We start from the raw sequence: 115343 nt of genomic DNA, 5'->3' as shown, positions 1-115343 counted from the left end.
ACGATGACGGAGACCTGTTCGCCGCGGACGGGGAAGACGATCTTTTTGTCGTGGATGACGAAGGTTCGGATGACGACCTGTTCGGCGACAGCGAGGAAGGGGGCTCGGGAGATCTTTTTTCCGTGGAGGAAGAGCCTATCAAGGAAGATTTCGTCTTTGACGGTGTGGAGGACCCGGGGCCGAAGGCCAGTGCGCTGGAAGAAGAAGGCCCGGGAGACCTGTTTACCGTTGAAGAAGAAGCAGTGACCGTCGAAGGCATGTTTGATGAGGATGATGAGCCCTCCGCCGATGGCGGCCTTTTTACCGTTGAAGACGCCTCGGAAGACGAGCCCTTGCCTCTGGACCTGGATGGTGACGATGTCGGTGATGGCGGCCTTTTTACGGTTGAGGACGCCTCTGAAGACGAGCCGCTGCCTCTGGACCTGGACGAGGAAGACGTCGGTGATGACGGCCTTTTTACCGTTGAGGACGCCTCTGAGGACGAGCCGCTGCCTCTGGACCTGGACGAGGAAGACGCCGGAGACGACGGCCTTTTTACCGTTGAGGACGCCTCAGAGGAAGAACCGTTGCCCATGGATCTGGGCGAAGAAGACGCCGGAGACGACGGCCAATTTACGGTCGAGGACGCCTCAGAGGAAGAACCGTTTTCCATGGAGTTGGACGAGGAAGACGCCGGAGACGACGGCCAATTTACGATCGAAGACGCCTCAGAGGAAGCACCCCTGTCCATGGATGAGGCCGAGGAAGGCCTCGACGACGATCTCATGGAATTGGAAGAGGCTCCGGCGGAAGACGGGGTCATGGCTTTGGATGCCGACGAAGACTCCGACGCAGACTTTGTTTTGGAAGACGCGGAAGGCTCTGACGACGGCCTCTTGGATGCTGACGACGGCCTGATGGATTTGGATGACTCTCTTTCTGAACCGACTCAGGAAGAAGAGGACCCCGATGAGCTTTTTGATTTGGACGACGAAGGCCTGGATGAGGCGGTCGACCTGGAAGGCGAAGGAAGTCCGGGCGGCGATGACGGGCTTTTTGATATAGACGACGAATTGCCGGACGGAGATTTTTCCGAGCTGGCAGCGGACGACGACTTGGATTTCGAAGGCCTGCCCGACTCGGGAGAGGAAGAGCTTGGCGACGACGGCCTGCCCGACCTGGACATGGAGCTTCCGGACGAAGTCCCTCCTCCGCCTCCTATTATGAGCGCCCCGGCGCCCAGGCCCATCCCGCCCATGGCGAATAAATCCGGAGCCTCTCAAGACGGGGGGCCGGCGCCCGCGCCTTCCGGCAAGCTCACGGAAGAGCAGATTGCCAAGCTCAATGAGGTATTGAAGGGCATGGCGGACGAAATCGAGGGGGTTCGCGTTTGCGCCGTATCAGGCATGGACGGCATCGGCTTGGTGGATTATAATCCCAAGGGAGTGGACGTGCAGGCCTTTGGCGGTAAATTCGCCGTGGTGATGCAACTGATAGGAAAATCCGCCCAGGATTTGAATATCGGGCAATTCCAGGAGAATCTGGTGCAAACGGAAAACGCTTGGGTATTGACCCGCTTTTTGAATCCTGAGTATTATTTGGTGATTGCCGTGGGCCGTGAGTCCACCTTGGGGAATGTGCGCATGGTGGCCGGAAAATATTCCAAGGAATTGGATGAAATTTTCCGTGCATAAGCCCCTAAGGAATAAAACCTTCTTGAATTTGTGTTTAAATGTGGTAAACATGCCTAAAGGGGCGGCACGGGCCTTGTTTTGCCTGAAAACGGAAACCCTTAACGCGGCCGGGAAACAGGCGCCCTTGCCCAGGATGACAGGAGTCAACATTGCCTAATCATTTAAAAGGCATCCTGGAGAATATGGCTGACGAGTTGCCGGGCTTTGTGGCTTCCGCCGTAGTATTGGCGGATGACGGCCTTTCCGTGGCCAAGTTGTCCAGGGATCCCTCAATCGATGCAGAAACCACGTCTGCGTACCTGGGGGTGATTGTCAAATCCAATTTGAAGGCCATCAAACTGCTGGCGGGAGATCAGGTGACGGATGATATCCTGATCACCACGGACCAGCATTATTTTTTAATAAGGCATATTGAAACCAAGCCCTGTTTTTTGTTCTTAATGGCCAAGCGCAATGAGTGGCTTGGCAGGGCCAGGCTGCTCATGAAAAAGTACGAGCAGGAAGTTATTGACGCTCTTGATAGAAAGGGCAAATACGCATGAGCCGCCCTGCGGAGCACATAGGGGCTTCGGACGACAATATAAAATCGATCGAATTGCTGGACCAGGCATACTCCGCGTTGCGGCATGAGCTTGCGAACTCGGTCAACTCGTTAAAGATTACACTCCAGGTGCTGGCGGCGCAATATAACAGCTTTGATGAAGCCAAGCGCTCGGAGTACCTGGATAGAGCGCTGGGCCAGGTGGCCAGGCAGCAGCACTTTATCGAAAAGCTGCGCAGCTATTCTGCCCCGGAGCCTGAAAACAGGCCGGTTCCTTTACTTGTATTTTGGAGCGACTATCTTATTCCTGTCAGCGAGAGGCTGGCCAGGCTTAACATAGGCTTCAGCCAGGATTGCAGCGCCGGCGCCTGCATGGTGTCGGCCGATAAGGACGCGCTGGCGCGGGTTCTCGACTGCCTGATTGACAACGCTGTTGACGCCTTGCAGGACGTGGACAGGCCCAAAATATCCTTGACTGCGCAAGCCAGGGAGGGCCGTTTGGTCATTTCCGTGGAGGACAACGGAAAGGGCGTCATGAACGAGCATCATAAGAAAATTTTGGTTCCATTGTTTTCCACAAAAGAAGGCGGGGACGGTTTGGGTCTTTCCACTTCATACCGCATTGTGGCGAAAATGGGAGGGGAACTGAGAGTCATAAGCGCTAGAGGCCAGGGCGCCACAGTGGAGGTCTGGTTAAACACTATGGATAGCTTTTAAAAGGACAAGGGTGAATGGAATACGGGTTTGGACAAAAGGAACTCGACAGGGTTGAGAGCATCCTGAAGGAAGAGCTCATCGACATCGGGGTGAATGTCACCTTGCTCATCGACATGGCCGGCAATATCATCGCACGTTGCGACGACGGGAATTGTCAGCACGATCTTTATTCGCTGGCTGCGCTGGCCGCGGGGAACTTCGGCGCTGTCAACGCGATGGCCCAGATTGTCGGCGAGGAGAATTTTACGCTTCTCTTCCATAAAGGAGAATCGGAAAGCATCCACTTTTCCAAAGTGGAGGACGACTTTCTGCTCATTACCATTTTCGGGAATGACGTCTCGCTCGGTTTCTTAAGGCTCCGGGTGGAAGAGGTGGCAAAGAAAATCAAGGATTCGTTGCTTTATAAAACGATGCTCCTTGCCAATCTGCTGGATTCGGAGTCGGACGCAGATTAGGGCCTAACCTGATCTGGTGGGATGCGCTCTCCGTCCATGACGGATTTCCGGCGGGCCATCGAGCACAGACGCAAACTGGCAATGAGAGGGATCAGCATTGGCATTCATCAATCTGAAAAAGAAGGAAGTACAGGTTAAGATCGTTTACTACGGTCCCGGCAGGGGCGGAAAAACGACCAACCTGGAGTATATCTTCAAGAAGTTCCAGGAACGGATCAAGTCCGACATGGTCAGCATCAAGACCCACGGCGACCGAACCCTGTATTTTGACTTCTTTCCGTTTGATATCGGCAAAATCAAGGGATACGACATTAAGGTCAATCTCTACACCGTGCCTGGCCAGGTGAAATACAACGCCACCCGTCGGCTGGTGCTGCAAGGCGTGGACGGCGTGGTGTTTGTGGCCGACTCCATGGCGTTGCGCAGAGAGCATAACTTTTTGTCCTTGAAAAACCTTCAGGAGAATCTGGCGGCCTACAACAAGAATATTTTTAAAATTCCGCTGGTGTTGCAGTACAATAAACGCGATTTGGCCAAGCAAGGCATCCAGCTCTTAACCATCGAACGGATGGAAAAAGACCTCAACAGTAAACTCAAGGTTCCCAGTTTCGGCGCTAGCGCCATGACCGGTGAGAATGTTGTGCCTACCCTGAAAAAGATCATATCCATCGCCGTGGCGTCCCTGCACAAGGAACTCAAATAGGAGAAGGCCATTGACCACCAAAGAGGAAGAATTGATTGCGGCTGAAGCAGATGCTCGTTTGGATGAGTTTTTCTCGGAAGATGAGTGGGAAGCCGAAGTTGAAGACGAAGCCTTGGATCCTGCGGAAGAACTCGGCATCAAAGAGTTAAAAGCCCTGATTCTCTCCCTGGACTGGGAGATTACAGACGAGATCATGGCCAAGCTCAAGGGCGAGGTGGACCGGCTGAAATCCAGGTGGGCAGACGACCCCGTAGTTAAGACCTTTCTCTCCTTGTTGGATAATCTGGGAAAATACATTTCAAAGCGCAAGGCGGAAGCCCACCCGGACTCGGTCGGCCTTTTGCAAAACGCTTATAAAAACTTGGAGAAAGTCCTCAGCATGACAGGCATGGACCAGGAGTCCAGAAAACAGATCGTCATGGAGGACGTGGCCAAGTTTAAAAAACTCCGGGAGGATATTGCCGCCTCCAAAACGCCCAAAGAGACCGGAGCGCCGCCTTCGGACTTTGATTTCGCCGAAGAATCTTCCGCCCAGACTGACGCCGGAGAAGGCGAGGACTCCACCGCCGAGTCCATGGTCTCCGTAGAGTCGTCCGGACGGGAAGTCGCGGGCGGCGCAGCCGTGCCGGGCATGGGCACAGCTTCCATTTCCATGGATACGGGCGCTTTGGAAGTGGTTATGGAAAAGGTGGTCATTGCCATCGCTGAATTGACCGAGACCATTCGAACGGAATCGGAAGCCTTAAGAAAGGAAATTCAGGATTTAAAAAACCGGGACTAGCCCGGGTCAAGTTTTATCAAGGAGTTGCAGCATCCCATGGAAACCACCATTATTTTTTGTGAAGAATGCGGACATAAAAACGTCGTCCCCCTGGAGGCCTTGGAGGACAAGTCCAAACCTATTAAATGCGAAGGCTGCCTGGACATCCTTAGGATCGTGAAAAGGGATGAGAGAAATCCGGAAGTCAAGGTGAAAAAGGACGACAAGGACGACACGCTGTTTTAAAGCCCCATTTGAAATTCCGTAAATATTCCGGGCGGTAAACCCTCCTATTTTTCTTGTCATGCGGCCGCGGGTATGAGGCTTAATAATGTCAGAAAACCAGCGGGATTCTAAATCCCAGCAGCTTGGAATAATTAGTCAGTTCCTGCGGTTGGTTAATTCCAGCAGAGGGGACCATGCGGTTTTCTCTACCATGGTTGAGGGCTCGGTGGAATTGCTTGAAGCCGAGGCCGGAACCATCGCCCTCATAGATCAGGAAGATCCCACACAACTCGCTTTTTATTTTACTGCAGGAAAAGCCGCCGAAATACTGCGTGGGCAGCGCTTTCCCTCCGGCCAGGGGATTATTGGCTGGGTTGTGGAGAATGATCTGCCGCTGGTCGTCAACGACGTAAAAAACGATCCCCGGTTTTCCGGCGCCGCCGACAAACTCACGGGGTTTAACACCCATTCCGCAGCCTGCGCCCCCATCAAAAGCCGCGGCCGCGTTATTGGCGCCATTGAAATCCTCAATAAAAAAAAAGGACTCTTTTCCGATACAGACAGGAACTTGTTATGCATCCTGGTGGACGTCGCCGCCCTGGGTTTTGAAAAGGCCCGTCCAATTCCCGCCCAAAAAATTCACAGCGCCCTTGAGGCCCATTCCGCCAACGAAAAAAAGGACTCCAATCCGGAGCTTGAGGCTTTTCAATCCTATCACGAGGCCGTACTTAAGAAGGTGGGGGAAGGCGTCATGGTGCTGGATGCGGAAGCGCAGGCGGTCTATGTGAACCGGACCTTTTTATCCTTTTTGCGAAAGAACAGAAAGGACGTGCTGGGAAAGAAATGCTATGAGATTTTCTTCCATAAGCCGGAAGCCTGTGAAGGGTGCATTAAAAACGAGATTATAGCTTCGGAGGTGAAGGACGAGCCCGCTAAAAGGGCGTGCAAAAACCTCTCGGCGGGCGGCCGCATCATGTCCGTTCACGCCGATGCTCTGAGCAAAAATTCCGGAGAAAATCATGGCCTGATGCTCACCGCCAGGGACACCACCCTTTTGGACCGGCAGATGGGCCTTTTAAAGGCGGCGAACATTGTGTCCGGTCTGTGCTTTTCCGGCAAGTCCGCCTCCGGACAGGCCGATCTGATCCTGGCTGAACTGGGGCAGGCGGCCGGGGCCTCCCGCTGTTACTGGTTTTCCAATATAGCGGTGGAGAATAACAAGGTTTACGCCAGGCAGGTCGCCGAATGGTGCTCCTCGGGCTTTCCTTCCCAGGAGAAGGATTCCAAGCTGGCCCGTGTGAAGTATCCCAAGCGCTGGCGGAAGAAGTTCGCCAAAGGATGGTTTGTTTCCGAGACCGAATCCAGCTCCCCTGACGACGCCATATTCCGGTTTAAAAGCGAGGATGTGCAGGCTATTCTGCTTATTCCGCTTTTTGTGGGCGGTAAATTTCAGGGCGTTATCGGCTTTGATAACTGCAAGTCCATGACGCCGTGGCGCGCTGCGGAAGCCAGCATCCTGAAATTCGCCGTGGACTCCTTCTCCCGCGGTTTGGAGCGGGAAAAGGAAACCCAGGAATGCCACGAGGCCTTAGGCCGGACTGCGGACGCCATCCTCGTGGAGCGCACTTCCCTGGAATCGTCGGCCGCCCAGAAATCCAATCCTCCTGAAGAAGAAGTGGATGTTGACACCTGCCAATACGTTTTTCGCGACAGGGTCGCCCTTTCCCAGCGAATGGAGGTCATGGGGGAGATCGTTTCCGGCGTGACGCACAACTTCCGCAACGTGCTTTCAGGCATTACGGCCAACGTGCAATTAATGCAGATGAAGTACGGCGGCCTGGACGGCCTGGACCGCCAGACGGACGCCTTGCTGGATTTGGCCTCCATGGGATCGGATCTTATCCGCAGCATCCTGCAATACTCCCGGCCTGACACCAATGGCGACAAGACCGTTTTTGACGTCACCCAATTGCTGCGGGAGATTTATCAGGTCGTCTCCAAGGTTTTCGACAAGCGCATCGTTACGCATCGCAGCCTGCCCGACCCGCTGGCTGTTTATGGAAACCGCTCCGAACTGGGGCAGGTTTTCATGAACCTGTGCACCAACGCCAGGGATGCCATGCCGAAAGGCGGTCAGCTTGACATTCAGGCCGTCAGCGCACCGGACGGAGTGGAAATTACCATTTCAGATACGGGGCACGGCATGGACGCTGAAATGACCCGGGAAATTTTCAAGCCGTTTTTCACAACCAAGGAGCCAGGCAAGGGAACCGGTCTTGGCTTATCCACTTCGTACGCCATTGTTAAAGACCACGGCGGCAAAATCCACGTCAATTCCAAGGTGGGCGTGGGAACGGCTTTTACGGTTCTGCTGCCCCATACCTCGCAGATTCCCGAGGCGGCGCCGAAGGCTTGTCTTGAGACCATCACCGGCCAGGCGGAAAAGATCCTTGTGATTGACGACGACAAAACATTTCTGGAGCCCCTGGCTGATTTGCTGACAGCCACGGGATACACTCCGCGAGCGGTCAGCTCGGCCGTGAAGGGGTTGCAGGAGTACTCCGGATGGAAGCCGGATGTCGTCCTATTGGATAGAAACATGCCCGATGCAAGCGGATGCGAGATGGTGGAGCATATACTCAAGATTAATCCTGAAGCCAGAATCATCATGATGTCCGGTTTTGACGACGCCGGCCCCGAGGCCCTGGAGGACGGAGTTCGCCAAAAAATTTCCGGCTACCTGTCCAAGCCTATAGAAATCTCCGAGCTGACCCAGGCTATCAAAAAGGCCCTGGACGCCGGCTGTTAGCAGAAATATTTAAACAAAACAATGTTGATTTTGGGGCGGCGTGCGCCGCCTTATGTATTTATGGAGGGAGAAGCATGCGGCGTAAAGATAAAGAGATTGTTGATATAAAGGACATCGAGAGCGTCATTGCCAAGGCGCAGGTTTGCAGGCTGGCCTTGTCCGACCAGGGTCAGCCTTATGTGATTCCCATGAACTTTGGGTACTCCTCGGGAGTTTTTTATTTTCACAGTGCGCATCAGGGCAGGAAAATCGAAATACTGAGGAAAAATCCCCTGGCGTGCGTGGAACTGGACATCGGGGTTGAGCCCGTTCCCGGCGACGGTCCCTGCGAATGGGGCATGCGTTTTCAAAGCGTGGCGGCCATGGGCGAAGCCGTGTTTATCGAGGACCTGGAAGAAAAAAAGAAGGCCCTGGACCTGATCATGGCCCGTTACACGGAAAGCTGGCCGCCTTTTTCCGAGGCTTCGCTGAAAAACACGACGGTCTTCGCCGTGAATACGCGTGAAATGACCGGCAAGCAGTCCGGCCAGCCGGGTTGATGTTTCCCCTGGCCTATAGTTTGGGAAAGGCCTTTAAAAACACCCTGATGCCCTTGTTCAGCATGAAGTTGTTCAGGGCTCTTTCGTCTATGGCTTCCACCTTGGGCAACAGACGGTGCAGGGAGTCCAGGACATACTTGCCGCCGTCCGTCAATGTGGGCAGATCCTTGGCCACCGCCTCCATTTGATCCGCAAGGGCCGTTACCATGCGGCCTGCATTTTTTAAAAGTCCCTTCATTTCCTCCGGCTCGTCCAGCAGATCGTCCGCCTTTCCGATGACTGAAGCGATGGCCTTGCTTTCACCCGCCACTGCGCCGGTTATGACGTTCAAGTTGTCTATAAAAGGAGCGCTCATGATGGCTTTCAGACCGTCCGTATCGTCCAGCAGGTCATCGGCTTTCACGATGATGGATTCGATCCTTTGGCTGTTGGAGGCTACGGTGCGGGCTATGGTGGAAAGGTCGTCAAACAGGCTGCTTTGGGTAAGCGCCTTGATGCCCTCCGTATCTTCCAGGATATCGTCCGCTTTGGTTAACAGGGATCTGATTTTATCCCTATTCTGAACCGCCATATCGGTAATGCCGACCAGGTTTTCCAGCAGCGGCTCCACGGAGGAAGCCAGCGCCGCAATGGATTTCTCGCCTTTGCTGATGATGCTGTCCAGTTCATCCCTGTTGTCTGTAACAAGGCGCTCCCCTTCCTCCGCCATGGACGTTCCCCTTTCCAGCAGCGCGACCACATTGTCCTTGTTATCCGCGACAGCTTTCAGCAGGGCGCTAAGATCCTCCACAACCCCAACTTCCACCAGGTTTTTCAGGGAAGCCTGCAACTTGTCCACCACTTTGGCCATGCTCAATCCTCGGGCTATAGTGGAGGCCTTGGACGGCTTGGGCGTTTTTTCGCCTTTGGGAGTTTTGGACGCCCTGGGAACTTTTCTTTTTTTGTCTTCCATGAGGACCTCATCAATGCGAAGTAGTTGATATGCGCTTCAACTCCGGCGCCGCAGGCGGACGCAGAGTGTGCAAGACGATAAAAAGAGTTGGTCGGCGAAATGCGCGAGTGTTATCCCAAGCGCCGCCTAGGATGGAGCAATGTGAAGCAACGTGTTGCAATACCGCCTGAAACGACGGCGTTTGTATATTCTACGCCACCCCCGGCGCAGCGAAAGTTTTCATGCTGGCGGCTTTTAACAAGGCCGTTCAGGCCGCCTTCCTCTGCTCTATACAACCGACTCAAGACATGCTTTGGGATCAAAGCTGCTCCGGGACAAACGGTTGACCAGGGTCAGTGCGAATTGCTTGAAGAAAAGCAGCTGAATCTTGGCCGGCGCTCTGTCCAGAAGGGCTCCGTTGATTTTCATCAGGATGCAGTCGCCTTCCGAAATAACAGAGGCGCTCCGGGGCCTTCCTCCAATATAAGCCATTTCGCCGAAGCACTCCCCAATCCCAATGGTTGCAACTTTATTCCCCCTGCGGATCACCTTGGTGGCCCCGGAAAGAACAATGTAAAAGCTGTCGTCAATCTCGCCTTCCTCCACAATGCATTCGCCGTCTTTCACCTGAACCATTTCACTGGCCCGCATAAGTTCGCGTACATGAATCTTGGAAAATTCGGCGAAAAACGAAACGCTTTGCACATACTCAACGACGTCATTGTTCTTGGCCAATTTCGCCGGGGCGCTTAGGCCGCGAAGGGCGACTTTAAGCTCAAAGGCGAACTCTTCGCAGGAGGAGTAGCGGTACAGCTTGTCCTTGGCCATGGCCTTGCCGACGATTTTTTCCAAAATAGGCGGCAAATCGGGATTCAGGGCGCGAATCCCTACCGGCTCTTCATTGATCACCTTGTACATGATGGAAAAAAAGCTGTCCCCATCAAAGGCCTTTTGCCCCGTGAGCAGTTCATAAAGAACGCAGCCAAGTGCGTAAATATCGCTTTGAGGGCAGCACGTTTCGTCCCTTAATTGTTCCGGAGACATGTAACTGGGCGTTCCCGCCTGCTCCAAAGGGGCGGTTTCCTCCGTGACCACGGCGATGCCGAAGTCGCTGATTTTGGGGGTCTTTGTATCTTCCATGATGATGTTGGAAGGTTTAAGATCCCGATGCACGATCCCTTTTTCATGGGCGTACCCTATGGCGCGCACGACTTTGTATATGCACTCGACCGCGTTGGCCAGGGGCATCAGCCCGCCCGGCTTGCAAAATTCCGAAAGCTGGGGGCCGTCAACATACTCCATGGCTATGTAGCAATAGTCCCTGGCAAGGCCGGCGTCATATACAGCCACTATGTTAGGGTGAGTCATCCTGCCGGTGGATTGGACTTCCTTGAAAAACTTGTCGCTTACTCCGGAGGAAGCCAGGGGCGCAAGTTTGAGAGCCACCAGCCTTTTAATGTAGGGATCTCTTCCCAAAAAAACCAAGCTGGCGCCGCCTTGGCCCAGTTTGCGCACAATCTCATAACGTCCGACTTTGGAAAGGTCGGACAAGGCCAGAAGCCGTTCTTCCATGCTGTTGGTAGACATAAATAGATCCAGTGCTTTGCAAGAAGCCCAACCAAAAGCGCCCGAGTCGCCCGCATAAAGCAGGGGCGTTTCGGGCGCAGATTATCAAAAAATATTTGGGTTCAAAAACCGGCTTTTTATTTTTTGCTCTTTCCGGCCAGAAACTGCATCTTGGCGGAGCCCACTTCTATGGTGTCAAAATCGTTAAGTTTTATAGTATCTTTGACAACTTCACCGTTGACTTTGGGCTTAACCCGGCCGCCGACGAATGCAATAAAATAGCCGTTGGGACGCTGGCTGATCGTAGCCGCCGTCTGCCCCATGAGCAGCCCGCCCACCACGATGTCATTGGTCGCAGCCTTGCCGATTTTAAACAATTTTTTGCTTAAAGGAATTTCTCCTTCTCCGCCGGACAAATACGAAAGCATGGCCATGGCCGGGGCTGCCGCCGACTCGGCCGGAGCGCTTTTGGCAACCATCTGCCTGTGATCGCTGGTGTCCATGACCATGGTTTTATCCATATCGCCGCCGGCGCCTTCGGGAACCTTGGCGGCGCCTTCCTGGTCAGTGAATAACAGGGTGTGCTTTCCAACGGTCACAACATCCCCGTGCTTAAGCCAATGCGAGGTAATCATCTGAGCATTGACAAAGGTATGGTTTTTACTTTGCAGGTCGGTCAGCAGGTATCCGTCGCCTACAGAGTCCAGTTTGGCGTGATGCCCGCTGACAGCAAGGTTTTCCACCACCACATTGTTGTCGCTTAATCTGCCGATGGTGAGGCTTTGCCCTGTTTTGACGGGATATTCGGCGATGATATTGTCCTTGAACTTCAACGTCAAAGTCGGCATTTTTCTGTACCCTCTTTATTATTGTTTATCTATGGGGGCTGGCTAACCCCTTTCAGGCAAAGCCTGATACATAATTTCCGTTTAGCTATCGCCTGAATAACTTGGTCACCATGGATAAAATGCCGTTGCCATGCTTGACCTTTTTGATTTTCAGGACGATGACCGTAATATTGTCTTCTCCGCCCCGGTCGTTTGCCATATTCACCAGGAAAGAGCATGCTGCGTCTGCTTTATGAGTCGTGACTACTTCCAGGATTTCCCGGTCGTTGACCTTGTTGGTAAGACCGTCCGAACCGATTACCAGAATGTCTCCGCCGAAGCACTGGATTTCCGAAACAGAGGGCTCCACGTCTGCGTGAACGCCCATGGCCCGGGTGAGCATGTGCTCAAACTTGCCGTCAAGCTGATCGGCGGCTTCAGGGTCTATGGCTCTTTGTTCGTCCATGACCGTATGGGGCACGGAGATGGTTTCAATTTGACCGTCGTGAACAAGATATATGGGGCTGTCCCCGACATTGACGGCTACAAAGGTGTCCTGGGTCAGGTAGATTCCGCTGACCGTGGACCCCATGCCGCGGTATTCCTTCTTTTGGGTGGAGACTTCGTAAACAACCTGGTTGGCCAGGAAGACCGAAGACAAAAGACGGTTGGCCTCCATGGAGTAGGCGGGTTCATGAATCGCCATATCCTCCCGGTCGTTTCCGGCGTTAGCGGCTCTACGAACATAGTCGGCCATGGTGTCTACAACCATTCGGCTGGCCACTTCCCCGGCAAGGTGTCCCCCCATTCCGTCGGCAACAACGTACAGGCCTAACGCATCGTCCAGAAAAAGGCTGTCTTCATTGCCTTTTCGCTTCTGGCCCACGTCAGTTTGGCCGGCTGACTCCACTACCAAGCTCATATATTAATTACCGCCTTCCTGGGCTGCGCCTTTTGCGTCTGATATCCCAACAATATGGATAATGTACTATACGCGATTTTCCCTGTTTATTCAACAAGACTCAGGAAAAAAACACAAAAATCGGGCGTCTACGCCCCTCCTTCCTTCTTTTGGGCCGCCATGGCGTCTATTCTCTGCCCAAGTTGACGAAGGTGGGACGCCATCTGTCCGGCTTTTTGATAGCGCTTTTCCCGGTCCTTTTCCAAGGCCTTGTTAATGATCGCCGCCAAGGGTTTGGGAATCTTGGGATTGAACTGCCTGGGGTCGGGATGGGCTACATTCATGATCTGATGCATCAACGCCGCTACGGAATCGCCGTGAAAGGGCAGTTTACCCGTGAGCAGTTGATAGGTCATAACGCCCACGGAAAAGATGTCGGACCTGCCGTCCACCTTTTGCCCTGCGATTTGCTCGGGACTCATATAATACGGCGTGCCCTTGACAACGCCCGTCTGGGTCTGGGACGTGGCTGTGATGCGGGCAATGCCGAAGTCCGTAATTTTGCAGACGCCGGTCTTTAAAAGCATGATGTTCGCGGGCTTGATGTCCCGATGGACGATGCCCTTGGAATGGGCGTAGTCCAAAGCGTCGCAAATATCAGCCATGTGGCCGATGACCTTGCGCATGGGCAGGAGCTTGTCCGGCTTGATGTGGTCTTCCAGGTCCCCGCCTTCCAAAAACTCCATGGCGATGTACGCCAGATCCTGCTCCTCGCCCGCATCGTATATGGTCACGATGTTGGGGTGGGACAAGGTGCCTGCGCTTTCCGCCTCCCGGAAGAACTTTTCCTTCATCTTTGCGGCTTCCTCTTCCTGGAAGTCGTCAGAGAAGCGGACGGTCTTGATAGCCGTGGTGCGGTTGATCCGGGGGTCCTTGCCCAGGTACACGATGCCCATGGCGCCCTTGCCGAGCATCTTGCTGACTTCGTAACGGCCCAAAGTGGGTTTGGTGTCCGAGCCTTCGGAGATCAGGGTGTCGCTTACGCCGCCTCCGCCCAGGACGCCGGGGCCGAAAACCATGGTTTCGCTGGCCTGCATGAGCTTTGTCTTGCGCGTGGCTACGTCTTTAAACTTCTGGTCATGCTCTTCAATGTATTCATACACGCTGGCGGCCTTGTTGAACTGCCTTTTACGCTCAAAGTCCAGGGCCAGGTTGTACAAAAGGTCTTTGACTTCATCGTCTACGGGAACCCGGCGGAATTTGTCAAAGGCCATGTCCAGCATGCCCTGGTTCTGGAAGGAAAGACCCAGCATGCGGTTGGTTTCGGCGGACTCGCCCTTGGCCTTTTCCATGCCGGTTTCGCTGACAAAGTACTGGATGGTCACCGCGCCGATATAGCTGAGAATCAGCTGGATGACGGCGTACATGACCGGCATCCACACGCCGCTGGCCGTCATCATGTAAAAGCTGCCGCCGGCAAGGCCGAAAAGAAGCACGATAAAGATGAGCGCGGCGAACAAGGCTTTGATCCTGGGCAGCACCAGGGCGCTGAGCAAACCGATGATCAGGATGAACGCCAACTGGGCTGTGCCGGTCCATGGCGGCTGTTGAATAAAGTCATTATTCAGCATGGTCCAGATGGAGTTGGCGGAAAATTCGCCGGGAGTCATATCGCCGGTTGGGGTGGACAAAAGGTCCGTAATGCCGGGGGCCGTGATGGTCAGGATGACCAGTTTGTTTTTAAACACGGCGGGTTTGACCGAGCCGTTGGCAACCTCAAAAAATGAGTAGGACTGGAACGCTCCCGGGGGGCCCTTGTAGCTGACCATGATGGAGCCGTCGGCCAGGGTGGGTATCTCGCGTCCTTTGATGCTGAGGCCGTACCCCAAAGCCGCCGTGGCCTCGTCCTGGCCTGCGCCAAGGTAATGCCAAAGCAGGCTGACCGTATAGGAGGGGATGGGCAGCACTTCGTTCACGCCGCCGCCGTTAAAGTATAGGACTTCCCGCCGAACCACTCCGTCCGGGTCCGGGCTGACGTTGATATGGCCGATGCCGATGCAGGCGTAAAGAAATTGGTCTACGGGAAGAATGATTTCCGAAGCGGGGTAAGGGACCAGGGTTCCGTCGGGAATTTCCAGGGACATGGCCAGAGGATACAGCGCCTCATTAGGTTCATCAGGAGGCGGAACCGCGTCGGACATGGAATAGTAGACGGGCAGCACCACATTCCCGGCCATCTCCATGGCTGAAGCCAAAGCGCCGTCAAAATCCAGAGCCTGTTGGGCCTCGTTCATGGACTGCATAAAAACGCCGGCCCTTTCCTTAAGCTCGGGGTCTTGCACGTCCCCGAAGGCCGTGGAGAACATTTCTTTGAGAGTTTCCAATATTTCAACGCTGTCCGTAGTCTGGGCTTCGGACAAAATAACATTCAGGCCGATAACCTTGGGCTGGCCCTGGCCGATAATGTCAATGCCCTCGGCCAGGATCGTCCGGGGCCAGGGCCACCGGCCAAGCCGCTTGATGGACTCTTCATCCACTTCAACCAGGACCACGTCGCTGGGCGCTTCAAAATCGCCGCGAATATTCATGGCAATGTCGTACAATTTATTGTCCAGAGCGTCTAAAAACTCCACGCGTACAGCGTTAAGAACAAAAAATAACAGCATGATGAAAAGACCGAGAAAAACAGCGGGGTGCTTTCTAAGGACGCCCATTAGTATAATTCCTCCGGATTAAGCGCACAAAAACAGCATTCTGGGCTGAACAGCGTTGAGTGTTTAACTTCACATTTTCGCCAATTGAGTTGTTCTGGACGTAAGTACGTAAGTTTACCCTGAAAAATTTCATGAGTCAAGCATTAGGGGCCGGAAGATTGTCCTGAACTCCCTTATCTCTCTGCTTGAAGTCAGGGATTGTCAGCGCAGGGCAAAAATTCCGAAGCCCGGAGGCTTGTCATTCCAATGTCCTGATGATATATTGCCTCAGTATGTTCTATAACCATCCCGGAGGAAAATTTCATGCAAAAACCGAGGGTTATTCTAAGATCCTGCGCCGACTACAATCGGGATCTTATGGGGGGGATTATAAAGGAAACCGTGCAGGAACTGGGCTTCCGGTTTCAGGGCAAGGTCTTTATAAAACCCAATGTGGTGACGGCTAACAAAAAATATATCCACAATTCTTTCACGCATCCCCAGTTGACGGCGGCCATGGCCGAAGTAATCCGCAAGGACCAGCCGGAAAGCCTGGTGATTGGAGAATCCGGGGGATTCGGAATTCCCTCCCGTTTGTTTTTTAAAGAGTCCGGCTATTTTGACATGGCGAAAAAGGAAGGCATAACCCTGCTGGACCTGAACGAGCATCCGCTAATTAAGACAACGCTCTCCAAAGCCAAATGGCATAAGGAGATGCTGCTTTCCAAATACATTGCCGAGGCGGACGTCAAGGTTTGGATGCCCAAGCTCAAGTACCATATTTTTGCATCCATCACCCATGCATTAAAGCTGAACATAGGCCTGCTGGTCCACAAGGAGCGGATGCTTTATCACGATCACCGCATTCATGAAAAAATCGTGGACCTTCTGGAGCCCGGATACCCGGACCTGGTAGTCGGGGACGCCATAGACATTACCTACGGTTTTGAATCCGCCCCTTATCCGGTGAGGCTGGGCCTGCTGATTTTTGCGGACAACCCCCTGGCCGCCGACGTGGTCGCCGCTCATATTATGGGCTACGACCCCCATGATGTGGCGCACCTGAAAATCGCTGAGGAACGCGGCTACGGCTCCTTGAATATTGACGACATCGATGTTTCGGGCGACGCGGATCTGGAAGAGCTCAAGGCCCGTCCCAAGGGCAAGAACAGCCTGTTTCAGGTTCTTAGCGAACTGGATACGCCCATTACATTTTATTCCGGAAACGCCTGGGACACGGGCATGGTCTGCGACGGCGGCTGCGAAGGCGGCCTGAAAGGATGCCTGGGAACCATTGAAAAACGCACCCCCGGCAGCCTGAAAAAGGCCAGACCCGGCGCTATTGTGTGCGGAGTGTACGACGGCGATGTCATCTGCCCGGACGGCCCGGTCATGCTCATCGGCTCCTGCGCCAAGGTGACGGGCAGGCTGGAGGCGCAAAAGGTATACAGGATCAAAGGCTGCCCCATAGGAGTTCGGGATCTTATGATCAAGGTCCCTTACGTGTTTAAGCTGCCGAGCCCCATGTTCGACCCGCGGGACGCGGTGCTGTTCATCTGGAACTCTATCGTTAAGGGTTTTCAAATTTTTAAAAACCGGGTGCTGGGGAAAGCCTAGAGATCAAAAAATGAGGGAGTGACGGTTGTCAATTCAATGACATTAAGACGAATATTTGACGCCTGCCCGGGCGGCCCCGGACAGGCGTTTTTAGGTCTGTCAGCTTGCCAGGCGTTCCAGGTTGGCTCTGGCAAAATCAATGGAGGGATCTAAAGCCAAGGCCTGCTTGTAGTATTGGATGGCCATTTCCGTCTCGCCCATATCCCTGTAGTTCGAAGCGATATTGGCGTAATCGATGGCCGAGCCCGGATCCAGGTCAATGACTTTCTGGAAGCTGGCGATGGCTTCTTCGTGCCGCCTGAGGCTGAAATAGCAAAAGCCCATGAGGTTGTGGCAGTCCGTACGGTCCGGGTCCATGGCCTCTGCCTTTTTCAGGATGCCGAGAGCCTCCTGATAGCGGCCCATGTCCTTTAAGGCGACTCCCATGTAAACCAGAATGCTGGGGGCGTCTTCAGGCTCCGGGTCGAATTCCATGGCCTTTTTAAAGCAGGTCAGGGCGGTTTCCGGATCGTCCAGGGCCATGTATTGCACGCCGATATTAAAAATCAGATAATACCGGCCGGGCAGGGCGGCGTCCATGTTCAGCAGCCAGGACATGGCCTCGTGGGGCGGCTCGTTTTCCGATATGAGTTTGGAGAGGAACAGGCCCACCCGATTGCGTTTGGCTCTTTCCCTGAAATGAGCGCCGGGGATAATGCTGTAAAAAGCCGGGATGCCCAGGCCGGGATGGGTGGTCTCAATGGCTATGACTTCCATGTTCTTGGGCTCCAGGGCCGCAGCCAGGGCCTCCACCTCCAGGCGGATATTGTCGTTGGACAGGTCGGGCATGTCTTGGATTCGGGTTTCCAGGCGGGATTTCAGGATAAAATCCAGTTCTTCCAGGGATTTTGGCTTGGGCAGGCCGCTGGCGAGGTAGTTGGCGCCGGAGTTGAAATCCCCGGCCAACTGGGCCACTTCGGTAATGGCGCGGCACAGGGCTTTTTGCGGGTTGGGCGCGGTTCCAGCGGTCCAGACTATTTCGCTGCTCTCGCCCATGGTTGCCGGATCGTAGGCCAAAGCCCCGACCGTGGGAATTCCCATGTCCAGCGTCAGGTCCACAAGGAAGAGCTCCACGCCGTTATCATCGAATTTCCGGATAAGCTCCAGGGCCATGGGGTCCGTAATGCTGTCCCTGCGGATCAGGGGGCATGGGATGGACTCCCGGGAAACCCGGGCGCAAACATGGCGTTCCACCACTTCGCTGATTCCCTGGCACAAGGCCTCTTCCGTCACGTTTCCGGCCGAAGTCCCATTGAATTCGTTGATGGAGAAAAACCAGTCAAAGGGAACCATCACCTGCTGGCCGGTGGTGAGGTTGGCGCCCAGGCGCCATCTTTGGGGATAGCGTGAGAACAGCCCCAGGGCTTTTTCCAGATCCTCGGAGTCGTCATTAACGGACTGGGCGATTAAATGGGGCGCCATGGCCCGGCCCCGCAGGTTCAACTGGGTGTCCACCACAAAATTGCCCGGATTGTTGGAAAAAGCATATAAGCTGAAGCGTTCGGCCAACTCCATGACCGCACTGGCCTCGGCCTGAGCCGGAGTTCCCCCCTTGCCCATTTGCTTCCGGTTTCCGGTGAGCGCCCGGGCGTCGCCGCCGCACATGCTCATAAAAACCGGAATGTCCAGGCGGCCGTTGTCCACGCGTACGGTTTTTTCCAGGATGTCCAGGTCCACCTGGGCCAGCCTCTCCCGGAATCGTTCCAAAGTTTCTTCCGGCGTGATGACCTTGTCCTGGTCTTGGTTTTGCGTCTTGATAGCGTCTTTAAGTTCTATTTTTGGCATGTCTTTCAACTTCTTCGGACCGCTTGGCCGCAGGGCGCGGCTTTAAACAATCCCTTTGTTAAGGTTGCCGGTTTTATATCCTGACAGATCCAGGCTTATATAAGAAAAGCCCAAGCCTTCCAACTCCCTTAAAAGGGCCTGACGGAGCGGCTTGAGCAGAATTCTTTCAAAGTCTTCCTCATTTACTTCAATGCGGGCGATTTCGCCGTGATGGCGCACCCGAAACTGCTTGAATCCCTGGCTGCGTAAAAAATCCTCGGCCTTTTCAATGGCCGCTAGTTTTTCGGCAGTCACCTCGCTGCCGTAGGGAATCCGGGAGGCGAGGCAAGCCATGGACGGCTTGTCCCACGTTTTCAGCCCAAGGGCCTTGGAGGCTTCCCTGATTTCCTGCTTACTCAATCCCGCGTCCGCCAGGGGAGATAAAACGCCCAACTCACGGGCGGCCTGGAGGCCGGGACGGTAATCCGAATAGTCGTCCGTATTCGCCCCGTGGGCGACTTTAGCAAGCCCCAGCGATTTTGCAAGCTCCATCAGAGCCCGCATATGAAGTCCTTTGCAAATATAGCACCGGTTTTTTGGGTTCGCCCTGAATTCCTGGACCTCCATCTCGCCTGCTTTAATAATATGATGTTTGATTCCAAACTGTTGCGTAAGAAGAGCGGCTTCCTGTTTTTCGCGTTGGGGAAGCAGGGGCGAGTCCACGGTGCCTGCGGCGGTTTTATCTCCCAGAGCCTGTTGGGCCAGGGCTAACAGCAGGCTGGAATCCACGCCGCCGGAAAAAGCCACGAGCACGGACTTCTGGGCGGCCAGCATGTCCCGGACTTGCTGCACTTTGGCTTCAAGATGCGGAGGCATGGGGCTATGGGGTTTTGCGGCATCCATAAATATTATAATAAGCTCAGGGCTTTTCCCTATCCTGGCCGGCCACGAACCGTTGGGCGCCCGACACGGTTTCTCCGCTTCTTATGACATCCAGACCCATTTGAAATTCCATTTCCATGGCTTTGTCAAAGTCCATGTTAAAGCCTTTTAACAGAGCCATGCGGTCGCTTCGCATGCAGGTTTGGGGGAACTTGGCAATGCGCGCGGCCAATTCCTCGGCGGCCTGGCGGGATGATCCCGGGCCGACCACCCGATTGGCCAAGCCCATGGCAAATGCCTCTTCCGCTCCGATGCTGCGGCCGGTAAGCACCATGTCCATGGCCCGGCTCTGGCCTATCAAACGGGCCAGGCGCTGGGTTCCTCCGTCTATCAAGGGCACTCCGTACCTGCGGCAATACACGCCGAATACGGCGTCCGACTCCATCACGCGCAAATCGCACCACAGGGCCAATTCCAAGCCGCCGGCCACGGCGTAGCCGGAAACCGCTGCAATGACCGGTTTGGACAACAGCATGCGGCTGGGGCCCATGGGGCCGTCCTGGCTCATGTCTTCGTTCAACTGATGCAGCCGCCCCCCTTCCGGGTCCGCGACCGCCGAGAGGTCCGCGCCCGAGCAAAAGGTTCCGTCCGCGCCGCATAACACGGCGACGCTGGCGGAGTCGTCCGCGTCGAATTCACGAAATGCATCGGCGAGAAGTTGGGCGGTGGGGCCGTCCACGGCGTTTTTTTTGTCAGGCCGGTTGATGATTACCGTAAAGACCGGTCCGTTTTTTTCTACAAGCACCTGCATAAAGGTTCTCCTTGTTATGGTAAAAAACGATCCGCATCGGGACGTTTGTCGGTCGCCCCGGAGATCGGATAAAGTATCACGGGCCGTTTAAGGGCGCAAGAGACTTCCTGCAGCCCAAATTTTGTATACCACTTTGTGGCAGTCGGCCGTCCATTTTACTTGGCTGGAAGCCGTATATGTGGCATAGATAAGATCAGTAAGCATATGGCATGGGTGTGCTTCCAATCTATCGAGCGCGTGGGTCCGAGCTTTTAACGTTCAGGAGCAGCCATGTATTTTCCCGTTGCAGACATCAACGTCCATCCTTTGGTTCCGCCCCTGGTGGCGTTCGCCGTGTCCTTTTTCACCTCCATGGGCGGGGTCTCCGGCGCATTCATGCTGCTTCCTTTTCAAGTGAGCGTGCTGGGGTATTCGTCCCCGTCCGTCAGCGCTACAAACCAACTGTTTAACATTGTCGCCATCCCGGGAGGAATTTACCGGTTCATCAGGGAACAGCGCATGCTTTGGCCTCTGGCCTGGGCCGTGGTGGTCGGAACCCTGCCAGGCGTGTTTATCGGCGCATGGGTTCGGGTCAAGTGGCTTCCTGATCCGAAAAACTTCAAGTTTTTCGCCGGGCTGGTGCTCCTGTATCTGGGATATCGGCTGGTGCTGGACGTGTTGAAGGGAACTAAGGGCAAGGGCATGGCGGCTAATGAGGGAAATCGCCCTTCCGTGGGACAGGCGAAATTCTCCATGTCCACCATCTCTTTTGAATTCGACCAGGACTCCTATTCCGTGTCCACCCTTAAAATTTATCTGCTGTGCTTTATTGTCGGGATTATCGGAGGCATATACGGCATCGGCGGCGGCTCCATTATCGCGCCGTTCATGGTGGCCATTTTCGGCCTGCCCGTATACACCGTGGCGGGCGCGGCCCTTATGGGCACCTTTGCCACCTCCATTGCGGGAGTCGCCTTTTACAGCTTTCTGGCAAGATACTATCCAGGCGTTTCCGTCGCCCCGGACATTGGCCTGGGGCTGTTGTTCGGCCTGGGAGGCCTGGCCGGAATCTATATGGGCGCCCGCTGCCAGAAGTTTTTTGCTCCAAGAACCATTAAAATGGTTTTATGCTTTTGCGTGCTGTTCGTTGCAGGAAAGTACATTTTAAATTTTTTCTTTTAAGCACTAATCCCAATCCCGAAAGATTGGAGTTAAGTCCTCAACGTTTACGATTGAACGTAGTGCTTTGAAATCAGATAGTTATGTATGCGGCTCATATCTATCTATATACCAGAGCCCGAGAGTCATGGTCCCTTCCCCCCTGGCGGGGGAAGGACAGGATGGGGGGGAACTATCCGGAATGACGCCCAATGTCACCCCCACCCCAACCCTCCCCCGTCAAGGAGGAGGGAGTTCTTGGGACGCCGGCTTGATGTTGAATACCTCATAGCCTACTGCAATTTCATGGATATGTGAAGAAAACTTGATTCTCGAAAGTATAGAGTTAAGTCGTTTTATTGCGCATTTTTCAAAATTTCTTGCAATCCTTCGCCTCCTGAATTATCCTTGTCTATACCAAGCGTAGAATAAAAGCCTCGAACGGAGGAACTTCCATGCAATACGACGCCATCATCGTCGGAACGGGGCCGGGCGGCGCTTCCACGGCCCGGGGCCTCAGCGCCAAAGGCGCCAGGGTGCTCATGCTGGAATGGGGAGGCGGGGAGCCTTTTAACGGCTCCCAGGTTCAGAGCCTTTCCATGATCGGCGCGCCCGGGAAGAATGTCTTTGTCACTCCCCAGGGCCTGATCGTAGGCCGGGCCACCACCGTGGGGGGCAGCACGTCCTTGTATTGCGCCACCGCATTCGACCCTCCGGTTGCAATGCTTGAACGGTACGGCGTGGACGTCTCCCAAGAGGCGGCGGAAGTCCTTGACGAAATTCCCTGCGCTCCCTTGAAAGACTCCCTGACGGGCGAGGGCGTCCGGCGTTTGACCGATTCGGCCCGCTCCCTGGGATACGATTGGAAGAAAATCCGCAAATTCATCTATCAGGATAAATGCCGCCTGGATTGCTACAAGTGCTATACAGGCTGCCCCTACGGCGCCAAATGGACCGCGCGCAACTTCGCCCACGAAGCGGTTGCAAACGGCGCCCAATTGATGGATCGCGCCCGGGTTCGCCGGGTGATCGTCAAAAACGACCGGGCCGAAGGCGTGGTCTTCAGGCATAAGGGCAGGGAGCGCAAGGCTTTTGCGCCCATGGTGGTCTTGGGGGCCGGAGGCTTGGGATCTCCGATTATTCTCCGCCGTTCGGGCGTAAAAGAAGCGGGCTGCAATTTTTTTGTGGATCCCCTTGTGATGGCCTTTGGCGTGACCGGGGATTCCGTGGGCGGCGGCGAGGTTCCCATGACCGCGGGTGTGCATTTTGAGGACGAGGGAATCATGCTGACGGACCTTTCCGTGCATCCCTCGGTGTACATGGGCTTTACGGCCCAGATGATGCGCTTTGACAAGGTTTTGGCTCACAAAAAGGTGTTGGGCATTATGGTGAAAATCCGGGACGACCTGGGAGGCCGCCTGACGGATCGCGGCGGGGTCATGAAAAACCTGGGCAAGGCGGATTGGGGGCGTTTAAGAAAGGGATACGGGATCGCAAAAAAGATCCTGAAAGGGGCGGGCGCCATGGATTGCTTCAAAACCTGGTACATCGCCGGGCATCCCGGCGGCACGGCCAAGATAGGAGACGTGGTGGACGCCAACCTCATGACCCGCATAGAAAACCTGTTCGTGTGCGATTGCTCGGTCATCCCCGAAGCCTGGGGCGTGCCGCCTTCCTACACCCTTGCCAGCCTGGGCAAACGCCTGGCGGGCCATATTGCCGCCAAATGAAGCCTATTTGTAATTCAACCGGGGGCGCAGAGCGACATGTTGTTCTTTGGAAAAGGCGATTAAATCCATTTTAAAATGGAATTTTAGCAAAAAATAATGCATAATTTCAGAGATATAAAAAGTTAGGATTCTGCGGGACGTCCGTCAAAAAGTCAATAACTTTAAAGGCTATTGAAATCATTTGATAATAGAATTTGGGGGGACGTCTTAATTTGGGGGGACGTCTTTGATTAGTTGACTTTCTTTAGCAATTCGGGGCGGCGTCCAGGGATGGATGACTGAAAACGGATAACAAAAAAGCCCCGCTCGCGTGAGCGCCTGACAGGCAAACTCAATTGCGGAGGCGGGGCTTGATTTTTTGTTCTGTCTGAAAGACTTCCGGGCTAAATTTCCAGCTTGCCCTCCACGATGCGGTCGGCGGCGTTGGCCAGGATGTGCACGGCTAAGCCCAATTGGGCGAAGCGCTGATCCTTGGTCTGCTTGTGGTAGAACCGATAGTAAATCTGCTGGGCGATGACGATCAGGCGGAAAATGCCAAAGCACCAGTAGAAGTTGAAGTTGTCCATGTTGATGCCGGTTTTTTCGGCGTAGCGATCAATGATCTCTTTCCGGGACATGACCTCTCCAAGCTCCGGGGGCATCATGGGGGCGGACCGCATTTCGTCTGGGTCGCCTTTCTGGGTCCAGTACCCGAGAGAACTGCCCAGGTCCATCAGGGGATTGCCGATGGTGGCCATTTCCCAGTCCAGGACGCCGATAATCTTGGTCGGGTTGTTGGGGTCCAGGATGACGTTGTCGGGCTTAAAGTCGCCGTGGAGGATGGTGGCTTTGTCCGGGTCCGGGGGCATGCGTTCGGCCAGCCAGGCCATGATGGCTTCACAGTCCGGGACGTCCGGGGTTTTGGCCTTGCGATAGCGCTTGCTCCAGCCTTCCACCTGCCTGCGGGTGTAGCCCTCGGGCTTGCCGAAGGTGTCCAGGCCCACTTCATACATATCCACGTTATGAAGTGCAGCGTGGACGTCGATCAATTCCTCGCAAAAGGCCCGGGTTTTTTCAGGCGTGAAATTCAGTTCCTTGGGAAGCTCTTTTCTCAGGATGATGCCCTTGATCCGCCTCATGACGTAGAAGGGGCAGCCGATGACGGACTCGTCGTCCGTGTAGGCCAGCACTTCGGGGCAATAGGGATAGGCCTCGCGAAGCGCCTTCAATACCTTGTACTCCCGGTGCATGTCATGGGCTGTGGCCGCTTTGGTGCCGAACGGGGGCCTGCGCAAAACAAGGTCCGCGTCTCCCACGGAAATACTGTATGTCAGATTGGAGTGGCCGGAGGGAAACTGGCTGACCTTCACCTCGCCTTCCAGGCCGGGAATGGAGTCCTTTAAAAAGGGTTCGATTGCCGCGGCTTCCAGTTCTTCGCCTTCCCGAATTTCTTTTGGTTTGTCTAATGTTTCGCTCATGGATTGCTCCTAAATATTCTTGTCACAGGCGTTCACACAACGGGAAATCGTTTTCATCCGGTAAAATAACGGCCAGTTTTTTGGCTCCCAGGGAGAAGATTCTTTACAGGCTCATGCCGCCTTTTATAATGGCGCTGGCCTTTTTGGTTAAAACATGCACCCTGTGGATAAACTCGGCGAAACGTTCGTCTTTGGTCTGGCCGTGGTAGAAACGATAATAAATTTGCTGGTCTATGACAATTAACCGAAACACGCCGAAGCAGATGTAAAATGTGAAGTCCGGGATGTCAAACCCGGTTTTTTCGGCGTATCGTTCGATAAGTTCTTTTCTGGTCAATGCCCCCGGTATGTGGGTGGGCATCATGCGAATGTCGATAAAATCCTGCTCGTCGTCGGCCTGAGCCCAGTAGCTGACCGGGTTCGCCAAATCCATCAGGGGATTGCCCGTGGTGGACATTTCCCAGTCCAGGACCCCGATGATTTTGGTGGGGTCATGGGGATCCAGGATTACGTTGTCCATCTTGAAATCGCCGTGAAGCACGGAGGCCCGGTCCGGTTCCGGGGGCATATTGGCTTCCAGCCATTCTATGATGGGCTCGCAATCAGGCGTGTCGGGTGTTTTGGCGTTGTGGTAGCGCCTGGTCCACCCTTGCACCTGCCTTTGGGTGTATCCTTTGGGCTTGCCGAAGTTTTCCAGCCCCACTTCCTTGATATCCAGGGTATGGAGCTGAGCCAGGACGTCCATCATCTCCAGGCACAATGCCCTGGCTTTTTCCGGCCCAAGGTTCAGGCCTTCGGGAACGTCCTTTCTGATGATGGTCCCCTTGATCCTCTCCATGACATAGAACTGACTTCCTATGATGGAGGCGTCTTCCGTGTAGGCCAGGGGCTTGGGGCAATAGGGAAATTTTCCGTGCAGGGCGCTCATCACCCGGTACTCCCGCCCCATGTCGTGGGCGGATTTGGCTTTGGCGCCGAATGGGGGTCTGCGCAGGACCAAGTCCCTGTCTCCGGCTTTGATGCTGTATGTCAGGTTGGAATGTCCTGACGGGAATTGACTGATTTCAATAGGACCGTCCAGGCCGGGGATGGAGTCTTTTAAAAAAGGCTCGATGGACGCGAGGTCCAACTCCTCGCCTTCCCGGGGGGCATGCGGTTGATCCAGTATCAGGCTCATGGCGGTTCTATTGTTCCATTGCAGTTTGGTTGTCCAGGTATGCGAAGGCCCAATCTACCACAACTTTGCCGTATGCGTCCACGGTAACCTGTCTGGCCTGGTACTTCCATTTTTTCAAATACCAGTCCTGCAACATGGCCTTGATAAAAGCCGAGGTCATTTCCGGATCCCTTGGCTTAAAGATGCCTTCCCGCTGGCCCTGCTTAATGATGTCCGCGTACATCTGCTCGGTGGACAACTCGCTCAAGATGGCTTCCTTTTGGGCGCGCTTGGGCAGGTTTTTGGCCTCCATATAGGAAAAATAAAACCATGGCTGCATGACCTCGGAAAGATAAAGGTGCACAACAATGGCTGTTTGCAATTTTTCCCGGGTGGCCTCGACGGTTCCTATCTGCTCCTCCAGGATGCGCGAAGTGATGCGTCGACCCTGATCCTGGATCATGCGCAGCAGCTCTTCCTTGCTGGAAAAATAGGAATACAAGGCGCCCATGGAAAGGCCTGCGCCTGAGGAGAGATCCCTCAGGCTCATGGCATGGAATCCTTTTTTATTGCTCAAGGCCAGGGTGGCCTCGAATATTTTCCCGAGGTTCTTTACCACCCTTTCAGGCTTTTTGACTTTGATCAGGTCCTTGTTTTCGTTGAAGATCTCCTTGCAGATCTCTCGCCGCGAAAGATGGACCATGCTTTTAAACTCTTCATAAGTCATCATAGCGGGGTCGGTGGTTCCCTCCGTTTTCTTGTTATGAGGGAAAGGCCTCCCGGGGCCTGACGCCCTGAAAGGCCTTTTCCAAAGCATCTATCTGATGTTTTTGCCTTCGTATTCCTTTAAAATTCTCCGGGCAATGCTTGCCTTGTGCACTTCGTCGGCGCCGTCGTAGATGCGGGCGGCTCTTTCATGCCTGAACAGGAAGGCGATTATCGTATCGTCAGTCATACCAAGTCCGCCATGAACCTGCAAGGCCCTGTCGATAACTTTTTGCATAACTCCGGCAACATAGAACTTGATCAAGGAGACTTCCTTGCGGGCTTCCTTGTGTCCCTTGGTTTCCATGGCCCATGCGGCCTGGAGAACCATGAGGCGGGCCGCTTGAATTTCGGCGGCGCTTTCGGAAATAAAGGCCTGGATGATTTGTTTGGAGCCCAGGGGCTGTCCGGGGGCCATCATGCGGGTGTTGGCCCTGTGAACCATCAGGTCGAAAGCGCGGGTGCAGATGCCGATCCAGCGCATGCAGTGATGGATGCGGCCGGGCCCGAGGCGTTCTTGCGCGATGACGAATCCGCCGCCCTCGGGGCCGAGCAGGTTGGACTGGGGTACGCGGCAGTTTTGATACAGGATTTCGCCGTGGCTGGACCAGCCGCTGCCTGCATGGCCCATGACCGGGATGTTGCGAACCAGGTTGAAGCCTGGTGTGTCGCTGGGCACGATGATCATGCTGGCCTGCATGTACTTGGCGTTGTCAGGGTTGGTCACCGCCATGACAATGGCGAATTCTGCGCCGTCCGCGGAAGAGGAATACCATTTGTGGCCGTTGATGATGTAGTCGTCGCCGTCCTTGACCGCCGTGGTGTCCATGATCACGGGGTTGGAGCCGGGCTGCTCCACTTCCGTCATGGAGAAGCAGGAGCGGATTTTACCTTCAACCAAAGGCTGGAGGTATTTATCCTTTTGCTCGGGCGTGCCGTGGAGGTTCAGGATTTCTATGTTGCCCGCGTCAGGCGCCTGGCAGCCGAAAACATAGTGGCCGATGGGCGTGCGGCCCAGGGCTTCGGAAACCAGGGCATGGTCCATGAGGTTCAGGCCCATTCCGCCGTATTCCTTGGGATGGTTGGGCGCCCACAGCTCCATCTTTTTGACCATGTCCCGCTTTTTTTCCAGCTCGGGTTCCATATCCCTGAACTCATTAGTCAGGAATTCAGGCTCCATGGGAATGAGTTCCTTGTCCACAAATTCTCTAATCATGCCGAGAATGGTTTCCATTTTTTCAGAGATGGCAAAATCCATGCAGTCCTCCTTGGTTTATCGATCGGTAATGAGTGACTCGTCCAGGTACGACACATTATTATACCCTTGGAGCGTTATGTGATTCCTGTTAAATTCAAAAACAGTAACGGATGCGTTCAACGTGGCGAATGCCAGTTCCATGGCTTTGGTGTAATCCAGGTCCAGGACGAACTGCAGGGCGGCTGAAACCGGGCCGGCCGAGGAGAAAACTATCACGTTCTCGCCGTCCCCGTGGGTTTCCATTACTTCTTTCACGCCTTTGGCGACCCTGCTGGAAAAGGCTTGCCAGGTGGGGCCTTTTTCCTCGTCCTGCTCCCCGCTCACCCATCTGAGCATGGCCTGGCGGAAAAGCCTTTCAAACATCTCGCGGTCGTCCGGAAGCCTGTTTAACTCCTGGGCGATGGAAGGCTTCTCCCGGATCATCTCCTCAATCTGGATGGTCCACACGGTGGTTGCGTCGTATTCGTCAAAAGCCCCGTTCACCACAAAATCGCCTGGGCACAGGCCCTCAAGGCCGCCCTCATCCACCAGGGGCTGGGCGGTCTGCTGATGACGCAGCATGTTTCCCGTGTACACCGCATGAAACTTGGATTGCTTGTCAATGAGATGCCTGGCCAGGTTCTTTGACTGCTCTTGCCCTGTGGGGGACAATCTGTCGTAATTCGGCGTCCCGAAAGAGGCTTGTCCGTGGCGCACCATGTATAAACGGCTCATTGGCAATATCATTCCTTGAGGTTGTTCGGGCTGGTCCGCCCGAATGTTGGGGCAATTATCAAGCATATTGATTCGGGTGTCAATAAAAAAACGAGCGATCGTTCTTTTTTTGGCGCGATCGTGAAATTTTGCGTGAATTCAGGACGGTCAGGCAAAGCTGAGCTTTCGGATTTTTATGCAAAAATCTTTCCATTAGGGAAGGCCGCTGTGCGTTTTCAGGGACGCCCGCCAAACGCCTCAGTCTTGTATCGGTTGGGCGAATATGCTATTTTGAGCGCCCGACGAATTAAAAGGAGCGATAATTATGGCAGCCAAGAAAGAACGCGACGTCGTTAAAGAGTATTCCGTCAAGCAGACGGTGGAAAAGCTCAGGCGCCTGGCGGATTGCCTGGAGAGCGGCAAGCCTTTCCGCATTCAGATTGCCGGGGAGCGAGTCAACGTGCCGGCGGGCGCGGTTTTCAACATTGAGCATGAGCGGGAAGGAAACTCGGAAGAGGTGGAATTCCAGTTCAAATGGGAAAATAAATCTGACTGATCCGGGATTCATTCCAAGCAGGCGGATGCAAAACCGCATAATGGCTGCGCTGGTGGTTTTGGCGTGCCTTATTATGGCTGTCCCCCTGTTTTTTCGCCCCGGCAAGACGGCGGATTTTTCCAACGGGGACTGGCGGCAGTTGTATTTTCACCATAAGGCGGCCCGGGACGCCGTGCTGGATCAGGGCGAACCCGGGTTCTGGAGCCCGTATGTGAACGGCGGGTTTCCTTTGGCGGCCCACCCGCACGACCCTTCCTTTTCCCCTTTGTTCCCCATTATACTCGCGGCCGGAGAAATCCTTGGGTGCCGCATTAACGTCTTTTTGATATTTCTTGCCGGGACGGCCGGAATGGCTTTGTATACGCGGCGGAGCCTCGGTTTCAACCGGTGGGGCGTGTTTAGCGCGACCGCCTTGTACGCCGTATCCGGGTGGCTGCCGGCCCGCCTCTTTGGGGGAAACTACTGGGAGACCTTTTATTACCTCTTTCCCATAATCGCCTTTTGCCTGGCCGGCGCCGGAAGGGACAAAAGATACTTTTTCGCCGCTGTGCTGTTGCTGTATTTGCTGTTGGCGGAGGCGAACTTTGTCTTTCCAGTGACTTTACTCTTTTTGGGGCTGCTCTGGCTCTTCGGCAAAGCCTTGCCAAAGCCGGATGACGCAGGCTTAAGCGGGGGCCTGGCCTTAAAAAATCTAATCCTGGCCGCGGTTTTCGCCTGTTTGGTCGGAGCGGTTAAGTTTTATCTCCTGACCGGCCTGCTGGCCGTCAATCCCAGGGCTGTGGACTACCAGATATTCAAGCCCGCCCAGGAAGCCATGCCGGCGCTTAATCCGTTCCAGGGAATCGCCGCTTTTTGGGAAGGTTTCATCAAAACGCGCCCTTTTATTGAGATTGCCAAAGCCTCGGGCGGAGTCGGGCCGAATCTTGTGGGGCCGGAGTATATCGGGTGCGGGGGGCTTGCCCTGGCTCTGGCCTGCCTGTCCCCCCTGCTGTCCTTTCGGCGCTATATAGGCGTTGCGGTCCTGCTGGGGTTGTCCATCGCCGTCAGCTTTAGCTTATACTTGCCCTTTGACCTTTTCGCGCCTTTGTCCCGCTTGCCTGTGTTTGGGGCCATGTATAATACGGTCAAGTACTTTAATTTTTTTATCTTATTCTTTATCTGTATAGGTTTCGGAGGCTTTTTTCACACCTTGTTCAACCGAATGAAGCACCGAAATGGTAAGTTAGCTTTGGCCCTTTTTATGGCCTTTGCGGCGGTTTATCCCCTGGCGGCCAACCGGCTGATCATACCGCTGACTTTTTTTCATGATCCTCCGGAGGCGGGGCAGCGGGCGGGTTTCAGCCAAGTGCTCTATGGCCCTTTGTATATAAACCTTATGGAAAATACGGGGGTGATCAAGTGGCATTCAAGCATTCAAATTCCCACGAACGCCGTACCATCCCGGTTGGAGTTGGGAGCCGGCGGCCCTGAAGAATATTTGCACAGCTACCGCGGGGAAGCCTGGCTGGCTTCAGGCCGGGGCGAAGTCAGGCTCCTTGACGCGAGTTATAACCGGATAAGGGTTCATGTTGATATGCAGACGCCGGGGCTTTGCGTAATCAACCAGAATTACGATCCGGGCTGGTCGTCGTCCTGGGGGTGGGTTGTAGACGTGCAAGGCCTGCTTGGCGTCCATGTTACGGAGCCGGGGCAAAGGGACGTTTTGTTAATCTTTCGACCCAAAGGAATTTGGATCGCGGCAGGGGTTGGCATAGCGGCCCTTCTCCTGTTAATATGGGAGTGTTTCATGGGTCAAAATAATCGAAGTCGTAGACATTCTGCATAAATAGCTATACCTTGCCAAAATGCGGCGGGGGCGCGGCGCTGTGCAGCGTCCGGCTTTTGGTTCAGATAGCGGGGAAGAGCAGTGAAAGACTTGGACGATACACAAAATAGTCAAAGCGGTGCAGAGTCCTTCAGCAAAATGTTTGTGCTGAGGTCCTTCCGCCGCAGAACGGTCGGCGGAAATTTTGTGGGCATGGCGCTTTGCGTCTTATATTTTGTGTTTTTCGACTCAATCACCGTCGCAGACAATTTAAGCGGGATTTTCTATGGATCGGCGGGGATTTTTCTCTTTCAAACCCTGATTACCGGGCTTGCCGTTCGCAGATGGTTCCGCGATGTTGTGGGGTATATGGACGTCCTGAACGGACAGATGCAGGAGGCTCCTGGGATCAAGGAGATCGCCAAAAGAAAAGTCATCAATCTTCCCTATTTATCCGCTCTGGCCACCATTTGGAACTGGCTGGCCGCCTCCCTGGTTTTCCCCGTGATGATACCCTTTCTTGAAAATATCTCCGGCGATCCGCGTTTGCCGTATCGCATGTTCCTGGGGATATTGTTTTCCGGAGTTATAACCACGAGTCTGGTCTATTTTAACATGGAGCTTTTCAGCCGGGAACTATGGCCGAAATTGTTCCCTAACGACAAAATTACCGGAGTAAAAGGCGCCTGGCGTATGACCATGGGGACGAGAATTATCATCTCCCTGATTGTGACCGGGGTGCTTCCCATCCTGATGTTGTCCGTCGTGGTGTACAACAAAACCCGGCTCATGCTGGCGCAGAACCCGGAGTCCCTGCTGCACTCCCAGTTGGCTGTCATTTCTTTTCTGCTGGTTGGATGCACCATCGCCACGTTAATTGTAGCCCGCATGGCGGCCAGAAGCATTGTCGTTCCCCTGGCGAATTTGGAAAGGGCTATCAGAAAGGTGGAGGCCGGAGATTATAACGTGAGGGCGCCTTTGGTTTCCAATGACGAATTGGGGACCGTGTCCGAAAGTTTCAACAACATGATCGGCGTTCTAAGGGATAAGGAGCGCATGAAGATCATGGAATTGGAGATGGAGCAGGGACGCAAAATTCAACAGGATTTTCTTCCCAAGGACATCCCCGAGGTTTCCGGCTGGGAGATTGACGCGGATTTTCATCCGGCGAGGCAGGTGGCGGGGGATTTTTACGACGTCTTTAAGCTGCCTGGAGGCGGCGTGGCCTTTGTCATTGCCGATGTCTGCGACAAAGGGGTTGGCTCGGCCTTGTTCATGGCTTTGTTCAGAAGCCTTTTGCGTGTGTACACCCTGCAGTTGGGCGAGGCCTGCGACGACGGGCATTGCCATGACGGTCCGGTGCAAAACGCCTTGTACGCTGTTTCCCACACCAATGACTATATAGCGGCCGTGCACGGAGAGCAGGGCATGTTCGCCACCGTGTTTTTGGGCGTCTTGGACCCGGCCGGCGGCACGCTGGATTATGTGAATGCCGGCCACGAACCCCCGATCCTGGCGAGAAAAGACGGATCGCAGGAGCTCTTGAACCCCACCGGGCCGGCAGCAGGTCTGCGGGAAGGCATTGAGTTCGGCCATGGCGCCGTTACGATGGAAGCCGGCGACCTGCTTTATGGATACACTGACGGCGTGCTGGACGCCCGCAGCCCGGAAGGAAAGGCTTTTTCCCGTAAGCGCATCCTGTCTCTGGTGGAAGGCGCCCAGGATTCGGCCCACGGCCTGGTTTTATCCGTGGATAAGGCGCTGTTTAAACACATGGCCGAAGAGCCCCAGTTCGATGACATCACCATGATATGTCTAAGGAGAAAAACATGAGCAAAATTGCGCGGATAGAGCTTTATCACGTGGCCCTCCCCTTGCCGGCGCCCTTTTATCCAAGCTGGATTCCAGGCCTCCCCCAAACGGAAAACCGCTTTGATCTGATTAAAGTGACTACCGACGACGGCATCACCGGATACAGCGCCTGCACGGCCATGGGCCGGGAGCGGGCCGGTCTTGGAGAGGTGCTGGGACCGTATTTGCTCGGCGAGGAAGCCACGGACATTGACCTGATTAATCAGCGGGTCCGGGAGGTGGGCTACGTGGGGCAGCGCCAGGGATGGATCGAACCGGCCTTCTGGGACATCCTGGGCAAAAAGCAGGGTAAGCCGGTTTACGAGCTTTTGGGCGGCAAAGCCTGCAAGGTGGACCTTTACGCCTCCACCGGCGAGGTGAAAGGCCCGGAGGAGCGCATCGAGGAAGTCCAGGCCAGGTACGAAGAAGGATTTCGCACCGTCAAGCTGCGCGTCCATGATTTTGATCCGGACATGGATATCCGTCAGGTTACGGAAACGGCCAAGGCCATGGGCGATAAAATGGCCATAGGCGTAGACGCCAACCAGGGCTGGCGCGTGACCGTCGTGGGCGCAGCGCCCCTTTGGGACATGCAGCGGGCCAAATACTTCGCCGACGCCTGCGCCGACGCCGGGCTGGCCTGGATCGAAGAGCCCCTGCCCATGGACGCCTACGACGACCTGGCCGAGTTGACCGCCTACAGTAAGGTTCCTATTTCCGGCGGAGAGCTTAATTCATCGGGCCTGCCTGAACTGGCCATGATGATCAAAAGGCATTGTCTGGACATATTCCAGCCCGACGCCTGCTTTACCGGCGGCATCGCCCAAACCTTTAAAGTCGCCCAACTGTGCAAGGAGCACGGCCTTTTATACAGCCCCCACACCTGGACCAACGGCATCGGCTTTGCCATCAACCTGCAACTCATGGCCGCCAGCGGCTTTGCCGAGAAAAAGGCCCTGGAATATCCCTACGCGCCTCCCGGCTGGGTCATTGAGGCCAGGGACGGCATCCTGGAGACGCCTTTCACCCACCAGTCGGGCTCGCTCCAGACTCCCGCGTTGCCGGGCCTGGGCTTCAACATCAACGAAAAGGCCCTGAAAAAGTACGGCCGCAGGTTTTTCGTCATGGATAAGAAACGCCTGGTTTGGTATTCCATTAAAAATCGGGGAATTAAGGTTTCCCTGGAGGTGGACAAGGCCCGTAAAAAGAGGATGGACCAAAGCTGATTCCTTGCTCAAAGTTAAACTAATATATCTCTCTGTAAATATAGGCAAAACCCCGCTTTTTCCGGCGGGGTTTTTTGTTGTCGTCCGGGGCTTTGTTGTCGTGCGGAATAATGCTTGACATCGGCGGATCATTTACTTATTGAACGTTTAGTAAATTAATTCAAAAGGAGAATAGAGGCTTGTCCAAGGAAAAACAAACGCGCAACGCAGAGGCCACCAAGGCGGTTATCCTGGAAGCTGCGGAAAAGCTGTTTGCGGAAAAAGGCTTCGCCGGGACGTCCGTTCGGGAGATCTCGCAAAAGGCAGGGGTGTCCGGGCCTTTGATCATGTTTCATTTTAAGAGCAAGGACGGGGTTTATAAAGCGGTGAAGGCCGCCATTGTGGACAGGTATGCAGGGTCGAAACGCCCCGTCCTTGACGTCGGCATTCCGGCCTCGGAGTTCCTGCGGGAGTTCGTGGAGGCCATGTTCGCTTTTTACAGGGATAACCCCTCTATGCTGCGGCTTTCCAAATGGGACAACCTGGCTGGAGAGCAGGACCCCTGGCCCGGCGAGGACGAGTGGCACCACATGTACGAGGAGTATTTCCTGCAAGCCCAGGCGCGGGGCGAAATCCGGACGGACCTGACTCCCATGAACATATTTTCTTTTATAACCGGGTCCGCCCATGTTTGGTGGGAGTATCACGACCATTTTTTACGCCATGAAGAAAATCAGGGGCGGGGGGGCGAAGCGGACGCCCGTTTTTTAAACGAGTTGACCGGGTTTGTTTTACGCGGGCTGTCGCCTGGTCCAGGAGATTTGGAATAAGCCGTGAGGATAAAAAATGCATTCGGGGATGACAAAGGTTCAAAGGAGATTGAGAGTATGAAAAAAATGCTTCCGCCGAAAGGACCGGGCGACAATGGTTTGTCCCTGCTTCCCTATGAGGCCGTCAAATGGGAATTGATCAAGGCGGCCCTGGAATTGGGCGTGTTCAATCAATTTGACGAGCCCTTGACGGCCGGGACGTTGGCTGAAAGGCTTGGAACGCAACCGGAAAACACGGAATTTATGCTGAATTCCCTAACCGCCATGGGATGCTTGACAAAGTGCAAAGGCGTGTTTGAAATGACGCCCATGGCCAGGGCGTATCTCGACCCGGCCAGCGAGCAGTGCATCGGCCCCATGCTTCTTTTTATGGAAAGATGGACAAAGCCCATGATGAACGGAGGCATGATAAATCTTATTTGCGACGGTCCTCCGCCGGCCGCGAATGCAGGCCGGGAGGAAATTTGGGAGCAGGGCGCCCGGTTGAGCATCAATAACGCCCGGGCGGGCCGCGCTCAGATAATTGCGGGGCATGTTTCGGCTTTGGCTGAATTCAGTTCATTCTCCAATATGCTGGATTTGGGCGGCGGGCCGGGAATGATCGCGGTCGCCGTGTTGGCTTCCCACCCGTCTCTCAAGTGCACCATCATGGAGCAGCCAGCCGTTTGCCGGGTGGCTGAAGAGCTGATTGCCGAGTACGGCATGGAATCCCGGATAAAGACTCTCTCCGGGGATTACATGGAGGACCCCATGGGCGAGGGCTTTGATTTTATCATGGCCAATTACACCCTGAATTTTTATCGGGACAGAATGGACGAGCTCATGGCCAAGATTTATAAGGCCCTTAATCCGGGCGGAGTCCTGCTGGTCACTTCGGACGGTTTGAACGAGGAAAAGACGGCGCCGGCGCAATCCGTGATAACCTGGCTGTCTACGGCGCTGCAGGGCATGGACATGTCTTTTGACCGGGGTTTTTTGGCGGACGCCATGATCAAGGCGGGATTTATTTCCACTCAAAGCTCCATGGTCGCAGACCTAACCATTGCGGCCCATGGGCCCATGGACGTGATCGTCGCACGAAAAGGCCGCAACTAGTCTCTGAAAGTATGACGCAGGGTGGATTGCCTGAAATGAGCAAGGGGGCCGCATGGCCCCCTTGCTTTTTGAAACTATGTGTTACCCGGCTGAAACCCAGGTAAAAGCCCCTTTCGCCTCTCTGTTGGCCCGCCTTTTGGAGTCGCTCTTTCTGCGTACTTCCACAGGGGGAAAATCTTGCCGGGACTTTTTCTTTTTCATAGGTTGACGGGGCGTGGCCTGAGCCGCCTGCCGGCCTGTTTCAGGCGTGGATGCCTGATAGTTAAAATCGTGGATGGTGCGCTGCTCCACATTGGAGCCGACGGCCCGGTTGACGGCCCGGACCATTTGCCGGTCGTCATTGGTGATAAAAGTAAATGCTTCACCGCGGCGTTTGGCCCTGCCGGTCCTGCCGATTCTGTGCATATAGGTTTCAGGAGTTGAGGGCATGTCATAATTGATGACATGGGAGACGTTGGCCACATCTATGCCCCGGGCGGCGATATCCGTCGCCACCAGCACCTGGTACTTGCCGGATTTGAATCCGTTCATGGCGTCAACCCTCCGGGACTGGGACAAATTCCCTTGGAGGGACGCGGAGCTGAATCCGGCCTTTGTCAGCTTGTTCCCCAATTGCTTGGCTTTGTATTTGGTGCGGGTGAACACCAAAACCGACTCCGTGCCCGTGCTGCCTAACAATTGCAGGAGCAAGGCTGTTTTCAGGTGCTGCGCCACGGGATAAAAGGCGTGTTTGACGGTATCCGCCGGAGCCACATGCCCAATCTGAACCAAAACATGGTTGTGAAGGACCTCCCCGGCCAGTCGTTTGATTTGCGCTGGCATGGTGGCCGAGAACATGAGGGTTTGACGTCCTTTGCGGGGCAGAAACGTCAATATTTTGCGGATGTCCGGCAAAAAGCCCATGTCGAACATCTGGTCCGCTTCATCCAGAACCAGCATTTCCACGCGGGACAGATCCACATTTTTCCGTCCAATATGGTCAAGCAGCCGGCCGGGACAGGCCACGACAATATCGGATTGTTTAAGCTGTTTCACCTGGCGTTGGAGGTTTACGCCTCCGTATACGGACACGCTTTTCAGGTTGGTGTGGGCGCCCAGGGTATTTATGGCTTCGTGCGTTTGCTCCGCTAGTTCACGAGTGGGGGCGATAATTAATGCCCGCACCCCGTTGCCGGGCTTTTGCATCAACCTGTGCAGGATAGGCAGTACAAAAGCCGCTGTTTTTCCCGTGCCGGTCTGGGCAAGCCCCATCAGGTCTCGTCCCTGCATGACCTGGGGAATTGCTTTTTCCTGAATGGGAGTGGGGGTGGAGTAGCCCGCCGCGGAAATTCCGGCGGCGACGTGTTTATGAAAACCAAAACTGGTAAAATTCAAATGTAATGTTTCCTTATAAAAAGTGTGTAGGGTTTAATAACCCTTTTGTGAAAAGACTTTGACGGCATTTTATAGACACGCTCCCTATGGTCGGCTATTGACGTGCGGGGGCATGGCTGATTGCCGTTTAATGCCTCAGCGCATAAAATTGCTGAACTGCACAATCAAACTGCATTTTTTAAATGAGTATATGATTGATTGTTTTATTTATTGATGCCGCAGAATGCCCGAGTCAGCCGGCGAAACTGTTAAAACCCTACTATTTTAGCGCTAAACGAGTTTCTAATGTTGTCAGAAGAAAAAGATAGCGTTGTTTCCCCGAAATAAACTCAGGGAATAGGGAAACGGCTTTTTTTTTGAGGCGGATAGCGTAGTAATACAGGCGATCACTCAGAGGGCGAGCCCTGTATAAAGATGGGGTAGGCCCAGAGCATGGTTCGGAGGGCTGACGCTTCCAATACCATGAACTCAAAAACAAAGTGGAAAGGACGCGCTTCTATTGAGAAGCGCGTCCTTGAACTATCTTGCGAAAACTTAACCTACGGTGACGTTTTTCGCAGAGGGGCCCTTGGCGCCCTGCTCGATATCGAAGGTCACCCGGTCGCCTTCGTTCAGGCTCCTGAAGCCGCTGGAGTTGATTGCGGAATGATGCACGAAAACATCGGGGCCGCCGTCTTGCTCAATAAAACCAAAACCTTTTTGATCGTTAAACCACTTTACAGTACCATTTGCCATGGAGAACATCCTCCTAAAATAAAAGTTTCAAAGATTTTTGACTGGAGGATGCGACATTAGTTTGCGGCAGGGTCCTACAGAAAAAAATCACCCCGCAAAACCAACGCGGGGCCGTTTAATCTCACACAAGATAACACAACTTTTAAATAAAGCAAGTCTTTTTTTGCAGGGATGCACAAGTTTTTTTCTAACCCTTATTTCGCAGCCCTCTCCGGGATTCCCCTCACCCTCATGATTTCCGGGGCGAAGGACGCATTTAAAAACCCGCCGAAGCCCAGGCCCATAAAAGGATGGCCAGCGCCAGGGTAAGGAAGGGAAGCTGCTTTTTTTGAGGTACGGGCGTCGGTTTGAGAAGGGCGTACACCACACCCATCCCCACCCCGCAAAACCATCCGAAAAAGTGCGCCAAAAGGTCCGCCTTGGGGCCGCTGCCTAAAAAGGCCAGCAAAGCCAGGCCCACTGCCAGGCCGATCCATCTTCTGGACGTCAACCCCCAGCCGGCCTTTTGGCGTATGGCCCGAATGCCGCCCAATATGCCCAAGGCCGCAAAAACAGCCGTGGACGCCCCGCCTGAAAGATGATGGGACTGGTACATCCAGGCTGAGGCCAGATTGCCCAAGGCGCCGGCAAGCAGGATGAAAAGCCAGCCCACGCCGTAGCCCATGACCTGGCAGACCCCGGTGGCGAAAATGGCCAAAAAGGCCATGTTGCCCATGAGATGGAGCATATCGGCGTGCAGGCACAGGGCGGTGACGGCCCGCCAAATCTGGCCGTCCAGGATTTTTTCCGCCACAGCCCCTTTTTGCTCCAGCAGCCATCTGTTCTCCGAAAAAGGCCCCGTTCCTGCATAAAAGACGGCCAGAAGGCCTGCGGCCCAAAGGCCGCTGTAAGTCTTAAACTGCGGCCACTTAGGCTCGTCAAGGTCTTGGGGCAGGTTTTCGCCCGTATATGCCGTAATTTGGGCGAAAGCCCGGTCGTGGTCCTTTTGGGGGACCAAAATTTGCCAGCCGTCCTCCTTCCGTTCAAACTCATAGGCTATTTTGGAGGCTTCCAAAATCAACCCGTACAGGTTGGCCTTGTTGTCCGGCAGGTTTTTTATGAATAGAGGCGTCATGGCGTCATGACAAAAAATCTTTCAAAGCCTGGCAGAATTGCTCCGGCTGCTCCATGGCCATGAGATGCCCGGCTTCCGTGATGACCACCAGCTTGGCGCCTGCAATGCCGTCCAAAAGAAACTGGCCGTATTTGAGGGGCGTGAGCTTGTCGTTGTCGCCGGATAGTATGAGCGTGGGCAGGGCGATTTCTCCCAGGCGCTGGCAGACGTCGAACTTGTCGCAGGCCCGGAAGTCGCCCAGCAGAACCTGGGGATCGGAATCCCTGGTCCGTTCCATTTCTTTTGCGACCAGAGCAGGAGCAGGGTTTGCTCCGAATACGGTCTGGCCCATCATTTCCCGGGCGCCCTCCCAATTGGTTTCAATGGCCTCGAACATCATGGGCATGACCCGCAGCCTGCATCCGGTGCCCACAAGCACCAGGCGGGTGAGCCAGGAAGCCTTGTTCAAGGCGCTTTGCTGCACAATGGCGCCGCCCAGGGAATGGCCGCCCAGAGCCACGTTTTCCAGGTTGAGGGCATTGCAGAATGCGTCCACAAAGGCTGTGTACTCTCCCACGCCGTCCTTGCTTTCGCCTTCGGACTTGCCGTGACCGGGCAGGTCGACCAAATAGACGTTGGCGCAGCCGATTTTCAGGCATTCCTCCGGCCAGTTTTCATGGCTGCCGCCGGATCCGTGGATGAGCACCAGATTGATGGCGGAACCTGCATCTTGATGGACATAATGGATGTTTTCACCGTTGACTTCCACAAATGGCATACAGGCCTCCTTGACGCAATTGGGGGTGGGGGGAATAAAGCTAATCGCCGTAGCGGGGAAAAAGCAGATACCTGAGCCAGCCCCATAGGGTGTTCTGGTCATGGGCGTCTTTATCCGCCGCAGATAGCATTTTTTGCAGTTCATCGTGATTTGCGAACATGGCTTCCCGGCCTTTGACAGCCCGCTCCGGGTCCAGCTCCTTGACCACCTGGCAGGGATTGCCGGCGGCGATGCTGTTGGCCGGCACGTCGCGCCTGACCACGGAGCCGGCGCCTATGACGCTGTTTTCGCCGATGGTCACGCCTTTGCAAACAATGGCGTGATCGCCAATCCAGGCGTTATCGCCGATTTCAACCGGCGCCGTGCTTCCCACGGGCATGCACCGGTCGTATATGCCGTGCCAGTCGGCGTCCGTGACGTAAGCCCCTTGGGCGAACATCACCCCGTTGCCTATGGTGATTCTGGTGGCCGCCTGGATGCGTACGCCCGGGCAGACCAGCACGTAGTCTCCCAGTTTGATCAAGCCCTGGCCGAGGGCGCGGGCTTCTTCCTTGGCCTTGGCGCCCACTCTTTTATCCGAGCCGTCCATGATGGCCGCCAGGTCTTCCAAATCCGCCTGGGCCCAGGACACGAAATGCACGTTGGAATGGGGCTCTGCAATAATGGTGGCGTAATCGCCCACCTCTACGGAATAGCCGAACACCTGGACATGCCAGGGCCGGATTAAGGCCGGGCTTTTTCCCAGATGGCGGAACTGGGGCCGCAAATAGCGGTCCGTGTACCATTTTACGTATTTGTTTTGCAGATTTTTGACAAAATAGGGTCGATGATCTTTTCGCACGTGGTTAAACCTTTACGCCGCGGGAGTTTTATCCCGTTTGCCGATTCCGGACTTGGCATGGGTCCGGTGGACTTTCCAATATTCATGGGAGAAAATGTGCGATCCCGGGGTCCAGGTGTATAAAGCGTCCGCGGCAAGGAGCACCGCCGCCGTAGTCCAGGCGGTTTGCTCTTCCGGCCAGATCACCGAGTCGGGAACCGTAATGCCCGTCCAGTACAGGCCGTTGTCAAAGCAGGAGCTTTTAACCCACTTGAAAATGGTTTCCGCCTGTTCAAACATGCCGATGCCGGCCAGGGCCAGGACGCATTCCGAGCTTTCGGCCATGGTGACCCACGGCCTGTCGGAAACGCACCGGACTCCCCAGTTTTCCACCACAAAGTCGTTCCAGTACTGGCCGATCCGGTTTTGCGCCTCCTCGCCGGTAACGGCGCCGCACAGGATGGGATAATACCAGTCCATGGAATAACGCGATTTACTTTCGTCGAAAAGCTCCGGCCTGGTCCGGATGGCCTTGCCCAGCTTGCGGCGGGCGAACTCCCATTGAGGCCGGGACTTGTTAAGGCATTTAGCGATGGCCAGGGCGCTTTGGATGCTCATATAAATGGAGCTTGAGCCGGTAAGCATGCACCGTTTGTCCACATTGCCGTCCATGTCCTGGCTCCAGTAGATGGGGCCCTCCGGCGATTGCAGGTTGACGGCGAAATTGATGGCCTTTTCTATGGTGGGCCACATTTGGGCCAGATAATCCTTGTCCCCCGAAATCAGATAATAATGGTAAATCCCAAGAGCCACGTAGGTGCTCATATTGGGATCCTTGCGCATTTCGTCAGGCTGCCCGTTTCTGTAAGAAGGGAAAAAGCTGCCGTCTTCATTCTGGGTGAAAGCCGACCAGGCAAAGGCGTTCCTGGCTTCTTTCAGGTATCCGGCTACGGCCAGCGCCATGGCGCTCTCCACGTGGTCCCAGGGGTCCGTCTTGCCGTCCACGGACCAGGGAATTTCCCCGTCCGGTTTTTGCAATTTGCAAATGGCTTCGGCCATGGAGCGGACGTCTATGGCGTCAAATATGGGATTAGGCGAAGCGTTACGCGTCATTTTTCCCCTCATTTTTCAAATAATAGACAATGCTTTTAGCCATCACCGGGGCCAGGAGATTTTCCGCAAATACCGTGGGCGCCGGGCGCTTGGTTACGTGCCAGTTGATGAACTTGTCATAACCGGCGGAAAGCAGCCCGGGTTTGCCCCTGCGCACCGCAATGCATCTAAGCCACCACAAGGGGCTGTGCAAGGCGTGGGCTCTGCGTCTGGCCTGGCATTTTAAGCCGGCTTCCCCAAAAATTTGTTCCAATGCCTTCTTCTTATAGATGCGGACATGGCCGCCGGCCATCTGGCGATAGGTTTCATCCGCCAAGGCCCAACAGATTTTTTCCGGCAAATAAAGGGGCACGCTCACAACCAGGGTCCCCTCGGGCTTCAACACCCTCGCCATTTCCGCAACGGCGCTTTGATCGTCGGGAATGTGCTCCAGCACCTCGGAGCAAATCACATAATCGAAGCTATTGTCCGCAAAGGGCAGGCGGGAAGCGTCCACTGCAGCGCCGTATGCGTCGCCGCCTCCGCTCTCCCTGTTATCCACCATGCTGCGCAGCATGATCAACGCCCATGCGACGATATTGTATGTAATATCAGCGGCGACCACGTCCACGCCCGGGCTGCGATACGCTTCCCAGGAATGGCGCCCCGGGCCGCAGCCCAGGTCCAGAACCCTGGAGCCGGGTTCGATGTTCAGCCTATTAAAGTCTACTGTCAGCACTTGATATTTTTTCCGACCCTCAAAGCGATTGCGCCGGGCTCCGGCAACCCTCTTTCAAAAAAAAAGTAATTCATATCATGGGCGCCGGTCATTTACAAGGAGTTATGTCCTCATCCCATCAGCCGAAAATAACGTTCATTCCTGAAAGTAAAGATTGCAGCCGGGTATGCCGATGCAAGGTTGTTGGGAACGGCTGCTAAGCCGGTTTTGTAATCCGTGCGTACAATAAGGCTGCGTACAATAAGGCTTGGAAAAATGGCGATGACATAGTACATTCAAAGCGTATAGGCGCGTTTTTCCGCCGCGCCGCGTGAAAGGAAGCTCCAGGCTCGGCCGCGTATGTATTTGTCAGCTTTTTTACATAGAGACGAACTTTTTGAGATCACCAACCGCTGGTTGTGCGACGATTTCAAGCCCACCGATCCTCTTCAGATCACCCGAATCATCACTTACGACAGTTTTGCCGGTTGGGAGGCCTTGCTCCACCTTACCCAAAGCATATTGACCGGGGCGACCGGCAAGAAGCTGCACGAACAGAGGGTGAAGTCCAAGCGTGAGTTGAAGGACTTTCTTTGCCATTCGGCGCGCAGGCAGTCCTTGGGAATACAAACCCTGATCGAAAAATACACGGAGACCCCGGAGTTTTATTATGTGGGCGCTCCCATGGCCGGGATTGTATTCCATGATGAGGCCATGAATGTGTTGGGCGCCTGCCGGTTTAAAAAGGCCAGGCGCATTGCGGAAAAATCCAACCGGTACGCTTCGAGGCATATTTTTGAAATGGTCAGGGAAAAAGGGGTGGCCCAGATGGAGGCCTGGGAAAAACAGGGCGTGCGCAACGGCATCGATCCCCAGGAGCTGTATGAACAGGCTGAAAAGCAGGTCATGCAGGAAATCAGGACCAAGGGGCTTTTACTGCCGGAAGAGCCCATGACTATCAAGGACGTGCTGGGGCTGAAGATTGTGGATTTGGGCTTTGGAGAAAAAGGCCTGGAGCAGGCCATTAAAAGCCTGGGCGGCGCTGAGGTGATGGAGAAGGAGCGCCACTCCGGGAATTATAATGCGGTCCATTACGTCATTCGGATGGATGTGGATTTTCCGGAATTGTGCGAAAAGTTCCGTCAGAACGGCAAGGGCCTTGTTTACGCGCAAAGAGGTTTGCCCGGAGACAGGATTCATCAGGACTTTGAAGATTTTATGGAAACCGGCGCCAAGGACCTTTACGTTGACCTGATTTTCACCACCTACGAAGAGATGATTCAATCGGAAATCGGCCGCAGCATGCACGAAACCCGGATCTTCGCCCAGCGCAGCAATCAAAGGGTGTTCGGCAACATTCCGGTCAACATAGAATATCTCATGGAGTATCTGCTGGCCGTAGGCCTGAGCCCCAAGGTGGAACTGGAGGACATTCCCATTAAAATCTGGGGGCGCTATTTGCCTGAAACCCTGGCCTATTGCATCCGCAAATTATTCGGCATGCCCGAATACTCCCTCATGGGCTTTTAGCTCTTAATCCGCCGCCGCTTACACATCTTTATCTGGCCTAACCGCGCTGGCCGTGCTATGCACTGGCAAGCGACAATTCTTCCACGGGGACCGGTCCGCCATGCAGGAAACAATCCAGCCCAGCAATGAAAAGCGCTTCAAAATCGCCTGGTTTGTAACGGTTTTGTCCGTCTGCCTTATTGCCGTTGTCATCCTGCACGATGACTATGGAATCGCCTGGGACGGCGCCCGCCTGGCGGATTACGGCGACGCGGTCCTGGAGTATTTCACCTCAGGCTTCACCAGCCAGGCCTACAAGCAATGCGACGACGCCCATTATTACGGCCCGTTGGTGGAAGTCCTGTCCTCGGCCGTTTACAGCCATTTTCCCGGCCATCGATTTGAAATCCGGCATCTAATCAGCGCTCTAACCGGGCTGTTGGCCCTGGCGGGAATGATGAGTATTGCGGCTCTTTTTAGAGGGCGCAACGTATTGATTTTCAGTACGCTTGCCCTCATTATGCTGCCGCGATTCGTCGGCCACGCATTCATTAACACCAAAGACATTCCCTTTGCCTGCGGCTTTGCCTGGACCATGTTCTCCCTGGTTCTGCTGTTCAGAGGGCATCGGTTTTCATGGTTCAAATTCCTGTTTTTCGGGCTTTGCCTGGGATTGACCCTGGCGGTCAGGACCGGCGGATTGCTGGCCCTTTGCTTTTTATTTCCCGTTGGGGGATTTTATTTTTTGGCGAACAAGCCCTGGCTGGAGGAGCCCGCCGGAGGCCTGGCGTATAAAGGCGTTTCCCTGGGGCTTAAACTGCTCAGCGCATCGGCCATTGCCTGGCTGGTCATGGTGGCTTTTTGGCCCTGGGCCCATGAAAGCCCGTTTTTGCATCCCATAGAAGCGTTCAAGTTGGCTTCCCAGTTCAATCGACCCTATCTGGTCTTATTTCAAGGCAATGTGATTCAAAGCCCGGATCTGCCCTGGTATTATCTTCCCTGGTACCTGCTGATCAGCACTCCTTTGCCGACCATTATTCTGCTGGCCGCGGGCGTTGCAGTCAGTATTTTCGGCGTTCTGAAAGCCTTCAGGGATGATGAGAGTTTGCTTTATGTCTGCCTTTTGCTGTGGTTCTGGTTCCCGATTGGATACGTTATTGCAACGCATCCGAATATTTATGACGGCATCAGGCACTTTTTGTTTATACTCCCGGCAATGGCCCTGCTGGCGGGAGCAGGCGCGGCCTGGCTTGTCCAGGCTATGAAGCGCAAAGCCCGAAATGCGGCCGTTATCACCCTGTCCGGGCTGCTGGTTCTGCCTTTGGTTGATATGATAGAGCTTCACCCCTACCAGATGACCTATTTTAATGGCGTCGCGGGAGGCGTGGGGGGAGCCTATGGAAAGTACGACACGGACTATTGGCTGACCAGTTACAAGGAATGCATGGAGTGGCTGAATAGTAACACAGACCCGAAAGACGGACCCATTAAGGTGCTTGTCGCCATGGAGCCCTTGTCCATAAACTGCGCCAAATACTTTGCCGCCCCTCACATTCAAATTGTTCTGGTGAACAAACGCCCTTCGGAAGCCTATATGCCTGACTTTTTGGACTACTATGTGGGAAACAGCCGGTTTTCCAACCATGCATGCTTTCCCAAAAATAAGGTTGTGTACATTGTCCAGAGGCAGGGCGCCGTTTTTTCCGTGATTCGCCAAAACAAGCCCATGCCGGCCCCGCCCGAAGGCGCCGCTCCTTAATCATCGACTGTCGAGCCCGGCAAGGCCTTCCTGCGTTTTAAGATCCCATTACTCCTACATCCTTTAGTCATCTTCAGTTTTTTTGTTCAAAAGCAGCGTTTGGTATTTTGGGCCGTTTGTTTGTTGATAAGTTGATTGATTTCAGTTTGTTATGTTGGGCGTCATGGTGTTTTCGAACCTACCAAAGTATCTTTTTGGGCGCCTTGCATTCGCAAGGCAAGGAGTAACGAACGTTCGTTTCAGGCAAGGCTCACGAGCTCTTATTTGACGGCATTTTTTCCCGTTTTTGGTATTGCAATACCCATGGGGTTGTGACAAATTAGAACGGTGTTATCCCTTTGTTTTGGGATAGCCTCATTTCTGGATTGAAGCTGCGGGGGAAAGGCGGCCGGGAAGCGGTTTTGGGGCCGGACGCCGAGGGTGCGCTTTTATTTTTTTTCACGGGAGACAAGATGTAGAAAGGAGAATCACCATGGAAGAACTTCTCATCAGGGGGCTGGATGACATCAGGGCGTTAGAGGACGTCCCCTATCAAGAGAGGGTGAAGGAAAATAGCACCTACGAACTCCTGGAGCGCGGCGCCGCCATCAACCCGGACGCAACGGCCATGAGCTTCCTCATGAACGGCGATACGTACGAGAATCCCATTGAGATTACCTACGGGCAGTTCATCGGCAAAATTCGTCAGGCCGCCAACATGTTTCATGACCTGGGAATCGGGCCGGAGGACGTAGTCACCTATATTCTGCCCAGCCTGCCCCAGACCCACTACACCCTGTGGGGCGCGGAAACGGCTGGCATCGCCAACCCCATCAACCCCCTGCTGGAAGCAGCCACGATCAAGGATATCTGCACAGCGGCCAAGACCAAGGTCATGGTGTGCATGGGCGAAATGCCCGGCGTGGACATCTGGGAAAAAGTGGATCAGATCCGCAAGGACATCCCCACCCTGGAATATGTGATCCGGGTGATGGGTCCCACGGACGAGGCGGAAAAAATATACAGCTTTGAAGAGAAAATCGAACAATATCCTTCTGACAAGCTGACTTTTGATCGCGAAATCGACAAGGAGGACATCGCCTCCCTGTACCATACCGGCGGCACCACGGGCACGCCCAAGCTGGCCAAACGCACCCATTACAACGAAGTGGTAATGGCCTGGATGATTCAGGTCATGGCCGGGTCCAAGCCTGAGCACACCTTGATGTGCGGTCTGCCGCTTTTCCATTGCAACGGAACCATCGTGACCGGATTGGCGCCCTTCTCTACAGGCTCCCGGGTGGTCATTTTGTCCCCCATGGGATACCGCGACCCCTCCATCATGATGAATTTTTACAAGATCGTGGAGAAATACAGGCCGGCCCTGTTCTCCGCGGTCCCCACGGTTTTGTCCGTGCTTTTGGATATCCCGTTGAACGGGGCGGACATTTCGTCCCTGGAATTCGTGGTCTGCGGCGCAGCGCCCCTTTCCGTGGAGCTTTTCCGCCGCTTTGAAGAGCACACGGGCATGAAGATCCTGGAAGGCTACGGCCTCACCGAAGGCGCCGTGGCTTCCAGCATGAACCCCAAGGACGGCGAACGCAAGATCGGCAGCATCGGCCTGCCCATGCCGTTCCAGCGCATCAAGGTTGTGGAATGCAACGACGACGGCGAATACGTCCGCGACTGTGAAGTGGGCGAGATCGGCAACGTGTGCATCAAGGGCCCCAACGTCTTCAAGGGATACGTGGAAGACGCCCATAACAAAAATATCTGGGTTCCCGGCGACTGGTTCAACACCGGCGACATGGGCCGCCTGGATGAAGACGGCTACTGCTGGTTGACCGGCCGGAAAAAGGAACTCATCATCCGCGGCGGACATAACATCGATCCGGCAATGATCGAAGAGCCCCTGTACAAGATGCCCTCCGTCAAGATGGTTGCGGCTGTCGGCCGCCCCGACGCCCATGCCGGCGAAGTGCCTGTGGCTTATGTGGAAGTGGCGGAAAACTCCGGCTTAACCGAAGAACAGGTTATGGCCTGGGCCAAGGAGCATGTGGGCGAAAAGGCCGCGGTGCCTAAGGAAGTCGTCATCACTTCTGCAATTCCCCTCACCCCGGTGGGAAAGATTTTCAAGCCCGCTCTGCGTTGGGACGCCACCAAGCGCATGTACGAAAAAGAGCTGGAGGCGCTTGGAGATTTGGTCGAATCCGTGGAAGTCGCCGTGGGCGAGCACAAAGTGCACGGCACCATCGCGGAAATCAAAGTGAAGGCCGCCTCAGGGCAGGACGCCCAGGCCATCAAGGACAAGGTCTCTGAAATCCTGGCCCGCTACACGGTGTACCATGAAGTGACCGTGGAATAGCTTCAGCCTTATTGTAAAATATACAGCCCCGCCTTTCCGGTTATTCAGGGAAGGGCGGGGTTGTTTTTTGTAGCAAGTTTCAGCCCGTTTTTCGCACAGCCTTTCCCGTAAACTCCCTGGAATTTGAGCCCTTGCTCCATGATCGATTTTTCCTAGCAGAGCTTGCCGCGCTGAGATTTTTTTACCCGGACAAAATGCCTCACAATGCCTTCCTGTGAGGCATTCTTTCCCCATTAGTCCGGTTTCTACCCTTGTTAAATTTACTTCGCCAAGCGGAAATATCATGTTTTCAGGTAGTTAATTTTTGGCACGGAATTAGCTATATATAGAAGGCCAGATGGACGCGAAAAACACTCCCGTCCGTCGGTTATGAAGGAATGTTCAGTATCATGGTAGGGTGATTTATTAGCAGTAGGGGTGCACTTTTTTGCGCGACCCGCCTGGATGCAAAGTAAGGGGGACATCCGGCGTAACAATCAGCGGCATAACAACGAGCCCGGTTTCCTATGGCTGGGCTCGGGCGAGCCGTACACGGGTTTGATCTGGGGGGACAAATCCAAGAAAAGGGGGGTTAGTTAGCCGGTGGTCTTGCGCAAGGGCCGGATCGTCACATCAGATGACGATCCGGCCTTACCTTTTTTAGGAGTCGGATTCATTCAAACGATCCAAATTATCCTGGATGTAGGATATGAGCGGGTCCGAGGGAGGAAGGCTGGCTTTGGCCGAAGCGGCGGCCTTTTCGAATAATTTAGCGGCCTCCTGGGTTTTGTTTATGGATTCCATCAACAGGGCCAGGTTGCAAAGGGACTTCACCACATCCCGATGATTAGGCCCCCATGCCGTTTCGTTAATGGCCAGGGAGCGCTGCAGCAGGGGCAGGGCGTCCTCGGGACGATCCTTGGCCTGGAGCACCAGCGCCAGGTTGTTGAGGGCGAAGGCCACGTTGGGATGGAAAAGCCCATAGGCCTCTTCCGATTCGGACAAAAACTCCCGGCAGAGGGACTCCGCCTGATCGTAGTTGCCCACCGTATATGCGTAGTTGGCTTTTTTCTCCAGGTCTTCCAGATGGTCTTCCGCACTGCGGGATTCAGGCCAGAACAAATAGGCCATTCCCCCGGCCATAATCAGGCAGAACAGTATCAAGAACGCGTTTCTTGCAAACCACCCCCGAAGGTCCAATTTTCCACCCATGGCGATCTTTCGTAATGATTATCCAAGTGACGATTAAGGCCTTTGCTTATTTAGCAGATTTTTCACGGTTTATCAAAACAGATCGGAAAACCGCCCTGACGAATCAACTAACAATCCGCATGGTTTTGGGGTCGGCCTTTTTCCAGGCCAGGGGCGCGCGTTTTCCCAGCGTATAGATAACCCGGGGCATAAGCCGGGAAATGGGCGCGGTTATGTCATCCCCAAAGGCCTTAAGAAGCTCTTCGGGCATGTATTTCAGCCGCACCCGTTTGACCCAGCTGTGGGGCGCCAGGGTCAGGTAGCAGCCGGGGCAGTTCAGGGCCATGTTTCGGGTTCCGGCGTCTTTGACTTCCTTAAGCCTTTTGGCCTGCACCTTCACCACGGAGGCCAGGTCAAAATCCCGGGCCACGCTGGCCGCGCCGCAGGTCAGGGCGCTGGCGCCCGTGTGCTCCATTTCCACAACCTGGCATCCCGCGGCCTGATAAACGTCCCTGAGGGTCTGCTGAAAATCGCCTCCCAGTTCCGTGGCGTAGCAGGACTCATGCACCGCAGCTGCATAGCCCAGGGGCTTTTTCAACTCCAATTCCCCGGCCTGATGCTTTTCCAGCAGCCATTGGTAGAGGGATATCACCTCATAAGGCAGTTTTCTACCCGCGACCTCGGGTAAAATAGTCCCCAGAAAGGTGCAGCAGGAGCCGCAATAGCAGACCAGCCGCTGGGTTTCCACCTTGCTGAGCACGGAAAACACCCTGTCCGTATTTTCCATGAAAGCGTCCCACTGGCCTGTGCGGTAGTGAAGCTCTCCGCAGCACAGGTCCGCCGGGCTGAATTTGGGCAGGGAGGCCAGGACCTTGGAATTTTCCAGATCCTTGCAAAACAGCCGGCCTATGCATCCGATCCACAATAGTTCCTCCGACGGTTCGGGAAACTCGCCCCATTTGTCCAGGACGGCTTTCTCCTCCTGGTTTTGCATGGCGTACAAGTCGGGAAAAAACACCGGGCCGGGAGTCCCCATGAGAAAATAGGGGACCAAACCGGGCAGGGAATTTTGCCTCTCCGGCTGTTCGGAAACCCTTTGAAGGATGAGTTCGTAGGGCCTCAAGCCCTCAGGGCAGAAGGAGTTGCAGCTCATGCACAAGGTGCATTGGTTTAAGATCGAGTCCGGCAGCCCCCCCTCAATCATGTGAAGGATGATCTCTCCCCCTTCCTTTCTATCCAGTTTAAGAACCGGGCATTGATTCAAACAGGTTCCGCATTGGGTGCATTTGGTCCAGTCGCAGCAATCCATAAAGCTCATGACATCCCCCTCCGTAGTCAAGCGTGATGATGGATAAAGGCCAAGGTTTGAAGATAAGGTCCCGGGAATTTCCGCCAGGAATTCAACGATTGTTAAGTTCTACATTACTTATATAGCATTAAGCAACTAGTAATTAAAGGGGGATTTTACTTTTTACAGATAGATATCGGAAAGGAGGCGCTTTGGTCCAAAAAAAGAGGGGAGCCCCAAAGGACTCCCCTCAAATACTCAACCGGAATGAATTCCGGAGAATTTACTTCTAGTTGCCGGTGGCGGCGCCGTGCAGTTTGACTTCCACCTTCTCGGTGAGGCCTTCGTAGTATTCGCGAAGGATAGCCACAACTTCGTCACGGCCGAAGTGATCCGGAAGTTCTCCGCCTTCGGACAGCATTTTGCGGAGCATGGTGCCGGACAGCAGCACGCGGTCTTCTTTGGCGTGGGGGCAGGTTCTGAGGGAAGCCATGCCGTCGCACTTGTAGCAGTAGAAGGTCCAGTCGATCTTCAGAGGCGTGCAGAGCAGAGCCTTGCCTTCTCCCTCGGGAGTAGGAATTTTGTCGAAGATGGTCTGGGCTTCGAACATGCCGTAGAAATCGCCGACGCCAGCGTGGTCGCGGCCGATGATCATACGGGAGCAGCCGTAGTTTTGACGGAAGGTGGCGTGCAGCAGGCCTTCGCGGGGGCCGGCGTAACGCATATCCAGGGGGTAACCGCCCTGAACAGCCTTGTCTTCCACGAAGTAATTCTTGACCAGCGCGTCGATGCACTTGACGCGAACGTCAGCCGGGATGTCGCCGGGCTTCAGGTTGCCGATGAGAGAGTGGATGAAGCAGCCGTCACATACTTCAATAGCGATCTTGCACAGATATTCGTGGGAGCGGTGCATGGGGTTACGCAGCTGCATGGCAGCGATTTCTTTCCAGCCTCTTTCCTCGAAGATGGCGCGGGACTCTGCCGGACGCTGATAGATTCCGGGGTATTCTTCGGGATATTCAGCTTCGGACAGAACCTTGACAGGGCCGGCCAGGTTGAATTCGCCCTGGTTCATGACCATCTGGACGCCCGGGTGATCATCCTTGGCGATCTTCCAGAATTCTTCAGCAGTCGGGGTTCCTTCGCCCATGAAGACTTTTTCGCACTCGAAAATTTTGTCCGCTTCGGTCATTTCGTATTTTTCGGTGACCTTCATGGTTGCCATGAACTCTTCCCTTTCGGGATCGAACAGAGCGATTTCATCGCCTACGTTGATCTTGGCGGCGTCGTCAGCGGAAGCATCCAAGGTCACGGGGATGGGCCAGAAAGTTCCGTCGGCCAGCAGAAAGTCTTCGCAGACGCCCTTCCAGTCAGCTTTGGTCATGAAGCCGTCCAGAGGGGAGAACCCGCCGATGCCCATCATGATAAGGTCGCCTTTGGCGCGGGAGCTGATGTTCAACTTGGGCAGAGTTGCTGCCTTTTTCTTTTCAGCTTCCAGTTCTGCACCTTCCAGAAGGCAGCATACAAGACCCTTGCCGCCATGGGGGGGAATAAGATTCGACATGTGTTGATCTCCTTTTGCATTTTATTGTAAAAACCAGCCCCGCGGCCCTGCGGAGCTTTCTCACCAGGTCCAATAGAGCATGTGAAAAAAGACACAGCACCTTATTATGCAAAACGCATACTTGTCAAGAGAAACCCTCAAGTCAGAATAAATGATGAGAGCCAAAAATATAACAACCTAAAATTAATACTTTTCAGTCTATTCTTAAACTATCTGAGCCGTCCCGGGCAAGAGAGGCCGCTGACAATTTTTCAACATATCCGACCCATGTTAACCGATTGTTGGATAGCTTGACAGATTTGTATGCTGTGCTATTATGAAATTACGAAATTCATTTTTAACGAGGTTATGAAAATGACGACCATAAAAATCACCAGTAACGGCTCGGTCACACTGCCCGCCCGAATCCGAAAGGCTTTGGGGCTAAAGGTCGGAGATTTTGTGAATGCCGAACTGGAGGAGGGGCGGGTTGTGCTCAAGCCCGCCAAGATTATCAACGCCGAAGATTCCTGGTTTTACACCAAAGAGTGGCAGAAGGGCGAGGCGGAAGCAGACCGGGATATTTCCGAAGGAAACGTGACCGGCCCATTTGACAACATTGACGATGCTCTAAAAGCTCTCAAAGACGCCAAGGAATGAGGCTGAGCTTCACAAACAGATTCGTCAAGGCATACAAAAAACTGCCCCGGCAAATCCGGGAGGCGACGGATAAACAGTTGGGGCTTTTGCTTTCCGACCCCAATCACCCCTCTTTAAATATGAAGAAGATGCAAGGCGTCCCAGACATCTGGGAGGCTCGGGTAACCAAATCCTATCGATTCACATTTCAGATCGATGATGAAGTATATACGTTAAGAAATATTGGACCCCACGACATTTTGGAAAAGCCGTAGTTGGTGGGGAAATAAATTCATTAGTGGCGCCCTATAGCGACCTCTACTCCTCATAGCAGGAGGCCACAACTTGTTGGCCAGTGTAATTTTTGCCAAAGGCGTCGTCAGCGCCCAGGTAAACAAAGGGGCTTTGCAGGAATTTCGGCCCCCTGCAGAGGAGAATCTTTTTTCGGGCGTCGTACTCCAATCCATGGCTTCGAAAAAACTTGTTTACCCTGATCCCCATTTTCCGTCCCTCTGGGTTAAAAATATTGTTCGTGTCCAGGTTGCAGGCGAAAATTCCATCCGGCGTGAGACATTGAATATATTTAATAATAACGCCAATTTTATCCCCGATGTAATGCATGCCATGGACGCAGGTGATCAGGTCGAATCGCAAACTTGTACGGAAATCCTCCAACGCGGACTCCACAAAACGCAGGTTGTCAAAGGCTTCCGGAATAGGGGCGAAGGCGCCGGTCAGATCCACCCCCATAAACTGAAATCGGCCGTCAATTCGGGCCTTCTTATATTTTGCCATAAGCTGAAGCATGGCTAGGCCCTGGCCGCAGCAAAGATCCAGCCACCGCCCGGTTTCCTGGGATTCTATCCCCTCCCTGAGAAATTGATCCGGATTGAGGGGCAACTCCTTTTGGTAGCTGTTGTCGCCTATGGCTTGCCGCTCCCGGTTCATGCAGCAGTTGGCGACGATGGGGGATTGGTGAAGCTCTTCAAGGGTTAAACGCGTCATTGGGGGCCTCTGAATTTTATTTGGGGGGCAAATTCACCACTTGACCGGAACCCGGACCACCTTTTTGGCTTTGTTTTGGAACAAAAGATGGCCGTGCTCCCGGCCGTAAAGGAACAGGTCCCGGGTGATGGCCACGTCAGCCCGGCAGTATTTCAGGATCTTGTCTATTTTTCCCTGCTTCCACCACTTGAGGGCTTGGAGCCCGTCCGCAGTCTTTTGCGTCCCAAGGGTGTGCTGGGCCAGCTTGTCCAGGGAAATGCGGTAGCCCAACACGCCGTAGATTTTCTGGAGCATGTCCAGGGTGGGGATTTGGGAAAAATCAAAGGCCGTATGGGCCGAAAGCACCTGATAATCGAACCGGATGATGTTGAACCCCACCACCAAATCCAGTTGAGTCAGGTGTTGAGCCAGGGCGTCGGTGTCGTCCTGGAAATATTCGTGGAATTTGCCGTCCCGGGAGTCGTAAAGCACGGAGCAGCTTACGCCCATGCGGTAGGCGGCGCCCCATCCCCCCACTTCGGCGGCGCTGCGCCGGGTTTCAATATCCAGAACTCCATAGTTTTCCTGGGACTTGAAGGGGTTATGCTCTCTTTCCGGTTGGATGTATGCGTCAATGGCGGCCGCGTAGGCTTGCCCCAGGTCAACACCTTTGTTTTCAGATGATTGTATATTTATGGCCGGTTTTTCCGGGGGCGGGGCCTGCTCAGCCGCCTTGTTCGCCTCTTCAGGTTTATTAAGAACGATTCTTTTCCGTTTTTCCGGCTTGGCGCCTCTGATGGACTCCAATATAAAAAGAGACGCTTCCTTGTCGATGGGCCGGTTGCCGGAGCCGCACTTGGGGGAGTGCACGCAACTGGGGCATCCGGTTTCACAGGGGCAGGACTTGATAGCCTGCATGGTTTTGGAAAACAGCTCCAAGGCCTTTTTAAAAGCGATGAGGGAAAGCCCCACGCCTCCGGGCACGCCGTCGTAGATGAAAACCGCCGGACCTCCCATTTGAGGATGGAAGGGCGTGGAAATGCCGCCCAGGTCGTTGCGGTCGGCCATGACGATCAAGGGGGCTATGCCGATGGCCGCATGCTCAATGGCGTGGATGCCCCCCATGAAATGCATGAATTTGTCTTCCACGGCCTTTTGGGTATGGCCGGGGATTTCAAACCAAAGCCCCTGGGTTTCGAAGGTGTTGGACGGCAGATCCAGGGGCGTGATTCCCAGGCTTTTCCGGGTGCGGACTTTCTTGCTTTCAAAACCCGTCACCTGATCCGTCACCTTCAGCCTGCCGCAATACACCCGGGTTCCCCACACGGTTTTTTCATCGAAGATCTCCAGGATCTCCGTGTCCTTGTCGCCCCTTGCCTGGGTGTAATAATCCACGTGGGCGGGCCGGGCGTATACGGTCCTGCGGGCAAGATCCAGGGCGTCCACCCGATAGGTTCTGCCCAGATGCAGATAAATGGCGCCGGGATGGGTTTCGCGGAAAGCCCGGAACAGGTCGATCTGGCCCACGCTCTGGCCGCCGGGGCCTTCCGGGTCTTCGGGATCGGCGACCATGATGGTGAACTGGCTCCCCGAGCCGCGCAGGTCCACGTCCCGTTGGGGTTTCTTTTTGGAGGCGTACAGCCTGCTTCCCTCGGCGTCTCTCAGCAGCTTGCCTTCCTGTTCCAGGCCGTAAATGGTATTATCCAATTCGCCGGATTGGAGGATGGGGTCGTCCAGGTTCAGGGGAAGCTCTGCGGCGGCGCATTCAATATGCCTTGCGCTGATGACAGGGTTCAGGGGATTGATGACCGCGTTTTCCACGCTGCGGGAGAAAAAGTCCTCCGGGTTCCGCATGAAATACTGATCCAGGGCGTCCTCCCCGGCGATGAGCACCATGGCCGACTCGGACAAATCCCGGCCCACGCGCCCCCCGCGCTGCCAGGTTGCCATGACCGTGCCTGGATACCCCACCAGGATGCACAGGTCCAGGGCGCCTATGTCTATCCCCAGTTCCAGGGCGCTGGTGGAAACCACGGCCAGCAACTCGCCGCTGGCCAGCTTTGTTTCGATTTCGCGCCGCTCTTCCGGCAGATATCCAGCCCGGTAGGCGCTGATTTTGTCCTTGAACTCCCCGGCCCTTTCGGACGCCCACATGGAAATGAGTTCGGTCATCTTACGGGATTGGGTGTAGACAATGGTGCGCAGCCCCCTTGCCAGGGCCGCCTTAAGAAGCATGATGGCCGTCTGGGCCGGGCCTGTCTGGGGATTCATAAACACCACGTGGCGTGCGCCCCGGGGAGCGGTGCTTTTTTCCACCAGCTTGAAATTCCGCCCGGTGAGCCTGCAAGCCAGATCGCGGGGATTGGCGATAGTGGCCGAGCACATAACAAATTGAGGATCGGAGCCGTAATAGCGGCATACCCGCAATAGCCGCGCAAAGACCCAGGCCATATGGGAGCCCATAACGCCCCGGTAGGTATGCACCTCATCCACGATGATGAATTTCAGCTTGCCGAAAAAACCCTCCCAATTGTGATGGTAGGGCAAAAAGCCCAGATGCAGCATTTCCGGATTGGTGAATAGGGCGTTGGGCGGCGCCTCCTTGATTTTGCGGCGCCGGTAAGACGTGGTGTCGCCGTCGTAGATTTCGGCCGTGGGCCCGTTTTCCATATTAGCAGCCAGCTTGCGGAAGGTCTTGATCTGGTCCTGGGTCAGGGCTTTTAACGGAAACATATACAGGGCATGGGCGCCGGGGTCCTGCGCCAGAGCCTCAAGCACGGGCAGGTTGTACATGAAGGTCTTGCCGCTGGCCGTGGGCGTGGCCGCCACAATATTTTCGCCCCTGCGGATCAGGTCTATGGCCTGCACCTGATGCTTGAACAGCTTCTTGACATCCGCCTTTTTCAGGATGTGGGCGATGGGCTCCGGCCACGGCGCCTCTGGCTGGCCGTACTGCGCCCTGGATTTGGGAAAAGACCGGTGGGTCACCACCTGGTCGGCCATGCGCGAGGAGGCTTTGAGGGCGTAAATGTACTCCGCGACTTTATCCGGTTTTGGGGGCATTGTTTGCGTGGTATTGGTTTTAAATTAAAACGTTGATTATCACTTGCTAATTTTTTGACCAAAAAGATTTTAGCACGGGGCAGGGCGTACAGCAAGGGCATGTTGATGTGTGTTTATGGCGCCGCCAGTGAAAAGAACGATCCTGCGCCTCCGCTTGACGACAGAGGAGGCGCAGCAGAAAAAGGCTAAGTGTTGGACAGGAAGAGTTTGACTACTTCCTCGGCCCTGAAACGCTCCCCTTTCAGGATGACTTCCTCGCTGCTGCCGGGAAGCACTTTCAGGAATTTATCCGTCTGCAAAGCGTCATACAGGTGCAAAGCCCGGAAATTGTCCGGCTCTACAAGTTTCTCTATAAGCAGGGGCATTATTTCCTTGCCCATGCCGGCCAGTTCAACGAATTCATCGCTGTGCCTGACGTAACTGGTGTTGGAGAGCAATATCCGGTGGCCGGATTTCCAGGTCTCCTTCCAGGCGCTAAAGCGGTTTTCAAAGGCCTCCACCGTGTCCTTGGGGATAGCTTCCTTTAAACCATCCAGGGCCTTTTTCTGGTACTCGTCCAGCAGCATGGCGCCCACCTCCTTGCTCTTCCTCACCTCGTCTTTCAGCATGGCGGCTTTATCCAACACACGGGAATCTCTTGATTTAGCATAATACGCGATCACCTGTCCATAAATCGCCCCTTCCAACTCCGTCAGCCCGTGCTGAATTCGAAGGCCGGCGCCGCACTTGGACTCCCATCGCGGGCCGTGTCCGGGGCCGGATATGCATCCATGGGTCATCTGGTTGTAGTCGCCGTTAAGCGCCCAAACCGCCACGGGGCCGGAACTTTGGCGCACAAAGCCATAACCTTGGTAAAACACGTCAAATTCATTGATGGTGGCCCCGGGCCATAACCAATCCCAATCCACGTCCACGGTCCAGGCAATGCAGTTGTATACGTCGGTGGCATCGTCCGTAACCCGGGCTCTGTCAACGTCCAGGTTTGGAAAGTGTCTTTTGTATTCCGTTTTTTCAGACGGGGTCATCTCTCTGTCCATGGTTTTCTCCTTATTTTTTGTAGGGTCATGAGCGGATGAGTACGTCAAACGGCCTTGGTCTTGGCGCAGGGCGGCATCACCTCCTTGGTTTTTACGGGGTTTTTGGATAATTATTTATTGTGTACTACACACTACATATTTAGGTCAAGGAAAATATCGGCCGAAGTAAGGAGGAAAATTATCTTAGAGAGGCTTAATCAGCGGATCGAACGACGCGGTTTCTTAAAACGCCCAGGCCCTCGATTTCCAGCTCCACCACGTCGCCGGGGGAAAGCCAGCGGTCCAGCTCCAGGCCGCAGCCTCCGCCCACAGTGCCGGAGCCGATCAACTCTCCGGGGTAGAGGGTTTCGTCCTGGGAGATATGGCGGATCATGTCTTCGAATTTATGATACATGTCGCCTGAATTGCCCCGGGACCATTCCTCGCCGTTTACCCGGGCGATCATGGTCAGATTGTACGGGTCGGGAATTTCGTCCGGAGTGACCAGCCAGGGGCCGGTGACGTAGGATGTGTCGAAATTCTTGCCTTTGGCCGGCCCCAATCTTCCGGCCATCTCCCGCATTTGCATGTCCCTGGCCGAGAAATCGTTGAATATGGTGTATCCGGCGATGTAAGAGGCCGCTTTATCCCGGGGGATGTTAATTCCCTGTTTGCCGATGTAAATCCCCATCTCCAGTTCATAGTCCAGTTTTTTGGAGTAGGACGGCCACTGGATGTCATGATTCGGCCCCACCATGCACATGGGGTTGCCCGTATAATAAACCGGAAACTTGTACCAGACCTTGGGCGGCTTGATCAGAGGGCTTCCCTTGTATTTGGCGAATAGCCGGTTGGCGGCGGCCAAAGCCGGAGAGCGCCACTTGATGACGGTTTGTGCGCTTTGATTCAAGTGCTTTTCAAAGGCCAGGCAATCCCGGATGGATACAGGCCTGGGAACGGGCGCCAGCAGGCTGACGGAATCCACAGGAAAGCAGGCTCCGCTTGGCTTTTCCTTTTCCCCTCTTTCAAGAATTTCAAACGCCTGGTCCTTTGCCTTTGCGCCCCCTTCCAAAAACGCCAAGGCATTGGCCAAAGCCCGGGGCTTTTTCCCGTCCAGGGCCTGGGCTGCGTCAGCAAAGCTGACCAGGGTTTTTTCATTTTTCATCAAGGCCCCAAATCGGATTTTGGGGCGGGATTCGGCATTTACCTGAAAACTGGATAGTTTCACGTCTTCTACCCTCCAATGGCTTTAGCAAGGCTCCGCACTTCATCCATGATTTTTTCCAGGTCCATGCGGGTCAGGCGTCCATCCTGAACCAGCTGCCTGCCGTCGACGAACACGTGTTTAACATTGTCCGCCGAAGCCGCATAGACCACCGCAGACTCCGGGTGATACATGGGCGTCATATTGGGCGCGTCCACGTCGATGACGATGATGTCCGCCCTTTTTCCCTTTTCCAGGGAGCCCGTCACAGCCCCCAGGCCAATGGCGTCGGCCGACATCCTGGCGGCCAGGGCGATGGCGGTGGCCGCATCCAGTTCCGTGGGGTCCAGGTTCAGGGCTTTATGGATCTTTGCGGTCAAATCCATTTCGCTGAACATATCGTAGTTGTTGTTGGACGCCGGACCGTCCGTACCCAGGCCCACCCGCACTCCGGCGCGCAAGTAGGCGGGGATGGGCGCCACGCCGGAAGCCAGCTTCATTTCGCTGTGCGTGGTCACGGACACGGCGGCGTTTTTTTGAGACAGGATTTCCATGTCCTTGTCGTCCACCCATACGCCATGCACCACAAGGGTGTTTTCATCCAGGACGCCCAACCCATCCAAATATTGGACCGGAGAAAGGCCGTGCTGCTCCATGCTTTGCGTGTGCTCGAACTTGGACTCGGCCGCGTGGATTTGAAGGAGCACGCCCAGGGCGGCGGCCTCCTTTTTGGCGTTCTGAATGGTTTCCGCCGAGCAGGTATAGGCCGAGTGGCAAAAGATGGACGGCGTGATAAGCGGCGTTTTTCCCTTCCATTCCTTTGCGTAGCTGGCCGAGGCCCGGACGTTTTGGCTGGGGTCGGGAACGCCGGGCGCCGGGAAGTCTATGATTCCGTGGGCCAGGACGGCGCGCAGGCCGGTCTCCGACGCAGCCTGAGCCACGGCGTCCTCGTAAAAATATCCGTCGCAGAAGCAGGTGGTTCCTGAAAGCAGCATTTCCGCGCAGGAAAGCAGGGTCCCGATTCTGACAGTCTCAGGATTGATGTGCGCGGCTTCCGCCGGGAACATGTGTTCGTTCAGCCAGGTTTCCAAGGGCAGGTCGTCGGCCAGCCCACGGAAAATGCTCATGGGAACATGCGTGTGCGAGTTTACGAGGCCCGGCATGATGATTCCGCCGCAGGCGTCAACGACCTGCCGGGCGCCCTTGCGTTCAGGAGCCTTATCCCTGGGGCCGGCGAACATGATTTCGCCGCCGGCGACGCAAATAAGACCGTCTTTATGAATATGGGAGTCCTCGTCCGCTGTGAGCAAAATTCCGTTTTCAATAATCAGGTCGTATGTCATGAGAGCGCCTTTCTTCATCGGCTGCATGGTTTTTTGCACTGCTCCGGGATCATTGGGCCGGGTCTCTTGGGCCTTTGGCGGGCCGTCAGAAAAAAATTTCTTATTGTATCCGACAGAATTGCCGAAAATGCAATGGCTGGGTTTTCAGGCCCATAATGAAAAAAATTGGGTGCATGGAGAAATCGCGGCTAAAAGAGCGTGCGCATCACAGTACCTTGCTGCCCGGGAAAGTAAAAACTATGAATAATAGTGATAAAATTCATGGGGCTCCAGTGAAACTCCTCACGAAAGGCGGATTACAAAAGGCTTGCCAAATCCGGGGTGCATTTGTTAGGGTTATTGAAGATAGAATGCCGATTTTTCAATTATTAAAAACGAACCTGTTTAAACTAACCCACCGACAGGGGCAATATAGATATGACTGTTGATACAAGCGCTTTGTCCGGCAATCTGGAGTTTTTGACCTTGCCTGATGTGCTGCAGCTTCTCCATACCAATACTTGTTCGGGCATTTTAAGGGTTAAAAATCCATACACTCCGACGCCGGGGGTGGTTTATTTTAACAAGGGCGCAGCCGTTGACGCCCTGGCAGAAGATAAAAGCGGCATAGAAGCCCTGTATGAATTATTTGGCTGGGTGGAAGGAACTTTTACTTTTTCCACGGAAAAAGTCACCGCCTCCCGGGTGATAAAAGCGGGTATGATGGAAATCATCCTGGACGGCACCCGGATGCTGGACGACGGAAAGATTGCTAAAAAAGGTCCGGAAGAGGCGTTCATTCAAGACGATCAAAACACCACGGACGGCTCCAATCTGCCCGTCGTCAGAAGGCCTATCTCCAACTACTCCTACGTGCTTGACGAGGAGGAAGTCGCCAACGGAAAGAATATCGTGACCCAGGGGCGCCACGGGGACTGGATATGCGTGATGCTGGACGGATACGCGGACGTTATTCGCCAGACGCCCAAAGACGGGGTGACAATCACCCGTTTAGGGCCCGGATCGCTCATCGGCAACATTTCCTCCCTCATGAGCACCAAAAGCGTCAGAACCGCCACCTTGGTGGCCAGGGGCCGGGTGGGCCTGGGCGTGTTGGACATGCAGCGCATCCACACGGAATTTTCCATTTTGACGCCCAAGTTCCGGTCCATTGCGGTAAGCCTGGACAAACGGTTGCGTCAGGCCACGGATACGGTTGTGGACATTCACCTGAAACAATTGAACGTCAAGGAAGTGCTGGCCGGAAAACGCCTGTTGATGGAGCAGGGCTCTACGGACGAGCAGGCTCACTTGATCGAAGAAGGCGAAGTCTGCGTGGTGCGCAAGACCAAAAAAGGCCCGATCCCTTTGGCGTTTCTGGAAAAAGGGGATTATGTGGGGAACATCCCCTGCATAAACACCGGGCACGAACCTTCGGGCGCGGCCCTGTACGCCACGGAGGACGTCAAACTGGCGCCTTTGGATCTGGAGCTTGTGCAGCAGGAGTACGATGAGGCTTCCCCCATGATCCGGGCGATTTTGGACCACGTGGCCGCCTGCGTTTCCGTGACCACCCTGATTGCCTGCGATTTTCAAAAAATGACCCGGAAAAGATAGCCGGGCGAGGGGCGGGCTTATTCCGCGGCCGGTTTTCAATCATCAGCTCTCATGACTACTTATAAAAAGGATTTGCGGCCCGGAGGCCTTCGCGCCCTGGGCCATGAGATCATTTTTGAAGCCGACACCCCGGCCGGAAAAGCCTTTGATGTGATCCTCATCATCAGCATCATGCTTTCCGTGCTGGTGGTGATGGCCGACTCCGTTCACAGCATCCAGGTCCAATACGGCAAGGCGCTTTATGTTTTAGAGTGGGTTTTCACCGCCCTGTTTACAGTGGAGTACGTCCTGCGTCTGATTTGCGTGGGCAAACCCCTGCGCTACGCCGGCAGTTTTTTTGGAATAGTCGATCTGTTGGCGATTCTGCCCACCTACCTGAGCGTTTTCATTCCCGGCAGCCATTACCTGACCGTCATCCGCGTTTTGCGGCTTCTCCGTGTCTTTCGAATCCTTAAGCTGGCTCAATACGTAGGTGAGGCCAACGTGCTCATGGGCGCCTTGGCTTCCAGCAGACGCAAGATTACGGTGTTTTTATTCGCCGTGGCCGCCATGGTGGTCATCCTGGGCTCGGCCATGTACGTGATCGAAGGCGAGAAAAACGGATTCGTGTCCATCCCCGCCAGCATATATTGGGCTGTCGTAACGCTTACCACGGTCGGCTACGGGGACATTTCCCCCAAAACCGCGCCCGGGCAGGCCTTGGCCGCCCTGGTGATGATTTTGGGATACGCCATCATCGCCGTGCCCACGGGGATTGTCTCCGCGGAGCTGGTCAAAGGCCCGGAGCAAAAAAAAATCAGCACCCAGGCGTGCCCTCAATGCAGCAAAGAGGGGCATGACCCGGATGCTGAATATTGCAAATACTGCGGCGCCCCGCTTTAGCAAGGCGGTTTCACTCGGGGGGCTCTTCCTCCAATTTTACCAGATCTCTCCAAAAATTCAGGATATTCGCCTTGGTCGCCAAGGGATCTCCGTCCTTTAGCTTGGCGGCGGTGAGTATGTAATCCTGAAAAACCTCCAGACCCAACGCCATGGCCATGATGCCGGCCACGATCATCTTGGGGTCGGCGTCCTCTATGACCCGCCCCTGTTCTTGCTCCTTTTTCGCCATTTGCACAGCAAGGTCCACAAACGGAAAATCGCTTTGGATTTCCCCCTGCCATTTCCCGTCAAGCAGAGTGCGGGCGAGCACCCTCCAATAGGCATCGTGTTTTAGCAGGGCCGCCCAAGCCATGGACATGGTCTCTTCAAAACTTGATCCTGGGCCCATTTCGCCAATTAAGTCGGCCGACAGCTTTTCCTGCGTCTGACGGCGCAATACTTCCTTGGAGCCAAAATGGCGATGAATCAATCCATGATTCACTCCCGCCTTGGCCGCAATATCCCTTACAGACACGCCTGCCACGCCTTTGTTGGCAAACAGCTCCGAAGCGGCTTCCAAAACCGAGGCCATTACCTCATCCCTTCCATGGGGTTTCCGCTTTTTCGGCATAGTTCAATCCTCCCTGCGCGCCATATTATTATTAATGCCAAGGAGATGCAAGCCGGAATTGCTTTTAGGCTGAGGGAAAGCCCCCCGAAAAACAGATTTTTCCATAATACATTTAATCATGGATATATGGTATATTTAAATATTTTTAATGATATATTTTTCAGTATTTCTGCACTGCCTATCGAAGGCGCATGACGGAACGGAACCTTCGCCCGGCCTTTCCGGGATTGGAGGAAACGTGCCTATTTGTAGAGATTTTTGAGGCCGGCGCCAATCCAAGCATGGTATTTAGGGTATTCGCCAACTCCTTTTGACTCCGAAGGCTGGGTGTGTCATTAGGAAAGGACTCTTGCTTACCCGGGAATATGAATAATGAGGAGGAAATCATGCAGCTTCTTTGGACCGAAAATGATTACACCAGCCGCTTGAGTCATGAGGATTTTTTAGTCAGATTATGGGCTTTGCAGAATTTAGCCAATTTATACCCGGAGTCCTGCCCGCAGGAGGTTGGAAACCTGCTGGACAATCCGCCTGATGAAATGATTCCCAGCCTGATGAGGCTTTTAGGCTCTTCCAAGGCCGTTCAATATGCTCCTAAAATCATGGACCTGATATGGACGGAATATGATCTTAACCAGGAAAGCGGCAAAAAATACAAGAAATGCTGCTTGAACAAATAGCATTAAACCCTGGCCGCCGGATCGCCTTTTTCCCGCCGCCAGGGTTTGAGCCTGGGGATGAGGATAGGCACGTGTTTCTGGTACTCCCGGTACTCCTCCCCGAGAATTATGGCCGTGTCCCTGTCTTCCAGGCGCATGCCCGCCAGCACGTAAATCGTCCCCAAAAGGGCGAATTCCAGACGGGTTGCGTTCATGACCGGTCCGATCCACAGGAAGAACAGGGTGAAAAAATACACCGGGTGGCGGCAATGGGCGTAAGGGCCTTTCATGGACAGGACCGGGGGCGGGACTTCCTGCCTTTTCCAGCGCCTTATCACGGCGCGCACGCCTAAGGCTTCCATGTAGTCCAATAGAATGGACGTGACCCAGACTGCGCCGGCTGCGGCCAGAAAAGCGGCGATCAACACCCCGCGCCAAACCCCGTCCGCCTGCCAGAACACCCCTTCCAGCGGCCTCCATAAAAAAATTAAGGCGCATTGGGTCAGTCCGGCGATGGAGACGTAAAGCAGTTTGACGAAATCCTCGCCCACGAGTTTCGCCATGATCCTGTGGGAGAAGTCCCGCGCCAGGATGCTGTGGATCAGCCCCCAGGCGGCGAATATGAGGGCGTTGAAAACCGCATCCCGCCAGGTTCCCGGTCCGGTTTTGGGAAAAAGCAGGAAAAACATGAGCCACATTTGGGGCAGATGAAAGGCCAAGACCCCCCAGGCGGTCAAACCGCCGAAAACAATACTGCGCATGCACCCCTCCTGGTCTGAAAATTGCATTTATCGAGCGAGGTATAGCAGGAATTGATCACATGGACAAATTTATTTTGCGGGGCGTGGGCTTGTTCTCCATGCAGTCGTTGTGATAAACATTGTTCAAAACACAGGACGCCGCCTTAGAGCAATGCCTCGCAGAACGCCTTAAACCTTCAGGATCGTTAAAGCGCAATACTATGACAAACAATCTCTCCGAACAAACAACGCACGGTTGCAACGTGAGCCCTAACATTTTTTGCAAAATAGGGAGAATTTTGACGTCCTCCCTGGACCCAAAGGTCGTCTTTGAACGGGTGATGGCCCTTGTGGGCGAGCACTTCAACCCGCGAAACTGGTCCCTGCTTCTGGTGGACAAGGACACAGGAAGGCTGCGCTTTGAGATCGTCATGGGCGTGGACGCGACCAAACTGCGCCGGTTTTATCTGGAGTGCGGGGAGGGCATTGTGGGCTGGGTTTGCCAGAACGCGAAACCCCTGGTCATTGAAAATGTCCGGGAGGACGCCAGGTTCAGCCCCCGGGTGGACGAGTTGCTGGGTTTTAAGACCCATTCCGTGGTTTGCGTGCCGTTGGTGAACGGCGGCAACAAGGTGGTGGGCGCCATAGAGCTCATCAACAAATTGTCCCCGGAAGGAAAAGGCGACGACGGCCTTCAATCCTTCACGCAAGATGATATGGAAATTCTCAACTCCATCGGCGCCTTTACGGGCATTGCCGCCGAAAACGCCTTTTTGCACCAGCGGGTTCGCGAAATGGCCATGATCGACTCCCTGACGGGAATCAACAACCGGTTGTATTTCAACGAGGCCATCCGCAGGGAGGTGGACCGGGTAAAACGGTATAAAAAGACCTTGTGCATGCTGTTCATGGACGTGAACGGCTTAAAAGGCATCAACGACCGGTTGGGGCATCTGATAGGGGATCAGGTGCTTGTCCAAGTGGCCAATGTGCTGAAGCAGTCCGTGAGAAAATCCGACATCCTGGCGCGATACGGCGGGGACGAGTTCGTCGTCCTCATGCCTTTTGCCGGCCAGGAGGACGGCGATAAGCTGGCATTGAGGATTCAGGACCTTTTGGAGCAGTGGAATCGGGATCCCGCGATTCCCGGCGTTTCCCTGGGCCTGAGCATCGGGGTCCACGCAGCCCGCGCCGAGAACATGGACAGCGTGCTTCGCGAAGCGGACCTGAAAATGTACGAGCAGAAAATTCTGGAAAAAAAGCCCGAGGAATTGGTTTCCGAAGAGGAAATGCGCCGGTTCCTGACCCGAAATCCAAGCCTCGGGTGATTGTTTCAAAGCTATCCGCACATTAATAAACTTCCAGGGATCCCGGCGGCTTGCCGCCCGTTTCCGTTTTAACCCTTCTGCGCCTTAAGAAAAGACTTAGGCTTGACCCTTTCTATTCTCCCCTGTTTTTTCCCGCCGTCTTCCTTTTTCCGAATGCGAAGGTATGTTTTTTGCAAATTGTCAAAAACGCGGCTTCCGCCGCCCAACTATAAACTCCGATGATATTGACGAGGCGAACGCCATGGGCTCCAAATCTTCTTATGAAGACCTGGAAATACGCATTCAAGAGCTTGAGCGGGAACTGAATTCCTGCAAGTCGCAGGAAAAGCAGTCCGGCCGGCATGGCGATGACGGTGAAAATCGCTTAGAGTACGAAAGATATAAAAGCCTGGTTGAAAACATCAATGAGATTGTTTTTTCCACCGACGCCCAGGCGCAAATAACCTATGTAAGCCCCAACATCTTCAAGGTCAGCGGCTTCAAGCAGGAGGAAGTCATCGGCAGGAACTTCGTTGAATTCGTGTATCCCGAAGACCTGGCCAGCCGGATGGATCAGTTTCAAAAAATCATGGAGGGCGAAAACCAGGTCACCGAGTACCGGATGATGGGCAAGGATGGGCGTATCATTTGGGTTCGGGCCAATGCCAGGGCGATGATGACCGAGGAAGGCTTTACCGGGCTGCAAGGCATCCTGGTGGATATCACGGACAGCAAAATTATGGAGGAGGATCTGCGTAAAAGCGAGGAGCGGTTTCGCGACCTTTTCAACAACGCTCAGGTAGGGCTGGTGCGCACCAGGCTGGGGGATGGAAAGGTTCTCGCCATTAATGAACTTTGTGCAAGGATGTTTCAAATAGCCCCGGAGGACTTGCAGGGGCTGAGATCCACGGATTTTTACGCGAACGCCAAGGACAGGCAATTCATGGTGGAAATCCTCCAGGCGAACGGGATGATTGAAAATCATGAGGTTCTCATGCGCCGTAAGGACGGCTCCGAGTTTTGGGCCAGCTATTCCCTGCGCATCTATCCGGAAGCCGGGGCGGCGGAAGGGGTCATCATTGACATCAGCCAGCGCAAAACCGCCGAGGATGCCCTGCAAAGAAGCGAGGAGCGGTTCAAATCCCTCATCACCCAATCGCCCATATCCTACGAATATTACGGCATGGACGGGACGCTATTGGAAAACAACCCCGCCCATTGCCGCATGTGGGGATCTACGCGGGAAGCCTTGGTGGGCAACTATAACTTGTTTCAAGACCCCGCCATAATGAACGATCCCTCCAAAAGAAAAATGTTAAATAAAGTGTTTTCAGGAGAGGTGGTGCGCGTCCCTCCTTTTCAACTTCGCCCCACAAGCCGGATAAAAGAGTCGGAAAAAGAGCTGTGGGTGAAAGCCACCATGTACCCTATCAAGCAACATGGCGAAGTCGTGAACGTGGTGAGCGTCCTGGAAGACGTGACCGAGCAGAAAATGATGGAAGCCAAACTGGAGGAAACCAACAAGCAACTGGTCCTGGCCGCCAGGGAGGCTGGCATGGCCGAAGTGGCCACCGGCGTGCTTCACAATATCGGCAACATCCTGAACAGCGTCCACGTGACCGCCGGATCCATCCTTGAAAAGATGGAGAACTCGCGCATGGTCAATTTTGAACGCGCCGGGGGCATGCTGAAAGAAAACCTTGACTCCATCGGCGAATACCTGACCCTGGATCCCAAGGGAAAAAAACTGCCCGCGTACCTGGCGGAACTGGCGGCTCATATAAGCGGGGAACGCCGAAAATTGATAGAGGACGCCAAACAACTCAGGGAATACATCGATCACATGGTTACCATCATCAGCCTTCAGCAATCCTTTGGAAAAGCCGCAGGCCTGACCGAAATCACGGACATCCAGGAAGTCGTGGAGGCCGCCGTCACGCTTCATAAAGCAGCGCTGATTCGCCACGGCATCAAGCTGAAAAGAGGTTTTGAAGATTTGCCTCCCATCTTAGCGGACAGAAACCGGGTCATGCAGATCATGGTGAATCTCATAGCCAATGCAAAGCACGCCATAAAAAATTCCGAGGTGGAGCGCGGCGAGATCAACGTCTCCATCCGGAAAGTCGGGGAGGATCAATTGGCCATCAGCGTCTCGGACAATGGCGTGGGCATTCCCCCTGAAAATTTGGAAAGAATATTCACCCGTGGCTTCACCACCCGGAAAAAAGGCCACGGATTCGGCCTGCACAGCGGAAGCATCGCCGCGGCCGAAATGGGGGGCGGCCTGTCGGCGCAAAGCAAGGGCGAGGGCCATGGCGCCGCGTTCACCCTGACCATCCCTTTTAAAACGCCGGATGGCGAAAAATCCCGGTAACGCGTAAATTCTTTGCAGGGGATGTGAAATCTCCGTTGACCCCGCCATTTTATTTTGCTAATACTCCCCGAATCAATTCCAACGTGGGGATGTAGCTCAGTTGGGAGAGCGCAGCGTTCGCAATGCTGAGGCCAGGGGTTCGAGCCCCCTCATCTCCACCATCTTATTGAAATCACTTCAAATACTCTCATATTACAGCAGGCTGTCCATGGATATCCACAACCGTTATCCACATAGGGGACAGCCTGATGCCTTTTTGTCCAGGTTCGACGTTTAAACCAAAATCTCCATCATACACCTATCAGCTTCCCTCGGGCTATGTCTTCCGTATGCGCGTCCCGGATGACCTACGGCCTCTTGTCGGCAGGACTGAATTCAGATACTCTCTACGTGCAAGGACAAGGACCACCGCCAAGCATAGGGCGGCTGCTATAGCTGCTCATGTTCGGGTGGTCTTCCATAACATCAGAGCAGGGGGCAGTATGGCGAAGCTGACTAAGGAAAAAATACAGGAGATCGTAAGGGGTTACGTGCAGGAGGTCTTGGATGAAGATGCAGAATACAGGGCTGTGTCCAAGCCAAGGACGAGGAATGCACTTGAGGCGCAAGAGTTTGGTCTGAGGTCAGTGCAGGGTGATACCCGGGAAGCCTTGGCCTTAAATGATTACAGCATGGCGGATAGTCTAATCACAAGGTGGGCGATTCTGAGAAAGCATGGCATCGAGGGTGTGGGGAAGTCTGATGCGTCCTACGGGATGCTCTGTAGGGCGATGATGGAAGGCTTCCTTGATATTGGCGAGGTGTTGCTTGCCCGTGAGACGGGGGATCACAACAAAGAGCGGTCCCTCTTGGCGCAACTATTGCCGCCTATGCCAGCACCACAGCAAGCCAAGCCTATCGAGGCAGAGGATACAGTGGGAGATCCCCTCAGCAAGGTCATTGAGGCTTACATCGAGGAACACAAGAGAGGCTGGACCGAGAAGACGTTGACTGAGCACAGGGGGGCCTATTCTACTTTTCAGGAATTCATCGGCAAGGACGTTGATATTAAGACCATTGATAGGCGCATGATCTCCGAATTCAAAACTGCTCTATTGCAACTACCGCCGAGAAGGAAAGTCAGGGCCAAGTATAAGCACAGGACAATGAAGCAACTCCTAAAAATGAGCATCCCAGAAAACGACCGGCTCTCCCCTGCAACAGTGAACGATATCCTAAGCTGCATCAAGTCGGTGTTCAGTCATGCCGCAGTGAATGGACTGATAGACAGAGATCCTGCGGAGGGCATCAAGGCTGCGGACAAGCGGCAGGATAGGGATAAGCGGCAGCACTTCACCAAGGACGACCTTGAGTTAATTTTCAATTCCAATGGCTACCGTGATGATGCCTTCCTCAAATCCTATCAGTTTTGGTGTCCTACCATGGCGCTGTACACCGGGGCGCGACTGAATGAGATAGCCTCACTTTACCTTGAGGACTTCATACAGGTGGACGGGGTTTGGTGCATCGATATCAACAAAAACACGAAGGACAAAAGCCTGAAGAACCTATCAAGCGCCCGTGCTGTACCGTTGCATCCCTTCCTGGTGGATGACCTTGGCCTGATTCGTTATGTGGAGCAGCAGCGGAGACGTAGGATTAAGCGCCTATTCCCCGAGTTGTCTAACCAGCGGGACGGCTACGGCAAGTCAGTGGGGTCTTGGTTCCAGCGCTTCAAAAAAACACTTGGTTTTCCTGCGGACGGTAAAAAGGCATTCCACAGCTTCCGGCACACGTTTATCACTGCATTGAAACACGCTGGAGTACCTGAATTGATTGCCAATGAACTTGATGGTCACTCCTCGGGGAAAACAATTTCGTACTCTACCTACGGAGGGCGGTTCAGTCCAAAGCAGCTATATGAGGAGGGCATTCTTAAACTAACTTACGACCTGGACCTTAGCCACCTCAAGGCCAGTAAATACAGCGGAAATAGATAGCAGCAACAATAGGACCAACATTAACCAAATGAAGGGAGCACCAACAGCATGGCATTAGTTACCACTGAAAATGGACAGACGGTCGAGATTGAAGAAGGCGTGGACCTGTACTTTAACGGCGATGCGGGATCTTACTATGTTGCATGGGATGAAGTTGACCAGGATACTCAACGCAAGGCTATCAGGATTCAAGAGCAGATGGAGGTCTTAGCCCAGGAGGCTGCGGCCTTGGTGAGGTCTGTAGGCTTCCAGAGTGAGCAAGAGCGCCTGGAGCGCATAGCAGCATAATCCACATAGTACCCCCCCCCTATGACGAAAAAAGCTGAGGCGGTCGGCCAACAATAGGCTAACCCCTCAGCTTTTACTTTATGGGACTGCATTGCAATTGTATATCTATGTGAGGAGCCACAGCACAGCCTGTGAGGCAGTGAAATGTAAAACCAATAGGAATGCTTGTATCAATAATGAAAGCCCGATAGGGGCTAAATTAGGCCATCTGAATTGGCTGTGCTGCGGCGTTATTGTTGTTAGAAGTCTTCAGCAGGGGCGAAGGGGAGTTCCAACGTGGGGGCGTCAAGGTTGAATTGCTGATACGTTGGCTCGCTACCTTGTGCAAACATCTGGATGCGGTCCCCGGCTTGACTGTATATCTCCTTGTAGGGCAAACCCTCTTGGATGCCTTCGTCCAGGGCCTTGGCTGCAACATGCTCAGCGCTGGCGAGGTACTCAAGTTCAGGCCTGGACAGGGTGTCTCTGAAATCCCCTGCAATGTTGGCGCTGTAACGTCCAGGGAAGAGGGCCTTGTAAATCATCTTGGTAATGTTGCCGTAGTAGTACCCTGCACCCTTCGATCCTTGACCTTCTGCATACTCCACAAAATCCTTGATGGAAGCCGCCAGTTCGTCTCTTGCCTGCTTTGTCTGGTCTCTGTATGTCAACCATAGGGGGTCTGTAAGATGTCTGCACAGGGCCTCCATGGAGTTGAATGCCCGGATAAACTGCACCTTGATGCCCATGGCCTTCTTTCCAGTGAATCCCATGGCAAGCATCATGAAGCCGTCACGGGTTATCTGGTACATGGGCCTTTGTTCGCCCTTGGCATCCCAGTAGTCAACCAACTTAAAATTCAGTTCGTTAAATTCTCGTGGGCATCCATTGGCCTCAAGGTTTCTAATTGTCTGGATGACGTTTGAGTGTCTCTTGCCGAACTTGTCGGCGATAGTGAGGGATGTGGTGGTCTGGTTCTTGGTTACTAAGGGGCCTGCGGTAATTGCTTTTGTCATAATCTGGAAAGTCTTCCTTCCTGGGTCTGAGGTTAGTACTGTTAGGGCCTTATATGCATTGACCGGTCCCCTTGGAGCAGTAGGCAAGGTAGGAGCCTAAGGGGTCGGGTGATGTCTGGCAGGAAGGAATGCAGGGGGTTGAATTGCTGAGGACTGAGGGTGTCATACTGGATATGATAGCCTTAAGAGAGGGAGGATATACTAAGATATCATTAGCTTAGGGTTGGTCTATAGATTACTATAGTATCTATAGCTTTCCTCTATTCGTTCTTTTGTTCATAAGTGGCCCCCGAATACTGTCAATGAAGTCGGGGGTTTATATCCTAATTTGTCAAAATCCGTCACAAACCCTTAGATCAATCCACAACAATAGAATATTGGGCGCGCGTCACCCGTTGGGTGGAAGATTAGAATCTATACCCATTGCAGCGAGACAAAACGACAGAGACGTAGAACCAGGAATAAACATTCTACGCATGGTAAAAAACAATAAGGGCATGTTCCATGTTGAGGAGGAGGAAGACAACCCAATTAGAGCCTGCACCCACCGTCCCCCCATGGATATTTCAACACAAATTCTTTAGAAAATGTGTTGATTAATCTTGACATGTGTAGGCTGTACCTGTATTTAGCCATGAGTAAGACACACTTTGAGAGAGGGAAATTACATGGAAAAATGCTTCGCTTATTTGAGGGTCTCAGGGCAGGGCCAGATTGACGGCAACGGGTTTGATCGACAGTTGGAAACCATCCGGGCCTTTGCTGATTCCAAGGGCTTTGAGGTGGTCTCAGTGTACCAAGAAGAGGGTGTCTCAGGAACCACGGGAGAGGATGCCAGACCAGCCTTCAAGAGCATGGTTTCGGATATCCTCAAGAACGGAGTCAGGACCATCGTGGTTGAATCCCTGGACCGGCTGGCGAGGGAATACAGGATACAGGAGCAGCTATTGATCTACCTCGTATCAAAGGGGATCAGCTTGGTGTCTGCCAATACCGGCGAGAATGTCACCGAGGCGATCATGTCCGACCCCATGAGGAAGGCAATGGTCCAGATCCAGGGGGTCTTCTCTGAGTTGGATAAGTCTTTATTGGTGAACAAGCTGAAGAAAGCCCGGGAAAAGGTCCGCCAGGACAAGGGGAAGTGTGAAGGCGCCAAACGCTTTGGCGAGGACAACGCGGAAGAGCAGACTGTCATACGCCACATCAGGGCCTTGAGAAGGAACAAGAGGGGCGGCAGGAAGGGCTTGAGTTATCAGGCCATAGCAGACACCCTGAATGCTGAGGGCTACACAACTAAGAGAGGTAAGCAGTGGGGCGCTACTCAGGTTCGGAGGGTCTTGCATCCATGATCACCGGGGCGCAACCTCTGGCCTTGACCATGCTGGAGGTCCACCCTATACCATAGGACCAGCGCCGCAAGATAACCACTGCCAGCATTGGATATTATATTGACCACGCCCCTGTCCCTGTAGTCACACTTCGACCGGGGCCAGGGGGAAAACTGGCAAAGCCTATACCGTAGATAGGGCTTCACAAATTTATGGTAAAAATCGGCCCTTCCTAAAATGGCATTTTTGACCGCTCCCTTTCCACTTCCTCATACGAGAATAGTTCCACAGAGCGGGAAACAGATGTTCCCTTTAGCGTATCGGCTACATCGCATTTGTCTTTCTCACTGTTTACCACCACCCAAATTTTGAGGTTATTAAACCACCTATTAAAAAAATCGCCCCCTTGTGGTTTGAGGATTCCTTCAGCTATTCTTTTCTCAATAGATTGTTCTCTGGCTTCAATGATTTCATCAAGCCGCTCTATATGCCAAACAACGCTTGCAGGACTGAGTCGAGTGAAGTTTCCGAAAAACATATAGTCCATCCCACTAAAATCATTGAGAACAATGAAACCCAAGGGACGACCTAATTCAAAAATATTTCTGTCCCCTATTGAATCCAATGGGGTAATCAGTGCCTTCTTGTGCATCAGAAAGGCACTCATAACCACCCCCTGTGAGACATCAGGTGTTCCCCTGTGTGTGTCAGTTATAGCTTTATCAATGGCCTGGGACGCAACTTCCTCAAAATTACTTACGTTGTATTTTGCCGTGTCTAACCCTGTAACATTAAAAGGAAGACGTTCATCGTCCTTTTGAAATGGAATTACATACTTGTTGAAACCCAGCATGAGCCCATATTCCATGTTAACGTTTGCATTAGGAACATGAAGTCCTTGGCTTTCGTCGTGGTTCAGCATTACAATGCAAAATTGTGAAGTAATAATTTTTGAACAAATCTTGTGACAAAAAACATGCTGGCCAGGAGATAGGCTGCTGCCTGCCTCGATACATTCTATCCCGCGTTCCTCAAGTAGCCTCTTCAGGAGTCGGACTTCTATAGGGCTGGTCTTGTAACCATAAGCAACGAAACAGGATTGAAGAGACGCAAAAACATTGCCGCAACTAGGGTTGCCAATAATACAATGAACATTTTCTCTTATGGAGTTATCCATGGATGATCCTCAGATGTAGGATAAAAGGTAGTATGCCATAGTATGACAGAAAAAGAATGCCTGTCAACTGGCAAGAAAGTCTACCACCCGTCCTCCCTGTCTGGACATGCGATAGTCCGATACAGGGCAAATGAGAGGGTCGGATTTTTAGTGGTCTGGGGTAAGATTTCCTGTTGACAACAGCGAGGATTTCCCTGTACATGTATACTGTTCATCGAAAGTTGGACAGCCTAAAAGAGTCAGATTTTCAGTAGGTTATCAAGCAGGAGATTGGGACTTTGTGCACCCCCTCATCTCCACCACTTCCTTTTTTATCATCCTGTTTATCAAAACGTTCTTGATTCCGTCTTTTCGTTCTATGCACGCTTGTTCCCGCGTCTGATGAAGCGAAAATGGATCGGACCGCCCTTGTTCTTGCCGGCCGCTCGTTCCCATGGTCCTCCGTGGGAATGCATACAACTGGATGGGAACCACGGAAGACACGGAAAGCACGGAACTGCTTCTTTCGGTGACGTCCGTGCTTTCCGCGGTTTGAAGATTTTAAGACCTCTGCTTAGAGCCATTATTTACGCATTTCAAAATGATAACTCTTGACGAAATAGGAGCCAATAGGGCATATATTCAAAAAAAATGTGGTGGAGAACGATAGCGTCGAGGGATAGACAAGTATAAAAGCAAGTTGATAAATATTGTTAATACATAAATGGGCATTCTGTAAAATGGCATACGCAGAAATACCAGATATTCAGACATGGAAAGCTCGCGAAAAGTGGCTGCAGGAGGTGGAGGAATCTTATCAACATCCTCTTGCATCATATCTTTTAAGCCCTCAGGGGGTTTATCTTTCCAGGGATATGGATCTGGCTTTTTGTGCTGGGGCATGGGTAGCAGTGATAATTATTGCACATGCCGTTGCTGATGCATGGTTACGGGACGCTGAGTTAGGAGATTATAAGTCCAACTCATTTCAACTTTTTGGTGAAGATGAAGATTTGCAGTGGTTAAGGAAACGACGGAATCAAATGGTTCATGTGCGTGAAGATCAATCACTTATTGATGATGGTGAACTTCATAAAATAGAGGAGAACTTCGAATCATTGGAGCCAGAGGCAGAGCGGGCTGTTCGTATTGCTTTCAAGGTTATGTATGATAATCCGGGCACCTAAAAGATGCCAACTGTTTGTTGCATACTTTCTATCACTTAAGAATGCTATACCCCCCTCCAGGCTTGCAGTCGCCATGCCTGCCCGCCGTTTTAAAACAGCGTCAAAAAACCTTGCCTCTTGACCTGTCAAAACCCTGTGGACTATCATTATCAGGTTAGGGAAAGGGGTTGCCGGCCGCTTGGGGGGACGCACAGTTTGTCATTTTGAGATCAGCCATGCAGTCTCAAGGTCCGAGAAGGACCGGACCTGATTTGCATTGATTTTTTTGCGGTTAATGCGGCCAAGGCGATAACCGCCCCCGCGCTCGCCGGGATAGATCAGGAATCACGTGAAAAACGCTGCAGAAAACACATTATTGTCCAGGGTCACCGCGGAGTTTCTCTCCCAGGAAGAGGAAGAGGCTTTTCTTCGCTACAATTGGAAGGAAAACAAGGTTATCGCCCGCAACGCACTGGCGGTGCTGCTGTTTTTGTCCATTGCGTTTTTTGTAAGAGACGTTCTGGAAGCCAAAAATACAGAGTCCATATACATCCTTCTCTTGTTGCGAATAGGCGTGGCTTCCGCCCTGGGCACGACCTTGGTGTACATCCAAAAGGCCCGCGAGTTCATCGCCTATTACTCCAAGATGCTGTTGATCACCCAGATCCTCATATCTTTGGGGGTATTCGTCCTGTCCATCACGCGGGAGATGATTTTCGCCTATCTGGGGGTGAATACAATCCTTCTTACGCTGATTTTCTACCAGTTTCTCAATAACAAGTTTTATTACACCATTGCTGCATGCGCCTTTTTGGGCGTGGGATCGCTTTTTACCAGCCTTTTTTTTCTGGATATGGATTTTTCCGGCTTTATCGGCTCCATCCTGTTTTTGATCCCCATCAATTTTTTAGGGGTCATTATTCTTCGCTCCAACAACCGGACGCGCAGGCTGGAATACGTCTCCTACAGGGAACTGGCGAAGTCCAATGAACGAAACGAGGAATTGATCAAGAAACTGCGGGCCTCATTGGATGAAATCAATGTTTTGCGGGGGTTCATCCCTATTTGCGCCTATTGCAAAAAGGTTCGGGACGACGAAGGCTATTGGAAGCAAATCGAGTCGTACCTGGAAGAGCGCTCCAACCTGGAGTTCAGCCACGGTATGTGCCCGGACTGCGCGGAAAAAGTGTGGGGCGAAGCCAAGTGGTATAAAGACCTGCAAAAAGAGATCAAAAGCAAATAGGCGAGGGGCGAAAACCGGAAGTTTAGGTTGCGCATCGGGAATAAATGCCCATCTTTTGGAAGCAAAGATTAACGCTTCTTAAAAAAGGAGAAAACCATGGGCGTGTTTTTATTTCTGGTTGTACTGGGTGCCGCGGCTTATTTTATTTTCACCCCCAAGGGCAAGGAGCAGTTTGAAATCATCAAGGGCTCCGTGCTCAAAGAGACTCCCCTGGACATCCTCAAAAGGCGCTACGCCTCCGGCCAAATCACCCAAGACGAGTTCGAGCAGATGAAAAAGGACTTGGAGTCGTAAAAGTTCTTCGGAGCGTCCCCGGCCTTGGATGCTATGTCCATAATGCCCCGGATTAGGTTAATACACCTGCAAATCAAAGGTGCAAGGACCTCCCGAAAAACACAGTTCAAATACTCGCCGCAAATTTTTGCCTACTTAATCTATGGTGCTATTTCAAGATTGATGAAGGTGCCTATGGAGGCTAACTATCTGATTTTGTGTTGAAATTGTAGGGTAAAAATACCTGCTGTTTTGAGGGCGAGCGGATTTTTTTAAATTGCATCTAAACGATATCATATCATGACATAACATGAAAAAATCCTTGACTTTACGGTTATCAGAATGGTATCGAAATGAGAATTAATCTCCACTTACAATTATATGACCAAGGGGCGGACAAGGTTTTTTTTCTTGAATTGTATAGAGGTGAGGTGTAAAATAATGGGCTGAAGCGTGGGCTTGCGCTTGCTCGACATCTTTCTGCGATCCTTCTTCCAAGGCAAAGGCCCGTTAAAGTTTTTGAAAAGTGCTTCCGAAAAATTACAGTGAGGTGCTTCCAAGCTCTCCTTTAATATAAATCGGACAAGAGACCGAGGAGTCAAAACCATGCCGAATAGATCTCGCCAAAATGATGAAGCAAACGCTTGGACGGATGTTTCAGCGTATTCCAGACTGCGTACGAGCGAAAGCAGATCGGCGGTATTTGCACAAAACTTCTTTTTTTGCCCGGATGACGGGCGAATTTTCCGGGAGCACTATACTGAAGCCCCGGACCCATATTCAATCATGCCAGTAGGATTGATTGAATGGCTTAGGTCTCGATAGTCTTTTTTCCCGCCTCATATTAGCCCCGTACATTTTGTTGCCGGATAGCTGCGCTCCAACAGCGCTGCGGTGCGGTTGAAATCGTTTCAGTTTGTGCATTTGGTCTCTTCTGTTCACAGTCCTCAAGGAAAGAAGGAAGATATGACCCAATTCCCCGCGCAATCGGAAAAAGTTATCAGTATAGACCCCATTCGCATTTCCTTGTATCGAATGCATCCCAAGCACGAGGAATCCGTCCTTAAGCGATTTGAAACAAAATTGAATGGTAACTTCGTGGCATTTAAAGGCCTAGGGCACTTTGACGTCATTGTCGTATATAGAGTTGCTCACCATGAAAACGATAGCTTGTTGTTTTCCGGCACAATCGATGGGATCCGTTCCTTCTCCAACATTGACTGCGTGTACTTGGGAAGCAACGGAGAGGAAAATATCATTGAAACCTTGGAAAAAAGGAGGGTTATTGCACTTAATCTGATTGCCCTTCATTCCGATGCCATTAAAAATTACGGAGGCATTTACAGCAATCTTTTCCAAGACGGTTCAAAGAGTATGTTTTATTTGAACTCCTTGACCTGGGGAGAGCAGGTCATCATCCTTGCTGACGAAAACATGGGGTCTCTTGCCGAAAAGATTGAAGAAAAGGTTCTATTTCATACATCTAAATTTATTGATATTCATACCGTACTGGGAGTTAACCTCGATGAGGTAGCCAAAATTGACGGGGACACATCCGACTGGGAAGAGAACATTCAAGAAAACGTGAGCCTGAAATGGCTCATCGATTTGGAGTGCAAGGCGGACGCGGAGAAAGTCTTTCATAAATCACTTGAGGCGCAAGCAAGGAGTACTTCCTCGGCTTTCAGCTTTTCCGGTCCAAAACGCTCCTTTGCCAGGCGCACCTTGGTTTATGACTTGAATGCTGCGACTTGGGGCCAGGCCATAAAGGGCATCCGGAAGGTTCGTCAAGAGGCGGCAGAATATTTTTCCTCCACCAAGCTCCTTGTCCGGGCAAACGGTGAAATGAAAGCATGCAGCAGCGGGCCGACTCCAGAAGGAAGATTTGAACCGGAACGCCCTAAAAGGATAAAAATTACCGGCTCGCAATGTAAGGAGATCAAGGAAAACATGGGGCTAAATGTCGGGCGTCAAGTGATCCAGGCGGCTTATTCTGTGCTGGATACGGCCTGGGACTCCCCATCTGACTACGCTGTGAGCAGCCTGATGCCTGCAGTGAAAAAACTTTTACAGGAAACAACCCAAAAAACCCATACAACCAACTATGCCGCTGAAAGCATACCCCGGCTGGATGAGGATCAGCGCAAGTTGCCCCGTCTTACTGAAGCAGAAAGGTTAATGTCAGCAACCAGGCAACGAATGGCCGGAATGCCGATTACCCGGGAGTTCAGCCGGGTGCCTTTTGAGTTGCCGCCCCCCGGACCGAGACTATACTATGAGGCCGCCGAGCACGTGGCCGATTGCTTTCTGCGCTGCGTCAATAAAACTACTGACTCCTCTAAAAAGATCGGTCCCCCTGATAGCGAAGCCTCCTCAGGTGAAAATTACTCTCCGTATGTATTAATTGATACTGTGGATAGTCCTCAATTTAGCGGCTTGGCTATCGCCCTGCCATACAGGCAGTTGCTGGTCCCCCATATGTATGAGGCCATTACGCACGAGTGCCTCCATTTCCATGTCGGTGAAACGGAGAACTGGAAAAGGATTCTTGGTTCACAGGAGTTCAAGGATTTTTACAGGAAAGGCCGCATATCATCCTTCCGGGGCCAGACGGAGAGTGAACGCTTGCGGCAACTGCTTGTCGAGGACATTGCAGTGGAAAGCCTTGATTTTGTTTTTTCATATCTGGAAAATCTTGCCATGTACGTTAACGAAGAGTGGTCGTTCTTTTACAAATTGTTTGATCAGTCTATTGGAACAGTGATTTTACCCAAAACCCTGCTGCCTTATATTCTGCGAACGCTTTCCGTCTCAATTCAACACGAAGCCCGGAAAATGCAAAAAAATTCCAGGAAAGCATCTTTGGTTTTGTGCCTTAAAGGAATCATTGCCAATAAGCACCAATTGCGGAGCCTGATAAAGCAACATATTGAAAACATCAAAGATATATTTAGCGGCGATGAAAAGCTAAAAATAATTAATAATCTTCCTCCAAGTATAGTTGTTGATCTTCAGCACGATATCGAAAGACTGGAATCCTTGTTATGCGCAATATTTAACGAAGTAAATGGTCTCAAAGAGGAAAAAATGGAAGTCCTCCAAGGTATGAGAGATTTTACAGAAATGGATGTTAAGGGAATTATTACGGCGATAATGAATAGAAGAATTGTGTCTGAGAGCATTCAGTTCCCACACATAGTGGTAAATAATCTTTCGTATTGGATAAATACAATGGAGAGCAAACATAGTGATGATGGCCTCCCTGATCCAATGGATGATTATGGAAACAACTCAAAGGAAACTGAAGCCAGAGCCAAGGCGCTTGTCATGAGCCTGTGGAACTCCTTTCAACTAAGCCAATGCAACCGCGCTGGAAGCGAAAAAGAGAAGCCAAAATGACAACCAATATCAGTGCAGAAAAATTATGCCTTTCTGACGGGCGTTTTGGATTAGGCGGCTATATTGCGCTATCCCAGGAGAGGCAGGAGGATCTTCTTGGCCTGTCAGACATGATTCGCGCTTACATAAAAAATGAAAACGCCCCAAGACCCATGAATATTTTGCTGGAAGCGCACCCGGGAGCAGGAAAATCCTATCTGGTGAAGGAGCTTTGCCAATTGGTTAAAAAAACGGTGGAGCCCAAGCAGGTGGATTTTTTAACCTTCAATCTTACCGCCATGGAAAGTTTTCGGGATTTGGCGCCATGCTTCCGGAAAATCCAAAATTGCCACCTGACAAAAACTTTTCCCGTTGTGCTCTTTGACGAAGTGGACACTCAATTCCCCCAGAACCGACACAGCTACTCTTCCTTTCTGGCGCCCATGTACGACGGCAAGGTTTACGAAGGTGGGGAGTCCTTTAACATCGGAAGGGCGGTTTTCTTTTTTGCGGCCAGTAAAGCGCTGCTGTCAAAAAGCACTTGGGAGTCGTTGTCCTGCGAGTCTGCCAAAGACGGTTGTCCCAAGGAGCCGGATCCTAATCAAGATGAGAAATCCCCCCCCCATAAAGATTCCTCCAGCAATCTTGTCCAAGATGGTCGTCCCCAGGAGTCGAGCCAGCTGAATGATGAATCCTATCCACAATGGATTAAAAACCGGATGGATGAAATGAGGGATGTTATTGAACATTTAAGAAACCCGGGTTCCAAACCTCCGGACAAATTTTTGGATTTCCTTGATCGGATGGATAGGATAGTATTCCTTCCGCCATTAAAGATTATGCCGGAAAAAAATGTAATATCCAGCCAGTACGTTAACGGCACTACGGATAATGCAGGCACTAAAAATGAGCCGGATGAACCATTATGGCTAACCGAACTTTATCTCATTATTATCTCCATGATTTTTCAACGATTTCCAAATGATTTAGTAACCTATGTTGAGGAAAAGGTGCTCACAATTTTGACGTCAGCACTTATGGAAAGTCCAAGCCGGCGAAAGCCGGATTCCTTTGTCCGAAATTCTTATCCTCCTGTTGACGGAATTTTCCGCGTGGAAAATCTTCCCCCTCATTGCCGCGATGAATTAAGAGATATCTTTGAAAAGATTGAAACTATGGAAGAAAATGGGGATTTAAAAAATGATCTGATACCGGTTAAAAAAAATCGCTACGGCGCAGAAGATGATTGACGCGCGCGTTTATAATATTATTTCTGACCAAAATCTAGGAAGATAGCGGCCGCAATCAATCCATAAACACAATACTGCCCATAACCCCCTGCGGGGCCGACGCCATCATTTGAAAAAAGTCTTCCCGTGAGATCTCCCATCCATCCAATTCGCCTTTTATAAATCCTGGCTCAAAGCCTTTGGCTAACTCCCCAAGCTCATGGGCTTCCAAAACCACTCCGTTTTGCAATAAGGACGGCCCGGCCTGGGACAGCAGCAGGTTGAACAGTTTGACGGTGATGAAAAAGGCGCCTTGGGCGTCCTTGGTTTCGTGGGCCTGGAATGTGATGTGCCTGCGCATGGACGCGTAGTAGCCGCCCCGGCGCATGACCGCTCCCAGGGCGCCGGGCATGGCGGCGGAAAGCGCCATTTCCATATCCGGGGCGAGGATGGCGGCTTTAATGTCGTCCACGGGATGGCCGTCCACAAAGACCGTCTGAATTTTTTCCAGGAGGTTGATGTCCGAAGCTCCGGGCAGAGCCAGGAGGAACTCTTCCACGCTGACGGGCTTGGGGCATTGAACCAGGCAGCCTTTTTGGAGCATGGGGAAGAATCCGGACAGAACTTTGCGTTCCAGGGTCAGGTTCAGCCGGGGGAGCGGTTTGTTGGCTTCTAAGATCGTCACGAGCTGTTTCCATAAAAAAAAGGCGCCTCCCCTTGGGAGAGGCGCCGGGGTTATTTCAAATTTAGAAGTTGAAGACCGAGTCCAACTCGGCGTCCGTCACCTGGAAGGTGATGTTGTGCGGCGCCAGAGGCAGCTTTTTAAAGTACTTGGGCAGCCGGTCGTCCAAGTTGGTGAAGCCGGCGGCCTTGTTGAATTCCCGCTCGTTCCTGAGAATTTGCATGCCGAATTCCGCCCAGTCGTCCGCGGTCCACGAATAGCCGTAATGGGCGTTGATCATGTCCAGCAGGGCCTGGAAGGTTTCCGGCTGATCCATGATGGCGAAGGCGATGAACAGGCACATGCCCGAGGCGTCGATGGACGCCGTGGCGATCTGCAGGTTGCGGGAAAGCTCCACATTGCCTTCGGGCTTGAGCGGATCCACGTCGCCGCCGACCTTCATGAGGTTGGTGGCCACGGCGTAGCCCGCGGTGTGGTCTCCGCCCTGGGTGCTGGTGGCGTAGGTCACGCCGATGCCCTGGACGGCCCTGGGGTCGTAGGCGGGCAGGGACTGGTTTTTGACCACCGGCACGTTTTCCACGCCGAACATCTTGCCAACTGCGCCGGCGCCGTTGCCGATAATGCGGCCCAAAGCCGTGCCTTTGGCCACTTCGTCCATGAGCTTGAGCGCCGCTTGGCCGTCGCCGAATTCGGCCAGGCCTGCGTCCATGGCCACAGCAATGGCGTTGCCCATTTCAATGGTGTCCAGGCCCAGGTCGTCGTCAATGCGGTCCAACTGAGCGATGACGTCCAGGTCGTCGATGCCGCAATTGGCGCCGTGCGCCCAAACGGTTTCGTACTCAGGCTGCTTGGTGAGCCATTTTCCGTCAGGCCCGGTGTAGTCGCCTGAGCAGCGGATCACGCAGCCCTTGTGGCAGCCGCGCGTGACCACGCCGCCGCGGGCGGCGGTTTGTTCGGCCATGGTCTCGCCGCTGATCTTGGAGGCGCCTTCAAAACGGCCGGTCTTGAAGTTTCTAGTGGGAAAGCCGCCGGCCTCGTTCACCACGTTCACCAGAACGTTGGTGCCGAAAGCCGGAAGGCCTTGGCTGGTGACGGGATGGGAGTTCAGGCCCGCCACAAAGCGTTTGTTGGCGTCCTTGAAGGCCTCCACGTCCTTGGCCTGACGGCGGGGCATGCCTTCGTCATCCAGGACGATCAATTTGACGCCCTTGGCGCCCATGACGGCGCCCACGCCCCCGCGGCCCGCATGGCGGGTGGGCCGCATTTCCATGTCGGAAAAAGCCACGGACGCGGCGCCCATCTTCATTTCGCCGGCCGGGCCGATGGAGATGGTGGCCACCTTGTCGCCGTACTCGGCCTTCACCTTCTCCACAACCGCATAGTTGCCCAATCCGGCCAGGGATTTGTCCTCAGAGATGGAAACGCCGTCCTTGTTGATTACGATCTTGTAGCAGGAGCCGTCAGCCGGCTTGCCTTCCAGAATGATGGCTGCGTAGCCCAGCCTCGCCAGCACCTGGGCCGCCTGGCCGCCGGAGTTGGCCTCCTTGATGCCGCCGGTCAACGGGCTTTTGCATCCCACGGAAATACGGCCGGTCTGCGCGCCCAATGTCCCGCTCAACATGCCGGGAGCAATGACGAACTTGTTTTCTTCCCCCAAGGGATGGCAGTCCGCAGGCACTTCCTTAAGCACTACCGCCGAAGTCATGGCGCGGCCGCCCAGGCCTTCGTAGTCGCCCAGAGGGCCTTCAATGAGTTTGGGGCCGCCTTCGGCGCCCATGTTGATTCGTAAGATTTTGTCCATACTTTGCTCCTTTCTTGGATACCGGGATTCAGCAAACACGAGCCCCGTACGAAAAATAGTTATCTTCCGCCATTTTGGTAAAAACCGAAGTTTTCTCTATGCTGAAAATTATCCAGGAGCACTGATGGAATAACGAGGATTGAGCGTTGGGCGATTTAGACATAACGGCTTCAGCCTCCTGAACCTTGCCGACGCTGTCAAGGTTCAGGCAGGCCTATGATAGCGCCTGGCAATAAATCCCTCTCCACTCTAAAAATACTATGAACCGGAGAAAACTTAAGGTCAAGCGAAATCCGTCATTCAAACCCAAAATGATGAAGAGTCGCGAAAAATTACAAGGGGAATCCCTTTGAAAAAGAGGATGAGCCAAAAGAAATGCTCGGAACCGGACAAAGTTTACCGGTTGTTAAAAAATTGTTGACAGTATATATAACGCCTGTTATGTATCGACCAGGCGTGGAAAATTTCAACCAAAAGGCTTGCTATGCCGCCCAAGTCAAAGTTCACTAAAATACAGATCCTGAACGCCGCCTTTGAGGTGGTCAGAAGCAAGGGCATGGAGTCCCTGTCCACCCGGGTGGTGGCCAAAAGGCTCCGGTGCTCCACCATGCCGGTGCACACCTGCCTGAAATCCAGGAAGGATCTGGAGGACGCCATTGCAGCCAGGGCTTTGGAAATTCTGTTGAAATACGAGTCCACGCCAAGGACGGGAGACGTCTTCATCGACATGGGGCTGGGTTACGTGCTTTTCGCAAGGGACGAAAAGCATTTGTTCCGGTGCATCTGCTGTGAGGAAAACGCGGGCCTGCTCAAGCAGTTCATGGAAAAAAACCTGTCAGCCTTGGTGGGGAAGCTGGCGGCGTATCCGCTGGTTCAGGGGCTGCATGCAGAGGAAGTGAGAAAGTTCGTTCACCAGGGATGGGTGTACGCCCACGGCCTTGCACATCTGGTGAACGCCGGCGTGTATCCGGATCCCCGGGACGAGGACGTCCAGGATCTTATGGAATACACGGGCCGGAAGTACATCACGGGCTTTGACGCCCTGAGGAGCGGGAGGGAGTAACATGGGGCATTTGGCGGTTAAGGATTTGTACGAGCAGCTCGGCGAGAAAATGGACAGCCTGTGGGTGCGGGTTCCTCAGAACCAGGCGCTCATGAGCGTGTTGAAAAAATTGTATACCGAGGAGGAGGCGGAGATCATCGTCAAGATGCCGTACTCCTTCGCGGACGTCCATCGCATCGCAAAATGCACGGGCTACGAACCGGCCCGTGTTGAAAGGGTGATCGAGTCCATGGCCGACAAGGGCTTGGTCATCGACATCCACGCCAACGGGCGGTATTACTACATGCCTTCGCCCATGATCATCGGACTGTTTGAGTTCACCATGATGCGGGTCAACGACGATCTGGACTTCAAAACGGTCTCCAAATACCTGCACGATTACATGATGGGCGACGACCTGTTCTTTTTCTCCAATTTTCATTCCGACTCCCAGGTTTCCCTCATGCGGACCATGCCGCACGAAGAGGCTTTGTCCGATCAGGCCTACACGGAAATTCTGGATTATGAAAAAGCCTCCGCCCTGGTCAAGGAGCAGGATTATTGCGGCATCGGCGTGTGTTCATGCCGCCACAAGACCCATCATTTGAACAAAAAGGAGTGCGACCACCCCTTGGAGTTGTGCCTTTCCTTCAGTGTGGGCGCAAGGTACGCGGTGCGACACGGTCTGGCCAGGGAAGCCAGTCACGGGGAGATTTTGGATCTGCTCGCCCAGTCCGTGGAAAGAGGGCTGGTGCTCAATTCCGACAACGTACAGCGCCGGCCCCGGTTCATCTGCCAGTGCTGCGCCTGTTGCTGCACCATGCTGAACGGCATCAGCACCTACGGATATCCCAACACCCTGGTGACCTCGTCCTGCATCGCCGAGGTGGACGACGACGCGTGCGTGGGCTGCGGTAAATGCGCCGACGCCTGCCCCATCAACGCCATATCTTTGGCGCCTGTCAAAGGCCAAGGCAAAAAAAAGAAAAAGCCCATCATAGACGAGGACATCTGCCTGGGCTGCGGCGTCTGCGCCCTGTCCTGCAAGCCCGGGGCCCTGAAGCTGGAAAAACGCAAGCAGCGGGTGATTCATCCGGAAACCACTTTCGAGCGGGTGATCCTCCAAACTCTGGATAAGGGTACGGCCCAGTTTCAGTTGTTCGACGATCCCACAAAAATCACCCATCGGGCCATGCGGGGCATCCTGGGCGGATTTTTACGCATGCCCGCTGTCAAGCGCGCCCTTTTGAGCGAGGCCCTGCAATCGCGGTTTCTCTCCGCCGTCAAGGTCGGGGCCACCGCCATGGGCAAAGGGTGGCTCATGAAGGTGTGATGCCTGGCGAAAGGCGGAATCTGTGGGGAGGTAAGTTCATCCTCATCATTGTCGGAGGGCTCGTTTTTCCCATTAATTCCGCCTTTGTGCTTGCTCCCAAAGCCCCCTGATGGTAACACTATAAATAAGTTCCTGGATCCTAATTTCGGCCGCATATAATTCGGAAATACCATTCAGGGGGAAAACCATGCAGAGATCGGACGAAGAAGTACGCGCCCTGCTAGCCGGGGTGGACGCCTTTTCACGCAAACTGGTGGTTATCTCACCGGACTACATCATCCTGGGCGCCAACAAGTTCGTCCAGGACCGCTTTGACGAGTCGCTCATAGGCAAGCATTGCTATCAAATTTTGCACAATAATGATTCCCCCTGCGACCAATGCCCGGCCAAGCTGGTTTTTAGCTCCGGAAACGCAGCTTCCGTTTCCGGCGATGAGTTTGTGGGGCCGGACATCGACTCCTGCCTGCGGGCTTTGCCCATTCAGCCAGCTGGAGAGATTCAGGCCGCCCTGGTTTTGGACCTGGACGTGCCTGCTCTTGGAGGGCTGGAGGCCCAGTTGCAGCGCACCAACGCCTTTTTACACAACCTCATCAATAGTTCCGTGGATGGGGTTATCGCCGCGGATAAAACCGGCAGGATCATAGTGTTTAATCAGGCAGCCTCGGACATTTCCGGGTTCGACCGGAATTACGCCCTGTATGAAATGGACATCCGGGACGTCTACCCGGGCGACGGCGCCAAGAACATCATGGCCAAGCTGCGTTCCGAAGAATACGGGGGCAAGGGCAAGCTCAAATCCTATCCCGTGGACGTGGTGTCCAAGAACGGCGATCTGGTGCCCATTCGCTTGAACGCCTCCATTATTTACGAAAACGAACGCGAAGTGGCCACCATCGGCTTTTTCCACGACATGCGCCAGGCCCTGGAGATCCGGCAGGAACTGCACAAAACCCAGGTGCAGCTTTTGCAAGCCGAAAAAATGGCGTCCCTTGGCAAGCTGGCCGCCGGGGTGGCCCATCAGTTGAACAACCCATTGGGGGGCATCATCCTGTTCGCCCAGTTGATTCTGGAGGAATACGAACTGCCGGAAGGCGCGGTGGCGGACTTAAAGCGCATCCTGGACGACGCCCAGCGTTCCCGGGACATTGTCAAGGAGTTGCTGGAGTTCGCACGCCAGACACGCCAGGAAGTCCGTCCTCACGACCTGAACCGGGCCATATCCCGGACCCTGTTTTTGCTGGAAAATCAGTCTGTCTTCCAGAACATCATTATTGTTAAGAACCTGGCGGAGGACCTGCCGCCGGTTCCCGCGGACATTCAGCAGCTTAACCACGTGTTTATGAACATCATTTTAAACGCGGCCGAGGCTATGGAGGGAAGGGGCGAGTTGCGGGTCACCTCTTACCTCATTCCCGGGAGGAAGATCGCAGCCATTGAAATTTCCGACACCGGCCCCGGCATACCCAAGGACGTCCTGCCCCATGTTTTCGAGCCCTTTTACACCACCAAGGAGCAAGGCAAAGGCACGGGTTTAGGACTTTCTCTGGTGTATGGAATCGTTGAAAGCCATCACGGCAGGATTATGGCCTCTAACAATCATGACGGGGGCGCGGTTTTTAGAATCGAACTGCCCCTGGAGTTTGACTCGGACCAAGACGGCGCGGATGAATAAGGTTAGCCTATGAAAAACAGTCAGGAAATCATGCAGATTCTGGTCGTTGACGATGAGAAGGACATTCGGGACGGGTGCGAACGCATCCTCATCCGCATGGATTGCGAGGTGCGAAAGGCCTCCCGCGGCGAGGAGGCCCTGGACCTGATGGAGACGTGGCGGCCTTCCATCGTTTTTTTGGACCTGAAAATGCCGGGAATTGACGGCATGGAGGTCCTGCGCCGCATTCACGAAAAGGATACGGACATCCTGGTCATTGTGATTACCGGCTACGCCACGGTGGAGACCGCCATTGAAGCCATGAAGCAAGGGGCTTACGACTTTATACCCAAGCCCTTTGAACCCGCCCAGTTACGGATTGTGGCCGGCAGAGCCATTGAAAAGCTGCGCCTTCGCCAGGAGACCCTGGAACTGGAGGCCAAACGCCAGCGGACCCTGGCCGATCTCGGCAAGGAGCAAAGCCGCGTCCGCACCATCATCGAAGCCCTGCCAAACGGAATGGTGGTCACCAACCAGGAAGGCCAGGTGGTTCTTATGAACCCGGCGTTTTTGCGCCACCTGGGCCTGCCTCCCGACACTGAGCCCGGCAAATCCATGAACGAATATGTTCCGGATGACGGCGTGGTCAATTTGGCCATGGAAATTTCCCAGGGGAAATTTTCGGACGCGGATCAGGCGCCCGCCGTGGAATTCGCCCTGTCCGAGGATAAATATCTTTTAGCGCGCGGCAGACCCGTGTTAAGTGAAGACGGGGAATGTCTGGGCGCCGTGGTGGTTTTGAACGACGTCACGGCCATGAAAATGCTGGATCGCTTGAAGTCCGAGTTTGTGGCCAAGGTGTCCCATGAGCTTCGGTCCCCCCTGGCGACCATCAGGGAGCAATTGGCCCTGGTCATTCAGGGCGTGGTTGATGAAGCCACGGAGCAGGAGCAATATCTGTTGTCCCGGGCCAAGGACAAAACCCAGTCCCTGATTGACCTCATAGGCGATTTGCTGGACGTGTCCCGGATCGAGTGCGGCAACGTGGCCCAGCAGCAGGTTCCTTTACAGGTGGAGGAGCTGCTTTCCAGCATTGTGGACTTTATGCAGGCCAAGGCAAAGGCCAAAAATCAGGAATTGGGAGTTACGCTGCCGGCTTCCCCCCTGCCGAAGATGCGCGTGGACCCCATGGCCCTGGAAAGCGTTTTCGGCAACCTGGTCGCCAACGCCATCAATTACACTCCCGAGGGCGGCTCCGTCACCGTGGAGGTCGGGGGCGACGAAAAAGCCATCCAGGTGACTGTGGCGGATACGGGCTTTGGCATTGAAGAAAAACATTTGGCGAATATTTTCGACAAGTTTTACCGGGTCAAGAACGACAAGACCCGTTTTATCACCGGCACGGGATTGGGGCTGTCCATCGTCAAAGGAATTTTGGATTCCATGGGCGCGTCCATATCCGTGGAAAGCGAAGTAGGAAAGGGAAGCCGGTTCACCGTGCTTCTCCCATTGGAAGATCCATGCAACCAGAATACGACAATATAGTTTTTTGCGACTTTGACGGCACCATTACCGTCCAGGAAACCTTTTCCACCATGCTTATGGAGATGGTTCCGGATAAGGCCCGGCAGGTTTTGGAGCAGATTTACGCAGGCAAGGCCACTTTGGCTCAAGGGGTGCGCATGCTTGTGGAATCGCTTCCATCCAGCGCTTACGGGGATATCATCGAATTTTGCGAGGGTAAGGAAATCCGGCCGGGATTCGTGGAGTTTCTGGACTTTCTGGACAAACGCGGCGTCCCCTTCATCCTGGTTTCCGGCGGGCTGCATGTCATGGCCCAGGCCATTTTAGGCCCCTTGACGAAGCGGTTGACGGGTATTTATTCCTTGTCCCTGGACTTGGACGGCCCCAACATGAAGGTTCTGGCGGATTTTGAGGAGGGCGACGAGCTGATGGCCAAGGCCAAGGTGATGAGCATGTATAATTACAAGCACAGCATCGCCATAGGGGACGGAGTTACGGACCTGAATATGGGGCTGGCCGCCCAGACTGTTTTCGCCCGGGCGAGCCTCGCCAAATACATGGACAAACACAATCTGGAATATATTCCTTATCAGGATTTTTTTGAAATAAAGGACCATCTGGCGCAAATGTGGTCTAAATAGGAGATCCATGCTGATATACGCCGTGGCCGACATCCATGGGAACCCCGGCCATCTGGAAGCCATAAAGAAAATTGTGCAGCGGGAAAAGCCCGACGTCCTGATTGCCGCCGGAGATCTGGCCAGCCACATGGGCAAAGGCGCCCAGGACGTCATGCAGGCCTTGAGCGCCCTGGGGCTGCCTGTTTTTGTCATAAAAGGCAATACGGACGGTAAATCCATTCAAGAGCTTGCGGCAAAAACGCCCAGGGTGGAGGATTTGCACCTGAAAACCGCCATGCTGGAAGGCGCGACCTTCGTGGGCGCCGGGGGGACGGTTCCCATTCCGTTCCGCTCCAAGCTGGCCTTGTTTGAAAAAGGCGTTGTAAGCCGCCTGGATAATCTTCTGACGCCGGGTTGCGTCATGGTGGTGCATCCGCCTCCTTACGGCGTGACGGACAAGGTTCTGGGCAAGTTCAATGCAGGCTCAAAAAGCGTGGCTTCCCTGATTAAAAAACGCGAACCGGCGGTGTGCATTTGCGGGCACATCCACGAAAATGCCGGAACGGCCATGGCCGGAAAAACCCTGGTCGTCAACTGCGCAATGAGCCGTTCGTCGGCCGGCGCCCTTATACAATTGGCAAAAGGCAAAGCGCCTGAATGCCAAATGCTGGCGCCCTAGTGAAATTGCACACAGTTCAGGCATATTAACGGATAATCCGGGTTGACAGACCGGCCCTGCTTGTGGTCAAATCCAACTTAACGCTTCACACACCTAATCATGATATGCAATGGAGGTGATGATCGTGCCGCCGGAAAAGCTATATGAAAAAGCCAGGATGGATGTCTTTAAAAAGGACTACAGGCGTATCACGGTCCGGACGACTGACGGATCCACCCTCATGGGCGAGGTCAACATAGGCATTAAGGAAAGAGTCTCCGACCTTTTCACCAAGGGGGACAGCCAGTTTATCGTTCTCACCAATTGTGAGAATCGAGGATGCTCCGGCAAGGTCTTGTTCATCAACAAAAGCCACATTGTGTGGGCGGAGCCCGAAGATTAATCCCGGCCGCCCCTTTCCTTACATGACATACTTGCGTTCCCGGCGTTTGAGGATGCGTCTAAAATGCGATCCAGGAAGATCAGCTTTGTCGTTACTCTGGTGATCATCGCCTTGGCCTGGCTCAATTATTTCGAGCATGAAAAGCTGAGAGAAGCTCAAAGACAGGTCAAACTGTTATCCGCAAAAGTGCACCGTTTGGAAGCTTTGCTGGATGAAGCCCGTTTGCCCGTCATTCCCGACACAGTATCCCAGGAGAAAAGCCGCCTGAATCAGGGGCGGAATTACCAGGCGGCGGTGGAGGCCTTTGAAAAGCAGATTCAAGACCTTCCGGAAGCAGGAAGAGTTGAGCCTCCCGCCTTTCCTCCTCCCAATTCCGCCGAAGTCCAAGCCATACAAAAAATGAAGCAGGGAAGCATTTTGCGCACCCGTCACCGGGCGGCCTCCAATATGCTGGATAACGCCCTGGACGAACTCCTCGACCTTCCGCCGGAAACTGCAGAGCGATTCCGCGCACTCGTTATAGAAAGACAGGCCGCGGCCAACGAATATATCGTCCAACTCCTCTCCCGGGATTTGACGGAAGGCCAGCGGGCCGAACTGGCGGAGCAGGCCGCCGCGGTGGTCCAGCCCTTGGACGCCGCTATCGCCCAGACTTTGGGGGAGGAGCTGAATCAGGTCTATCAGGATTTTGAAGACGTTCGCATGGCCCGCATACAGCATCAACTGGCTGTGCTGGCCGAAAAGGACGCGGACGTCCCGCTCAACGCCGTGTACGAGGAGCAGTTGCTGGATCTGATGGTGCAGCAAATACAGGACTACCCGTCTTTGCAGTCCACGCGCACGCCCCAGGGCTTCGCCCGGGTGCTTCAGGACCCGGAAATAGCCTTTGAAAGAACCGAGGACCTGGCGACCTATCATCACGAAATCAGCCAGATGACGGACGGCCTTTTAAGCCCGGAGCAATCGGCCGTGTTGAACGCCAATTTGCAGTTACAAAGGGAAATGCAGGAGTCCGGCCTGGCGATTTTAACCCAGACCGTGCCTGGGACGGAGTAATCAAGCCCACCGCCGTCCCTATTGAAAATGCAAAACAACCCAGCCCGCATAATGCTTTTAAAGGCGTTTTTCGGGCTGTTTTTTTGGGCATCAATTGGGGCGACATTTTGTTGGGTCTGAAGTCCGCATGCATGATCGCTGGCTTTCAGCTTGAACGCCGGACTTCTTAACCCAACCCATGACTCTCCATGCCGCGCTGTTGGGTAGAGCCCCGCGAAACCCAACAAAATTCGCCTCGTTGCGCCCTTGCAACTTTGATTGCTTCTGAAATTGCAATCGCCTGAAGAACTCTCCGGCGCCCGGCAAGACCGTCATCCCCGCAAGGGCGATCCGTTTTTTCAGGATCGTCCGCAAGCGGGGACCCAGCGTCGTTTTTCACAGAGGCGCAATAATCCACTTCGTCTTTTGCTTCACTGCAACAAAAAAAAAGCCGGCGGGCGCAAAAAACGCCCATCGGCTTTATAATTCCTAATAGCAACCGCCCGGGGCGGCTTCAGCATTTTTAGTGGCTGTAATTTTCCGTATAATAGTGGTTGATCAGGCTGTCCGCGTTAAAAACATAAGCCACCAGGGCGGCCCGAATCCACATGCCGTTGCGCTCCTGCTTCCAGTAAGCGGCCCGGGGATCCTGGTCGATCCTCACGTCCAGCTCGTCGCGCCGGGGCAGGGGGTGCATGACGATCGCCGTTGGCTTCATCAGGTTCACCTGCTCCATGGTCAGGCAATAAGGTTCGTAATTGACTTCTTCCTCCACAATGCTTTCGTCTTTGTACTCGTCCTGAATGCGGGTGACGTAAATGGCGTCAATATCCTTGATAATGGTGTTCACGTCCTCGATTTCCTGGAACTTGGCGCCTCTGCGGTCCAGCCATTTTCTTAGATCTTCTTTGATTTTCAATTCCGGGGGAGACACAAAGGACATGTGGATGTTTTCGTACCGGGTGAGGAGTTTGGCCAAAGAGCGCACCGTGCGGCCTCGCGCCACGTCGCCCATAAAGGCGATGTGAATGCCGTTGATGCCGCCGGCCCTTTCCCCAAAGGAGCGGTTTAACGTATACAGATCCAAAAGCGCCTGGGTGGGATGCTCGTCAGGGCCCGCGCCCGCGCTGATGACCGGGATGGGCCTGCCCGTTTCGTTCATGAGATAGGCCACCCTTTCGGCGAATCCCCCCTCGGCGTGGCGCATGATGATCAGGTCGAAATAATTGGAAAAGGTGCGCACGCCGTCAATATCGCTCTCCCCTTTGAACGAGGACGAAATGCTGGGGTCCCGGACTTCGGCGTAGTTCATGCCCAAAAACTGGCACGCCCGCACAAAGGACAAATAGGTTCTTGTGGAAGGCTGGGTGAAATACAGCATGGCCGACTTGTGGGCCAGAAGATTGCCCAGGAAGTCCTGTCCTTCGCGGGATTTCGCGATCTTGCGCAGTTTGGTGGCCACGCCAAACAACAAATCCAGGGTTTTTTTGCCGAATTGTTCGGCGAATATAATGTGGAAAAGTTTTTCGTTTCTCATGAGCAGCGTGAGTTTTTCGCGCGCGGGGAGCTTGGTCAACTTCTCGTAGGGGTAGGGCATACTAATCCTCCTGGATAACATGACAAGGTCATGAACCGCGTCAGCCAAAAGTTAGGCGTTGGTCAAAACGGCTATGGGTAACACGCTTTTTCTCGGCTTGTCAAAATATTTCAGGAGGCGTTCGGCATTTTTTCCGGCGGGGCCGGCGAGGCAGTGGCCTCCTTGGATGGAACGACTACAACATCTTGAGATTTCAGTGAAAATTCCAGATCCTTGAGCTTGTCGCTCATGAGTTGAGCCTCTGTAATTTTCAGGTTGGAGATACAGGATTCCTGGGCGCAGGGCTTGGCCAGAAAGTCCAGGGTGACTATGGGAAAATTTTCGCCTTTGATGCCTCGGGCGCCGGCCATGACCACCACCACCCGGCCCGGCGTCTTGCTGTTGACCACATGCATCAGGCTGCCGGCTTTGGGGCCTTTGACGGCGTTCTTGAATTCCAGCACGTTAGCGTCGTACAGGACCACCAGTTTCACCCCGGCCAGGTTGTCCACCGCGTCAATCATAATCGGTACGGAGATTGTTTCGCCTGACTTGGCTTCGGCTTGGGCGATGCTCACTTCCACGGCATGTCCCAAACCCGCAAGGCAGATTAAACAGCAAGCCAGTGCACTAAACGTTTTGATGAAAAAAAACGGCCTCAAATGTCCTCCCCGGCGTTTGCAATCAGTCGATGAGCCCGAATTGCCTCACCCGTTCCAAAAGTTCGTCCACTCTGACGGGTTTGGTGACATATGCATCGCACTGATCCCTGAACGCCCCCTCAATATCTTTTCTTTCCGAAAGGGTGGTGGTCATAATAATCTTGGTTCTGTTTTCGGGCTCGATATCTCTATCTTCTTCCAAGAAGCGAATCTGGGCCAGGGCGGACCTCCCGTCCACGTCCGGCATCATCACATCCAGGGTAATCATGTCAAAGGGCCTGTTTTCCGCCAGGGCCTGGCGAAAAGCGTCTATGGCTTCGCGGCCGTTGGCGGCGGTCAGGCATTCCCCATGGGCGCCCAAAGCGCGGCATAACACCATGCGGCTCATGGCGTCGTCATCCACAACAAGCATTCTCAACGAAGCGCTTGTTTCCTGCGTTTGATTGGGGAGAAAAGCCCGGGCCTCCTTTTGCATGGCCTGAAAATCCTCGCGTGTCAAGCCGGCGCCTAAAACCACCTTTTCCGCCCATTCCGGACTCATGAGGTCGCCGGGCGCGTGGGAGTCGGAGTTCACCACAAGGCGGGCGCCGACTTTTTTCGCCATGCGCGCCACATGCCCGTTGGTCAGGCTATGGCCCTTGCGTCCGGTGATTTCCAAAAGCACCCCTTTATCCGCAGCCAGAGCCGCCTCTGCTTCGGTGATCTGACCGGGGTGGGCCAGCACGTCCACGCAGGCCTCGATGGCCGCCTGATTGGTTCCGGGGCATACGGGCTCCACGATGGTTTCTCCGTGAACCACCACAATTTGCGCTCCCAAGTCCCTGGCCTTGGCGGCCGCGTCAGCAATGATGGACGGTGGCACATGGGTCAGTTCAATGCCGGGAATCACGGTGAAAGGCATGGCCGCGTTCAACTCCTGGGCCACCGTAACCAGCCTGGGGATGATGAAGTCCAGGTTGGAATGATCCCCGTGGTCCGTCATGGCCATGGCCGTCAGGCCCGCCACCTGGGCGCGGCGCGCCAGTTCCGCGGGAATGAGGACGCCGTCCGAAAAAATCGTATGGGTATGCAGATCAATCATGGGGAATCACATTTTATATTTCCCGAAATCCTCGGGGTTGAGTTTTTCCAGGTATTCGGCCCACTTTTTACCCTCTTCGCTTTCGTCTTCCGCAACGGCCGGGCCCGATGTCGATGATTTGGCGATGACCTCGTCTTCGGCGAAAATGGGCGACTTGGTCCGAAGGGCGATGGCTATGGCGTCGCTGGGCCTGGCGTCCAGGGAGAACTCACCTTCTTCCCCCTTGAAGAAAATTCTGGCGAAAAAGGTGCTTTCCTGGAGGTCGCACACCTCCACCTTATCTACGCTAATGGCCAGAGTGTCCACGAAATTCTTGAACAGGTCGTGCGTCATGGGCCTGCTGAACTCCACGTTTTGCAGGGCCATGGCAATGGAAGCCGCCTCCAGCAGCCCGATCCAGATGGGTAGGGTTTGCTCGCCGTCCAGGGATTTCAACACCAAAATCGGAGTGTTGTTGGAAGGGTCCAGGGCAAGTCCAGCTACCTCCATTTCATGCAGCATGGCTTTCCTCCGTTGGGGGCTTGGGGCAGTCTCCGTCCTCTGTCCATAACTTTCCTGACAAGGAATTAGAATACCCGTTTTCTATTAAAACGTCCACCTGTTTTCCCACAAGATCCCCGCTGGCGGGGGCCAGAAAATTGACCGTAACGTGGCCTCCGGTCCTGCCTCGCCATTGCTCCGGGTTCTGAACGCTTCTTCCTTCCACCAAAACCTGCTGTTTGGAGCCCACCATGGCGGCGTGCTTGGCCCGGGTTATTTCCTCCGAAACCTTCAGCACCTGGGTCAGACGGCGGCTTTTCACCTCTTCGCTCAGTTTGTCGGGAAATTTGACGGCGGGCGCCGAGGGGCGGTCCGAATACATGAATGCAAACAGGGAATCGTAATCCGCCCGGCGGATAAGATCCATGGTGTCCTGGAAATCCTCTTCGGTTTCCGATGGAAACCCCGCAATGATGTCCGTGGTCAGCCGGATTTCCGGGCAGGCTTCCCTCAAAGCGCGCACCTTGCCCAAATAGTCCTCCCGGGTATAGCCGCGGTTCATTTTCTTAAGAATGCGGTTGGATCCGGACTGGACAGGCAAATGGATATGCTTGCACAACTTGGGAAGCTCCGCAAAGGCCTGTATTAATTCCTGCGATAAATCCTTGGGATGGGAGGTGGTGAACCGAATCCGCTCCACGCCTTCAGCCTCATGAACCAAACGCAGCAGACCCGCAAAGGAGCCGAAGCCTTCCTTGTTTCCGTAGGAATTGACGTTTTGGCCCAAAAGGGTGATTTCCTTAACGCCCTTGGCGGCCAGATTTTCCACCTCGGCCAGGATGGCCTGGCTGTCCCGGCTCATCTCCCTGCCCCGAACGTGGGGCACCACGCAATAAGTGCAATAGTTGTCGCAGCCGGACATGATGGTTACAAAGGCGGAAACGCCGCTTTCCTCCGGACCGGCTTTGTCCAGGTGAGGCTGTTTGATTTCTTCAAAGAAATCCAGAAATTCCGTGGCCGCAACATGCCGCTTTCCCTGCTCCGCCTGGGCGACGATTTCAGGGAGCCGGTTGATGGCATGGGGGCCGAATACAAAATCCACGTGGGGCGCCCGGTCGAAAATTTTTTTGGCCTCCTGTTGGGCCACGCAGCCGCCCACGCCAATAAGCAGGTCCGGGTTGTTCCCTTTCAGGCCCGTTAGCCTTCCCAGGTAGCTGAAAACTTTCTGTTCCGCCTTGGCGCGAATGGCGCAGGTGTTTAACAGCAGGCAATCCGCGTCCTTTTTATGGGCCGTCAGTTCGTATCCCATGGGCGCCAAAACCCGGGCCATGGCCTCCGAGTCGTAGACGTTCATTTGGCATCCCATTGTTTTGATATATAATTTCTTTGGTTTCAAGGCGTCTGCTCTCTGTCTTCCAGCTTATCCAAAAACATGGACCTGCCCAGGGAATTCATGATCTCCTCCGCTTCCTCCTCCCTGTCCGGCGGCACGGACAGAGAAATTAGCCCGGATTTAACGTCGATGGTGGAAACCACAGCCACGTGATCGCAGGCTTCCATGATAAAGCGGATAAAGTGAATCTCCCGAGGATCCACGCGATATTTATGCAAGTTGCATTCCATACGATACGAGGGCCGAAGCCCCTTCCCAACCCGATAATATCCCGAAACAAGGCTCCCAAAAGCCGGTTGCCGGCTTTTGGGATTCCTGTTTTCCGGGATTCTAAGACGACGCTATTTTAATTTTGCGTCCCCTTGGCAACCAGTAGGCTTTACTTCAGCTTGGAGGCCGCTTCCTGAAACACCTTGTTGATTTCCAGGTTCATGTCGCCCGCCTTACGCAGCAAAACCGCCACGTCGCCCATGCCTTCCTCGTCCGCCCTGGCCGCCCAGGTTTCGTAGGTATTGGCGTGGTCCTGGTTATGGGCCACCCAATGGTCCAGCAGCTTGGCCAGCTTTTCCCCCATGGTCATGGTGGAAACCGTTTCATGGGTGTGGCCGTGATCCCCTGCGCTGTGGTCGTGATCATGGGCGTGGGAGTGCGTATGCCCGTGTTCGTGCTCTTTGGGCGCCTGGCCCTCGTGGGCATGCCCGTGATCCTGTCCGTCCCCGTGGCTGTGGGAATGGCTGTGGGCATGGGTATGTTCATGGTCATGTCCGTGATCATGGCAGTGCCCGTGATCGTGCCCGTGATCATGGGCGTGGTCGTCGTTATGATGATGGCTCATGTCGCCTCCTTAAAACAAGTCTGCAATTTTTCCAACAGGCCTAAAAGACAGCCAGGGCCATGGTACGCTTTATAAGGGGCTTTGGCAACGCCCTTTTTGTGGGAATTAACGGCTGTTTCCCCAGCCCTGGCAGGTTGACATTATCGAGAAGCGATACTATCATGACAGTACAACTCCTTCGCGTTCCTGCGCCTTGCGTCAAATATGCACACAGGCCGGAGAATGCGCAACCATAAAAGGCCAGAGGCCTTTATAAAAAGGAAAGGAATACATCATGGCTGAAGGCATTTTGGAAGTAAACGATTCCAGCTTTGACAGCGACGTTATGCAGTCGGACAAACCCGTGCTCGTGGATTTCTGGGCTCCCTGGTGCGGCCCCTGCCGCGCTATCGCTCCCGTCGTTGAGGAACTGGCTGCCCAGATGGGCGACAAAGTCGCATTCGCCAAGTGCAATGTGGACGACAACCCCGCCACCCCCAGCAAATTCGGAATTCGCGCTATCCCCACCCTGATTGTTTTCAAGGGAGGAGAAGTGGTGGAGCAGATTACGGGCAACGTGCCTCGCGCCAAAATAGAAGAAGCGCTGAACAAGGCCCTGTAAATTTTTATCACCTTAAAAGCCGGAAGATAAATCAATGAGCGACTCCCATTACGACTGCCTGATTATAGGCGGCGGTCCGGGCGGGCTTACCGCAGGCATCTACGCGGCCCGGGCGGGCATGAAAGTGCTTCTCCTGGAAAAGGCCTCCGTCGGCGGCCAGATCCTGGTGACGGATTTTATTGAAAACTACCCTGGTTTTCCCAAAGGGCTCACCGGCTGGGAACTCGTGGAAGCCATGAAGGCCCAGGCCGAAAATTTCGGGGTTCCCATAGAAAGCCGCGAAGTCGTTTCCGTGGATTTTACCGGGGATCTTAAGAAGGTCAGCCTGTCCGACGGGGCGGCCCTCACCGCTACTACTGTGATTTTGGCCACCGGCGCCTCCCCGAAAAAATTGGGCGTGCCCGGAGAGAAGCAGTTCATGGGCAAAGGCATTTCCACCTGCGCCACCTGCGACGCTCCTTTTTACAGGAATAAGGCCGTGGCCGCCGTGGGCGGCGGAGACACCGCAGTGCAGGAAAGCCTGTACCTGACCAAGTTTGTGGACAAGGTCTACCTGATTCACCGCAGGGACCAGCTTAGGGCCACAAAAATCCTCCAGGACCGGGTTTTCGCCAACGACAAGGTTGAAATCCTCTGGGATTCCATCGTCACCAAGGTGGACGGGCTGTTCGGCCTGGACAAGGTCTTGGTGGAAAACGTGAAAACCGGCGAAACCAGGGAATTGGCCGTGGAAGGCTGCTTCATCTGGGTGGGCATTCTGCCCAACACGGACTTCCTCAGCGGCGCCGTGGAAGTGGATGACGGCGGCTTTATCGTCACCGACGCCAGGATGCAAACCTCGGTCCCCGGCGTGTTCGCAGTGGGCGACGTACGCAACACTCCCTTACGGCAGGTCGCCACGGCAGTAGGCGACGCCGCAATCGCCGCCGTCAGCGCGGAACATTACGTAGAGCAGGTAAAATCTTGAAAAAGACGCTATTAGTCCTTCTCATCCTGGCCCTCATGGCGCCGGGATGCTCCTGGTTCAAGGATTCCAAGGAAAAACCCGCCGAGGAACTGGCTGCGGACGGGATCCGGTATTATGAAAAAGGCGATTACACCCAGGCCATCGAGTCTTTTGAGAAGCTCAAGGACTGGTACCCTTTCAGCAAGTACGCCATTCTGGCGGAGCTGAAACTGGCGGACTCCTATTTTAAAAGAAAAAATTACGAAGACGCCATCTACGCCTATGAGTATTTTGAAAGCCTGCATCCCAGGAACGACGCCATTCCCTACGTGATTTTTCAAATCGGCATGTGCTATTTCGAGCAAAAAGCCCTGCCGGACAGGGACCAGACGGCCACGGAATCGGCTTTGGAGAATTTTCTGCGGCTCACCCGGGAATATCCCGCCTCCGCGGAAGCGGCCATGGCTCTGGAACACATCAAGATTTGCCAGGAAACCCTGGCCCGCCATGACCTGTTTGTGGGCGCTTATTATTTTAAGGCGAAAGAGTTTCACGCAGCCCGTGTGCGCTTTAGAGACATTCTCGCCGCCTACCCGGACGTGGGGGTGCATCGCCAGGCTTTGGAATATGTGGCCTTGTGCGATGCCTTTATCGCCAAGGAAGAGGCCCAGGCCATGGAATTGAAGGCCAAAGCCCAGGAAGAACGCCGGGAAGAGGCTGAGAAGTATAAAAAGAAATTGGACAAGGAACGGGCCAAGGCCGTCAAAAAGGGGATTGTCATTCCCGAGGCGGAGTCCGGCCCGCCCGAATCTGAATAGGTTTTGAAAAGCGCGGAGCAGCCTTGTTTAAGGCCTCCGCCTTTTCTTTTTCACGGATAAAATTAAAAAAAAAGACTTTACAAGACCGGCTGTTTGGTATACCAGATTGTTCTTTTGCAGGGGCTCGTCTTTGGGGGCCCCAAAGACGATATAGAACAGCCAGGAGAATGAATCATGTCCAGAATGTGTGAAATATGCGGAAAAAAACCCATGGTCGGCAACAACGTCAGCCATGCCCATAACGTGAACAAACGCCGTTTTAACCCCAACCTGCAGAAAGTCCGCAGCTTGCAGGAAAATGGACAGGTTAAAAAAATCACGGTTTGCACCAACTGCATTAAATCCGGCAAGATTGTAAAGCCCTAAGGCTTATTATCCCCGGACCTTTTTACCAAAGGTCCGGGGGTCCAGCCTGCCCCTTTTTTCTACACCGGAATACTTTTTTTTCACTCAAGCCCTAAAAGGCCCCAGGGGCCTGATCCATTCCCAAGGACTTCCATGGTCCTGTCGGGCGGCGCCTCGGTGCATCCTTTCTCTTTCCAAATTCCGACGGCGAGCGTCCTCCGACTGGCTTCCCCGCAGGGTGTCAAGGCGATGGTTTTATAAAAACAGACGAAAATCTCAATTTTCCCCAGGGTTTTACAAATATGAATGAAACTAACTGCCGGATTCCAAACGGATTTCAAACATGCTATTGCCTAACGTCTTAAATCATGTATAATTCAGTCTATCGTTACATTGTGAGGGGGAGTTCTTCTTCCATTTATCCATCCTAAAAATTTTTTTGCGGAAAACGAATCGTAAAATTGCGCCTCGCGTCCGCGGACAGGCCGTCCATCCATTAATCATTCAATGATAGAGGAGTGGTTCCTGTAATGAAATTAAAGACCAAATTGATGCTGGGAGTCCCTTCGGTATTACTCATTGTCATGGTGGTGTGCACCATCCTCGTGTCTCTTATCGTGTACAAGCAGCAGCGCGCCGCATCCAATGACAGCCTGGACAAATCATTTAAGATCATCCGGCAGGACATTACGGAAAGGCAGGAAAAACTGGCCGCTGCAGCCCGCCAAATGGCCACGGCCCAGGATTTGGGAATCAAGGTGCAGTTCATCCAGGAAAACACGGATGAAGAAAACAGCGCCGACTTTTCCTTGTTCGGCTCTCAGTACCGGAGCATGTTCCGGTCCGAGTACCTGACCATGGCCGAATCCATTTTCGAGGTGGCTTCTTCATCCGGGGTGCAGGAAGTGCGTCTGTACAATTTGGAAGGCAAGTTCATTCTGGGCCTGCAAACCAATGGGGATAACGTCACGATTGCCTTTGCCCACAACGCAGAAAATCAGGAAATGGTTGAGGTGAAAAAAGGCGTTAACATGGCCAATGTGGAATGGACCGAAGTGGACGCCATCGATCCCGATATGAGCAAGGATTGGGAAGGAGATGCGCCCACTTTCGCAATAGAGGATTTTTATAGAAAAGGGGATCGGATTGGCCAGTTTGTGCTGGTTCCTGTTATGGGGGCGGTTTATAGCGACGAATTGGAGGATTTTGAGCCCAGGCAATTCGGGTTTCTTACCGTGGTGAAGTATTTTGAGCAGCAATTTGTGGAGCGTTCCGCCAAGATCAGCGACGCCAATGTCAACCTGTTCTTGCCCGAGGGCCTTAGCCGCGGGACTTTGCCCGCCCAGCAGCAATGTGATTTCACCCTGTTTGAGAAGGTGGACGATAACTGGAGCCTCATGGCGCAAGATCCCATCCATAGTGAGGTCAAAATCGGCGGGAGTAATTATTTCCAGGCCTCCTTGCCTTTGTACGCCGGCTCCCGGTGCATCGGCGCCCTGGCTTCCCTGATTCCCATGGATCTGGCCAAGTCTAACACGTGGCAGGTCACCTGGGTGCTGATTGTCATCTTTCTGGTGTGTACGGCCGTCATGTTTCCGGTCAGCTTTTTCGCGTCCAGGTCCATATTCTCCCATGTACAGGAAGTGGTGGACAGCCTTAGGGACATCGCCGAAGGCGACGGCGACCTGACAGTGCGCCTGAACGTGGAGTCCAAGGACGAAATCGGGGATCTGGCAAGGAGCTTCAACGTATTTATCGAGAAAATTCACGTAATCGTTTCCCGCATTAAAGAAAGCGCGGACGCCCTTGCAACCTCGTCCAGCCAGATTTCCGCAACCTCATCCCAGTTGTCCACCAGTTCCATGGAGACCTCAACCACCGTGCTGGAGTTGAGCACCACGGCGGAGGAGGTCAAGCAGACCACCACCGTGGCTAACGAAAAAGCCGAAGCCGTGGCCAGGGAGGCCGAAGCCACCGCCCAGATTTCCGAGGCCGGAAGAAAAGCCACGGACGATGCCGTGGACGGCATGCAGCGCATCAAGGAGGAAATGGAGTACATTGCCGAAAGCATCGTCAAATTAAGCGAGCACACCCACAGCATCGGCGAAATCATAGACACCGTGGCGGATCTGGCCAACGAGTCCAATCTGCTTTCGGTCAACGCCTCCATAGAAGCCGCCAAGGCCGGCGACTTCGGCAAGGGCTTCGGCGTGGTGGCCCAGGAGGTCAAGTCCCTGGCCGACCTCTCCAAACAAGCCACCAGCCAGGTCAGGACCATCCTGAACGACATCCAGACCGCCACCAGCGCCTCGGTGCTCGCCACCGAAAGGGGCTCCAAGGCCGTGGACATGGGGGAAGCCCTGGCATCCCGGTCCGGGGAGTCCATCCGGGCCCTGGAATCCAGCGTGCAGCAGGCGTCCAACTCCGCAACCCAGATCGCTGCGTCCAGCCAGCAGCAACTGGTCGGCATTGCACAGCTTTCCGACGCCCTGGACAGCATTACCGAAGCCAGCAAGCAAAACTCGGAAGGCGCCAAGCAATTGGAAAGCGCCACCGTCCAACTGCACAACTTGGGGCAGGAGTTGAAGGAACTTGCCGGCCGGTTTAGGCTCTAACCTTTAAGAACAGCTTTTTATGGAAAAAACCTGTCTCCTTGTTGAGGTTTGACAAAACCCCGCCCCTGTTCTATGCTCCGAAATTCGGAGGGAAGCTGTTTTCTTTTTACTGCTTAATATTACAAGGAAAATTCTTCATGAAAAAGGTTGCGGCGAGTATTGTTGTCTTGGTCGTGCTGCTGGGCTGCGCCATTGCAGGAGGCCAGTGGTATCTCAACCAACGCGCGGAAAAAGAATTGGCCAAAGGCCTGGAGAAAGCCGACATTCTGGGCGACGTCCAGTGCGACAAGGTTTCCGTCAACCTTTTTACCGGCGCCGCTCATTTTCATGGCCTGAAGTTTATCACGGCAAAGTCTCCCGAACCCATATTCATGGACGAAGTCGTCGTCCACACTTTCAGGTGGGGCGCTTCCGACCCCGGCAAGCAGCATTTTGAACTTATCGGGATGAAGTCGGAAGCGGGCGGCGCCGAATACATCGCCAGGGCCCGGGCCGCCGGCCTGGACCCCGAGGCTCTGTCCTGGAACCTGGAATGCGCCTATGATTACGCCAGAGATAAAAAGACCCTGGACATAAACACCCTGCGCATCACCGAAGACCAGATGGGAACCCTGGAGATGGATTTTCATTTCTCCAACCTGAACCTTCCCGAAGAGAAGGTTTCCCGGCTTCAGGCTTACATGACGGCCTTGAAGGTTTTGTCGGAAGCCAAGGTTGTCGGCGCTTCACTAACCTATAAAGATCCGAAATTGCTCGTCCTGGCCATGGAGCAGACCGCCAAAGAGCGGGGCATGACCATTGCCGAGGTCAAAGCGGAAATGATTGAAACCCTGGATGCGCAGATGACGGGAAACGAAAGCCCCGCCGTCAAAGCCATCACGGACGAATTGAAGAAGTTCGTCAATGATCCTGAATCATTGACCATTCGCCTCAGTCCCCCGGAACCCTTCGGAATGCTCGAAATGCAGGCCGTAACAACCGTGGATGACAAACTCCGGATTGCAGGCGTGGAGGTAAACGCGTGATCAATATTTCCATCCCCGGTCACGGAGACGCGTCTTACGGCAGTCTCGTGCTGGACTATAACGGAACCCTGGCCATAGACGGCAAGGTGATAGACGGAGTTATGGAAAGGCTTAAAACCCTTTCCCAAAGCCTGGAAATACATATTTTAACCGCCGATACCTTTGGCACGGTAAAAGCAGCCTTTGAAGGGACCGGCTTTACGGTTTCCGTCCTCGGCAAAGAAGCCCAGGACCTGGCGAAGCAGCAATACGTGGCGGAGCAGGGCGCGAAAAAAACCATTGCCGTGGGCAATGGGCGCAATGACTGCCTGATGCTGGAGAAAGCCGCCCTGGGCATCGCCGTTGTGGGCGCTGAATGCGCCGCGGGAGTCGCCGTACAGGCGGCGGACATTGTGGCGCCCAACATCCTGTGCGCCCTGGATCTGCTGCTTAAGCCCCTGCGCCTCATCGCCACTTTGCGTTCGTAAGGCCGATGAGAGCAGATTGCGGGAGATATTGTCGGGTTTCGCAAGCTCTACCCATAATATCTACATCCTATAAAGATGAGGCGTAGGTGGGGTGGTTCTGCGCTGTGGGCGCTCAATGAATCAGACAAGGTATTCGTTATTATAGAATTATTAAAGAGGGTTATTCATGTCGCGCAGGTTCACCCAACAAAATTAGTGGGCAACGCCTTCATGCTTCGTCATTCCCGGAAACGGGGACTCACCATTTTGCATCAATAATGATAACGCGCCTGAATGAAGTCGATTCGCGCATCGCGCACCAGATATACCAACCGGTGCTCCTGGGTGATTCGGCGGGACCATACGCCGGGGCCGAAATATTTTAACGGCTCCGGCTTGCCGATCCCCTGAAATGGATCCCGCATGACGGCTTCTATGAGTTGAAAAATCCGCAACGCCGTCTTTCGGTCCTTTTCCACCCAGAATCGCAGGTCCTCCCTGAATTCAGGCTGAAAGACCGACAGGCGCCCCCCGGAATCATCCGGGACCTTTTTCCGCCTTTTACTCAAGGCCGACCTCGTTACGGAGATCCTTTAGCGACTCCCCAGAGCCCTCATCATTCCTGGCTCTTTCCAGGCCGGCTAATAGGCGCTCAGCATTTTTGGGAGACCGAAGCAAGTGAGCCGTCTCAAGAATCCCCCCCAACTCAACCGCCGATATCAGCGCCACATCTTCATGCCCCCGGCGCTGGATGATCACCACCTCCCGGTTTTCTGAAACCTCATTCAGCAGCGAAGCCAAATGCGCTCTGGCATGCGTGTAGGTTGTTTGAATGGCCATTGTCGCCTCCTTTACATGTATGTACAGATATAGTGTACATATTCAAGGCGTGGATGTCAATGCGCAGACGCGAACACGGGAGGCGTTTTAAAAAAAAGCGGCCTATGCTGCAATGCAAAGGCCGCCCCGTAAGATCCTGAATAGATTTTTAAAATCAGATAGTTTGACTAAGCGCGCTGCGAGTTGACTTCACTGATTTGCCCGTTCAGGGTCCAGTAGTCGTACAGATATCCCACGACGAACAACCCGCCGGTAACCAGCCACAAAAGGCCGGTCAGCCACTTGCCCATATAAAACCGGTGGATGCCCAAATATCCCAAAAAGGTGAGCAGAATCCAGGCGATGGTGTAATCCACGGGGCCGGATTCGTATTTGACTTCCGCTTTGGCGTCCATGCCCGGGATGAGGAATAGGTCCACAATCCAGCCAATTAGAAACACGCCGAAGGTGAAAAAATAAATCGTGCCCGAAACCGGCTTGCCGAAATAAAAACGGTGCGCGCCGAAAAATCCGAAAATCCATAAGATGTAGCCGACCGCCACGCTGTGCGTGTTTTCTCCTTGCATCCTGCCTCCTTTAACCGTCGTTGTGTACGCTTCCCGCGTTGCTCAATGCCTCCTGCCGCACCCCGTCCCCCGAGTACATTCGCATGTCCAGAATTATAGCATTCAGGGTGCGGGTCAGCAAGCGCTGCATGTCGTACTGCGTGTTTCCGTCGGTCTGGAAGCAATATTTGATGGCTGCGGCGGCGAATCGCACATAATAATTATCCAGCAGCTCTGTGGTTCCGCGCATATGAAAGGCCACGTTTTCCGGGTCCGAGTCGTCCCATTCCATGACCATGCGCGAACCTTCCCCGTTATTGGCGTTCACCAGCAGGCGAGTGAAGCCGAACAGCATGTTGTCCACCTTTTGGGGGATTGCCAGATCGCGGACCCAATCCGGGACTTTGCCTTCGGCCTTGCCGAAAAGGCTGGTCCGGTCAATGTTGGTCAGCTTGACTTCCAGGGCGCCCTTGGAGCCTTCCCGATGATAGCGCCATGCAGAGTCAATGTTTTCCGTAGTGAACTTGATGCCGAAGACATTCACGAACAAGGTCATGTCCACGTCGAATTCCAGATCCTCCAGGCCCACGCCGCGCACTTCCTGATCAAAGAGAGGATTTCCCTTGGCGTCAAAGGGGATGACCTTTCCCTGCCGGGACAGCATGGACAGGCTGAAGATATCTTTCTGGGAGTCAAAGGCCATCTTGAGGATGGTTGCGCCCTGTTTGTTGGAGACGATTACCTCGCTGCGAAACAGGTCCCTGAAATCCTCCAGGTAGCCGCTCAAAAATGGATAATCTTTTTTTATGGCGTCCAGCTTTAAAAACACCCGAAAATTTTGGACCGTGTATTCCTGTCCCTCAAATTCCCGGGTGACGATCTCGGAATGGAGCGGGTAGGTGTAAAGCTGGATCAACCGAGCTCCGTGGGGAAATTTTGTGTAAAATTCCTTCAACACCATGAGGGCTTCCATCTTGATATGGCGGTCTTTGCGGGTCCGCAAGGCCTGCAGTTCATGGAAGTTTTTCGGATCGATCACCTTTAAAAAACCCTCGTGAAGCGCAAGGCCGGTTTGGTCAGACATTCTCAGGGTGTTGGCCCGGATGTCCATGTGGGCCGAAAAGCTGGGACCGCCGTATTCGCAGGTCTCATGCCGCTTTAAACCAAATTCCGCGGTAAAACCGCCGGGGCAAGGCTTGGCGCCTGACTGGCCGGTTGTCAGGGCGTACGAGCCCGGTTGATTATTCCCGATAAAAACCAGGCCCTTGGACCCGTCGGGAAGAGTCTCCAAAAAGCCGCTTTCATACAACTCCTCTATGCTGAAGCGTGAGGCTTTTTCATACACAAAGGCGTTGAATTCCTGGATGTTCGGCGCCATTTCCATGGACGTCGCCGCCCTTTGCACCACCTCAAGAATTTCCTCCGCGGCTTGCGCGCCTCTGCCGTCAGGAGTCATGTCGTTTAATGCGTCCGGATAACTGTAAACACTGGCCGATGCCGCAGATAGCAAAACGGCGAAAATCCATGCTTTCATAATTTCTTCCTGACTTGTCTGCTGTGATTGGGCGTTGAAGCCCACTGCGTAAGGCCTGAGGCGTCCTGAATTTCCCCCCGGATTCAGGCCGATTCTTGGAAAGCGCCCGCGGTTTTCAAGGCCTGCGGCGCCATGGGCATGGCTAAGGCTCGAAAAAGCAAGGAACGCTGCAAATTGCTTGATGAATAATACTTGGATTTTCTGCCCTATGTTGTCAAGAATAAATTTTACGATCGAAGAAAAAAAACGCGCCCCCGGATCCGACCTTTTCCTTGCCTTGATCAGGAAAATATGAGAAAAATCCAGCCTTTGCGTTTTAACCTATGGAAGCGGGCCTGCCGGCGGGCGCAAGCAGGTGGAAATCCGGAAATAAAGAGGGGCAACCAATGGAAGATCTTTTGAAAAAGGCCAAACTGCTGGAGGAACAAGCCCGGCAAGTGATCAAAGATGTTCGTCTCATGGAGTCATGGCAGTCCGTGGGCGCGACCCTGAACATGGTGGGCTCCTTCGCCATGGGCCTGATGATGAACCACAGGGACATCGACTGCCATGTCTACACGGACCCTTTCAGCCTGCCGGACAGTTTTTTGGCCGTTTCAAAAATTGCGGAAAATCCCCGCGTCCGCTCTGTCAACTACATCAACCTGTTGGACGCCGAAGACAAGTGCCTGGAGTGGCACGCCGTATACGAAGCGCCGGACGGAGAAACCTGGAAAATCGATATGATTCATATTCTGGTGGACTCCGTCTTCGCCGGCCATTTTGAAAAGGTTGCTGAGCGGGTTTCCCAGGCATTGACGCAGGAAGCCAGACTGGCCGTCCTGTCCATCAAAAACGCCATGCCCGAGGATCAAAACGTCATGGGCATAGAAATCTATCAGGCGGTGATTCAAGACGACGTGCGGGACATCCAGTCCTTTCTGCAATGGAAGGCCCGGCAGCCAGAGGCCGGCATAATTACATGGATGCCATGAAAACATGTTGGACGCGCAGATAAAAGAGAATCTTTGTGAATGACGGATTCCACTTGCACGGGCCGGGCTTGCCCTGCAAGCTCCGCCTTGGAGCCTTACGATGTGTAGTGACAGACCCCTGTGTCGTCCCGGAAGCGCCCTGCGCGTTAAGGGCGGCTCTGGCACGGCAGTCTCGTGCCAGGGTCGCAACGCGACATGCAGTAAAACCCATCAGGTATTGGAATCCGAAAACCTTGTGCAAGGGACTAACTTCGCTTTTCAAAACCGGCAATCCGCCTAATCCTTCGAAGACTTCTTTCTTCGCTTTTGCTTCTTCTTCGGCAAAGGATTTTCCTCAGGCAACCCTCGGATTCTGCGTATCCACAAGGCAACATCCGGGTCCATGCGTGCAAGAACCGCTTCCTTATTCTCCGCCGCCTCCTCGTATGTCGCCAACTGTTCAAGCAACAAAGATTGAGAAGGCGCTTGGGGGTTAAGATCAACGGTCAGAAGCCCTGCCACGTCACGGATCAAGTTAGGATCAGTGCTTTTTTGTGCAAAACCTAAGATCAAAACTATAAACCAGTTATCAGATCTTTCACCAGTGACGGCATAGATTCCGGATAGGCGGGACAACATTCCTTGGGCCGCATCGAAGCCAGCAGCACGGCCTTCTTCCCGTTCAACAACGGTGATGGTGTAACCAACATCATACACTTTAAACCAAAAGTCGGCGATCGTTTCTGTCATCCAGTCTTTGTGCCTTTTTATAAAATCATCAAACTCCACCCAGGCGCGCGCCCGTGTCACCGCGCAGAGGAGACTGAAAAGCCAAGAGGACACGTCTTCATCAGAGACGACCTTTTCCTTCCAACGATCGAAAATGTCAACTACTTTTGGTTGAGGCGAGGCCTCCGCAGCCTGAAGGGCTCTTTTCGCAGCCTGTTCAATGAGATCTACATTGTCTAACATCACGGCATATTCGAACATGGCTTCCGCAATTTGAAATGCTTCACCATAGCGGTTTAGTTTATATAAAGAATGTATTTGATCATTCATGGCATGGGCCGCCATTTCGTTGTCTCCGCATTCAAGGGCAAACTCTGTGGCGGAGGCAGCCGTTTTAAAGGCCTCTTTATAGCGGCCGAGTTTATACAATGAGTATGCTTGGGAGCTTTTTGCAATGGCCAATTGTCTCGTATTTTTGCATTCATGAGCAGGCTTTGCGGCAGCTTTGGCAACCTCAAAGGCTTGTTCGTGGCGGCCAAGCTCATTAAATGAAAAGGCCTGATATATCATAGCCTCTGCCATCTCTGTTTTATCCCCACATTCATGGGCAATGATTGCAGAAGCCCTAGTCACTTCGATGGCCTCTTCAAAACGACTTAGCCCATATAATGAATAGGCTTGTAGATTCATAGCCGATGCTTGCTGGGTTCTCTCTTCATGACTTGTAGCCAAAGACGCAGACTTAGATGCCGCATCAAGGGATTCTACATAGTTTCCCTGTTGTAACAAATTAAAAGATCGATCTTTAAGAGCCAGTATTTTTAGGTAAGATGAAGTGATTTGATCCGCCTGTTTCCCCGCAAGCTCAGTATTGGCTATGGCTTGATTAAACTCCTTTTTTTCATAAAATAAATATTCAGACAATTCATAGGCAACCACAAGAGTCGCCTCCGGGCTGTCACAGGCTTCATTGAGCGCCTCTGTTAAGGCTGCTTCGGCCCTATCGGAAAGGTCCAACAGTACATAGGCCAGACTAATTAAAGCGCAACGGATCGCGGCTTCCAGCTTAGTTGATGGAGCAGGGAGATTCTTCGAGGCGTCAATTACCTGTGCAGGGTTTTTTTTGATTTTTTCAACCAATACTTCCGGCGATTCAGGCCATGCCTCCGGGGCTGCTCGGAGATAGAGTCTGAGCCTTTGATAAAATTCGTTTCTATAAGCATTATAGCCTTTTGAAGACTGTATTTCCATTGCCAATCGGGCGAAAACGTCCGCCTCTGCCGGGCGTCCGGCATCCAGGTATCGTGCAGTGTGAGTTCTACGTTCATCTTCTGAATAAAAGGCGCGCAAAAAATCCAGGATCGCATTTAGCGGCGAGGACAGCGCCGCCTGATTCCCTTGGCGGATGCGGTAGAAATGGACAAAAACCCGGTCGGCGGCCCTGTAAAGAATTTCTCGGCCATCGGGCGCCTTGACTCCCCGGATCATGTCCGCCCGCTGTAGGTCCTTTATGACTCTGGCTATTAGGTTTTGGCCTTTGGCTTTAACCCTGTTGGCAAGCTCCGTGGCGGAGCAGGGCTCTCCGCCGCGAATCAGGGCGTCCAGCAGGCCCCTGGCCAGAGGAGGAAGGTCGTCAATTCGCCTGCGGTAGTAGTCTGCCAGCTTATCGGCTAAAGCGTTCATGACTTCGGCAACGGACAAAGGATCTCCCTGGTTGAAACCCTTGTCTGCGTCCAAAACATCGGCCAATAGCTGGGCCAGCCTTGGGGCTCCGCCGATGAAATCCGCCACGGCGCGGGCTTTGCTTTCTTCGTCAGGAGACAATTCCTCCATGCACTTGAAAGCCCTCCGGCGGTTAAAATAGTCAATGCAGTCCTGGGAATTCCAGGGGGAAAGCTCAATGGGTTGGAAGGCCTGAAAAAGGGGCTTCTCATAATCCACGTCCACCGCCCCGGTGGCCGTGGCGAGAATCATGCAACGGTTCCCTTTGCGGGTCATCCATTTGCGTAGCATTTGCTGTTCCGGGTCTCCGCTAAAAACCGTTTTAAGCAGCATGTCGAAATTTTCCACCACTATGACGGCCAGTCCCGAGCGGCCATTGAACCAAGCGTCCAACTCGTTTTCCAGGCTTTTGACCGATTTCGTCCACTGGTTTTGGGCTTCATCCGGGTCGGGCCATACAAAGCCTGCCCCCTTCCAGCTTTGATCGGCGCCGCTGCGCAGGTCCGCCAGTTTCATTGTCACATAATCCAAAAAGCCGTGAGGATTGCGGACAAGATTGTGTTGCTCTTCGGGCAGGAGGACAAAGGCTATGGGGGACTCGTCGGTCGAGCGCTTCCCTGCTTCGATTTGGGCCACTCGGGCCATGAAGGACTTGCCAAAGCCCCGGGGGCCGTAAAGAATGAGATGCTGCAGCTTTCCCGGGCATATCTCTCTGTTGGCGTCGATAGCCGCCATCATCTGGGTGCTCTCTCTCTCCCTTCCTGTCATCAAGGCTTCAATGACGGAGTCCTCCATGCTGTGGGTGTTGAAAGAGCGAATAATCGGTGCATGGGTGCAGTCTTGGTTCACAGGTTCATACTCCTTGCCCAAAGAGAAACCAATTGGGAAGCCGGAAACAAGGTGCGGTATCCGTTCCTATCTTCTTGAAAACGGATGAATCCGTCCTCCTGCAGCATCTGAATGCAGTCCTCCAGCTCAATGCGATCACAACCTATTTGATCCTCTATTTCAGATTGCATGGCGCCCTCGGAGCAGGACGTAGCATGCTTAAGCAGCGGCTTGATCATATCCCGCCTGATCGTATCGGAAATGTTATCGTAGTTTTTATAACGGCGGCTGAGTTGGTCCTGAAACACGGCGTGGAGATCAGGTCGAATTTGGCTCGAGAAAATTTTCCGGAATTCTTCCGGAGTTGGAGGGTTGCAATGGTCCAAAATGAGCAGGCTTTTTACTATGTAGCTTGGATACTGCGTTCCAATTTCCTGAAAAAAGGCCTTGGTGTGCGCCTCAGTCCAGCGGCCATTGGATTCGAGAACCGCGGCGTTAAGAAACTCACGGGCCTCAGCATCGGATAGCTCAGGGACGTCCACGGAAGACAGGCCGTTTAAATGATCGGTTCGAAATCCAGCCCTTCGCGCCAGCCCAGTTATACCAATGGAGCCTGCAAAAATCATTTTTACCCCATGGTCTCGCCACTGGCGCAGAGCGGCCAACAGCCTATCCACATCGGCTGCGGATTTCTCCGGGTGATCGTTAATCATATTTTCAAGCATGAAGGGAAGCTCATCTATGGCTAACAAAATTTTAGGTTGCTGAACTTGAAGGGTTTGGACGATCAGGTCGGAAAAATGCGGCCAATAGTCAGCGATGCCAGTCTGATTTTCAGGAAAGCCCTTTCCTTTCATTAGCTTGTTGAAAAACGCTTTGATTGCTTTAGGAATCGCTGGATCCTTGGCTACAAGGTTATTGAGGATGCTCATGAAGCCTTTTTGCTCCTTGTGAAGCGCTTTAAAAACTTCGAATAGCAAATTATCCACCGAACGCATCCCCTGAGCATCGATCTCGACGACCTGGCAGCCTTTAATTCTCATTTCCTGACAGGCGTTTTGCATCAGGGTGGACTTGCCGATTCTGCGCAGCCCAAACATTTTGACGCCCGCCCCGTTTTCTATGAATCGGCTTATTTTCTGCTCCAGGTCCGGCCTTGAAAAACAATGTTCGCCAGAAACCGGCCCTCCATAATGAATTTTCATCGGCGCCTCCCTCAAAGTATCTGTTTGTTCAGATATCTGAAGAAACAGATACTTTAGAAGTCTTATTCTTGTCAAGGTTTAAGTATCTGATGTATCAGATATCTGAAGCATCAGATACTCAAATATTCTATATAACTATTTGATAAAATACATTTTTTATTAATAAATTTAAGGTAAGAAAATCTTGAGGTTGGGCAAAATCCAGTGGCGGATCGAACCGTGAAGTCCGAAATTTCTCATTGAGACTGATCCCCTCTTTAAAGACCACGTCGCGACCATCTAACAAAATTCAATCATTAATCCCTTTACACGCCTCATTTTTCAGGCTATACCACACCCAAATGATGGTTGGGGTGCCCGAAGAGAAATTCGGGCTGAGATTATACCCACTGAACCTGATCCGGGTAATGCCGGCGCTAGGGAACCATGTGCACGAATGAGTATTAAGGCGGCTCCCGGATTCGGGAGTCGCCTTTTTTACTTTTTCGGAGGAATCATGGAAGAAAGAATCACATCGGCAATCGTTAGGACCTATTTTGAAAAACTGCAGAACTTCCTGGAAGTGGATCTGGCCATCGTGGGCGCAGGCCCTTCCGGCCTGGTGGCGGCCACGGCGCTCGCCAAGGAAGGCAAAAAAGTCGCCATCTTCGAACGCCTTTTGGCGCCGGGCGGCGGCGTGTGGGGCGGCGGCATGCTGTTCAACGAAATCGTCATCCAGGAGGAGGCCCTGCACATTTTGGACGACTTCAACATCTCCTACAAAAGCGCGGGAGACGGCCTGTACACGGCGGACTCCGTGGAAGTGGCCTCGGGCCTGATTTTCGGCGCAAAAAAGGCCGGCGTCATGATTAACAACTCCGTGTCCGTGGAGGACGTGGTCTGCCGCGAAGGCCGGATCTGCGGCGTGGTGGTCAACTGGACTCCCGTGGAGCGCCTGGGCATGCACGTGGATCCCCTGGTGGTCATGTCCAAGGCCGTCCTGGACGGCACCGGCCATCCCGGTGAAATCACCGACCTGGCCACCCGCAAGGCGGGCATTAAAATCGACACTCCCACGGGCAAGATTATGGGCGAAAAGCCCATGTGGATGGAACTGGGCGAGGCTTCCACCGTGGAAAACACCAAATGCCTGTATCCCGGCTTGTACGTCTCGGGCATGGCCGCCAACAACGCCAGCGGCGGGTTCCGCATGGGCCCCATTTTCGGCGGCATGTTCATGAGCGGCCGCAAGGTGGCCAAGATGATCCTGGAGGATATCGATGGATAAACCCTACGGTTTGTACCTGATCCTGACCAATCCCGTCGCCGGGTACGAGGCCTGCGCCTGGGCCGCCGTTAACCAGGGCTTGCGCTATCTTCAGCTTAGGATGAAAAACGCGCCCAAGGAGGAAATCCTGGAAAAAGCCCTGAGCCTTCGGGAAATCACGAAAGGCTCCAAAACGCTGATTATAGTCAACGATCATGTGGACATAGCCAAAGAGGCGGACGCCGACGGCGTGCATCTGGGTCAGGAGGACATGAGCCTGGAGGAGGCCAGATCCATGTGGACGGCGCCGGGCAAGCAATTCGGCCTGTCCACCCACGGCGTGGAGCAGGAACTGGCCGCCAGGGATTTGCAGCCCGATTACATCGGCGTGGGGCCGGTATTCCCAACGCCTACCAAGGACAAGCCCGACCCGACGGTGGGCCTGGAAGCCATGGGCCGGATCATCAAGGGCTCGCCTCTTTCCTGCGTGGCCATCGGCGGGAT

The 115343-nt window shown here is 53.7% G+C and carries 100 protein-coding genes, 1 tRNA gene, 1 pseudogene and 1 riboswitch (2 of these 103 running past the window's edge); of the genes and pseudogenes, 55 read left to right on the top strand and 47 right to left on the bottom strand.

Annotated features, from left to right (window positions below):
* The 9 genes from G491_RS0103245 to G491_RS0103200 form a co-directional block, all read left to right on the top strand.
* Window positions 1-1673, top strand: the 3' portion of a protein-coding gene (locus G491_RS0103245; RefSeq protein WP_028313556.1) for a response regulator. Its footprint begins 1102 nt before the window's first position; only the last 1673 of its 2775 coding nucleotides appear in the window; its start codon lies beyond the left edge, outside the window; the stop codon is at window positions 1671-1673.
* Window positions 1674-1822: 149 nt separating this feature from the next.
* Window positions 1823-2215: a roadblock/LC7 domain-containing protein gene (locus G491_RS0103235; protein WP_015947255.1), complete on the top strand. Its 393-nt coding sequence runs from the start codon at window positions 1823-1825 to the stop codon at window positions 2213-2215.
* Window positions 2212-2931 carry a sensor histidine kinase gene (locus G491_RS33305; RefSeq protein WP_028313555.1) on the top strand — a complete coding sequence of 240 codons (720 nt, stop codon included), beginning with the start codon at window positions 2212-2214 and terminating at the stop codon, window positions 2929-2931. Before G491_RS0103235 ends, G491_RS33305 begins: the two co-directional genes overlap by 4 nt.
* 14 nt (window positions 2932-2945) lie before the next feature.
* Complete coding sequence (locus G491_RS0103225) at window positions 2946-3386, top strand: roadblock/LC7 domain-containing protein (protein WP_015947253.1); 441 nt, start codon at window positions 2946-2948, stop codon at window positions 3384-3386.
* A 97-nt stretch (window positions 3387-3483) separates the two neighbouring features.
* Entirely contained in the window at window positions 3484-4089 is a 606-nt protein-coding gene (locus tag G491_RS0103220; RefSeq protein WP_015947252.1) for a GTP-binding protein, read from the top strand.
* A gap of 10 nt (window positions 4090-4099) precedes the next feature.
* Window positions 4100-4870 carry a hypothetical protein gene (locus G491_RS0103215; RefSeq protein WP_028313554.1) on the top strand — a complete coding sequence of 257 codons (771 nt, stop codon included), beginning with the start codon at window positions 4100-4102 and terminating at the stop codon, window positions 4868-4870.
* Between the two features lie 36 nt (window positions 4871-4906).
* The gene (locus G491_RS0103210) at window positions 4907-5095 is read left to right on the top strand and encodes a hypothetical protein (RefSeq protein WP_015947250.1); all 189 of its coding nucleotides are present in this window, start codon (window positions 4907-4909) and stop codon (window positions 5093-5095) included.
* A gap of 85 nt (window positions 5096-5180) precedes the next feature.
* Complete coding sequence (locus G491_RS0103205; RefSeq protein WP_028313553.1) at window positions 5181-7883, top strand: ATP-binding protein; 2703 nt, start codon at window positions 5181-5183, stop codon at window positions 7881-7883.
* 74 nt (window positions 7884-7957) lie between these two features.
* A complete protein-coding gene (locus G491_RS0103200) occupies window positions 7958-8422 on the top strand; it encodes a pyridoxamine 5'-phosphate oxidase family protein (protein ID WP_028313552.1) in 465 nt (154 codons plus the stop codon).
* A gap of 13 nt (window positions 8423-8435) precedes the next feature.
* On the opposite strand, the gene G491_RS0103195 is transcribed toward G491_RS0103200, so the two are convergent.
* The 5 genes from G491_RS0103195 to G491_RS0103175 form a co-directional block, all read right to left on the bottom strand.
* Complete coding sequence (locus G491_RS0103195) at window positions 8436-9374, bottom strand: hypothetical protein (protein ID WP_028313551.1); 939 nt, start codon at window positions 9372-9374, stop codon at window positions 8436-8438.
* 267 nt (window positions 9375-9641) lie between these two features.
* Window positions 9642-10940 (bottom strand): serine/threonine-protein kinase, encoded by a 1299-nt coding sequence (locus G491_RS0103190; protein WP_028313550.1) that lies wholly within the window; start codon window positions 10938-10940, stop codon window positions 9642-9644.
* A gap of 116 nt (window positions 10941-11056) precedes the next feature.
* A complete protein-coding gene (locus tag G491_RS0103185; RefSeq protein WP_015947245.1) occupies window positions 11057-11767 on the bottom strand; it encodes an FHA domain-containing protein in 711 nt (236 codons plus the stop codon).
* Between the two features lie 85 nt (window positions 11768-11852).
* A complete protein-coding gene (locus tag G491_RS0103180) occupies window positions 11853-12668 on the bottom strand; it encodes a PP2C family protein-serine/threonine phosphatase (protein ID WP_015947244.1) in 816 nt (271 codons plus the stop codon).
* Between the two features lie 128 nt (window positions 12669-12796).
* Window positions 12797-15361, bottom strand: coding sequence for a CHASE2 domain-containing serine/threonine-protein kinase (locus G491_RS0103175; protein ID WP_028313549.1), 2565 nt, complete (start codon window positions 15359-15361; stop codon window positions 12797-12799).
* 303 nt (window positions 15362-15664) lie between these two features.
* Between G491_RS0103175 and G491_RS0103165 the strand changes: the two genes are divergently transcribed.
* Window positions 15665-16957, top strand: a complete 1293-nt coding sequence (locus G491_RS0103165) for a DUF362 domain-containing protein (protein WP_028313548.1) — start codon at window positions 15665-15667, stop codon at window positions 16955-16957.
* A 99-nt stretch (window positions 16958-17056) separates the two neighbouring features.
* On the opposite strand, the gene G491_RS0103160 is transcribed toward G491_RS0103165, so the two are convergent.
* The 3 genes from G491_RS0103160 to G491_RS0103150 are packed head-to-tail and all read right to left on the bottom strand — an operon-like array spanning window position 17057 to window position 20453.
* Window positions 17057-18781, bottom strand: a complete 1725-nt coding sequence (locus G491_RS0103160) for a YcaO-like family protein (protein ID WP_028313547.1) — start codon at window positions 18779-18781, stop codon at window positions 17057-17059.
* A gap of 42 nt (window positions 18782-18823) precedes the next feature.
* The gene (gene larE / locus G491_RS0103155; protein WP_051326998.1) at window positions 18824-19663 is read right to left on the bottom strand and encodes an ATP-dependent sacrificial sulfur transferase LarE; all 840 of its coding nucleotides are present in this window, start codon (window positions 19661-19663) and stop codon (window positions 18824-18826) included.
* 16 nt (window positions 19664-19679) lie between these two features.
* A complete protein-coding gene (locus G491_RS0103150) occupies window positions 19680-20453 on the bottom strand; it encodes a crotonase/enoyl-CoA hydratase family protein (RefSeq protein WP_028313545.1) in 774 nt (257 codons plus the stop codon).
* A 270-nt stretch (window positions 20454-20723) separates the two neighbouring features.
* Here G491_RS0103150 and G491_RS0103145 point away from each other — a divergent pair, with 270 nt between their 5' ends.
* Window positions 20724-21614, top strand: a complete 891-nt coding sequence (locus G491_RS0103145) for a sulfite exporter TauE/SafE family protein (RefSeq protein ID WP_028313544.1) — start codon at window positions 20724-20726, stop codon at window positions 21612-21614.
* A 431-nt stretch (window positions 21615-22045) separates the two neighbouring features.
* A complete protein-coding gene (locus tag G491_RS0103140; RefSeq protein ID WP_028313543.1) occupies window positions 22046-23320 on the top strand; it encodes a GMC family oxidoreductase N-terminal domain-containing protein in 1275 nt (424 codons plus the stop codon).
* A 383-nt stretch (window positions 23321-23703) separates the two neighbouring features.
* Here G491_RS0103140 and G491_RS0103135 read toward each other — a convergent pair whose 3' ends face one another.
* From G491_RS0103135 to G491_RS0103115, 5 genes are all read right to left on the bottom strand, one after another.
* A complete protein-coding gene (locus tag G491_RS0103135) occupies window positions 23704-24777 on the bottom strand; it encodes a phosphotransferase family protein (protein ID WP_028313542.1) in 1074 nt (357 codons plus the stop codon).
* A 103-nt stretch (window positions 24778-24880) separates the two neighbouring features.
* Window positions 24881-25954, bottom strand: coding sequence for a phosphotransferase family protein (locus tag G491_RS0103130; RefSeq protein WP_028313541.1), 1074 nt, complete (start codon window positions 25952-25954; stop codon window positions 24881-24883).
* 7 nt (window positions 25955-25961) lie between these two features.
* Window positions 25962-26663, bottom strand: coding sequence for a TetR/AcrR family transcriptional regulator (locus G491_RS0103125; protein ID WP_015947234.1), 702 nt, complete (start codon window positions 26661-26663; stop codon window positions 25962-25964).
* 87 nt (window positions 26664-26750) lie between these two features.
* Window positions 26751-27956, bottom strand: coding sequence for an acyl-CoA dehydrogenase family protein (locus tag G491_RS0103120; RefSeq protein ID WP_015947233.1), 1206 nt, complete (start codon window positions 27954-27956; stop codon window positions 26751-26753).
* A gap of 15 nt (window positions 27957-27971) precedes the next feature.
* On the bottom strand, window positions 27972-28670 hold the full coding sequence (locus tag G491_RS0103115) for a histidine phosphatase family protein (protein WP_015947232.1): 699 nt from the start codon (window positions 28668-28670) through the stop codon (window positions 27972-27974).
* Window positions 28671-28974: 304 nt separating this feature from the next.
* On the opposite strand from G491_RS0103115, the gene G491_RS0103110 reads away from it, so the two are divergent.
* The 6 genes from G491_RS0103110 (at window position 28975) to G491_RS0103080 (ending at window position 35990) form a co-directional block, all read left to right on the top strand.
* Window positions 28975-29205 carry an amphi-Trp domain-containing protein gene (locus G491_RS0103110; RefSeq protein WP_028313540.1) on the top strand — a complete coding sequence of 77 codons (231 nt, stop codon included), beginning with the start codon at window positions 28975-28977 and terminating at the stop codon, window positions 29203-29205.
* Between the two features lie 25 nt (window positions 29206-29230).
* On the top strand, window positions 29231-31030 hold the full coding sequence (locus G491_RS0103105; protein WP_028313539.1) for a hypothetical protein: 1800 nt from the start codon (window positions 29231-29233) through the stop codon (window positions 31028-31030).
* Window positions 31031-31111: 81 nt separating this feature from the next.
* Window positions 31112-32842 carry a SpoIIE family protein phosphatase gene (locus tag G491_RS33300; protein WP_169829380.1) on the top strand — a complete coding sequence of 577 codons (1731 nt, stop codon included), beginning with the start codon at window positions 31112-31114 and terminating at the stop codon, window positions 32840-32842.
* Window positions 32839-34086, top strand: coding sequence for a mandelate racemase/muconate lactonizing enzyme family protein (locus G491_RS0103095; RefSeq protein WP_028313538.1), 1248 nt, complete (start codon window positions 32839-32841; stop codon window positions 34084-34086). The genes G491_RS33300 and G491_RS0103095 overlap by 4 nt, the downstream gene beginning before the upstream one ends.
* A 179-nt stretch (window positions 34087-34265) precedes the next feature.
* The gene (locus G491_RS33295) at window positions 34266-34895 is read left to right on the top strand and encodes a TetR/AcrR family transcriptional regulator (RefSeq protein WP_028313537.1); all 630 of its coding nucleotides are present in this window, start codon (window positions 34266-34268) and stop codon (window positions 34893-34895) included.
* A gap of 57 nt (window positions 34896-34952) precedes the next feature.
* Window positions 34953-35990, top strand: coding sequence for a methyltransferase (locus G491_RS0103080; protein WP_028313536.1), 1038 nt, complete (start codon window positions 34953-34955; stop codon window positions 35988-35990).
* An 81-nt stretch (window positions 35991-36071) separates the two neighbouring features.
* Here G491_RS0103080 and G491_RS29215 read toward each other — a convergent pair whose 3' ends face one another.
* From G491_RS29215 to G491_RS0103045, 7 genes are all read right to left on the bottom strand, one after another.
* Window positions 36072-37364 carry a DEAD/DEAH box helicase gene (locus G491_RS29215; protein ID WP_035217547.1) on the bottom strand — a complete coding sequence of 431 codons (1293 nt, stop codon included), beginning with the start codon at window positions 37362-37364 and terminating at the stop codon, window positions 36072-36074.
* Window positions 37365-37898: 534 nt separating this feature from the next.
* Window positions 37899-38099: a cold-shock protein gene (locus G491_RS0103070; RefSeq protein ID WP_015947224.1), complete on the bottom strand. Its 201-nt coding sequence runs from the start codon at window positions 38097-38099 to the stop codon at window positions 37899-37901.
* 256 nt (window positions 38100-38355) lie between these two features.
* Window positions 38356-39213 (bottom strand): rhomboid family intramembrane serine protease, encoded by an 858-nt coding sequence (locus G491_RS33290; protein WP_051326996.1) that lies wholly within the window; start codon window positions 39211-39213, stop codon window positions 38356-38358.
* Between the two features lie 4 nt (window positions 39214-39217).
* Entirely contained in the window at window positions 39218-39970 is a 753-nt protein-coding gene (locus G491_RS0103060) for an alpha/beta fold hydrolase (RefSeq protein WP_028313535.1), read from the bottom strand.
* Between the two features lie 40 nt (window positions 39971-40010).
* Complete coding sequence (locus G491_RS0103055) at window positions 40011-40811, bottom strand: acyltransferase (RefSeq protein WP_028313534.1); 801 nt, start codon at window positions 40809-40811, stop codon at window positions 40011-40013.
* 12 nt (window positions 40812-40823) lie between these two features.
* Window positions 40824-41903 carry a hypothetical protein gene (locus tag G491_RS0103050; protein WP_028313533.1) on the bottom strand — a complete coding sequence of 360 codons (1080 nt, stop codon included), beginning with the start codon at window positions 41901-41903 and terminating at the stop codon, window positions 40824-40826.
* Entirely contained in the window at window positions 41893-42621 is a 729-nt protein-coding gene (locus G491_RS0103045) for a class I SAM-dependent methyltransferase (RefSeq protein ID WP_028313532.1), read from the bottom strand. The genes G491_RS0103050 and G491_RS0103045 overlap by 11 nt, the downstream gene beginning before the upstream one ends.
* A gap of 339 nt (window positions 42622-42960) precedes the next feature.
* On the opposite strand from G491_RS0103045, the gene G491_RS0103035 reads away from it, so the two are divergent.
* The 3 genes from G491_RS0103035 to G491_RS0103020 all read left to right on the top strand — a co-directional run bounded on the left by G491_RS0103035 (window position 42961) and on the right by G491_RS0103020 (window position 48212).
* Complete coding sequence (locus G491_RS0103035) at window positions 42961-44130, top strand: hypothetical protein (RefSeq protein WP_028313531.1); 1170 nt, start codon at window positions 42961-42963, stop codon at window positions 44128-44130.
* Between the two features lie 100 nt (window positions 44131-44230).
* Window positions 44231-45868 carry an ArnT family glycosyltransferase gene (locus G491_RS0103030; RefSeq protein ID WP_028313530.1) on the top strand — a complete coding sequence of 546 codons (1638 nt, stop codon included), beginning with the start codon at window positions 44231-44233 and terminating at the stop codon, window positions 45866-45868.
* A 472-nt stretch (window positions 45869-46340) separates the two neighbouring features.
* Entirely contained in the window at window positions 46341-48212 is a 1872-nt protein-coding gene (locus G491_RS0103020; protein ID WP_028313529.1) for an acyl-CoA synthetase, read from the top strand.
* 639 nt (window positions 48213-48851) lie between these two features.
* Here G491_RS0103020 and G491_RS0103010 read toward each other — a convergent pair.
* The 3 genes from G491_RS0103010 to sat form a co-directional block, all read right to left on the bottom strand.
* Window positions 48852-49403: a tetratricopeptide repeat protein gene (locus G491_RS0103010; RefSeq protein WP_015947214.1), complete on the bottom strand. Its 552-nt coding sequence runs from the start codon at window positions 49401-49403 to the stop codon at window positions 48852-48854.
* 103 nt (window positions 49404-49506) lie between these two features.
* Window positions 49507-50700 (bottom strand): (Fe-S)-binding protein, encoded by a 1194-nt coding sequence (locus G491_RS0103005; protein ID WP_028313527.1) that lies wholly within the window; start codon window positions 50698-50700, stop codon window positions 49507-49509.
* A 259-nt stretch (window positions 50701-50959) separates the two neighbouring features.
* A complete protein-coding gene (sat, locus tag G491_RS0103000) occupies window positions 50960-52234 on the bottom strand; it encodes a sulfate adenylyltransferase (protein ID WP_015947212.1) in 1275 nt (424 codons plus the stop codon).
* Window positions 52235-52588: 354 nt separating this feature from the next.
* Here sat and G491_RS0102995 point away from each other — a divergent pair, with 354 nt between their 5' ends.
* The gene (locus tag G491_RS0102995) at window positions 52589-52873 is read left to right on the top strand and encodes an AbrB/MazE/SpoVT family DNA-binding domain-containing protein (protein WP_035217667.1); all 285 of its coding nucleotides are present in this window, start codon (window positions 52589-52591) and stop codon (window positions 52871-52873) included.
* A gap of 297 nt (window positions 52874-53170) precedes the next feature.
* Here G491_RS0102995 and G491_RS0102985 read toward each other — a convergent pair whose 3' ends face one another.
* The 5 genes from G491_RS0102985 to G491_RS0102965 form a co-directional block, all read right to left on the bottom strand.
* Window positions 53171-53857: a class I SAM-dependent methyltransferase gene (locus G491_RS0102985; protein WP_028313525.1), complete on the bottom strand. Its 687-nt coding sequence runs from the start codon at window positions 53855-53857 to the stop codon at window positions 53171-53173.
* Between the two features lie 33 nt (window positions 53858-53890).
* The gene (locus tag G491_RS0102980; RefSeq protein WP_028313524.1) at window positions 53891-56899 is read right to left on the bottom strand and encodes a DEAD/DEAH box helicase; all 3009 of its coding nucleotides are present in this window, start codon (window positions 56897-56899) and stop codon (window positions 53891-53893) included.
* A gap of 185 nt (window positions 56900-57084) precedes the next feature.
* On the bottom strand, window positions 57085-57936 hold the full coding sequence (locus G491_RS0102975; RefSeq protein ID WP_028313523.1) for a DUF7689 domain-containing protein: 852 nt from the start codon (window positions 57934-57936) through the stop codon (window positions 57085-57087).
* Window positions 57937-58129: 193 nt separating this feature from the next.
* Window positions 58130-59143, bottom strand: coding sequence for a fumarylacetoacetate hydrolase family protein (locus tag G491_RS0102970; RefSeq protein WP_028313522.1), 1014 nt, complete (start codon window positions 59141-59143; stop codon window positions 58130-58132).
* Between the two features lie 5 nt (window positions 59144-59148).
* The gene (locus tag G491_RS0102965) at window positions 59149-60489 is read right to left on the bottom strand and encodes an amidohydrolase family protein (RefSeq protein WP_028313521.1); all 1341 of its coding nucleotides are present in this window, start codon (window positions 60487-60489) and stop codon (window positions 59149-59151) included.
* Between the two features lie 390 nt (window positions 60490-60879).
* On the opposite strand from G491_RS0102965, the gene G491_RS0102960 reads away from it, so the two are divergent.
* Both G491_RS0102960 and G491_RS0102955 read left to right on the top strand, forming a co-directional pair.
* Complete coding sequence (locus G491_RS0102960; protein WP_028313520.1) at window positions 60880-62058, top strand: DUF4388 domain-containing protein; 1179 nt, start codon at window positions 60880-60882, stop codon at window positions 62056-62058.
* Between the two features lie 51 nt (window positions 62059-62109).
* The gene (locus G491_RS0102955) at window positions 62110-62940 is read left to right on the top strand and encodes an ion transporter (protein ID WP_028313519.1); all 831 of its coding nucleotides are present in this window, start codon (window positions 62110-62112) and stop codon (window positions 62938-62940) included.
* A 10-nt stretch (window positions 62941-62950) separates the two neighbouring features.
* On the opposite strand, the gene G491_RS33285 is transcribed toward G491_RS0102955, so the two are convergent.
* A complete protein-coding gene (locus G491_RS33285) occupies window positions 62951-63550 on the bottom strand; it encodes a TetR/AcrR family transcriptional regulator (RefSeq protein WP_051326994.1) in 600 nt (199 codons plus the stop codon).
* 386 nt (window positions 63551-63936) lie between these two features.
* Between G491_RS33285 and G491_RS0102940 the strand changes: the two genes are divergently transcribed.
* Window positions 63937-64230, top strand: coding sequence for a hypothetical protein (locus G491_RS0102940; RefSeq protein WP_157467941.1), 294 nt, complete (start codon window positions 63937-63939; stop codon window positions 64228-64230).
* A 2-nt stretch (window positions 64231-64232) separates the two neighbouring features.
* Here G491_RS0102940 and G491_RS0102935 read toward each other — a convergent pair whose 3' ends face one another.
* Window positions 64233-64970: a methyltransferase family protein gene (locus tag G491_RS0102935; protein WP_028313517.1), complete on the bottom strand. Its 738-nt coding sequence runs from the start codon at window positions 64968-64970 to the stop codon at window positions 64233-64235.
* 278 nt (window positions 64971-65248) lie between these two features.
* On the opposite strand from G491_RS0102935, the gene G491_RS29200 reads away from it, so the two are divergent.
* The 6 genes and pseudogenes from G491_RS29200 (at window position 65249) to G491_RS0102905 (ending at window position 70897) form a co-directional block, all read left to right on the top strand.
* On the top strand, window positions 65249-66277 hold the full coding sequence (locus G491_RS29200) for a sensor domain-containing diguanylate cyclase (protein WP_051326993.1): 1029 nt from the start codon (window positions 65249-65251) through the stop codon (window positions 66275-66277).
* A 241-nt stretch (window positions 66278-66518) separates the two neighbouring features.
* Complete coding sequence (locus G491_RS33280) at window positions 66519-68630, top strand: PAS domain S-box protein (RefSeq protein ID WP_051326992.1); 2112 nt, start codon at window positions 66519-66521, stop codon at window positions 68628-68630.
* An 85-nt stretch (window positions 68631-68715) separates the two neighbouring features.
* Window positions 68716-68791 (top strand) — tRNA-Ala (locus G491_RS0102915).
* Between the two features lie 87 nt (window positions 68792-68878).
* Window positions 68879-69088, top strand: a pseudogene (locus tag G491_RS36695) (DUF6538 domain-containing protein); the annotation flags it as partial.
* A 24-nt stretch (window positions 69089-69112) separates the two neighbouring features.
* Window positions 69113-70609 carry a site-specific integrase gene (locus tag G491_RS0102910; RefSeq protein WP_028313516.1) on the top strand — a complete coding sequence of 499 codons (1497 nt, stop codon included), beginning with the start codon at window positions 69113-69115 and terminating at the stop codon, window positions 70607-70609.
* A 48-nt stretch (window positions 70610-70657) separates the two neighbouring features.
* Window positions 70658-70897, top strand: a complete 240-nt coding sequence (locus G491_RS0102905) for a hypothetical protein (RefSeq protein ID WP_028313515.1) — start codon at window positions 70658-70660, stop codon at window positions 70895-70897.
* Window positions 70898-71136: 239 nt separating this feature from the next.
* On the opposite strand, the gene G491_RS33275 is transcribed toward G491_RS0102905, so the two are convergent.
* Window positions 71137-71892, bottom strand: coding sequence for a Rha family transcriptional regulator (locus G491_RS33275; RefSeq protein ID WP_051326991.1), 756 nt, complete (start codon window positions 71890-71892; stop codon window positions 71137-71139).
* Window positions 71893-72560: 668 nt separating this feature from the next.
* Between G491_RS33275 and G491_RS0102895 the strand changes: the two genes are divergently transcribed.
* Window positions 72561-73241 carry a recombinase family protein gene (locus G491_RS0102895; RefSeq protein WP_028313514.1) on the top strand — a complete coding sequence of 227 codons (681 nt, stop codon included), beginning with the start codon at window positions 72561-72563 and terminating at the stop codon, window positions 73239-73241.
* A gap of 211 nt (window positions 73242-73452) precedes the next feature.
* Here the strand turns inward: G491_RS0102895 and G491_RS0102890 are convergent, their stop codons facing one another.
* Window positions 73453-74397, bottom strand: coding sequence for a TIR domain-containing protein (locus G491_RS0102890; RefSeq protein ID WP_028313513.1), 945 nt, complete (start codon window positions 74395-74397; stop codon window positions 73453-73455).
* A gap of 719 nt (window positions 74398-75116) precedes the next feature.
* Between G491_RS0102890 and G491_RS0102880 the strand changes: the two genes are divergently transcribed.
* From G491_RS0102880 to G491_RS0102860, 5 genes are all read left to right on the top strand, one after another.
* On the top strand, window positions 75117-75563 hold the full coding sequence (locus tag G491_RS0102880; protein WP_028313512.1) for a hypothetical protein: 447 nt from the start codon (window positions 75117-75119) through the stop codon (window positions 75561-75563).
* A gap of 328 nt (window positions 75564-75891) precedes the next feature.
* On the top strand, window positions 75892-76785 hold the full coding sequence (locus tag G491_RS33270; RefSeq protein ID WP_051326990.1) for a hypothetical protein: 894 nt from the start codon (window positions 75892-75894) through the stop codon (window positions 76783-76785).
* A gap of 96 nt (window positions 76786-76881) precedes the next feature.
* Window positions 76882-77079: an SHOCT domain-containing protein gene (locus G491_RS29180; protein WP_015947193.1), complete on the top strand. Its 198-nt coding sequence runs from the start codon at window positions 76882-76884 to the stop codon at window positions 77077-77079.
* A 945-nt stretch (window positions 77080-78024) separates the two neighbouring features.
* The gene (locus tag G491_RS0102865; protein ID WP_028313511.1) at window positions 78025-80457 is read left to right on the top strand and encodes a hypothetical protein; all 2433 of its coding nucleotides are present in this window, start codon (window positions 78025-78027) and stop codon (window positions 80455-80457) included.
* Window positions 80454-81686, top strand: a complete 1233-nt coding sequence (locus tag G491_RS0102860; protein ID WP_028313510.1) for an AAA family ATPase — start codon at window positions 80454-80456, stop codon at window positions 81684-81686. The genes G491_RS0102865 and G491_RS0102860 overlap by 4 nt, the downstream gene beginning before the upstream one ends.
* Window positions 81687-81741: 55 nt before the next feature.
* Here the strand turns inward: G491_RS0102860 and G491_RS0102855 are convergent, their stop codons facing one another.
* Complete coding sequence (locus G491_RS0102855) at window positions 81742-82350, bottom strand: hypothetical protein (RefSeq protein WP_028313509.1); 609 nt, start codon at window positions 82348-82350, stop codon at window positions 81742-81744.
* A 61-nt stretch (window positions 82351-82411) separates the two neighbouring features.
* Window positions 82412-84148: an aldehyde ferredoxin oxidoreductase family protein gene (locus tag G491_RS0102850; protein WP_028313508.1), complete on the bottom strand. Its 1737-nt coding sequence runs from the start codon at window positions 84146-84148 to the stop codon at window positions 82412-82414.
* Between the two features lie 484 nt (window positions 84149-84632).
* Between G491_RS0102850 and G491_RS0102845 the strand changes: the two genes are divergently transcribed.
* The 8 genes from G491_RS0102845 to G491_RS0102805 all read left to right on the top strand — a co-directional run bounded on the left by G491_RS0102845 (window position 84633) and on the right by G491_RS0102805 (window position 92435).
* Window positions 84633-85211, top strand: a complete 579-nt coding sequence (locus G491_RS0102845; RefSeq protein ID WP_028313507.1) for a TetR/AcrR family transcriptional regulator — start codon at window positions 84633-84635, stop codon at window positions 85209-85211.
* A 1-nt stretch (window position 85212) separates the two neighbouring features.
* The gene (locus G491_RS0102840) at window positions 85213-86523 is read left to right on the top strand and encodes a 4Fe-4S binding protein (RefSeq protein WP_028313506.1); all 1311 of its coding nucleotides are present in this window, start codon (window positions 85213-85215) and stop codon (window positions 86521-86523) included.
* 187 nt (window positions 86524-86710) lie between these two features.
* Window positions 86711-88195: an ATP-binding protein gene (locus tag G491_RS0102830; RefSeq protein WP_028313505.1), complete on the top strand. Its 1485-nt coding sequence runs from the start codon at window positions 86711-86713 to the stop codon at window positions 88193-88195.
* Window positions 88196-88204: 9 nt separating this feature from the next.
* Window positions 88205-89719, top strand: coding sequence for an ATP-binding response regulator (locus G491_RS0102825; RefSeq protein ID WP_028313504.1), 1515 nt, complete (start codon window positions 88205-88207; stop codon window positions 89717-89719).
* Window positions 89695-90339, top strand: a complete 645-nt coding sequence (locus G491_RS0102820; protein ID WP_015947185.1) for an HAD-IB family phosphatase — start codon at window positions 89695-89697, stop codon at window positions 90337-90339. The genes G491_RS0102825 and G491_RS0102820 overlap by 25 nt, the downstream gene beginning before the upstream one ends.
* A 7-nt stretch (window positions 90340-90346) precedes the next feature.
* Window positions 90347-90997 carry a metallophosphoesterase family protein gene (locus G491_RS0102815; RefSeq protein ID WP_015947184.1) on the top strand — a complete coding sequence of 217 codons (651 nt, stop codon included), beginning with the start codon at window positions 90347-90349 and terminating at the stop codon, window positions 90995-90997.
* Window positions 90998-91121: 124 nt separating this feature from the next.
* Entirely contained in the window at window positions 91122-91379 is a 258-nt protein-coding gene (locus tag G491_RS0102810; protein WP_015947183.1) for a DUF6812 domain-containing protein, read from the top strand.
* Window positions 91380-91442: 63 nt separating this feature from the next.
* Window positions 91443-92435, top strand: a complete 993-nt coding sequence (locus G491_RS0102805; protein ID WP_028313502.1) for a hypothetical protein — start codon at window positions 91443-91445, stop codon at window positions 92433-92435.
* 502 nt (window positions 92436-92937) lie between these two features.
* Here the strand turns inward: G491_RS0102805 and pyrB are convergent.
* The 7 genes from pyrB to G491_RS35255 form a co-directional block, all read right to left on the bottom strand.
* Complete coding sequence (gene pyrB / locus G491_RS29175; RefSeq protein ID WP_015947181.1) at window positions 92938-94011, bottom strand: aspartate carbamoyltransferase; 1074 nt, start codon at window positions 94009-94011, stop codon at window positions 92938-92940.
* 110 nt (window positions 94012-94121) lie between these two features.
* Window positions 94122-94574: a cohesin domain-containing protein gene (locus tag G491_RS0102795; protein WP_168161180.1), complete on the bottom strand. Its 453-nt coding sequence runs from the start codon at window positions 94572-94574 to the stop codon at window positions 94122-94124.
* Window positions 94575-94674: 100 nt separating this feature from the next.
* Window positions 94675-95733 carry a histidinol phosphate phosphatase domain-containing protein gene (locus G491_RS35260; protein WP_015947179.1) on the bottom strand — a complete coding sequence of 353 codons (1059 nt, stop codon included), beginning with the start codon at window positions 95731-95733 and terminating at the stop codon, window positions 94675-94677.
* Between the two features lie 6 nt (window positions 95734-95739).
* The gene (locus G491_RS0102785) at window positions 95740-96234 is read right to left on the bottom strand and encodes a bifunctional nuclease family protein (protein WP_015947178.1); all 495 of its coding nucleotides are present in this window, start codon (window positions 96232-96234) and stop codon (window positions 95740-95742) included.
* Window positions 96224-97609 carry a tRNA (N6-isopentenyl adenosine(37)-C2)-methylthiotransferase MiaB gene (gene miaB / locus G491_RS0102780; RefSeq protein ID WP_028313501.1) on the bottom strand — a complete coding sequence of 462 codons (1386 nt, stop codon included), beginning with the start codon at window positions 97607-97609 and terminating at the stop codon, window positions 96224-96226. The genes G491_RS0102785 and miaB overlap by 11 nt, the downstream gene beginning before the upstream one ends.
* Window positions 97606-97824: a DUF4911 domain-containing protein gene (locus G491_RS0102775; protein WP_226992352.1), complete on the bottom strand. Its 219-nt coding sequence runs from the start codon at window positions 97822-97824 to the stop codon at window positions 97606-97608. Before G491_RS0102775 ends, miaB begins: the two co-directional genes overlap by 4 nt.
* A 161-nt stretch (window positions 97825-97985) precedes the next feature.
* Complete coding sequence (locus tag G491_RS35255; RefSeq protein ID WP_157467938.1) at window positions 97986-98441, bottom strand: DUF8180 domain-containing protein; 456 nt, start codon at window positions 98439-98441, stop codon at window positions 97986-97988.
* Between the two features lie 274 nt (window positions 98442-98715).
* Between G491_RS35255 and trxA the strand changes: the two genes are divergently transcribed.
* The 7 genes from trxA (at window position 98716) to G491_RS0102730 (ending at window position 105258) form a co-directional block, all read left to right on the top strand.
* Window positions 98716-99042, top strand: coding sequence for a thioredoxin (gene trxA, locus G491_RS0102760; protein ID WP_015947173.1), 327 nt, complete (start codon window positions 98716-98718; stop codon window positions 99040-99042).
* 34 nt (window positions 99043-99076) lie between these two features.
* Complete coding sequence (gene trxB / locus G491_RS0102755) at window positions 99077-100009, top strand: thioredoxin-disulfide reductase (protein WP_015947172.1); 933 nt, start codon at window positions 99077-99079, stop codon at window positions 100007-100009.
* Window positions 100006-100806 (top strand): outer membrane protein assembly factor BamD, encoded by an 801-nt coding sequence (gene bamD / locus G491_RS0102750; RefSeq protein ID WP_015947171.1) that lies wholly within the window; start codon window positions 100006-100008, stop codon window positions 100804-100806. The genes trxB and bamD overlap by 4 nt, the downstream gene beginning before the upstream one ends.
* A gap of 174 nt (window positions 100807-100980) precedes the next feature.
* Window positions 100981-101172, top strand: coding sequence for a 50S ribosomal protein L28 (rpmB, locus tag G491_RS0102745; protein ID WP_015947170.1), 192 nt, complete (start codon window positions 100981-100983; stop codon window positions 101170-101172).
* 509 nt (window positions 101173-101681) lie between these two features.
* Window positions 101682-103766, top strand: a complete 2085-nt coding sequence (locus tag G491_RS33265; RefSeq protein WP_051326988.1) for a methyl-accepting chemotaxis protein — start codon at window positions 101682-101684, stop codon at window positions 103764-103766.
* Between the two features lie 137 nt (window positions 103767-103903).
* Window positions 103904-104791 (top strand): hypothetical protein, encoded by an 888-nt coding sequence (locus G491_RS0102735; protein ID WP_028313499.1) that lies wholly within the window; start codon window positions 103904-103906, stop codon window positions 104789-104791.
* Window positions 104788-105258 (top strand): HAD family hydrolase, encoded by a 471-nt coding sequence (locus G491_RS0102730; protein WP_015947167.1) that lies wholly within the window; start codon window positions 104788-104790, stop codon window positions 105256-105258. The genes G491_RS0102735 and G491_RS0102730 overlap by 4 nt, the downstream gene beginning before the upstream one ends.
* A gap of 251 nt (window positions 105259-105509) precedes the next feature.
* On the opposite strand, the gene G491_RS0102725 is transcribed toward G491_RS0102730, so the two are convergent.
* The 4 genes from G491_RS0102725 to G491_RS0102710 all read right to left on the bottom strand — a co-directional run bounded on the left by G491_RS0102725 (window position 105510) and on the right by G491_RS0102710 (window position 108156).
* Window positions 105510-105806 (bottom strand): Txe/YoeB family addiction module toxin, encoded by a 297-nt coding sequence (locus tag G491_RS0102725; RefSeq protein WP_028313498.1) that lies wholly within the window; start codon window positions 105804-105806, stop codon window positions 105510-105512.
* Complete coding sequence (locus G491_RS0102720; RefSeq protein WP_015947165.1) at window positions 105799-106077, bottom strand: type II toxin-antitoxin system Phd/YefM family antitoxin; 279 nt, start codon at window positions 106075-106077, stop codon at window positions 105799-105801. Before G491_RS0102720 ends, G491_RS0102725 begins: the two co-directional genes overlap by 8 nt.
* A gap of 167 nt (window positions 106078-106244) precedes the next feature.
* Window positions 106245-106643: an NINE protein gene (locus G491_RS0102715; protein WP_028313497.1), complete on the bottom strand. Its 399-nt coding sequence runs from the start codon at window positions 106641-106643 to the stop codon at window positions 106245-106247.
* 10 nt (window positions 106644-106653) lie between these two features.
* Window positions 106654-108156, bottom strand: a complete 1503-nt coding sequence (locus G491_RS0102710; RefSeq protein ID WP_028313496.1) for a hypothetical protein — start codon at window positions 108154-108156, stop codon at window positions 106654-106656.
* 386 nt (window positions 108157-108542) lie between these two features.
* Here G491_RS0102710 and G491_RS0102705 point away from each other — a divergent pair, with 386 nt between their 5' ends.
* On the top strand, window positions 108543-109130 hold the full coding sequence (locus G491_RS0102705; RefSeq protein ID WP_028313495.1) for a hypothetical protein: 588 nt from the start codon (window positions 108543-108545) through the stop codon (window positions 109128-109130).
* Between the two features lie 276 nt (window positions 109131-109406).
* Here G491_RS0102705 and G491_RS0102700 read toward each other — a convergent pair whose 3' ends face one another.
* Both G491_RS0102700 and G491_RS0102695 read right to left on the bottom strand, forming a co-directional pair.
* Window positions 109407-112409 (bottom strand): MarR family transcriptional regulator, encoded by a 3003-nt coding sequence (locus G491_RS0102700; protein WP_028313494.1) that lies wholly within the window; start codon window positions 112407-112409, stop codon window positions 109407-109409.
* Window positions 112406-113593 (bottom strand): ATP-binding protein, encoded by a 1188-nt coding sequence (locus G491_RS0102695; RefSeq protein ID WP_028313493.1) that lies wholly within the window; start codon window positions 113591-113593, stop codon window positions 112406-112408. The genes G491_RS0102700 and G491_RS0102695 overlap by 4 nt, the downstream gene beginning before the upstream one ends.
* A gap of 339 nt (window positions 113594-113932) precedes the next feature.
* A riboswitch (TPP riboswitch) is annotated at window positions 113933-114033 on the top strand.
* A gap of 56 nt (window positions 114034-114089) precedes the next feature.
* Between G491_RS0102695 and G491_RS0102690 the strand changes: the two genes are divergently transcribed.
* Together G491_RS0102690 and thiE are read left to right on the top strand one after the other, a co-directional pair.
* A complete protein-coding gene (locus tag G491_RS0102690; protein WP_028313492.1) occupies window positions 114090-114860 on the top strand; it encodes a sulfide-dependent adenosine diphosphate thiazole synthase in 771 nt (256 codons plus the stop codon).
* Window positions 114853-115343, top strand: the 5' portion of a protein-coding gene (gene thiE / locus G491_RS29155; protein ID WP_051326987.1) for a thiamine phosphate synthase. 136 nt of this gene lie beyond the right edge of the window; 491 of the gene's 627 nt are visible here — the first part of the coding sequence; its start codon is at window positions 114853-114855; the stop codon falls past the right edge of the window. Before G491_RS0102690 ends, thiE begins: the two co-directional genes overlap by 8 nt.

The sequence above is a fragment of the Desulfatibacillum aliphaticivorans DSM 15576 genome, from assembly GCF_000429905.1.
GTDB lineage: Bacteria > Desulfobacterota > Desulfobacteria > Desulfobacterales > Desulfatibacillaceae > Desulfatibacillum > Desulfatibacillum aliphaticivorans.
Note: the sequence above shows the minus strand (reverse complement) of the source record. Positions and strands in the feature narration are given on the sequence as shown.

Excerpts from the sequence above, each read along its gene's own strand:
- G491_RS0103190 (WP_028313550.1), bottom strand. The coding sequence starts at position 10,940 with ATGTCTACCAACAGCATGGAAGAACGGCTTCTGGCCTTGTCCGACCTT.
- G491_RS0103185 (WP_015947245.1), bottom strand. The coding sequence starts at position 11,767 with ATGCCGACTTTGACGTTGAAGTTCAAGGACAATATCATCGCCGAATAT.
- G491_RS0103050 (WP_028313533.1), bottom strand. The coding sequence starts at position 41,903 with ATGACGCGTAACGCTTCGCCTAATCCCATATTTGACGCCATAGACGTC.
- G491_RS0102805 (WP_028313502.1), top strand. The coding sequence starts at position 91,443 with ATGCGATCCAGGAAGATCAGCTTTGTCGTTACTCTGGTGATCATCGCC.
- G491_RS0103060 (WP_028313535.1), bottom strand. The coding sequence starts at position 39,970 with ATGCCATTTGTGGAAGTCAACGGTGAAAACATCCATTATGTCCATCAA.
- G491_RS0102840 (WP_028313506.1), top strand. The coding sequence starts at position 85,213 with ATGGGGCATTTGGCGGTTAAGGATTTGTACGAGCAGCTCGGCGAGAAA.
- G491_RS0102865 (WP_028313511.1), top strand. The coding sequence starts at position 78,025 with ATGACCCAATTCCCCGCGCAATCGGAAAAAGTTATCAGTATAGACCCC.
- G491_RS0103115 (WP_015947232.1), bottom strand. The coding sequence starts at position 28,670 with ATGAGCCGTTTATACATGGTGCGCCACGGACAAGCCTCTTTCGGGACG.
- G491_RS0103150 (WP_028313545.1), bottom strand. The coding sequence starts at position 20,453 with ATGCAGGTGCTTGTAGAAAAAAACGGACCGGTCTTTACGGTAATCATC.
- G491_RS0102825 (WP_028313504.1), top strand. The coding sequence starts at position 88,205 with ATGAAAAACAGTCAGGAAATCATGCAGATTCTGGTCGTTGACGATGAG.
- G491_RS0103140 (WP_028313543.1), top strand. The coding sequence starts at position 22,046 with ATGCAATACGACGCCATCATCGTCGGAACGGGGCCGGGCGGCGCTTCC.
- G491_RS0103080 (WP_028313536.1), top strand. The coding sequence starts at position 34,953 with ATGAAAAAAATGCTTCCGCCGAAAGGACCGGGCGACAATGGTTTGTCC.
- G491_RS33290 (WP_051326996.1), bottom strand. The coding sequence starts at position 39,213 with ATGACGCCTCTATTCATAAAAAACCTGCCGGACAACAAGGCCAACCTG.
- G491_RS0102980 (WP_028313524.1), bottom strand. The coding sequence starts at position 56,899 with ATGCCCCCAAAACCGGATAAAGTCGCGGAGTACATTTACGCCCTCAAA.
- G491_RS0103030 (WP_028313530.1), top strand. The coding sequence starts at position 44,231 with ATGCAGGAAACAATCCAGCCCAGCAATGAAAAGCGCTTCAAAATCGCC.
- G491_RS0103095 (WP_028313538.1), top strand. The coding sequence starts at position 32,839 with ATGAGCAAAATTGCGCGGATAGAGCTTTATCACGTGGCCCTCCCCTTG.
- G491_RS0102975 (WP_028313523.1), bottom strand. The coding sequence starts at position 57,936 with ATGGACAGAGAGATGACCCCGTCTGAAAAAACGGAATACAAAAGACAC.
- G491_RS0103195 (WP_028313551.1), bottom strand. The coding sequence starts at position 9,374 with ATGGAAGACAAAAAAAGAAAAGTTCCCAGGGCGTCCAAAACTCCCAAA.
- G491_RS0102880 (WP_028313512.1), top strand. The coding sequence starts at position 75,117 with ATGGCATACGCAGAAATACCAGATATTCAGACATGGAAAGCTCGCGAA.
- G491_RS0102705 (WP_028313495.1), top strand. The coding sequence starts at position 108,543 with ATGGAAGATCTTTTGAAAAAGGCCAAACTGCTGGAGGAACAAGCCCGG.
- G491_RS0102845 (WP_028313507.1), top strand. The coding sequence starts at position 84,633 with ATGCCGCCCAAGTCAAAGTTCACTAAAATACAGATCCTGAACGCCGCC.
- G491_RS0103145 (WP_028313544.1), top strand. The coding sequence starts at position 20,724 with ATGTATTTTCCCGTTGCAGACATCAACGTCCATCCTTTGGTTCCGCCC.
- G491_RS0102905 (WP_028313515.1), top strand. The coding sequence starts at position 70,658 with ATGGCATTAGTTACCACTGAAAATGGACAGACGGTCGAGATTGAAGAA.
- G491_RS33265 (WP_051326988.1), top strand. The coding sequence starts at position 101,682 with ATGAAATTAAAGACCAAATTGATGCTGGGAGTCCCTTCGGTATTACTC.
- G491_RS0102940 (WP_157467941.1), top strand. The coding sequence starts at position 63,937 with ATGCAGCTTCTTTGGACCGAAAATGATTACACCAGCCGCTTGAGTCAT.
- G491_RS0103010 (WP_015947214.1), bottom strand. The coding sequence starts at position 49,403 with ATGGGTGGAAAATTGGACCTTCGGGGGTGGTTTGCAAGAAACGCGTTC.
- G491_RS33305 (WP_028313555.1), top strand. The coding sequence starts at position 2,212 with ATGAGCCGCCCTGCGGAGCACATAGGGGCTTCGGACGACAATATAAAA.
- G491_RS0102955 (WP_028313519.1), top strand. The coding sequence starts at position 62,110 with ATGACTACTTATAAAAAGGATTTGCGGCCCGGAGGCCTTCGCGCCCTG.
- G491_RS33275 (WP_051326991.1), bottom strand. The coding sequence starts at position 71,892 with ATGACAAAAGCAATTACCGCAGGCCCCTTAGTAACCAAGAACCAGACC.
- G491_RS0102895 (WP_028313514.1), top strand. The coding sequence starts at position 72,561 with ATGGAAAAATGCTTCGCTTATTTGAGGGTCTCAGGGCAGGGCCAGATT.
- G491_RS0102820 (WP_015947185.1), top strand. The coding sequence starts at position 89,695 with ATGCAACCAGAATACGACAATATAGTTTTTTGCGACTTTGACGGCACC.
- G491_RS0103130 (WP_028313541.1), bottom strand. The coding sequence starts at position 25,954 with ATGAGCCTGATACTGGATCAACCGCATGCCCCCCGGGAAGGCGAGGAG.
- G491_RS0103135 (WP_028313542.1), bottom strand. The coding sequence starts at position 24,777 with ATGAGCGAAACATTAGACAAACCAAAAGAAATTCGGGAAGGCGAAGAA.
- G491_RS0102935 (WP_028313517.1), bottom strand. The coding sequence starts at position 64,970 with ATGCGCAGTATTGTTTTCGGCGGTTTGACCGCCTGGGGGGTCTTGGCC.
- G491_RS0103165 (WP_028313548.1), top strand. The coding sequence starts at position 15,665 with ATGCAAAAACCGAGGGTTATTCTAAGATCCTGCGCCGACTACAATCGG.
- G491_RS0102735 (WP_028313499.1), top strand. The coding sequence starts at position 103,904 with ATGAAAAAGGTTGCGGCGAGTATTGTTGTCTTGGTCGTGCTGCTGGGC.
- G491_RS0103035 (WP_028313531.1), top strand. The coding sequence starts at position 42,961 with ATGTATTTGTCAGCTTTTTTACATAGAGACGAACTTTTTGAGATCACC.
- G491_RS0103175 (WP_028313549.1), bottom strand. The coding sequence starts at position 15,361 with ATGGGCGTCCTTAGAAAGCACCCCGCTGTTTTTCTCGGTCTTTTCATC.
- pyrB (WP_015947181.1), bottom strand. The coding sequence starts at position 94,011 with ATGCCCTACCCCTACGAGAAGTTGACCAAGCTCCCCGCGCGCGAAAAA.
- G491_RS0102785 (WP_015947178.1), bottom strand. The coding sequence starts at position 96,234 with ATGCTGCATGAAATGGAGGTAGCTGGACTTGCCCTGGACCCTTCCAAC.
- G491_RS0102960 (WP_028313520.1), top strand. The coding sequence starts at position 60,880 with ATGACTGTTGATACAAGCGCTTTGTCCGGCAATCTGGAGTTTTTGACC.
- G491_RS0103125 (WP_015947234.1), bottom strand. The coding sequence starts at position 26,663 with ATGATGACTTATGAAGAGTTTAAAAGCATGGTCCATCTTTCGCGGCGA.
- rpmB (WP_015947170.1), top strand. The coding sequence starts at position 100,981 with ATGTCCAGAATGTGTGAAATATGCGGAAAAAAACCCATGGTCGGCAAC.
- G491_RS35260 (WP_015947179.1), bottom strand. The coding sequence starts at position 95,733 with ATGATTGATCTGCATACCCATACGATTTTTTCGGACGGCGTCCTCATT.
- G491_RS0102720 (WP_015947165.1), bottom strand. The coding sequence starts at position 106,077 with ATGGCCATTCAAACAACCTACACGCATGCCAGAGCGCATTTGGCTTCG.
- G491_RS0103005 (WP_028313527.1), bottom strand. The coding sequence starts at position 50,700 with ATGAGCTTTATGGATTGCTGCGACTGGACCAAATGCACCCAATGCGGA.
- larE (WP_051326998.1), bottom strand. The coding sequence starts at position 19,663 with ATGGATGCCGCAAAACCCCATAGCCCCATGCCTCCGCATCTTGAAGCC.
- G491_RS0102695 (WP_028313493.1), bottom strand. The coding sequence starts at position 113,593 with ATGAAAATTCATTATGGAGGGCCGGTTTCTGGCGAACATTGTTTTTCA.
- G491_RS0102815 (WP_015947184.1), top strand. The coding sequence starts at position 90,347 with ATGCTGATATACGCCGTGGCCGACATCCATGGGAACCCCGGCCATCTG.
- G491_RS0102910 (WP_028313516.1), top strand. The coding sequence starts at position 69,113 with ATGGCGAAGCTGACTAAGGAAAAAATACAGGAGATCGTAAGGGGTTAC.
- G491_RS0102995 (WP_035217667.1), top strand. The coding sequence starts at position 52,589 with ATGACGACCATAAAAATCACCAGTAACGGCTCGGTCACACTGCCCGCC.
- sat (WP_015947212.1), bottom strand. The coding sequence starts at position 52,234 with ATGTCGAATCTTATTCCCCCCCATGGCGGCAAGGGTCTTGTATGCTGC.
- G491_RS0102860 (WP_028313510.1), top strand. The coding sequence starts at position 80,454 with ATGACAACCAATATCAGTGCAGAAAAATTATGCCTTTCTGACGGGCGT.
- G491_RS0103110 (WP_028313540.1), top strand. The coding sequence starts at position 28,975 with ATGGCAGCCAAGAAAGAACGCGACGTCGTTAAAGAGTATTCCGTCAAG.
- G491_RS35255 (WP_157467938.1), bottom strand. The coding sequence starts at position 98,441 with ATGAGCCATCATCATAACGACGACCACGCCCATGATCACGGGCACGAT.
- trxA (WP_015947173.1), top strand. The coding sequence starts at position 98,716 with ATGGCTGAAGGCATTTTGGAAGTAAACGATTCCAGCTTTGACAGCGAC.
- G491_RS0102830 (WP_028313505.1), top strand. The coding sequence starts at position 86,711 with ATGCAGAGATCGGACGAAGAAGTACGCGCCCTGCTAGCCGGGGTGGAC.
- G491_RS33285 (WP_051326994.1), bottom strand. The coding sequence starts at position 63,550 with ATGCCGAAAAAGCGGAAACCCCATGGAAGGGATGAGGTAATGGCCTCG.
- G491_RS33280 (WP_051326992.1), top strand. The coding sequence starts at position 66,519 with ATGGGCTCCAAATCTTCTTATGAAGACCTGGAAATACGCATTCAAGAG.
- G491_RS0102965 (WP_028313521.1), bottom strand. The coding sequence starts at position 60,489 with ATGCAGCCGATGAAGAAAGGCGCTCTCATGACATACGACCTGATTATT.
- trxB (WP_015947172.1), top strand. The coding sequence starts at position 99,077 with ATGAGCGACTCCCATTACGACTGCCTGATTATAGGCGGCGGTCCGGGC.
- G491_RS0102715 (WP_028313497.1), bottom strand. The coding sequence starts at position 106,643 with ATGCAAGGAGAAAACACGCACAGCGTGGCGGTCGGCTACATCTTATGG.
- G491_RS0102850 (WP_028313508.1), bottom strand. The coding sequence starts at position 84,148 with ATGGACAAAATCTTACGAATCAACATGGGCGCCGAAGGCGGCCCCAAA.
- G491_RS0103180 (WP_015947244.1), bottom strand. The coding sequence starts at position 12,668 with ATGAGCTTGGTAGTGGAGTCAGCCGGCCAAACTGACGTGGGCCAGAAG.
- G491_RS0103210 (WP_015947250.1), top strand. The coding sequence starts at position 4,907 with ATGGAAACCACCATTATTTTTTGTGAAGAATGCGGACATAAAAACGTC.
- G491_RS0103160 (WP_028313547.1), bottom strand. The coding sequence starts at position 18,781 with ATGCCAAAAATAGAACTTAAAGACGCTATCAAGACGCAAAACCAAGAC.
- G491_RS29180 (WP_015947193.1), top strand. The coding sequence starts at position 76,882 with ATGGGCGTGTTTTTATTTCTGGTTGTACTGGGTGCCGCGGCTTATTTT.
- G491_RS0103200 (WP_028313552.1), top strand. The coding sequence starts at position 7,958 with ATGCGGCGTAAAGATAAAGAGATTGTTGATATAAAGGACATCGAGAGC.
- G491_RS0103070 (WP_015947224.1), bottom strand. The coding sequence starts at position 38,099 with ATGGCAAATGGTACTGTAAAGTGGTTTAACGATCAAAAAGGTTTTGGT.
- G491_RS0103225 (WP_015947253.1), top strand. The coding sequence starts at position 2,946 with ATGGAATACGGGTTTGGACAAAAGGAACTCGACAGGGTTGAGAGCATC.
- G491_RS0102690 (WP_028313492.1), top strand. The coding sequence starts at position 114,090 with ATGGAAGAAAGAATCACATCGGCAATCGTTAGGACCTATTTTGAAAAA.
- G491_RS0102710 (WP_028313496.1), bottom strand. The coding sequence starts at position 108,156 with ATGAAAGCATGGATTTTCGCCGTTTTGCTATCTGCGGCATCGGCCAGT.
- G491_RS0103205 (WP_028313553.1), top strand. The coding sequence starts at position 5,181 with ATGTCAGAAAACCAGCGGGATTCTAAATCCCAGCAGCTTGGAATAATT.
- G491_RS0103120 (WP_015947233.1), bottom strand. The coding sequence starts at position 27,956 with ATGGATTTTGCCATCTCTGAAAAAATGGAAACCATTCTCGGCATGATT.
- G491_RS0103020 (WP_028313529.1), top strand. The coding sequence starts at position 46,341 with ATGGAAGAACTTCTCATCAGGGGGCTGGATGACATCAGGGCGTTAGAG.
- G491_RS0103105 (WP_028313539.1), top strand. The coding sequence starts at position 29,231 with ATGCAAAACCGCATAATGGCTGCGCTGGTGGTTTTGGCGTGCCTTATT.
- G491_RS0102890 (WP_028313513.1), bottom strand. The coding sequence starts at position 74,397 with ATGGATAACTCCATAAGAGAAAATGTTCATTGTATTATTGGCAACCCT.
- G491_RS0102985 (WP_028313525.1), bottom strand. The coding sequence starts at position 53,857 with ATGACGCGTTTAACCCTTGAAGAGCTTCACCAATCCCCCATCGTCGCC.